A 112735-nucleotide genomic window follows, 5' to 3' on the forward strand; every position below is an offset into this window, starting at 1 on the left:
TGATGGGCGTCGACGCCACGACCATGGTCGTGGCCAGCGAGCGCGTGCTCGCGAGCCTGGTGGACTACTTCGACGTCGAGTTCGCCTATCTGCGCCACACCGTGCGTGAGCAGCGCCAGACCGTGCTGATCGCCGAGTGGCCGCGCCGGCCCTACGTGCCCGACCCCGACCCCTTACGCGTCATCGACTTCGCCGAGGCCGACTCGTTGTTCCTGGCCAGCGAGAACGCCGTCGAGCCGATCATCGTCAGCCGAGGCGACGAATACCCCGACTACCAGGAGATGATCAGGCAGACCACCGGCATGCCCTCAATGGTGACCGCCTGCGTTCCCCTGGTCTCGCGCGGGGTGTCCATCGGCGCGCTCGGTTTCGTCCGGCGCGGTGACCGGGCGTGGACCACCCGCGAGGTCAATGTACTCAAGGCGATCGCGGCCCTGTTCGCCCAGCTACAGGCCAGAGTGGAGGCCGAGGACCGGCTGCGCTACATCGCCTCGCACGACGATCTCACCGGCTTGGCCAACCGGCGCGCGCTGCTCGAGCACATGGAGGAACGGCTCGCGCCGGGGAACGAGGGTCCGGTCGCGACCTTCTTCCTCGACCTCGATCGGCTCAAAGCGCTCAACGACTTCCTCGGTCACAACGCGGGCGACAATTTCATCCGCACGCTCGCGGCCAGGTTGCGCAAGAACTTCGCCCCCGAGGACATGATCGCGCGCCTGGGCGGCGACGAGTTCGTCATCGTGCCCGCGAAGACGATGGACGCGGTGGCCGCCGAACTGGAGGCGAACCGGATCCAGGAGCTGGTCGGGCGCCGGGTCTCGGTCGGGCAGGAATCGGTGAGCCGCGGCGTCAGCGTCGGCGTGGCGCTCGGTGTGCCCGGCGAGACGACGGTGTCGGACGTGCTGCGCCGTGCCGACCACGCGTTGCTCTCGGCGAAATCCGGTGGTGGCAACGGGATCGCGGTGTTCACCGACGCCATGCGGGTCCAGTTCGAGTTACAGGACGACGTCGAGGTCAACCTGCGCAGCGCGGTGTCCGACGGGTCGATGGTGCTGCACTATCAGCCCGAGGTCGACCTGCGCACCGGACGCATCGTGGCGCTGGAAGCGCTGGTGCGCTGGCAGCACCCCACGCGCGGACTTCTGCCGCCCGGCGCGTTCGTCGCCGTCGCCGAGGCCACCAACCTGGCGGGCGAACTCGGCCGGTGGGTGATCCGGTCGGCTTGTTCGCAATTCGCCGACTGGCGCCGCCGCGGGCTGGCCGCCAATGTGGTGATCCGGATCAATGTGTCCCCGGTCCAGCTGGTGAGCGCCGATTTCGTCGAGCGCATCGAGGACATTCTCCGCCTGTACGGCATCGACGGCAGTTCCGTCTGCCTGGAGATCACCGAGCACGTCGTCGTGCAGGACCTCGTGCGAACCAGACTCACCCTGCGCGGCCTGAAACGGATGGGCGTGCAGATCGCCATCGACGATTTCGGTACCGGCTACAGCTCGCTCTCCCATCTCAAGGCGCTGCCCGTCGACGCCGTGAAGATCGACCGCGGTTTCGTGCAGCGGCTCGGCGACAGCGACGACGACCTGGCGATCGTGAAGTCGATCATCGGGCTGGCCGGGTCGTTCGGCCTCGGCGTGGTGGGCGAAGGAGTGGAGACGCCGATGGCGGCCAGGACGCTGGTCGGTCTCGGCTGCTACCGCGCGCAGGGGTTCCTCATCGCCAGGCCGATGCCGGGTGAGGAAGTCGAGGCGCACCTGCGCGAAGGACGTATCCCGCTCGACCTCGACCTGCCGCGCGCGGGTCGTGGCGTGGCGTCGAGCTGAATCGCGGCGATGCCGTCCGACGATTGGCTCCTGGTGGAGACCCTTCTCCCCGGTGGTGAGCCGACGGTGGTCGCCGCGGGCGCGCACCCGAGGCACTGGTCCGGGCTCGGCTCGCTGCGTCGGGTTCTCGGCCCGTCCCGCGCGCGGATCGCGGCAGAGGCGGTGCGGCGCTGCCACGCGGACGGGCACGCGCAGCGCCTGGTCGAGGCGGACACGCTGGTGGTGACCGAGCCGGTGCCGTGCGCTTACGGCGGCGTCCACGGGGTACGGCTGTGGGCCGGAGCCGTCGATACCCCGATCCCGCCACCGCGCCGAGTCGCCGCCTGGGACTGGGATGCCGACACCGAGCTCGCCCATCACGGACCCGGCCTGGAGGAACTCGTCTTCGCCAGGGACCCCGAACAGGTCCGGGTGATCCGCACGCCGCCCGAGGCATTCGGCCGGATGGCGCGCTTCGACGGGCGCATCGAGTACTTCGCGATGGTCGCGCGCATCGACGACGGTGGCCTGTGGCAGGGCGAGGTCGACATGGCGGGCGACGACGACGAGGTCCGCCACTTCCAGATGATCACCAGGGCGGTACCCGCGCAACGCCGGATCAGCGCGCTGATGCACGCCATCCCCGAGCTCGATTCCGCCCAGCCCGCGGCCGATCCCGATACGGCCATGTTGCGCGCCGTTTCGCAGAGCAGCGGTGTGGGTGTCGGCATCATCGAGCTGACCAGCGCCCTGATCTACGAATGGGCCGGACCACCGCTGCCCCCGCTGGATCGCTGGCTGGTGGAGCGACCCGTCATCGATCCTGATGATCTCGCCACGTTGCGGGGCGCCTGCCGCGACCTGGCCCGCACTCCGGGTACCGGCAGGCGACTGGCGCTGCGGGTGCGGTTCGCGGTCGGGGAGTGGATCACCGCGCAGGCCGAACTGGTGGCCATGGGTACGGGGCACGGGCTGCTGCGGGTGTGGTCGGCCGGTGACGGCTCGCTCGTCGCGCACTGAGCCGCATCTTTCGACGCTGTTCACCTCCCGTTCCTCGGGCAGGACCCGGAGGTAACCCGCGCGGCGCGACGATCGGCGTGTGCGCATCGTGCAGCTTGCCAATTTCTATGGCCCGCGATCGGGTGGGTTGCGCACTGCCCTGCACCACCTCGGTGAGGGCTATGTGGCGGCGGGGCACGAAGTGGTGCTGATCGTGCCGGGGTCGCGGCGTTCGGAAGAGGTTCTGCCCACCGGTGCGTTGCGAATTACTTTGCCCGCGTTGGGAATTCCGTGGACAGGTGGGTATCGCGCGGCGGATCCGCGGCGGGTGGCCGACGTGTTGTCCGGGTTGTCGCCGGACGTGCTCGAGGTGTCGGACCGGCTCACGCTGCGCGGTTTCGGCCGGTGGGCGGGGCGGCGCGGGGTGGCGAGCGTGATGATCTCGCACGAGCGCCTCGACCGGCTGCTCGGCCAGTTCCTGCCCGGACCCGCCGCGCGCCGCTGCGCCGACGTGGCCAACCGGCGCACGGCAGCCGACTACGACATGGTCGTGTGCACCACCGACTTCGCGCGGGAGGAATTCCTGCGGATCGGTGCGCCGAACGTGGAACTGGTCCCGCTCGGGGTCGACCTCGATCTGTTCAGTCCACGACGCCGTGACTCCGGCTTGCGCGCCGATCTCGGCGTCGCCGGGCATCCGATGCTGGTGCATTGCGGTCGGCTGTCGGTGGAGAAGCGTGTCGACCGCAGTATCGAGGCGGTCGGCGCCCTGCATCGCGCCGGCGTACCCGCCCGGCTGGTCGTCGCAGGCGACGGGCCGCGGCGCGAATCGCTCGAACGCCGCGCCCGCACCCTGCCCGCCCTGCCCGGTGGCGAGCCCGCGGTCCACTTCACCGGCTTCATCAACGAACGCGCGATGGTGGCGAAACTCCTGGCCACCGCGGATGTTTCACTGGCGCCGGGCCCGCACGAGACCTTCGGCCTCGCTGCTCTGGAGGCCTTGGCCGCGGGCACTCCGGTCGTGGCGAGCCGCTCGTCCGCCCTCGCCGATATCGTCACCGCCGAATGCGGGGCTATCGCCGCCGATCGGCCCCGTGCCTTCGCGCAGGCTGTCACCGATGTCTTGGCCATGCCCACCTCCGGCCGCCGTCGAGCTGCCCGCTCGCGCGCCGAGCAATTCGGCTGGCCCCGCGCGGTCGCGGGAATGCTCGCGGTGCTGGGTCGCTGATCGGGCAGGCTCGGCGTTCGGGCTCAGCTCTCCGAGCGGGCCGCCAGGACGGCGTCGTAGAGCTCGCGGCGGGAGGCGCCCCGGCCTGCGGAGACTTCGGCGCAGGCGTCCTTGAGCCGCATGCCGCCTGCCACCAGTGTCTCGACCTCGTCGACCAGTTCGGCGGGCTCGGCCGAAACCGGTTGGGAGCCTTCGAGAACCACGGTGATCTCGCCGCGGGCGCCATCGGCGGACCAGGCGGCCAGTTCGCCGAGCGTGCCGCGGACGACCTCCTCGTAGGTTTTGGTGAGTTCGCGGCAGATGGCGGCGCGACGATCGGGGCCGAGGACCGAGACCGCGTCGGCCATACAGTCGGCCAGGCGGTGGGGTGCTTCGAAGAAGACGATGGCACGCTGTTCGGAGGCCAAGGTACGCAACCACTCTCGGCGCTGGCCGCCCTTGCGCGGGGCGAAGCCGTCGAAACAGAAGCGTTCCACCGGGAGACCGGACAGGGCCAGCGCGGTGGTGACCGCCGAGGGGCCGGGCAGGCAGGTGACCGGGAGATCACGGTCGACGGCGGCGGCGACCAGGCGGTAGCCGGGGTCGCTCACCGACGGCATGCCGGCGTCGGTGACCAGCAGGACTGTCAGACCGCTCGCGATGTCGTCGAGCAAGGCGGGGATACGGGCGGCTTCCACATGGTCGTAGAAGCTGACGATGCGGCCGGTGATCTCGACGCCGAGTGCCTTCGCGAGCGATTTCGTGCGGCGGGTGTCCTCGGCCGCGACCACGTCGGCCGAACCGAGCGCGTCGCGCAGTCGCTGCGAGGCGTCGCCGATGTCGCCCATGGGGGTTGCCGCTAAGACCAACACAGTGTTGTCCGACCTCTCCGGTAAGTTCTCCCCGCAGGCGATCGAGTGCGGCGAGCAGTGCGGCCAGGCGGTATTCGGTCGCCCGGAAGCCGCGTGCGTAGATGGCGCGTGTTCATTCTGTCAGGCGGGGGAGCCGCGCCCGAGGGCGCGTAGGTGGGGAAACGAGGGGGCACAAGTGTCGGGTCGGACTTCGTGGGTGGCACCGCCTACGATCGGGGCGTGATCCCGGTGACCGATGAGCGCGCGATGCCTCCGTCGCGTCCCGTGTCGGCGTCGGTCAGTCCCGCGCCGCTGCGCCCGGCCCCCGATTTCGGTCCGCTCGACACCGCGCGCGGCTGGCTGGTCACCGCGGTGCTCACCGTCATCGCCGCGCTGACCAGGTTCATCAACCTGAACTATCCGACCGACGCGCGCACTCCCGTCTTCGACGAAAAGCATTACGCCCCACAGGCCTGGCAGATGGTCACCGGCGGCGGCGTGGAGGACAACCCCGCCTACGGCCTGGTCGTGCACCCACCCGTCGGCAAGCAGTTCATCGCCCTCAGTGAGGCGATCTTCGGCTACAACGCGTGGGGCTGGCGTGGCACGGCGGCGCTGGCGGGCACGATCCTGGTGCTGCTCGTGGTGCGGATCGTGCGCCGGATGGCCCGCTCGACGCTGATCGGCGCGTTCGCGGGTGTGCTGCTCATCGCCGAGAGCCTGACCTTCGTCTCCTCGCGCATCGGCATGCTCGACATCTTCATGTCGCTGCTGGTCACCGCGGCGTTCGGCTGTCTGATAGTCGACCGCGACGAAATGCGCGAGCGGATGGCTCGCGCGGATCTGGCCGGGCGGGTCGGCGTCTCGGACTGGGGTCCGCGGCTGGGCGTGCGCTGGTGGCGGTTCGGCGCGGGCGTGCTGCTCGGGCTCGCGTGCGGCACCAAGTGGTCGGGCATCTACTACATCATGTTCTTCGGCCTGCTCAGCGTGGCCTTCGACGTGAGCGCGCGCCGCGCGTACGGGGTGCGCAAACCGTGGCTGGGCGCGATGGTGCGCGACGTGGGGCCCGCGCTATACGCGCTGGTGGTGATTCCGCTGGTGGTGTACCTGTCCTCGTATTGGGCGTGGTTCGCCAGCGAGAACGGGGTGTTCCGGTACGCGGTGGGCAATCAGGTCGGCAGCGGTGGCGCGTTCGCGTTCCTGCCCGACGCGCTGCGCTCGCTCTGGTACTACCAGGGCGAGACCCTCGACTTCCATTCCAGTCTCACCAATTCGGCGGGCAACCACCATCCGTGGGAGTCCAAGCCGTGGACCTGGCCGATGGGCCTGCGCCCGATGCTCTACTACTACGCCGACGGCACCGTCACCGGTTGCGGCGAAGCGCAGTGCGTGAAGGCCGTGATGGCCGTCGGCACGCCCGCGCTGTGGTGGCTGGCGCTGCCGCTGATCGGCTGGATGGTGTGGCGTTCGGCGGTGCGCCGCGACTGGCGTTACGCGGCGGTGCTGGTGGGCTACGGCGCGGGGCTGCTGCCGTGGTTCCTGACGCTGGACCGCCAGATGTACTTCTTCTACGCGGTGGTGCTCGCGCCGTTCCTGGTGATGGGGATGGCGCTGGCACTCGGCGACATCCTCGGGTCGGCGAGACCCGCCGGGATACCGCGCAGTCCGACGGGTACCTATCTTCCCGCCCCGGTGAACGAGCGGTACGCGCTCGGCTTGCTGATCGTCAGCATCTATCTGGGCTTGGTGATCGCGAACTTCGTCTGGCTGTGGCCGATCCTCACGGGTCAGGCGATCACGCCGCAGAACTGGCAGGACCACCTCTGGCTGCCGAGCTGGCGGTAGCGCCGGGGGGAGTCAGTCCAGGGCGCGGTGGACGAAGGCGATCGCGTCGGCGTCGTCGAGTCCGAGCCGCCGGACCGTGGTCACGTAGTCGACGGCGGCCCGGCTGGCGATATCGCGGGTGGGGTCGCCGGAGGAGGCGATGAAAGAGCCTTGGCGGCCACGGGTTTCGAGCACGCCGTCGGACTCCAGTTCGCGGTAGGCGCGGGCGACGGTGTTGGGGGCGATGCCGAGATCGGCGGCCAGCGCGCGGACCGTGGGGATCTTGGTGCCCGCGGGGAGGGTGCCCGCGCGGACCTGCTCGATCACGGCCATGCGCAGCTGCTCGTAGGGCGGCTGCGAGGAATCGGTGGACAGCTCGACGTGGAACACGATGCTCACACCTCGTCTCGGGACAGCGGGCAGGACATACAGCGCGGACCGCCGCGGCCGGAGCCCAGCTCCGAACCGCTGATGGTGACCACCTCGATACCCGCCTCGGTCAGGCGCGAGTTGGTCATCTCGTTGCGTTCGTAGGCCACGACCACGCCGGGCGCGAGGGCGAGGGTGTTGTTGCCGTCGTCCCACTGTTCGCGTTCGGCGTCGGGCCCCTCGCGGCCGGTGTCGATCACGCGCAGCTTCGGAATGCCCATCGCCGCCGCGGCGGCGGGCAGGAACGGTTCGGGTCCGGTGATGCTGATGCGCTCGAGGTCACCGCGTCCGGAGAAGCCGTCCTCGCGGCGGATGGTGAACGCCTCCAACGATTTCCGCACGCCCGGATACATCACCACCGCGTCGGTGTCGACCATGGTGCAGACCGTGTCGAGGTGCATGGTGGCCCGGTTCTGCGCGATCGGCACCACCAGCACGGTGTGCGCGAGCTCGTCGTCGAACAGGCTGCGCGCCAGCGCTTCCGCGCCCGCGGGGGTCGTTCGCTCGCCGACACCCACGGCGACAACACCTTTGGCGAGCAGCAGCACATCGCCGCCTTCGATCGGCGCGGTGTGTGACTCGTAGGCCCGGCGCACGCCGAGGAAACGTGGATGGAACGCGTAGACGAGGTCGGTGATGGAGGTCTCGCGGCTGCGGGCGGGCAGGGCCAGCGAGGTGATCGCGACCTTCGGGCCGACCCAGAACGAGGAATCGCGGGTGAACAGCAGATTCGGGAGCGGATCGACGACGAAATCGCCGCCGTGGTGCATGCGCCGCACCAGCGAGGTGGCGTCGGGGCCGAACGGCAGCTCGTCGAAGGTCATTCCGGCCATCAGGATGTCGGCGAGCGCGGGGGCGTCGAATTTGCGCAGTTCGGCGGCGAGCTGGTCGGCCAGGCCGTGGCCGAGCCTGCGCGCGTCGACTGCCGCCGAGATGCCCTGGATCCTGGCTGCCCCACTGGCGCTGAGGGTTTCGGTCAGCAGGTCTGCCAGTAACAGCACCTCTACGCCGCGCTCGCGCAGTACGGTGGCGAAGGCGTCGTGTTCGGCTTGTGCGCGCTCGACCCAGGGGATGCCGTCGAACAGCAGCTGATCGTTGTTGCTCGGGGTGAGTCGGCGTAGTTCTGCGCCGGGGCGGTGCAGCAGCACCGTCCGTAGCTGGCCGACCTCGGAGGTGACGGTCAGGCGCGAGTCGGGGGCGGTTCCCATCTGCAAACCGTAATGCGAGGACCGCGTGTCTGCGAGCTGCAACGCGCTGGGTTCGGCCGCGGCTGCTCGTCGGTGACCGCCGCTCGGGCGCGTGTTCCGCCCATTTTTCGTACACGACACGAATACCTGAAGTATTGTTTAGGTGGTAGTGGGAGGAGCTATAGATGACGATGGCCGATTGGCAAACGAAGGAGCTGACCCCCGGGCAGCTATCCGATCGTAGTGGAGTTGCAGTGTCCGCGTTGCACTTCTACGAACGCGAAGGTCTCATATCGAGCCGTCGAACCAGTGGCAATCAACGTCGATATTCTCGCGAGACCTTGCGCCGGGTCGCCTTCATCCGTATCTCGCAGCGGGTCGGTATCCCACTCAGTGAGATTCGCTCGGCCTTGGACCGGCTCCCCGAGGGGCGCACCCCGACTCGTCGCGACTGGGAGAACCTGTCGACCACCTGGCGTGAGGATCTCGACGACCGCATCACCCAGCTCGTGCGCCTGCGCGACAATCTGACCGGCTGCATCGGCTGCGGCTGCCTGTCGCTCGGCTCGTGCAAACTCGTCAACGAGCACGACCGGCTCGGTGCGGAGGGTCCTGGTGCGCGCGTGCTCGATGTCCAGGTGAACTGCCCGCCGAAATCCGGCTGCGTATAGCTCTTGTCGGACGCCTCGGGCATCATCGCGGGTATGACTTCTCTGGATGCCAAGGCGAAGACTCTGCTCGAACTGCACCGTCCGGGAAATCCGGTGGTGCTGCCGACCGTCTGGGACGCATGGTCGGCGAATGTCGCTGTGGCGGCCGGTTTTTCGGGCCTGACCATGGGCAGCCACCCGGTCGCCGACTCGATCGGCCGCGCCGACGGTGAGGGGATGAGTTTCGACGAACTCCTGGCCCGCGTCACCCAGGTCACCGCCTCGGTCGAGGTCCCGGTCTCGGTCGACATCGAATCCGGCTACGGCCTCGAACCGCTGCAACTGATCGACGGCCTGCTCGCCGCGGGCGCCGTCGGCCTCAATATCGAGGACACGGTGCACAGCGAGGGCAAGCGTCTGCGTTCGCCCGCCGAACACGCCGACCTGGTCCGCGGCCTGCGCGAAGCCGCCGACGCGGCGGGCGTGCACGTTGTGGTCAACGCCCGCACCGACCTGTTCGTGCGCCAGGACGGCGACGAGGCCGACCGCCTCGACCGTGCCATCGCCCGCCTGACCCTGGCTGCCGAAGCGGGTGCCGACGTTCTCTACCCGGTGGGCAAGCACGCCGATGCCGACCTGCGCCGGCTCACCACCGAGCTGCCGCTGCCGGTCAACGCGATCGGCCAACCGGGTAGCCCGGCCAAGGACTACTTCGCCGGCCTCGGCGTCGCCCGCATCAGCTTCGGCCCGTTCCTTCAGGCCGCATTGGGCGCCGAGGCGACCAACCTGCTGGCTGCCTGGAAATAGCCGCTAGGCCTTACCTTCGACCTCCGCGGCGACGCCGTTGAGGATCAGTTCCAGGCCGAAGACGAAGTCGCCGTCCGCCGGATCGTCGGGCGGCGACTGGAACAGCGGTGAGGCGAACAGCGCGGCCGCCTGCGGGAGCGTGTGGGGATCGACCAGCCGGGCCAGCGCCGCGCCGTAGTGCTGGTTGACGTCGGCCTCGTCCAGGCCGGTGCCCTGCCTGGCGTCCGTCAATTGCTGGGTGAGCAGACTCGATTGCCGCACATGCATGTCCACCAGCATCACGATGCCCACTTTGGTCGCCCAATCGAGCTCGGTCGCGGCGAGGGCGCGCAGCGCGGCGTCCAGCCAACCGATCGCGTGGGGTCCACGCGGTGGTCCGCTGATCGGCAGTTGCGCGTGCCACGGGTGCGCGAGTAGGACCCCGCGAAGGGCGTGCGCCCATCGGCGCAGTCCGGCGCGCCACTGTCCGGGGTCGGAACTGATGTCCGGTGCGGGGCCGAGTGCGAGATCGGACATCAACTCGAACAGTTCGTTCTTCGAGCCGACGTGGCGATAGAGCGCCATCTTCGTGAAGCCGAGGGTCGAGGCGACTTCGGCCAGGGTCACCGCCCCGATGCCGCGCCGGTCGGCCAGCTCCACCGCGGCGCGCACGACGCGCTCGACGTCGAGCTCCGCCGGTCGGCCGAGCCGCGCTCGATCCGGTAGTCGCCAGAGTCTGCTCAGGTCGGCGGGCACCGGCTCGTCGGTCATCGCGGAGACTTCCTCCTGGGTTCGGGCAGCGTCGGTCGGCTGCGGGCACATACTATCCACGCGATTACTATCCTTGAGATAGTATCCCAGGGATAATTAGTGCTGCCGCTATCCGAGAGGTTGGCAACCCGCATGACCGATCAACTGGTCGCCCCCAGACCGCGAGTGCACGACGTCGACGCGCTGCGCGGCTTCGCGCTCTTCGGCATCTTCGTCGTCAACATCACCTTCATGGCCTCGGGATATCCCGGCAATCTGGTCATCGATCCCGCCTTCACCTCGCCCCTCGACGACGCTGTGCGCGGCCTGTCGTCGGTGTTCGTCGACATGAAGTTCTATGTGCTGTTCTCGTTCCTGTTCGGCTACAGCTTCACGTTGCAGATGGAATCGGCGGCCGCCGCCGCAGTGGCCTTCGAACCGCGCATGCTGCGCCGGATCGCGGGGCTGTTCGTGCTCGGCGTGCTGCACATCGTCTTCCTGTACGGCGGCGACGTGCTGACCACTTACGCGCTGGCCTGCCTGGTGCTGTTCTGGATGCGGCGATGCCGGGATCGGACGGCGCTGCGGGTGGCCGCCGCGTTGTACGGCGTCGTGCTGGCGAGCCTGCTGCTGAGCGGGCTTTTCCTCGACACCGCGAGCTTCTTGCCCGCGCCGGAGGTGGCGCACGCGAACGCCGAACAGGCCACCTCGGCGATGCTGGGCGGCTGGGGCGACATCATCGGCCAGCACCTCGACGGATTGGTGTTGCTGATCCTGCAGGCGGTCAGTCTGCAGGGCCCCACCGCGCTGGCGATGTTCCTGCTCGGCATGGTCGCGGGTCGCCGGCAACTGTTCGCGCGGGTCCGCGGCGACGAACCGATCCTGCGGCGAATCCAGTGGGTCGGCTTTCCGGTGGGATTGGCGGGCAGCACGGTGTACACGCTCGGCGGGGGTACCGGGCACACGCTCGCGGTCGCCGTCAGCGTCGCCACCGCACCGTTGCTCGCTGCCGCCTACGTCGCGACGTTGCTGCGCTTGATGCACAGTCCGCGTACCGCGTGGATCCGCTCAGCGCTCGCGCCGGCGGGACAGATCGCGTTGACCAACTACCTGGGGCAATCCGCGATCGGCCTGGTGATCTTCACCGGCGTGGGATTCGGTGCGGCCGGTAGCTTGTCGCCGTTGGCGACGATGGCGCTGGCGCTGCTCGTTTTCCTGGCGCAACTCTGGGTGAGCGCGCTGTGGTTGCGCCGGCATCGATACGGCCCCGCCGAATGGATCCTGCGATGGGTGACCATCGGTCGCAGACCGGCCTGGCGACCGCTGCCGACCGCGGTGGGCTGAGGTACCCGGCGATTCCGAACGGTGGCGCACCGCGAAAGGCCGTGCGCCACCGTTCGTTCGACTATTCCTTGGGCTCGACGTAGCGCGGGAAGACCGGCTCCGGCGCGGGCAGGTCGAGACCGGGAGCCAGGGGAGTGGCGATGTCGGCGAAGGTGCGGCCTTCCTGGGCGAGCAGGTCCAGGATCTTGGCCGCGGAGCCCGGCATCACCGGTTGGACCAGGATGGCGACGATGCGGACCACCTCGAGGGTGACGTAGAGGACCGTCGCCATGCGGGCCAGGTCTTCTGCGGTGCCCGACTTGCGCAGTGCCCAGGGGGCATTGGCGGAGAAGTAGCGATTGGTTTCGCCGAGGGTGAGCCAGATGGCTTCCAGGGCGAGGTGCATCTGCTGGACGTCGAACTCGGCGCGGCATTTGGCGAGCAGCCCGTTCGCGCGGTCGAGCAGCGCACGGTCTTCGTCGGTGAACTCGCCGGGCGTGGGGGACTTGGCGTCGCAGTTCTTGTTGACCATGGTCAGGCTGCGCTGGACCAGGTTGCCGAACTCGTTGGCCAGGTCGGCGTTGATGCGGCCCGCGATGGCGTCGTTGCTGTAGCTGCCGTCCTGGCCGTAGGAGATCTCGCGCAGCAGGAAGAACCGCACCTGGTCGAGGCCGTAGGTGGACACCAGCGAGAGCGGGTCGACGACATTGCCCGTCGACTTCGACATCTTCTCGCCCTTGTTGTACAAGAACCCGTGCACGAACACCCGGTCGGGGAGTGCGATCCCGGCCGACATCAGGAACGCGGGCCAGTACACCGTGTGGAACTTGGTGATGTCCTTGCCGATGATGTGCAGGTTGGCGGGCCAGAACTTCTCGAACGCGGCGGAGTCGGTGTTCGGAAAGCCCACGCCGGTCAAGTAATTCGTGAGCGCGTCGACCCACACGTACATCACGTGGTCGGGCGCGCCGGGGACCGGAACACCCCAGTCGAAGGTGGTGCGGGAGATCGACAGGTCCTTCAGCCCGGACTTGACGTAGCTGACGATCTCGTTGCGCCGCGTCGAGGGTGCGATGAACTCGGGCCGCTCCTCGTAGAGGGCGAGGAGCTTGTCCTGATACTCCGAGAGCTTGAAGAAGTAGTTCGACTCCTCGGACCAGGTGACCGGGGTCTTGGTCTCGGTGGACTCGCGGGTGCCGTCGGCGAGGAGGGTGGTCTCGTCCTCGTTGTAGAAGGCCTCGTCGCGCACCGAGTACCAACCCGAGTAGTTGTCGAGGTAGATGTCGCCATTGGCGAGCATCCGTTCCCAGATGGCGACGCTCGCGGCCATGTGGTCGTCATCGGTGGTGCGGATGAAGCGGTCGAACGAGATGTCGAGCGCCTTGTCCATCGCCTCGAAGACGTCGGAATTGCGGGCCGCGAGCTCCTGCACCGGGATGCCTTCGGTGGCGGCGGTCTGCTGCATCTTCTGACCGTGCTCGTCGGTGCCGGTCATGAAGAACACGTCGTAACCGTCGAGTCGCTTGAAGCGGGCGATCGCGTCGGTGGAGATGTACTCGTACGCGTGGCCCATATGCGGCACACCGTTGGGGTACGCGATGGCCGTCGTGACGTAGAAGGCGGGCGCCTCGGCGCCTTCGGCTGCACTCATGATGGGCACTACTCTAATCCGGGTGGCAAACACGAATCGTCCGGCTCCGCCTGTTCCGCCGCCGCTCGCGCCCCTGATCGACGCGCATACCCACCTCGATGCCTGTGGCGCAACCGATGCCGCGTCGACCTCGGCCATCGTCGACCGGGCCGCCTCGGCCGGTGTCGGGCACGTGGTGACCGTTGCCGACGATCTCGCCGCCGCGCAGTGGGCCGTGCGGGCCGCGAACTGGGATCCGCGGGTGTACGCCGCTGTCGCGTTGCATCCCACCCGGGCCAACGCCCTCGACGACACGGCGAAGACCGAGCTCGAGCACCTCGCCACCGACCCGCGCGTGGTCGCGGTCGGTGAGACCGGCCTCGACTACTACTGGCCGGGCAAGCTCGACGGCTGCGCCGACATCGAAACCCAGATCGAGGGTTTCCGCTGGCACATCGACCTGGCCAAACGCGTGCGCAAACCGCTGATGATCCACAACCGCGAAGCCGACCACGACCTGCTCACGGTGCTGCTCGACGAGGGTGCGCCGGACACGGTGATCTTCCACTGCTTCTCCTCGGACGCCACGATGGCCGAGGCGTGCGTGGCGGAGGGGTACGTGCTGAGCTTCTCGGGCACGGTGAGTTTCAAGAACGCACACGAATTGCGCGAGGCCGCCAAGCTGGTGCCCGACGACCAGATCCTGGTGGAAACCGATGCGCCGTATCTGACACCGCACCCGTATCGCGGTGCGCCGAACGAGTCGTACTGCCTGCCGTACACCGTCCGCGCGCTCGCCGAAGTGCGGGAACAGGACCCGCAGACGCTGGCCGAGATCACCACCGCCAACGCGCGCAGGCTGTATCGGATTCGGTAGTCCGTTTCGCCGGATCGACAGGGGGCTGGACATTAAACGTGAGTCGGCTCACATTCCTTCGCTGACATCGTTATCTACCAGCGCGGTCTATATCGAATTGTGATCTACGATCCCGCTGTTCGGGCGGCCTGGTGTTGTCTACCGCGCACCGCGTCGTTATCGTCCTGTAATCATGTCAGCTTTTGCGCGGATCAACTCGTCACGTTCACCGCTGCTGTTCGCAGCGGTGGCGGCCATGCTGCTGATTCTTCTCGTCGGCGCCTCGCTGGCCATCGTGAACCACAAGACGGTCGCGATCGTCATCGACGGCGAACGGACCGAGCTCTCGACGATGTCGCGCGACGTGCGCGCCATCCTGGCCGACGCGGGCTACGAGATCGCCGAACACGACGAGGTGATCCCCGCCGCGAGCGCCAAAGTCGGCGACGGCGCCACCATCACCTTCAACCGGGGCCGCGAGATCACCGTCACCGTCGACGGTGTCGAGCGCAAGGTGTGGACCACCGGCACCACCGCGGGCGACGCGCTGGCATCGATGCAGATCCCGTCCGACACCCACGTGTTGCCCTCGCGCACCGAGAAACTGCCCCTCGCGGGTGCGGCGCTGAGTGTGTATACCCCGCGCACCATCGCGCTGGTCGACGGTGGCGCAGCCCCGGTCGATGTGCGCCTCGCCGCCGCGACCATCGGTGAATTCCTCACGGCCGCGGGCGTTCCGTTGAAGGACGAGGACTTCACCGAGCCCGCCGCCACGACCCCCCTCGCCGAGGGCATGCAGGTCGTCGTCACCCGGCAGCGCACCGAACAGCGCACCGAGACCCTGCCGCTCGATCCCACCGAAACGGTGATCGAGGACGTGACCATGAACATGAGCCGCACCGTGGTGGAGAACCCGGGGATGCCCGGTCTGCACGAGGCGACGTTCGCGGTGAAGATGGTGAACGGCGTCGAAGCCTCACGCGTGCAGGTGCATTCGAATGTGATCACGCCCGCGCAGAACAAGACGATCCGCAAGGGCGCCAAGCCGGGGACCGAGGTTCCGCCGGTGCGTGACGGTGCGGTGTGGGATGCGCTGGCCAAGTGTGAGTCGACGGGGAACTGGGCGATCAACACCGGCAACGGGTACTACGGCGGTATCCAGTTCGATCAGAGCACCTGGGAACGCCAGGGTGGCTTGAAGTACGCACCGCGCGCCGACCTGGCCAGCCGCGAAGAGCAGATCGCGATCGCCGAGGTGACGCGGGCACGTCAGGGCTGGGGCGCCTGGCCCGCGTGCACCGGACGCCTGGGAATCAGCTGATTTCGCAAGAACAGTAGGTAACTCCCAGCCACCTCCACTCCGGCGTGGGGCCGAGAACTGGCACTCGGGCTCCGGGCGACACGCTGGACACGCGCAGAGGCGGAACAGCCCAGCCTGTTAGCGTGCTCTCGTTTCGCCGGGTCTGCTGTGCTCGTGCGGCGGAGTCGGGTCGGTGACGAGTCGACGGGTGGTTGTGATGCGTAGGGTTTCGGCCTGGAGGCGTTCGGTGGCCGCGGCGGTTCTGTCGGCGGGGGTCGGGGTGTGTGTGCCGCTGCCGGTGGCGCATGCGCAGGCTCCGGGGACTGTTATCGCGGTTGTTCCGCAGGGGGATGGATTCCACGGGATGTCGGGGGCTCAGGTCATCGACTACTGGACGCGCGGGGTGGGCGGTGTGTCGCAGCCCGCCAGCGGTGCGCTGTATTTGCCGAGTGGTGTTGCGCCTGCGGGTGGTTGGCCTGTTGTCACTTATGACCACGGGACTACCGGGCTCGGGGCGGGGTGTGGGGGACAGTCGGATCCGGCGGGGGCACCGTGGCCGGAATCGCAAGTGGGGCAGGATGTTTTCCTGCGGTATCTGGTGTCGAAAGGGTTCGCTGTCGTCGCGCCGGATTATCTGGGGCTCGGCAGGTTCGATACCGGTCCGCATCCGTATCTCGGCATCGACACCGAGGCCACTGCCACCATCGACATGCTCCGGGCCGCGCATTCTGTGCGCGATGATCTCTCGCCGGTGTGGGTGGCGACGGGGATGTCGCAGGGCGGGCAGGCCGCGCTCGGCACCGCGCACCGGCAGGCCAGTTACGCGCCGGAGCTGGACTTCCGCGGGACCATCGCGATCGACCCGGAATCGGACGTGGAGAAGGTGGCCACGCTGCTCGGGCCGGGCAATCCCGATCGCCTCAGCGGCGGGATTCTGGGGTTCTCGGCCAGCATCCTGGCCGGACTGCGCGCTGCGCGCCCGGACGCGCAGGTCGACAGCTATCTCAGCCCGCTCGGCCGCCAGGTCCTCGACGAGATCGGCGCCCTGTGCTCGGACGCCATCGACGACCGGGTCGCTGATCTGACGCTGGGCGCGATGCTCAGCCGCTCCCTCGGCGACGAGCCGCTGCGGTCGGTGATGGCCGACTACATGACCGTGCCGACCAGCGGTTACGACGCGCCGATCCTGCTGCTGGTCAACGCCACCGACCGCACGGTGCCCTCGCCACTGCACGCGGCACTGGCCGCCCAGTTCACCGCGGGCGGCGTGAACTACACACCGGTGGTCGGGACGGGCAGTCACTGCGAGCTGAATCCCGCGATGTGGTCCGCGATCGATGAGTTCCTCGCCCGGGTGCGCTGATCGCCTGCCGCTCTCCGGCACTGCCCATCGGTCTGCATGGATGCCGTTTGCTCCAGGGCCCGGCCCGCCCTGATCTGTACACTCGTCCAAGATCGTGATCGCCTGGTAGGGAGACTGAGTTGTGCTGAACAACCCGATTCGCGCGACCGTCGTCGCCACGCTGGTCGCGAGTGCGCTGACCGCGGCCGGATTCGCTCCGGCCGCCGCGGAGGCGCCCGGTTCGCTCATCTCGCTGCAGGCCGAACCCGCGGGCTGGCACGGGCTCGACCGTGGCTCGTCGGTCGAGTACTGGATGACCGACTCGGCCGGCGTCCAGCGCCCGGCCAGCGGCGCGATGTTCCTGCCCGAAGGTGACGCACCGGTCGGCGGCTGGCCGATCCTGGCATACGACCACGGCACCTCGGGCTCCGGCCCGGGTTGCGGTGGTCAGGCCGATCCGGAGACCGCGCCCTTCCAACAGCAGCGCGGGGGGGAGGACCGGCTGCTGAAGCGGTTCGTCGACCAGGGCTTCGCCGTCGTCGCGCCCGATTACCTCGGCCTCGGCCGATTCGACACCGGCCCGCACCCGTACCTCGAGGTGCGCAGCGAGGCAACTGCGACGATCGATCTGGTCCGTGCTGCCCGCGCCGCCAACCACGACCTCTCGCGCACCTGGAGCGTGCTCGGCGTTTCACAGGGTGGCCACGCGGCGCTGAGCGCGGCGCACGTGCAGGCTGAGTACGCCCCTGAGCTCGACTTCCGTGGTGTCGCCGCGATCGACCCAGCCTCGGACGTGGAGAAGATCCTGCCGTTCGTCAGCCCGACGACGCCGATGGTGCCGGGGCTTTCCAGCGCCACCACCTCCTTCATCGTCAGCATCCTGGCCGGTCTGCGCGCCACTGACCCCGCGCTCGACATCGACTCCTACCTGACTCCGCGCGGCAAGGAAATTGTCGACGCCGCGGGCAGCCAGTGCCTGGACGAGATCCTTGCGTCGACCAAGGGCGTCACCTCCGCCGACCTGCTGGCCCGCCCGCTCGCTCCGCTGCGCGATCCGCTCGCGGCCTACATGATGCTGCCGACCAGCGGTTACGATGCCCCGATCCTGTTGTCCATGAACGTCGCCGACATGGTCGTGCCGTCGCCGCTGCACGCGGCGCTGGTCGCCCAGTTCGCGGCCAACGGCGTCGACCAGCAGGTGGTCCTCGGCAACGGCCAGCACGGCTCGGTCTCGCCCGAGCAGCTCGCCGCCATCGACGGTTTCCTCGCGCGCGCCAACGCCGCCCCGACACAGCGCTGAGCTGCCCGATCAACGAGGTTGGTAGGTTCTAGCAGTGTCCGAACCAGAGAATTCCGCTCGAGGTAGCCGTGCCGCCTTGCTCGGTCCCGCCGAGGTGCGGACCCTGGCCGAGCGTTTCGGTGTCCGACCCACCAAGCAGCTCGGACAGAATTTCGTGCACGACGGCAATACCGTGCGGCGCATCGTATCCGCGGCGGGTGTCGGCGCGGGTGACACCGTGCTCGAGGTCGGCCCGGGTCTCGGCTCGCTGACCTTGGCGCTGCTCGACGTGGTCGACCAGGTGGTCGCCGTCGAAATCGACCCCGTGCTCGCGAACTATCTGCCCGAAACCGTCGCCGATCGCGCGCCGGGCCTGGTCGAGCGTCTGCGCGTGGTCGAGGCAGACGCGCTGCGGGTGCGTCCGGAGCAGTTGCCCGCCGTACCGACCGCGCTGGTGGCGAACCTGCCGTACAACGTGGCCGTGCCGGTGCTGTTGCACCTGCTCGCGACGTTGCCCAGCATCATGGTGTCGCTGGTGATGGTCCAGGCGGAAGTGGCCGACCGGCTTGCCGCCGAGCCGGGGAACCGGGTGTACGGGGTGCCGAGTGTCAAGGCGGGTTTCTTCGGAAAGGTCCGGCGGGCCGGTCACGTGGGGACGCAGGTCTTCTGGCCGGTGCCGCGCGTCGAATCGGGTCTGGTGCGGATCGACCGATACGCCGAAGCGCCGTGGCCGATGGACGACGCGCATCGCAGGCGGGTGTTCGAGGTGATCGACGCGGCGTTCGCGCAGCGGCGAAAGACGTTGCGGGCGGCGCTGTCCGGGTGGGCGGGCTCGCCTGCCGAGGCCGAGCGCCGACTCGTCGCCGCCGGGATCGATCCGACGGCACGGGGCGAGACCCTGGAGACGTCGGCGTTCGTCCGGTTGGCTGCGACGACCTGATCGGCGCGAGCGGTACGCCCGCGCGGCGAATCGTGGGCTCCCGCAGGAGAACCCGCAGTACACCGGCCGTTCACCGGCGCGGGTTGTGGTGCCCCTGTGAAAGCAATTGTGGACAACCGGTTTTCGCGGCACTCGGAGTTGATCATGATCGGCGGGTGGCGCTCCCGGTGGAACCCGGAAATTTGTGTCGCACCACGTCGGGGGAAAGATGTGGATGACGTTGTGGATGATTCGTGACGCGTCCTGACGTGGGTGAACCCACGGTGAACGGGGGCGTTGTCGCGAACCGGGTCGATGCTGGGCGAGCTGGACGCGCGCGGCGCCTGCTCGCCCAGCACAGGTGGAGTCAGGCGCTCAGCGCGTAGCCCGCTTCGTCGACCGCGGCGGCAACATCGGCGTCGGCCAGTTCGCCCGAGCTGTCGACGCGAACGAGGCCGCTGGCGAGGTCGACCTCCACGCCGGTGACGCCATCGATCTTGCCGATCTCCTGCTTGACCGAGCTCACGCAGTGTCCGCAGGTCATCCCCGTGACGGTGTAGGTGGTGGTGGCCATGGCCGGCTCCTTCGCTCTTCCAACATACGGTCCAGGGGTATGTCCCCGACACGAACGAACATACCCCCCAAGGGTACCTGGCGCAACCCCTCGGCCGAGTGCCGGGCATTCGGCGTGCGTACTAGTCGGTGGAACCTATTACGCTGGGGAATCGTGCTGTCAGTTGTGCCCAGCCCGGTCGTCGTGCGAGCTCCGTCGAAGGTGAACCTGCATCTCGGAGTCGCTGATCTGCGCCCGGACGGATACCACGACCTGACCACCGTGTTCCAAGCATTGTCCCTCGCCGACGACCTCCGTCTGGCCCCCTCTGCCTCGCTCTCCGTGCGGGTGAGCGGCGAAGGCGCCGCCGAGGTGCCCACCGATCGCACCAACCTGGTCTGGAAGGCCGCGGTCCGCCTGGCGCATCTGGCGGGCCGTGCCCCGCTGGTCGAGATCGCGATCACCAAAGGCATCCCGGTGGCCGGTGGTATGGCGGGCGGCAGCGCCGACGCGGCCGCGACCCTGGTCGGGCTGAACGAGCTGTGGGACCTCGGCCTGACCCGTGAGGAACTGTCCACGATCGCCGCGGAACTCGGCAGCGACGTCCCGTTCTCCCTGCACGGTGGCACCGCACTGGGCACCGGCCGCGGCGAACGCCTGCTTCCGGTGCTGTCGCGCAACACCTTTCACTGGGTCCTCGCGCTGGCCAAGGACGGTCTGTCCACCCCCTCGGTCTTTCGCGAACTCGACCGGCTACGCGCCGAAGGGGAGCCGCCGCGCCTGGGTGATCCCCAGCAACTCATGCAGGCACTGGCCGCCGGCGACCCGCACACCCTCGCGCCGCTACTCGGCAACGACCTCCAAGCCGCGGCACTCTCCCTGAAACCGGAACTGCGCCGCACGCTGCGCGCGGGCGTCGGCGCGGGCGCCCTGGCCGGGCTGGTCTCGGGGTCGGGGCCCACGTGCGCGTTCCTCTGCGAATCGGAGGAGGCCGCGATCGGTGTCGCCGCGGAGCTGGCAGGCGCGGGCGTGTGCCGCAGCGTGCGCACGGCCACCGGTCCTGTTCAGGGCGCCCGCGTGCTCGACATCGAGGCACACTCCAAACGCTGACGACCACCAGCTCAGTCCGGCCGCCGCGGTGCCGGTCAGAGCGACCGGCGGCGTCCACTATGATCGCAATCAACAGATCTCGCACGAACATGGGTAATTCACCGGGAACGGGCCAACTGGTCCAGCAATCCCCCCGTCGGACGCCGACGCACCGCAACCCCGCACCTATGTCTGGCCTGAAGTCGCGGAGAGGCGGCAATGCCCAACCTGATCAACCTGGAACAGGTCTCCAAGAGCTTCGGCGTCAAGCCGTTGCTGGATGACGTCTCCCTCGGAATTCACGCGGGGGAACGGATCGGGGTGGTGGGCCTCAACGGTGGCGGTAAGACCACGCTGCTCGAGGTCCTGACCGGACTGGAGCCGCCCGACAAGGGCCGGGTGAGCCGAGTGGGCGGGCTGCGGATGGCCGTGGTCACCCAGCGCGGCGTGCTGCCCGAGGGCGCCAGCATCGGTTCGATCGTGTTCGCCGGGCTGTCCGACGACCTGTCGACCGCCGACATCGCCGACCACCAGTGGGCCGCCGACTCGCGCGTGCGCTCGATCCTCGAAGGCATCGGCATCGCCGATCTGGGCCTGGACACCCTCGTCACGAACCTCTCCGGTGGCGAACGCCGCCGCGTCGCCCTGGCGGCGGCGCTGGTGCGCGACCTGGACCTGCTGGTCCTCGACGAGCCGACCAACCACCTCGACATCGAGGGTGTGCAGTGGCTGGCCGAACACCTGGTCGCCCGGCGCACCGCGCTCGTCGTCGTGACCCACGATCGCTGGTTCCTCGACACCGTCGCCAACCGCACCTGGGAGGTCGTCGGCGGCAAGGTGGAGACCTACGAGGGCGGCTACGGCGACTGGATCTTCGCCCGCGCCGAACGCGCACGTCAGGCCGACGCCTCGGAGTCGCGCAGACAGAACCTGGCCCGCAAGGAGCTGGCCTGGCTGCGGCGCGGCGCCAAGGCCCGCACCTCCAAGCCGCGCTATCGCGTCGAGGCCGCCGAGGCACTGATCGCCGATGTGCCCGCGCCGCGCGACTCGGTCTCGCTGGCCGCGTTCGCCCGCAAGCGCCTGGGCCGCGTGGTGATCGAACTCGAGGATGCCGCCCTCACCACCCCCGACGGCCGGGTGCTGGTCGACGACCTCACCTGGCGACTCGCGCCGGGCGAGCGGGTCGGCCTGGTCGGTGTGAACGGGTCGGGCAAGACCACGCTGCTGCGCGCGCTGGCCGGGGAGACCGAACCCGCCAAGGGCAAGCGGATCCAGGGCCAGACCGTGCAGATCGGCTGGCTGCGGCAGGAACTCGACGACCTGCCCACCGATATGCGAGTGCTGGAGGCCGTGCAGCAGGTCGCACAGCGAATCATGCTCGGCGACAAGGAGATCTCGGCCGGTCAGCTCGCCGAACGGCTCGGTTTCACCCCGGCCCGCCAGCGCACCCCGGTCGGTGACCTCTCCGGTGGTGAACGCCGTCGCCTGCAGCTCACCCGCATCCTGATGGCCGAACCGAACGTGCTGCTGCTCGACGAGCCGACCAACGACCTCGACATCGACACCCTGCAGCAGCTCGAGGATCTGCTCGACAACTGGGCGGGCACGCTGGTGGTCATCAGTCACGACCGCTACCTGGTTGAGCGCATCTGTGACTCCACCTGGGCCCTGTTCGGCGACGGCAAACTCACCAACCTGCCCGGCGGCATCGATTCCTACCTCGCCAAGCGCGCCACCATGGCAGGCAACGCCAAGCCGCTCACCGCGAAGACCGGTGGCACCTCGACGGATTCGTCCGACCGCCGCGCCGCCCGCAAGGAACTGTCGAAGGTCGAACGCAGCATCGCCAAACTCGACGAGCGCGAACAGAAACTCCATGCCGCCCTCGCCGACGCCGCGACAGACCCGGACAAGCTGGTCAAGCTGGGAGCCGAGCTGAAGGAAGTTGTCGCCGAAAAAGAAGCGGCGGAAGAGCGCTGGATGGAATTGGCAGAAGCCGCCGACCAGTGATCTCGCACGCACATGGGTAGCTCCCGGGGTACGGGCTGACTCGGCGGGAGTCCTGCTGTCAGCCGCCGACGCTCCGTGACCGCGCACTCGAGTCCGGCCCGAAGTCGCGGGGAGGCGGACCAGTGGTTTCGCGGCCGTCGTTGATGACGACCGGTAAACACGTCTGGACGAAGTCGGCGCCGAATTCGGTGAGCAGGATGCTGCGGTAGCTCACCTTCGTACCGAAACCAGGGCGCTTCAACGCCTCCCGCACCTGCTCCTGGGCCTCGATGACCTGGTAGCGGTGCGGGTTGCCGACGGGTTCGCGGGTGGACTCGATGAGCCCGAGCCTGCGCAGGTTGGGCAGGTACTGCGGCACCCGGTTCGGAAACCGCAGGCCGGCGTGGTCGCCCAGCATCGTCAGTCCACTGATCAACCGCTCGCCACCGAACGCCCGCTGCCGCCCGGTGCGCACATCGATGGCGGGCTGCGGCCCGTCGACGTGCAGGAAGCGCAGGATCCGTGCCTCGTCCGGCGTGATCTCGGCGAGAATCCCGGGATAGGCCGGATGGGTGTCGGGCTGTGCGGCGGTGGTGCTGGCGGACAGCCGCAGTAGTTCGGCGCCCTGCTCACGCAGAGTCGGCGTGCCGTCCTCGTGGTGGTGTTCGGCGCCCGTCGGCAGGCCGAGGGCGTGCCGGAGCCGGTCGCGCACTTCGGTTTCCGCTTCGGCGAGCACCTCGTTGGGCGGGTTGCCCGCCATGCTGCCGCGCAACACCGTGACGGTCACCCCGAGCGCGGTGTCCAGGGTCCACAGCGTCATTCCCGAGGCGGCGGTCAGCGCGACGCGCGCCACCCCGGTCGCAGCCCGAACCGTGCGCACCGGTGAGACGGGCAGCAGGCCACGCCTGTCGGGGGATACCTCGAGCGGCGGTACCGATCGTCGCACCATGTCGGTGGACGGGGTCCCGTCGTCTACATCCATGTCGTCGCTACTCCTGTTCCGAAGACCAGGATGTGAGCGTATCCGGCGAGCAGTCCCAGCGCGCCGCCATGGACAAAAAGCAACCATTCGTCCTGTTTGATCGCCGAGCGCAGCATGTCCACGAAGTCATGGGGAGAAAGTGCGGACATTTGCCGGGCGATGTAATCGTTGACCTGCCTGCTCTGCTGAGCATTGAACGCGGGGTCGGCGAACGCCATGGGCGCGATCGTCATGGCTTGCGTGGTGAGAGTTGTTTGCAGCGAGTCGTATTCGCGGCTGCCGAGCATGAATTTCACCGCGGGCCGCGCGGGCCCGAGCGCACGGTCGGCGGCCGGGCGCAGGGTGTCCTCGAGCATCTGCAGGGTCCGGTCCGAGCGCGGTCCGTTGAGCAGTTCGTCGCCGATGTTGGCCACCGTGACGACCTCGGTGGACACCAATGCCGCGTAACCCGCGGTGATTTCGGGCTGGCGCTTGATCAGCAAACCCTGCCGCCACGGGCACCACCACTTCGGTGTGGCGGGCGCGAAGATCATGTTGATCCCGATCCAGTTCACCACCCAGCCGATGATGATCCCGCCGACCGGCAGCACGACCAGCGCCGAGAGCCCGGTGGTGTGCAGTGCCAGCACCAGCAGCAGGCCGCAGGGTGCGCCGAAGTAGAAGCCGAAGTTCTGCATGAACCGAAGCTCTTTGGCGCCGAGTACCTGGAACAGCTGGTTGAGCAATTGGGGTCGGGCCTGGAAGTAGCGGATCACCATCTGCTTCACATCTAGCAGTTGATCGATATTGGCGCCGAGTTCCATGGTGAGGTCGCGCAGGATCTCCGGCAGTTGCGAACGCACCCGCTGATGGATCATCTCCCTGACTTGAACAGGCAGGTTGTACCAGAGCTGGGGATGCTCGCGGCGCAAGATCACCTCGACGATGTCGCGGATCTGCGCGTCGGCCACCTCGGCCAGATGTTCGGCCAGCTTCTCCGGGTCGAGCTCGCGATAGAAGTCGGCGACGCTGCCCAGCTTGGACAGGCCCTTGTCGACCGCGATGCTGGCCATCTTGTCGGCACGCGAGGGCACGATGCCCTGCCAGCCGATCCGGCCGTCATAGCTGAGCAGCGGCAATACCTGGATCCGCTTGGGCAGATAAGGGAAGACCGCGCGCAGACCGGGCAGTCGGAATCCGTGGAATTTGATCGGCTGGAACAGCATGAGAATGCCGGACCAGTTGGTTATGTAACCGATAATTCCTGTGAAAAGAGGAATGGTCAGAATTTCTAGCAGGAGTGTCGGGTGTAACCCGAACACACTCTCCAACACGACACGCCCTCCTGCCGATACCCGGTGACCACCGCCTCACCGAGAACCAAAAATTTATCACCCCCGCGGCGAGGTGACCCTACTGTGAGATGAGGAACTGGGTCCATTCGTCGTGTGTCAGGCCACAGGGTAGTGTCTGAGACATCAGTCACAGAACCTGTCCCGAATGACGTACTCGTCTTGGCGAGTCGGACACAATGACCACCACTACCTTTCGTGACAGGCCACAAATACCGTGCAGAGGGGACGCGCGGTAGGTGGTGGCACTGTTCACATGGCGAGACTTCGGAGTAGGACGTGACAGACGACAGGACCGGACAGGACCTGGCCCGTGCCGGTACCCGCGCCGTCGAGCGCAGCTCGGACGTCGAGCAGCGACAGATCAGTAATGAAGCACGGCTGATCCGTGGCGTCTTCCGCGCCGCCGGATTGGCCGCCGGTACCGCGGTGCGCGGCAGCCAATGGGCTGTCGGCACCACCTACGAGGTCACCAAGGAGCTGGCGCAGGCGGCGCTGGACGGCGAATCCTCCGCCGATATCGCCGAGCGCACCGGCAATGCCCTGCGCTCCATCGCGCGCAGCGCACTCGGCGTCACCGAGGGGTCGGTGCGCGAGATCGTCAGCTATGTGCCGACGCCGAACGGCTCGTCGCAGCAGGCCATCACCGTCGGCCCGTACCTGCGCTCGGCCACTACCGATGACCTGCGGCGACGCGGCGACGCGCTGTTGGCCCGCTCGGCCGACGTGTACTTCACCGAGGACGTGCACCCGGCCTACGACCGCATCCTCGACGAGGTCGCTCCCGACGAGGCCCGCATCCTGCGATTCATGGCCCTCAACGGTCCGCAACCCTCGGTCGACGTGCGCACCAACCGCCCGCTCGGCATCGGCTCGGAGCTGGTGCAGGGCGACCTCACCTCGGTCCCCGAACAGGCGGGCGTGCGCTACCCGGACCGCGCTCGGTCCTACCTGATCAATCTCAACCGCCTCGGCCTCACGCTCACCTCCGACGATCCGGTGGTGCTGAGCCGGTACATGGTGCTGGAAGTACAGCCCGTCGTGGAACACGCGCTCAAGAAGGCGGGCCGCGCGCCCAAGATCGTGCGCAAGAGCCTGCGTCTGTCGGAATTCGGCGAGGATTTCTGCCGCACCTGCTTCACCATCGGGTAGCTCAGACAGCCGGGCAGGCCGGCGCCGGAGGTCACACTCCGGTTTCGGCAGTGATAGCGATCTGATACAGAACGGGCGGCGAGCCGTTTCTGGTGGGATCGTGGAGAAATGGAGCAGGGCCCGGAATCACCGAACGTGCACGTCGACGAACCTGTCGCGGCCGCGTGGGCAGGGCCTGCGCCGGTGCTGCCCGGCGAGGACGAGCCGTTGGTCGCCGGGTCGGACTCGGGGGAGGCATGGATGGTGACAGCGCCGTCGGACGACGACGAACAGCCCGCATCCATCGAGCGCCCGCCGGACGACCCCGACGATCGCATCGCGATCAGCAGGCTGAAATACCGCTATCTGCGCAGCCTGGACACCAAATCGTGGGACGAGTTCGCCGACACCCTGGTTCCCGAGGCGACCGCCACCTATAGCGAGTATCTGCAGTTCGAGTCGCGCGAGGCCTTCCTGGCCTTCCTGCGCAACACCCTCGGACCGCACGTGATCACCGAGCATCGCTGCGACCACCCCGAGATCGATGTCGACGGCGACACCGCCTCCGGCACCTGGTACCTGGCCGACACGGTGATCATTCCCGAACACAACATGTGTCTGCGCGGCGCAGCCTTCTATACCGACAGCTATGTGCGCTGCGAGGACGGGCACTGGCGCATCTCGCACACCGGGTACGAGCGCACCTACGAAGTAGTGCTCTCGCTCAGCGATCTGCCCAGCCTGCGGCTCACCGCGAGCCGCTGGGGAATGATCGCCCAGGAGAACCACATCTCCTCGGTGGAACGCAATCCCGGGCCTGCCGCCTGAACCTCCGGCCCAGACAGCGTCAGTCCGCGGTCGCGACCAGCGGTTCCAGCGTGAGTTTCGGGTGTTCCTTCTCGATGTACTGCAGCCGCCACTTGTCGCTGAACAGCGCCAGGATCACGCCGTCGGTGCGGGTGAACACCTCGACCCCGCGCTGGCGATCCAGCTCGGGCGCCGACTCCGCGTCGGTGCGCCGTGCCAGCGTGAAGGGCAGGAAATCCAGCTGGGTCTCGACGTTGAACTCGCCCTGCATCCGTGCGGTGACCACCTCGAACTGCATCGGACCGACCGCGGCCAGCACCGGGGTGGCGTCACCGCGCGCGTCGTTGCGCAGCACCTGCACCACGCCCTCGGAATCGAGCTGGTCGATGGCCTTGCGGAACTGCTTGTACTTGCCCGCGCTCTGCGCGCGCAGCGTCGCGAAATGCTCGGGGGCGAAGCTCGGGATCGGTGGGTACTCCACCTTCTTCTCGACGAACAACGTGTGACCCGGCGCGAGCGCGGTGGCGTTGACCAGGCCGACCACATCGCCGGGGTAGGCCGTGTCGACCGTGGTGCGCTCGCGGCCGAAGACCGTCAGCGCGTATTTGGTGGCGAACGGGCGACCGGTCTGCGCGTGGGTCACCACCATGCCGCGCTCGAATTCGCCGGAGACGATCCGCATGAACGCCAACCGGTCGCGGTGGGCGGTGTCCATGCCCGCTTGCACCTTGAACACCACCGCGCTGAACGGGTCACCGGTCGTGCGTTCCTTGCCCGTCACGTCCTCGCGTGAGCCGGGCGCGGGCGCGAGCTGCACCAGCGTCTCGAGCAGTTGGCGCACACCGAAGTTCAGCATGGCCGAGGCGTAGATCACCGGCGAGGTCTGGCCCGCCAGGAACATCTCCTGATCGTGGTCCTGCCCGGTCGCCGAGAGCAGTTCGCTCTCCTCGGCCGCGGTCGTCCACGCCTCACCTTCGCGGGCTTCGGCTTCGTCGGCGGTCAGGTACTCCTCGGGTGCGATGGTCGCGCCACCGGCGGTGCGGGTGAAGTGGATGTACTCGGCGGCCTCGCCTTCCGGTCCGCGACGCAGCAGGCCGCGGAAATCGCCCGCGATGCCGACCGGCAGGAACAGCGGTGTGGGGGTGAGGCCGATCCGCTCGCTGATCTCGTCGAGCAGTTCGAGCGGGGCCTGACCCGGCCGGTCCCACTTGTTGATCACGGTGATCACCGGGATGCCGCGGTGGCGACACACCTGGAACAGCTTGAGCGTCTGTGGCTCGAGGCCCTTGGCCGCGTCGATCAGCATCACCGCCGCGTCGACGGCGGTGAGCACCCGGTAGGTGTCCTCGGAGAAATCGGAGTGGCCGGGGGTGTCGACGAGGTTGATCACATTGTCGATATCGGACCCGGCGGCGCGGTAGTTGAACTGCAGCGCGGTCGAACTGACCGAGATACCGCGCGCCTTCTCCATTTCCATCCAGTCCGACACCGTCGACTTGCGACCGGCCTTACCGTGGATGGCGCCCGCCTCGGAGATCATCCTGGCGTGCAGGGCCAGCGCTTCGGTGAGCGTCGATTTACCCGCGTCGGGGTGCGAGATCACGGCGAACGTGCGCCGACGGGCCACCTCGGCGGGTAACCCGCGGGGGGTGGGGGCGACGTTCTCTCCGGACTCGGACAAAGGGGAGCCTTTCGGTGGGGGCAGCCTTTCCAGGGTACGAGGGGCTGAAGGGGTGGTCACAGGGGGGATCAATTGTTCGGTAGTCCCAGGAGGTTTGACGCTGTGTTTTTTGGAGCGCTGGCGCGCTCGAGTCGCGGCCCCTGGGGGCCGCCGGTTAGCCACCGGGGCTTGCTCCTTCGTCGCGTACGCCCCGGCGGCTGACCGGCGACCCGGCCGCGACCGGCCACTTTGTGGCCGCTGCTCCCTATGGGTCGCAGGTGGGGGTTCGGAGTGCGGTCATGGCGGTTTCAGATCGCGGATTGCTATGCGGTATGGTTGGCGGGTTGTCTCGGCGAGGGTGAGTGCCCGTTTGGTGCGCACACCGTGATCGACGCGGCTCGGCTGAGTTTGTTTGGGCCGTCCTCGTTCGTTCTTTCGTCCGACGAGTAGACCTTGACCCCGGAGTTGGGTCACCCATGACCAGCCGTAGGAGCGCATTCAGTATGTCCGACGCCAATCTGATCGAAGCTGCCGTCCGCACCGAATTCGGTAAGGGTGCCGCCCGCCGCACCCGTCGCGACGGCAACGTGCCCGCCGTGCTGTACGGCCACCACGCCGAGCCGCAGCACCTGTCGCTGAACGCCAAGGCGTTCGCCGCGATCCTGCGCCTGCACGGCACCAACGCCATCCTGAACCTGCAGATCGACGGCCAGCCGCAGCTGGCGATGACCAAGTCGGTCGTCGTGCACCCGATCCGTCGCTACATCGAGCACGCCGACCTGCTGATCGTCAAGCGTGGCGAGCGCGTCACCACCGACGTCAACGTCGTCGTCACCGGCGAGGCCGCTTCCGGCACCCTGATCACCCAGGAAGCCAACACCCTGTCGATCGAGGCCGACGCGATGAAGCTCCCCGAGACCATCGAGGTTTCGGTCGAGGGCATCGAGGCGGGCACCCAGATCCTGGCCGGCTCCATCGCGCTGCCCGCCGGTGTCACCCTGGCCGGCGACCCGGAGTCGCTGATCGTCAACGTGATCGAAGCGCCGTCGGCCGCCAAGCTGGACGAAGAGGGCGAAGGCGCCGAGGCCGAGACCGCGGAGACCGCTCCCGAGTCCGAGTAAGACTGCGCTACGGTTCGGCCTGTGACCGAATCTTCCGGGCCCGCGCTCGTAGTCGGACTGGGTAACCCAGGCCCCGAGTACGAGCGCACCCGCCACAATGTGGGCTTCCTGGTCGCCGATGTGCTCGCCGAGCGCGTCGGCGGCCGTTTTGCCGTGCACAAGAAGTCCGGTGCCGATCTGCTCCAGGCGCGATTGGACGGGCGTCAGATCCTCATCGCGAAGCCGCGCACCTATATGAATCTGTCCGGGCGGCCGGTAGCCGCGCTGGCGAAGTTCTTCTCGGTGCCGGTGGACCAGGTGATCGTGATCCACGACGAGCTGGATCTGCCGTTCGGGACGCTCAAGCTCAAGCAGGGCGGCGGCGAGGGTGGTCACAACGGGCTGCGGTCTATCTCGCAGGCGTTGACCACCAAGGAATATCTACGGACCAGGATCGGGATCGGGCGCCCGCCCGGTCGACAGGATCCGGCCGACTACGTCCTCAAGCCCTTCGCCGCGCCGGAGCGCAAAGAGGTTCCGGTGATCGTGGAGCAGGCCGCCGACGCGGTGGAGCTGCTGCTGAAGGTCGGGCTGGAAGCAGCCCAGAACAACCTGCATTGAGACACTCGGCGCGCCAAGGCACTTGGCGCGCCGAGTTCGTTCTCAGCGCAGGTGCACCGCGGTGGCCGAGCGGCGGAGTTTGCCCGAGGAGGTCTTCGGGAGAGCTCCGGGGCCGAGCACGGCCACGGTGCGCGGGCGCGAGCCCACTTCGGCGAAGACCTCGTGGACGATCTCGCGCTCGATGCGCTTCACCTCGTCGGCCTCCTGGTAGTCGTTGGATTCGACCACCACCGCGAAGCTTTCGCGTTTCTCCCCCGCGTCGAGGCGCACCGCGACCGCGTTGCCGGGGCGCACGCCCGGTACGCGCAGTGCGGCTCGTTCGATGTCGGTGGGATAGATGTTGCGCCCGCCCATGATGATGACGTCCTTCATGCGCCCACACACCACCATCAGGCCGTCTTCGGTGAAGTAGCCGATATCGCCGGTGTCGAGCCAGCCGTCGGCGTCCTTGGCGGGGCGGAAGCCGTCGACGGTGACATAGCCCGAAGTGACAGCGGGGCCGCGCAATTCGATGACGCCGACCGAGCGGACCGGCAGCGGCTGACGTTCGGCGTCGACGACGCGCCCCTCCAGATCGTCGACCAGGTGCCCCAGCGTGGGCAGCCTGCGCGGGGTGCCGTGGTGGCCGTCCTCGGCGATCGGTACCGCCTTGCCGACGACCTCGAGCAGGTCGGCATCGATCACGTCGAGCACCTGCCCGTTGCCGGGGTCGGGAATCGAGACGGCCAGGGTGGTCTCGGCCATGCCGTACACCGGCGTGAGTGCCATCGGGCTGAGCCCGAACTGGTCGCCCGCCGCCGCGAGGGCGATCATGGTGTCGGGATCGACCGGTTCGGCGCCGTTCCACATGTAACGCACGCTGGACAGATCCAGGGAGCCCGGTTCGGCCTGACGCAGGCGCCGGGCCAGCAGGGAGTACGCGAAATTCGGCGCGGCGGTGACAGTTCCGCGATACTTGTCGATCAGCTCGGCCCACAGCAGTGGCCTGGCAAGGAAGTCCAGTGGCGTCACGCACACCACCTCTGCGCCGAATTGCATAGGTACGCTAAGGAATCCGACCATTCCCATGTCGTGGAACAGCGGCAGCCAGCTGATCATCACGTCGTCGTCGAGCTGGAATTTGACCCGGTTGAACATCGCGTACGCGTTGGTGTTGAAGTTGCCGTGGGTGATCCGGACGGCCTTGGGGGATCCGGTCGAACCGGACGTCAACTGCTGCAACGCGATATCGCCCTCGGTGGTCGGCACCGGATCGGTATCGGCACCTCGGTGCAGGTCCTCGACCGGCACCACGATGATTCCGCGTTCCCGCAGCACCGGCTCGGCCGCCGCGAACGGCGCGCCGAGTACGACAGCCTTCGCGTCGATCATGTGCAGCACCGTTTCGGTGTCACGCACCCAGACCGCGAGGTCGGTGCGTGGCGTCGGTTGATGCAGCATGGTGATGGAAGCGCCACGCATCCAGATGGCCTGGCAGGCAGGCGCGATGTCGACCGGCAGGCCGGCCAGCACGCCGACGGCGTCGCCGTGCCCGATCCCGGCGTCCGCGAGACCACCCGCCATCCGCCGCGCCTGCCTATGAATGTCCCCCCAGGTCTGCCGCAGTGGTGCCTCCGGCTCTCCGGTGACCAGCCCCTTGGAGCTGGTCAACGCTGTGCCAAACATTTCGTCGGTGAACCTGCTCAACGTCGGTCTCCCTTTACGCCAACGATCGGTTACGGCCGTGCTCTGCACTCCCAACAAGAAATCCCGCCCCGCCCCACGCGTGTTAACCCGGGCTGACGCCCCAGCACCCCTGCTGTTGCGCCCTAGCCAGCGAAGGTGGCTGCGTAGCGGTCTACGTATGGTCTACCCGATAGCGTGGCAATTTCCCGCATCAGCAGGTCGGTTGCCGCTCTGACCTGGGCGTGATGAACAGCTGTGGGATAGTGCCGCGCGGGGTGGACGGTGATGCGTACCTTGGTGAAACGCAACAGTTTCCGACCGCGAGGATTCATGCGATCGGTACCGTCCAGGACCACGGGCACCACCGGTGCCCCGGTGGCCATGGCAACGCGCAGCGCCCCGGTGCGACCACGATAGACCCTGCCATCCCGTGACCGTGTGCCCTCCGGGTGAATTGCCCAGGCGCCGCCGCCGTCGAGGATCGCGGTGGCCGCCGCGAGCGCGTCGGCGGCCGCGTCGCCGCCGGTGCGGTCCACCGGTACCTGGCCCGCGGCGGTGAAGAACCAGCGTTTGCATCGCCCACGCAACCCCGTGCCGGCGAAGTACTCCTGCTTCGCCAGGAACGTGAGCGGCCGCGGGATCACCAGGGCCAGGTAGAGCGAGTCGATGAAGGCCAGGTGATTGGCCGCGATGATCACCGGGCCGGTGCGTGGAATGTGCTCCAGCCCTTCGACGTGCGGGCGGCCGAGCAGGCGCAGTGCCGGGCCGATGAGGACGTATTTGCACAGCAGGTACCACATGGGCAGACCCTTCGTAGACAGTGTCTACGCAGACTAGTAGACACTGTCTACGCAGGCGACCGCGAAGGTCTGTGAACGGGTGTGCAGAATTGCCGGTATGCCTGAATCGTTGCGCGAGCGCCTGGTCGACGTCGGTGTCGATCTGCTCGAAACCGACGGCTTCGGCGCACTCGGGCTGCGTGCGATCGCGCGGGCCGCCGGCGTCTCCCACGGCGCGCCGCGGCGGTGGTTTCCCACGCACGCGGCGCTGCTCGCGGCGATCGCGGCGCGCGGATTCGGGGAGCTGATCGAGCGGTTCTCGATGCTCGCCACGATCGACGACCCGCGTGAACGGTTACGTCGAATGGCCGTTGACTACGTGGATTTCGCGGTGTCGCGGCCCGAGATGTTCACGCTGATGTTCCGCCACGATCTGCTGGCGGGCTCCGGCGAGAATCTGCGGGCGACGACGCGGCCGCTGTACGGGCAGGTGGTGGAGTTGGTCGCGGCGGTGGCGCCGGAGTCGGCGCCGCAGCGCGCGCTGGCCCTGTGGACCAATGTGCACGGTTTGGCGACGATCGCCGTCAACCGGACGCTGGAGATCGTTGCCCCCGACCAGGACCCGCGGGTGCTCGTGGACCGGATCGTCCGCGAGCACCTCGCGGGACTCAGCGGGTGAGGTCGGCCAGCGTCGCGACGAAGCGGTCCAGGTCGGCCGGGCTGACGAAATAGTGCGGGGAGGCCCGCAGCACGGCGGGCAGGGTGCGCTCGGACATGTCGAGCAGGGTGGAGCCCGCGTGACTGACGGTGACGGTGATCGCGTGCTCGGCGAGCCGATCGCGCAGCTGTTCGGGATCGTGGCCGTCGGCGGTGAACGAGACGATGCCGCTGTGCTCGGTGCCCAGATCGCGCACGGTCACGCCGGGCAGTTCCGGCAGGGTCTTGCGCAGGAACTCGGCGCGGGTGGCCACGGCCGCGTAGACCTCGTCGGGTCCCTGCTCGAGCAGGTAGTCGACGGCGGCGCCGAGACCGAGGCGGGCGGCGACACCGCACTCCCAGAATTCGAACCGGGCCGCGTCGTCGGCCAGACGATATTCGCCGGGACTTACCCACGCGGCACTGTGCAGGTCGAGGCGGGCCGGTTCCATGGTCTGCGCCAATTCGGAACGGACATACAGGAAGCCGGTGCCCCGGGGGCCGCGCAACCACTTTCGACCGGTCGTCGACATGGCGTCGACCCCGAGTTCGATGACGTCGATGGGCAGCTGGCCGGTCGACTGGCAGGCGTCGAGCAGTACCAGCGCACCGGCTTCGTGGGCGATTCGGGTGGCTTCGGCGACCGGGTTCACGAGGCCGCCGTTGGTCGGGGCGTGTTGCAGCGAAACCAGCCGCACGCGTTCGTCGAGCATGTCGGCGAGCGCGTCGGTGTCGAGGCGGCCGGTGTCGTCGCTGGGAATGCGCTCGACCACCGCACCGGTGTGCTTCGCGCGCTGGAGTGCGGCGATCGCGTTGCTGGCGTAGTCGGCGCCGGAGATCAGGATCCGGTCGCCGGGGCGCAGTGGTACCGAATAGGCGAAATCGGCCCATGACCGGGACGCACTGTCGCTGAGGGCGATGGTTCCGGGCGTGGCGCCGATGAGCGTGGCGATCGAGGTCTTCACCGCGGCGAGATCGCCCAGACGCTCATTTGCCGCCCGATAGCCACCGATCTCCGCTTCGCGGTGTAAATGGGTGATCATCGTGTCGAGGACGATCTTCGGCGGCAGCGACGATCCGGCGCTGTCGAGGAAGACCTGACCGTTGGCAAGTCCTGCGGTGTCGGCTCTGATCGCGGCGAGGTCAAGCATGGTGACGACGATAGCGCCCCGAGTCGTTCCCCTTTTGGTCACTTTTTCTGTCGGTGGACCTCGCTACTCTGGAATGAGCGAAACGCAGGTTCCCCGGCAGCACGCAGCACGTGGAGGTTGGTATGGCGGTCACCCTGGAACGTTCGTCGTGGCCCGATTATGCCCCCGACCAGGGCGAAATGTCGTCGAGGGCGGCGGCGGAGGCCTATGTCGGCGGCGTCTGTTTCAAGCTCGGTCCACCTGCGCTGATCGGCGCCGAACTGGAGTGGCTCACCGCTGGTCCCACCGGTTCGCGGCCCTCGCTCGACCAGCTGGCAGCGGCCCTCGGGCCGCATGCACCGACCTCCCTCGCCCCCGCTTCCGCCGCGGTTCCCCTGCCCGGCGGGAGCCTGGTCACCGTCGAACCCGGTGGTCAGATAGAACTTTCCAGCGCACCGTTCGCTGATCCGGCCGCGCTGACGCAGCATCTACGCGCTGATGCGGCCCGTTTGCGGGACCTGCTCGCCGCCCAGGAGATCAGTATCTTCGCCGCCGCCGCCGACGCGGGCCGTCCCGCCGAGCGCCTGCTCCGCTTGCCCCGCTACGCGGCGATGGAACGTCATTTCGACGGCGTCGGCCCCTTCGGCACCCTCATGATGTGCAACACCGCCGCCACGCAGGTCAGCGTGGACGCCGGCGCCGATCCCGCCGAGGTGCGGGCGCGCTGGACCGCCCTCTACGTCCTCGGCCCCACCCTCATCGCCGCCTTCGCCTGCTCACCGCGCCTGCACGGCGTACCGCGCGGCGACTGGGCGTCTCAGCGAATGCGCACCTGGTTGCGCCTCGACCCTGCCCGTTCCAGACCCCCGGTGGCCGACTGGGCGGACCCGATCACCTCGTATGCCCACTGGGCTCTCGACGTGCCGCTGCTGTGTGTGCGCTGCACCGATGTCGATGCCGACTGGTCCCCGCCTCCCGGCGCCACCTTCGCCGATTGGCTGTCGGGCGCCCTCGACGACGAAGTGGGCCGCCGCCCGACCCGCGCCGATCTGGACTACCACCTGACCACCCTCTTTCCCCCGGTCCGAGCGTCCGGTCACCTCGAGGTCCGCTACCTCGACACCCAGCCCGGTGAAGCGTGGACCACCCCGATCCACCTGTTCGACGCGCTGCTGTCGACCCCCGCTGTCGTCGCCGAGGCGACAGCCCTCGCCGCGCCCACCGCGGGGGAGTGGTTGACGTCGGCGCGTTGCGGCCTGCTCGACCCACACTTGCGCCGCGCTGCGGTAGACGTGCTCGACCTGGCCGCCGCGCATGCGCGAACACCCTCCGCTGCCGCGGAATTGGCCGCCGCGGCCCGCCGATGTAGTGCGGGCCGCAGTCCACTCGCCGAGGTCGACTCGGCACGCAACGGCGCGGGCGGGTCGTGATGATCTCGCCGGCCGCGCGTGGTCGGCATGCCGCTGTCCTTCTGTCCGAAGTCGTTGTCGACCTGCCTGTTTCGGAGCTCTCGTGACTCTTTCCGCCCCCGCCGACCACAGTGACCGCGACCGGACGCGTGCCCGCATCGCCGAGGTCCTGTCGCGTGCTCGCCGCCGCACCGCCCTGCTCACCGAGAGCGTGGACGAAGCCGATCTCGTCGCGCAGCATTCGCCGCTGATGTCGCCGCTGGTCTGGGACCTGGCGCATATCGGGAACCAGGAAGAGCTGTGGCTGGTGCGCGATGTCGGAGGCCGCGACGCGGTGCGGGCCGATATCGACGAGCTCTACGACGCGTTCAAGCACGCCAGGTCGAACCGGCCCGCGTTGCCGCTGCTCAACCCCGAGCAGGCGCGCGGCTACGTCGGCTCGGTGCGCGAAAAGGTCCTCGACGTCCTCGATTCCAGTGATCTGGCCGGTAATCCGCTGGTGGACAACGGTTTCGCGTTCGGCATGATCGCTCAGCACGAACAGCAGCACGACGAGACCATGCTCGCCACCCATCAATTGCGAATCGGCGCGCCGGTCCTGTCAGCGCCGCCCGCTCCGGTCGCCCAGGCGTCCGCAGGTGGCGAAATCATCCTTCCCGCAGGTGAATTCCTGATGGGGACCTCGGCCGATCCCTGGGCGCTGGACAACGAACGCCCCGCCCATCCGGTGCACGTCGACGGCTTCGCGATCGATGTCGCGCCGGTGACCAACGGGCAGTTTCTCGCCTTCCTCGACGACGGGGGCTACGACCGGTCCGAGCTGTGGTCGGAGCGCGGCTGGGCGCACCGCGGGGAGGCAGGCCTGGTCGCTCCGCAGTTCTGGGAGCGCGACGGTGACGGGTGGACGCGCACGGCATTCGGCGTCCGCACCCCGCTGCGGCTCGATCAGCCGGTGGTGCATGTGTGCTGGTTCGAGGCCGAGGCCTTCGCGCGATGGGCGGGCAAGCGCTTGCCGACCGAGGCCGAATGGGAGAAGGCGGCCCGCTTCGACCCGGAAACCGGTGCGTCGCGGCGCTATCCGTGGGGCGAGGACCAACCGGACGCGCACCTGGCCAATCTCGGCCAGCGACATTTGGAACCAGCCGAGATCGGCGCCTATCCGGCCGGTGCGTCGGCCACCGGCGTGCACCAGCTCATCGGCGATGTCTGGGAATGGTGCTCCTCGGGTTTCGAGGCCTACCCCGGGTTCCGCGCGTTCCCCTACCGCGAATACTCGGAGGTCTTCTTCGGCGGTGACTACCGCATCCTGCGCGGCGGATCCTTCGGCACCGACGAGGTCGCCTGCCGTGCCACCTTCCGCAACTGGGATCACCCGATCCGGCGGCAGATCTTCGCCGGGTTCCGGCTCGCCCGAGATCTGCGCGAGGACGAACTCTGATGTGTAGGCACCTCGGTTACGTCGGCCCGCCGGTGGGGATCGGCGAGCTGATTCTGCGCGGCCCCCACTCGCTCTACAGCCAGTCCTGGGCGCCGGTCGACATGCGCGCGGGCGGCACCATCAACGCCGACGGCTTCGGCGTGGCCTGGTGGCGCCGCGCCGATGTGGGAACGGAGGGTGCCCGCGACGCGGTGACCCGCTACCGCAACCACGCCCCGATCTGGACCGACCCCGCCGTCGCCGAAGTGCTCGGGCAGCTCGAATCCCGGTCGGTCGTCGCCGCCGTCCGCTCGGCCACCGTCGGCATGCCGGTGGAGCGTTGCGCCTGCGCGCCCTTCACCGACGAACACTGGGCCTTCAGCCACAACGGCGTCGTGCCGGACTGGCGAACCACGCTCGTCGCCGTCGTCGCCGATCTGCGCGAAGTCTGCACCACCGCAACGCTGTTCGATTCACCCGCGGTGCTGCTGCAGGCGGAGGCGCTCACCGATTCCGCCGCACTGTGGGTGCTGCTGCGCGGCCTGCTCGGGGAGATCGACCCCGCCGGTCCCGTCACTTCCCCGGCCGACGCCCTACAGCTGCTGGTCGCGACCGTTCTCCGGTATCAGCCGAGCGCTCGCCTGAACCTGTTGCTCGGCAACGGAATCCAGCTGTGGGGCACCACCTGCTGGCATGCGCTGTCGGTGCTCGTCACCGACGACTACGCCGTGCTCTCGTCCGAACCCTACGACGCGGACCCACGCTGGCAATCCGTCGTCGACCACCAACTGGTCACCGCCACACCCGGCCACTGCACCATCACCGCACTCGAACTCCCCGCTACCGAAAGGGTCCGTTCATGACCGCGCCGCTGCTGGACATCCACCTCACCGACGACGATCTCACCGCGGCCTTGCGCACCGACGCCCGCACCGGTCTCACCGCCGACCCGAAGTCGCTGCCGCCCAAGTGGTTCTACGACGCACGCGGGAGCGAGCTCTTCGAGCGGATCACCGAACTGCCCGAGTACTACCCGACCCGCACCGAGCGAGCCCTGCTCGAGCGGGTCGTCGGCGAGATCGCCGCGGCCGCTCGCGCCGAGGTGCTGGTGGAGCTCGGCTCGGGCTCGGCCGCCAAGACCCGTCTGCTGCTGGATGCGCTCACCGCCGAAGGTTCGCTGAAAACCTATGTTCCGCAGGATGTCTCGGCCTCGGCACTACGCGGCGCGGCCGACGAGATCGCAGCCGAGTACCCGAACCTGTCCGTGCACGGCGTGGTCAGCGACTTCACCGACACCCTGCACAACCTGCCCCGCGGTGGCCGCCGCATGATCGCCTTCCTCGGCGGCACCATCGGCAACCTGGTCCCCGCCGAGCGCGCCGAATTCCTGGCGGGCATCAACGAGGTCCTCGAACCCGGCGAGCTGCTGCTGCTCGGCGCGGGCCTGGTCATCGACCCGGCGATCCTGGTCCCCGCCTACGACGACGCCGCGGGCGTCACCGCCGAATTCAACCGCAATGTCCTGCACGTCCTCAACCACCGTCTCGACGCCGATTTCGTCCCCGAGAAATTCGACCACGTCGCCCTCTGGGACGCCGAGAACGAGTGGATCGAAATGCGCCTGCGCGCCACCGAGGCGATGACGGCCACCGTCGCCGGTCTGAACCTCACCGTCGACTTCGCCGCGGGCGAAGAGATGCGCACCGAGATCTCCGCCAAGTTCCGCCCCGATTCCCTCGCCGCCGAACTGCACCGAGCCGGCTTCACCCCCACCCACACCTGGACCGACCCCGACAACCGCTTCATCTTGTCTCTGTCCGAACGCCGCTGAGTCCTGGCTTCGGGGCGGGCCGAGCGCGCCGGCGGTCAGGTCAGGAGGGCGGCAACCGAGCCGTCACGCAGCGGGGTGTGTCGGCGGTGATGTCATGGAGCGGGACGGGTGGTCAGAGGTCGAGTTCGTCGGCGAGGTATTCGCCGCTGGTGAGGTTCTCGTCGCCCTCCAGGTCCTTTTCGACGCCTTCCTCGCCGTTGACGGCGTCGTCGTCGAAGAGGGCGCCGTCGACATCGTCGTCGCCGACTACGCGCATCGCGCTTTCCTCGGCGGGGCGTTCGTCCTCTTCCATCGCCTCCCGGCGGGACCCGCGCTCGGTGTACTCCTCGGAGATTTCCTCGTTGATGCCGAGGAAGCCGTCGGCGTCGGCTTCGTGATTGCGGATCACATAGTCGGCGGGCGGGTCTTCCACATAGCGTTCGTATTCGACGATGTCGTCGGCTTGATCGTCGTCGCCCATGTCCATGTCCAACGGTTCACGGCTCATGGTCTCCAGTATCGGCCTCCGACGGCCGTCCGTCACGAACCACGCCCGGGCCGGGCGGTCGTCGGCTACGGGCGTCTGGCGCTGGTGTCCTCCGGGACGCCGTGGAGGACGGCGGCGAACCATTCGACGAGCGGCCGCAGGTCGTTCCAGGCGCGGCGGATCTCGGTGGCCGCGGCCGGGGTGGTGAGCCACTCCGGTGCGCCGAACTCGCGGTGCACGGTCAGGGACTTGTGGCGCAGCAGGTCGATGCGTGGATGGTCGATGGCGTAGCCCTTCGGCTTGGTTTTGAGCTTGTCGCCGCCGAGAGTGAAACCGGCTGCCGTCGTCGCGGCCAGGATCTTCTCCAGTTCCGCGCCGCGCACCTCGTCGTCGATCGTGGCCCGCAGGACAGCCAAGGCGGTGGGCGAGGGCCGGAAGCAGCCGCCCGCGACGAACAATCCCGCCGCCCCGATCTGCACGTACCAGCCGACGCCGGGCGACACACCCGCCACCGCGCCCTGGTGGGTTTTGTAGGGCAGTTTGTCGGCCGAGAATCGGACGTCACGGTAGGGCCGAAAGATCTTGGCCTGTCCGAATTCCGCCGCCAGTTCGGCGGCGAGCGCGACCATCGGTGCGCGCACGGCCTCGTCGTAGAGGTGTTTGTGCGCGTTCCAGAAGGCCTTCGAGTTGTCGGCCTCCAGGTCTTCGTAGAAGTCGAGTCCGGCGAGCGGGAATCCGGTGAAAGCGTCCATCGGTGCGGCGTTTCTCAGTTCTGTTCGGGGACGGGGGCGGCGTGGCGATCGAGCCGGCTACCCCTACCAGTATCGCCCGCCGAGGCTCACAGACCGCCGATCAGTGCCACGAACACGAGCACCAGAACCGCGGCCAACGCCGCGATGGCCCCGTTGGCGATCGCCGCCCACTTGCCCATCGGCTCACCCTTGGCATGTCCGACCAGCCCGAGCACGACTCCCGTCGGCGCGGTGACGAGCACCGGCAGCCCGCACAGCATCACCCCGCCGAGCACCGACGCCGCGACACAACAGAAGCTGATGATCGACCACACCGGCGTGCTGTCGCGGTAGCCGTACCCCGGCGGAGGCGGCGACGGGAACTGCCCCGGGTATTGCGGCGCTCCGTAAGGAGCCCGACCAGGCGGCGGATAGCCCGAAGCGGGATATATCGGCGCGGCATTGCCGACAGCGGGATACCCGGGCGCGGGAAACATCGGCCCCGGCGGTGGCGGCGGATACGGCGGCAACTCGACAGCCGGATTCGCGACCCCAGCCCAGGGCTGAGCGGCGGGCGGTGGGGGATACGACGTCGCGTCGTCAGGGGTTACCGGATCGGCGATCCCACCCCATGGTTCCCCGCCCACCGGATCAGCCACCTCCGGCGCGTCCTGCACCCGCGGCACACCCTGATCCTTACCGAGTTCGACCCGCCGCTCCGGCTCAGTCCCCATGCCGCCCCCTGTCACGTCCCGAATTACAGGACCACCATGCACCAAAGACCAGCCGGTGCGCCATTGTCCGAGGACAAACGCACCGACTGGTCTCGAGAGAACATGGGTAACTCACCGGGCACGAGCTAACCCTCAACCTCTGAAGGCTTGCCGCGTCCCCACCCCACCCCGCGCCTCAGTCTGGCCAAAAGTCGCGGGGAGGCGGTTAGGCGTTGCCGTTGAACAGGCCCGTGACCGAGCCGTTCTCGAAGACCTCGCGGATGGTGCGGGCCAGCAGCGGCGCGATCGACAGCACGGTCAGCGTCGGGAACTTCTTGTCCTCGCTGATCGGCAGCGTGTTGGTGATGACGACTTCCCTGGCGCCACAGTTGGCGAGGCGCTCGGCGGCCGGATCGCTGAGCACACCGTGGGTGGCCGCGATGATGACGTCGCCCGCGCCGGCTTCCTTGAGGACCTTCACCGCACCGGCGATGGTGCCACCGGTGTCGATCATGTCGTCGATCAGCACACAGGTGCGGCCTTCGACGTCACCGACGACGCGGTTGGACTTCACCTGGTTGGGCACCAGCGGGTCGCGGGTCTTGTGGATGAACGCCAGCGGCGTGCCACCGAGCGCGTCGGCCCACTTCTCGGCGACCTTCACGCGGCCCGCGTCGGGGGAGACCACCGCGAGGTTGTCCGACGGGTAGTTGGTGCGGATGTAGTCCGACAGCTGCACCAGCGCGTGCATGTGATCGACGGGGCCGTCGAAGAAGCCCTGGATCTGGTCGGTGTGTAGGTCGACGCTGATGATGCGATCGGCGCCCGCGGTCTTGAGCAGGTCGGCGACCAGGCGGGCCGAGATCGGCTCGCGGCCGCGGTGCTTCTTGTCCTGGCGCGCGTACGGGTAGAACGGCAGCACCGCGGTGATCCGCTTGGCCGAACCGCGCTTGAGCGCGTCGATCATGATGAGCTGTTCCATCAGCCACTGGTTGAGCGGCGCGGGGAAGCTCTGCAGCACGAAGGCATCGGAACCGCGGACCGACTCCTCGAACCGGACGAAGATCTCACCGTTGGCGAAGTCACGCGCGGTCTGCGGGGTGATGTCGACGTCGAGTTCCTTGGCGACCTGCTCGGCCAGCTCAGGATGTGACCGGCCGGCGAAGAGCATCAAGTTCTTCTGGTTGTCGATCGAGAACGCGGTCACTGCTGGTTGCCATCCTTTTGCTCGATTGTCTTCGAAGACGTCTCGTCTGCCGCGATGGCTTCCGCCGCCGCGCGCGCCGCAGCGGTTCCTGGACGGTAGCGCTGCACCCAGTTTTCAAAAGTGCGCTGTGGCCCACCCGACACAGCAAGTGCACCCGGTGGAACGCTTCTGCGCAGTACAGTACCCGCACCCGTATAGGCGCCGTCACCCACGGTGACCGGCGCGATGAACATGGTGTCGCTACCTGTTCGCACGTGGGAACCAACCACGGTGTGGTGCTTGTTCACTCCGTCATAGTTCACAAAAACGCTGGAAGCGCCGATGTTGCTGTGCTCGCCGATCGTCGCGTCGCCGACGTAGGTGAGGTGGGGCACCTTCGAGTGCGCGCCGATCGAGGCGTTCTTGGTCTCGACGAACGCGCCGAGTTTGCCTTCCTCGCCCACGACGGTGCCGGGGCGGAGGTAGCTGAACGGGCCGATGGACGCGCCGTCGCCGATCTGAGCGTGCGTTCCGTGCGTTCGGATCACACTCGCGCCGACTCCGACGAGCACGTCGGTGAGCGTGGTGTCGGGCCCGATCTCGGCGTCCTCGCCGATCTCGGTGCTGCCGAAGAGCTGGGTACCGGGCCGCAGCACGGCGTCGCGCCCGATCCGCACACTCGCGTCGATCCAGGTGGTCGCCGGGTCGATGATGGTGACGCCCGCGCGCATGTGGCGTTCGAGAATGTAGCGATTGAGGGTGGCGCCCGCCTGGGACAGCTGCACCCGGTCGTTCACGCCGGTGACCTTGTTCGAGTCGACCAGTCGCGCGCCGTGCACGGGGCGACCGGCCTCGCGGGCCAGTCGAAGCACGTCGGTGAGGTAGAGCTCGTGCTGGGCGTTGGCGGTGGACAGCCGCCCGATCATGGTGCGCAGTACCGACGCGTCGAACGCGTAGACGCCGGAGTTGACCTCTTTGATCTTGGCCTGTTCGGGGGTGGCGTCGGCGTGCTCGACGATCTCGGCGAGCTGGCCGTCGTCGTCGCGCACGATCCGGCCGTAACCGTTGGCGTCGTCGGGCACGAAGGTCAGCACCGTCACGGCGGGCCGTTCGGCGTAGCTGCGGTGCTCGTCGAGCAGCGCGGACAGCGTGTGCCCGTCGAGCAGCGGCACATCGGCCGAGGTGACGAGAAGGTCGCCGTCGAAGTCCGCGGGGATCGAACCCAGTGCGCACTGCACCGCGTGTCCGGTTCCGAGCTGCTGCTCCTGCACCGCGCACACGATCTCGCGGCCGAGTTCCTTACCCACGTCCGCGACGGCGGCTCCGACCTTGTCCCGGTCGTGCCCGACAACGGTGATCAGGTGGGTCGGATCGATCTCGACGGCGGCGTGCAGCGCGTGCGAGAGCATCGACCGTCCTGCTAACGGGTGCAGCACTTTCGGAGTCTTCGACCGCATTCGCGTTCCAGCACCTGCTGCGAGAACGACGACGGCGGTCTGCGGTGGCATGGATCTCCCTCGGCTGCCTGTCAGCGAGTGCTGTGGCGGGTTCGGTCGGTAGATGGTGCGGGCCGACGATACGTCACTGTGTGTCCGTGTGCTCCGCCGCCAGGACTCGAACCTGAACTATCTGAACCAAAATCAGAGGTGCTGCCATTACACTACGGCGGATCGCCACACCAGTGGGCTCTCGGAGCCCACCACTGTGCTACGGCACGCCAGTGATCCTCGCACACGATCCCGCCCTCGGGCGAATCTTGTGTACGCCTGTCGCGTCCGTGCTCGGATGCCGTTGTTAGCCTTCTGGAACGCACGTACTGATTTCTCGTGAGTCGAAACGCGGAGAGGCGGGGGCACGCATGTCGTCCAGTGAGCCGGGGCGGGCCACCAGGCCCAGGATGACGGGTACGCAGCGCAGGCAGCAGCTGATCGAGATCGGTCGCGCCTTGTTCGCGGAGCGGGGGTACGACGCGACATCGATCGAGGAGATCGCGCAGCGAGCGCAGGTGTCGAAGCCGGTGGTCTACGAGCATTTCGGTGGCAAGGAGGGCCTCTACGCGGTGGTCGTCGATCGCGAGATGTCGATGTTGCTGGAAATGGTCACCTCCTCGCTCACCCGCAATCGATCGCGGGTGCGATTAGAGCAGGTGGCGCTGGCCTTGCTCACCTACATCGAGGAGCGGACCGACGGTTTTCGGATCCTGGTCCGCGACCAGCCCGCCGCCAACTCCGACGGGCGCTACTCGAGCCTGCTCAACGAGGCCGTGAATCAGGTGGCCCATCTGCTCGCCGGTGATTTCGGCCGTCGCGATCTCGATACCAGCCTCGCCCCGCTCTATGCCCAGGCTCTGGTCGGCATGGTCTCGACCACCGCCACGTGGTGGCTCGACGAGCGCACCCCGCCCAAAGAGGTGGTCGCGGCGCACCTGGTCAACCTGTGTTGGAACGGTTTGAGTCATTTGGAAGCCGAACCGGGGCTCAGCTCCGAATGGAATACGGGGACTACGCCGACCAGCGGTGGGGTAACCGGACGTTAGCGCAAGCAACGTGGACCGAATCCATGATTCGGCTGCCACTTTGCCGCCTGGTGGTACGGTTCACCCATCCTTTTGGGTGCTGCCGGGCGGTATGTCGAGCAAATTTCGGGATGTCGGTCTACTTCAGGATGGCTGGATTATTGGATGACAGGCGGATCTGATGGCTAGGCAAGCACGCGCGGAGATCACCCGCGACTCCGTCCTTGCTGGCGCTGCCGATGTCTTTCTCCGTTTGGGCTACGCCAACGCGAGCCTCAGCGAAATCATCGCGCAGTCCAATGTGACCAAGGGCGCCTTGTACTTTCACTTCGGCTCCAAGGAGGAGCTGGCCAGGGCGGTGGTCGATCAGGGCAACGAGCGCCTGACCGGATCCTGTCAGGGTTTCTTCGATTCCCGGGTGCCCGCGCTGGAGGCGGCCGTCGGGATCACCTATGTGGTGGCCGATCTGTCGATGAACGATCCGATGGTGGGCGCGATGCTCAAGCTCACCCACCAGATCGGTGACTATCGCGGCGCGCAGGGCGACAACATCGCCAAGACCTGGGGCGAGACCTACCGGTTGCTGTCGGAGCGGGCCATCGCCCAGGGCGACCTGATCGCCGACCTCGATCCCGAGGTGGTCGGTGTGCTGCTCCAGGAACTGACCGCGGGCGTGCACATCGTCGCGGTCGGCACCGAGTCGATGGAGCAGATGGCGGCGCGGATGGAACGGGCCTGGTACTTCCTGCTGCCCTCGCTGGTGCCGCCGGAGAAGCTGTCGTACTTCCGGGAGTTCGCGGCGCGCAGGCTGCGCCGCTACGTCGTCTAGTAGTTCACACGCTGCGGTCGGTGGCGAGCACCGTCCGCACGTCGGCCTCGGGTCCGGTCGGGGTGATCCGGACTTCGTCGCGGCCGAAGGCGTGCAGGAGCAGCTCCGACGGCGTGCCGGTGAGCACCACTTCGGCGCCGTCGCCACGGTGCGCCGTGATCCGGGCTCCCTGCGGCGTCGCGAGGACAACCGGAACCGGCGACTTGCGGTAGGCCGCGCGTGCGACGGTGCGCAGTGCGGTCCACAGTCGGTCCTCGTCGCGCGCCGCCAATTGCCTTGGCTCCCAGCCCGGTTCGGACCTGCGCACGTCTTCGTGGTGGACGAACATCTCGCTGAGATTGGCCACCGCGTCGACCGGGCGCAACGGCGACCACCACGGCGGGCCGGTGCGGACGAGCTCGAGCAGTTCGGCGAACGGCCGCTGCGCGATCTGGGCCTGCTTGGCCTCCAGGTAGCCGGCCATCGGCCGGAAGACGATGCCCACCGACGCGTCGGGCCTGCGTTCGCGGACCACCAGGTGGGCCGCGAGGTCGTGCACCGTCCAGGTGCCGCACAGGGTCGGCGCGGCAGGGCCGGCCTCGGTCATCGTTTCCACGAGGGCGTGGCGTTCACGTCGAGCCAGACTCACGCCTCGACCCTACGCGTATCGCGACATCCAGGGCGCCGAGCCTGTCGACAAGCAGCCGCCTCCCGAGCGATCCCGGGCCTGTAGCGCGTCAGCCGCCGTTCATCCACCGTCGCTTGAGGTTCCAATGGTTGGCCCACCACGCCTGTTCCGCCGCGGGGTCAGAGCCTGCCGCCGGGGGTGGTGATTCTCCCGGGAACAGCCCTTGCGGACCTGGGGCGCCGACCTTTGCCGGGGTCGCAGCGGCACTCGGTGCGGCCGCTTCCGGTGTGTCCGCCGGTTCGGGGGAGTCTGTGGGACCGGCTTCGGGTGCCGGAACCCAGGTGGGCGGTTCTGGATCACGAGGCCCGGCGGTGGTGGGGGCCGTAGCAGCTGACGGCGGCGCTGGAGCGGGAGCCTGCGGTGAGCGGTTCGGCGCCGCTGCCGGAGCAGGTGTCACAGGTTGGGTTCGATCTTGCGGCGAGGCCGGAAGCGAGGCATCAGGGATTGTCTCGACAGTGGCAGGCGCTGACGGCGACGGTGGAGCGAGGCTGGTCGTGCCAGGGGAACCCGCGTTCATGGCAGGCGAGTTCTCCTCCAGTGCCTGCGACGCGGCGAATCCGGCGACGCCGAGAAAGGCCGCGAGGGCCGCCGCGGTCAGCAGTAGCCGCCGGTGGCGGCGAGGCGCCTGCGGTGGTTCGGCGAGTTGCTTGCGCACCTGGCCGGCGGCGATCAGCGCGGCTGCGCGCGCCGTCGCCTGCGCGAAGTCCGGGACGAGGACCACGCGCGCGGTGAGTTCGTAGCGCAGGGCGCCCGCGATCTCGGGATCAGCGGCCGACGAACCACAGAGGGCCACCGCGTCGGGGTGCGCCGGGATCGACGCCAGCACCGACCGCACGCGACCGATCGTCTCGGTCATCGCGTCGGTATCGAACGATTCCGCGAGACCGTCGGCCGAGGCGCCCTCGGCAATACCGGTGGTCCAGGCGTCCGAGGCCAGGATCTGCCGACGATCCGGTCCGACCACGACGGCGGTCGCGGCGTGATCGGCGAGGTCTAGCAGCACCACGGTCCCGAACTCATCGAGTTCCGGCATGTCACCGACCAGCGCGAACAGTGCCGATCGGGTCGAAACCAGCGATGATGTGTGCCACGGGCCGGCCGCGAGCTCCGAGACGATCTGTTGCCGGTCCTGCGCAGTGTGATACGCCACGGCGACATCCGCGATCACCGGGGCTGCCTCGGCGAGGGCGTCGAGTGCGTGGACGATCGAGCCCCCGTCTTCGACACGCTGCTCGACCGACTGAAGGACCTCGGATTTCTTCCCCGGTGCGTTGGACAGGAGCACCCCCCTGACGACAGTGCGTTCCGCTGATATTCCGACTGTGGTCGTCATAGATCACCCACTCGATAGACGTATAGCTTTCGGAGATTCGTGGTGGGCGCGCTCGGTGATTGGTCGATGTTCCGACTGTGATGTCTCTCACGGGGCATCCGTCGCTCCTGAGTCGGCTCACACCCGGGGTCAGCCGCGGGCCGACCCCCGGGAATCACTCATCTAGACTTCGAGACGGGCTGCCTCGCCTATCCCGTCTGCGTATTCAGGAGCGAACAATGTCCTCCCTTCGTCCTCCGCTCGCCGGTCTGGCCGAAGTGGTCGCGGGTGACGCCGCGCTGCGGACGGTCACCGATCTGGTCGGCAAATCCGGGGTGGAATTGGTCGCGCCGTCGGCCGTGCGGCCGTTCGTCGCCGCGACGATCGCCGATCAGCGTCCCCTGGTGGTGGTGACCGCCACCGGTCGTGAGGCCGACGATCTGACCGTGGAACTCACCGAGATGCTCGGCCCGTCGGTCGCCATGTTCCCGTCCTGGGAGACCCTGCCGCACGAACGCCTCTCGCCCGGCCCCGACACGGTCGGGCGCAGGCTCGAGGTACTACGCAGGCTGGCCCATCCCGAAGACCCCGTCTACCCCGAACCGCTGCGGGTGGTGGTCACCACGGTGCGTTCGCTGATGCAGCCGATGACGGCCGGGCTCGGCGATATCGAGCCGGTGGTGCTGCGGGTCGGCGGCGAACACGATTTCGACGAATTGCTCACTCGCCTGGTGGAATTCGCGTACACCCGCGTCGACATGGTCGGCAAGCGCGGCGAGTTCGCGGTGCGTGGCGGCATCCTCGATCTGTTCGCGCCGACGGCGGATCATCCGGTGCGCGTGGAGTTCTGGGGCGACGAGGTGACCGAGATCCGCCCGTTCTCGGTCGCCGATCAGCGATCGCTCACCGAGAGCACCGTCGAGATGGTGGTCGCGCCGCCGTGTCGCGAGTTGCTGCTCACCACGCCGGTGCGCGAGCGCGCCACCGCGGTCGCCGCCGACAACGAGGCCGACGCCTCCCTGGTCGAGATGCTGAACAAGATCGCCGAGGGCATCCCCGTCGACGGCATGGAGGCCCTGCTGCCGGTCCTCGCGCCGGGCAAGCTCAGCCTGCTCACCGAGGCGCTGCCCGGGGGCACCCAGTTGCTGCTGTGCGACCCGGAGAAGATCCGTACCCGCGCAGCCGATCTCGTGCGCACCGGCGAGGAGTTCCTCGAAGCCTCGTGGACCGCCGCCTCGTTCGGTAGCGACGCGCCGCTGGGCGCCAACGGCCTCGACCTGGCTGCCTCCGGCTACCGCAGCCTGCCCGAATTGCACACCAGCGCGGACGAACTCGGCCTGCCGTGGTGGACGCTGAGCCCGCTCAGCTCCGGCGACCCGATCGAGGTGAACCTGCCGGTGGCCGCCGGGCCCACCGCCCGCGGGTCCGACGAACTGGTCGCCACCATCTTCGCGTCGCTGCGCGCGCATGTCGCCACCGGCGGTCGCGCGGTCGTCGTGGTCACCGGTCACGGTACGGCGCAGCGTGTACTGGAACGGCTCGGCGAGGCCGAAGTGCCCGCCGCGCTGCTGCCCGCCGGTGGGGTGCCGGAGCCGGGAGTGGTGGGCGTGCTGTGTGGTTCGCTGCACGACGGGCTGATCTTCGACGATGCCGGACTGGTGGTCGTCGCCGAGTCCGATCTCACCGGCAACCGGGTCACCGCGCCCACCGAGGGCAAGCGGCTGCCCGCCAAGCGCCGCAACCAGGTCGACCCGCTCGCCCTCACCTCGGGCGACATGGTGGTGCACGACCAGCACGGCATCGGCCGGTTCGTCGAGATGATCGAGCGCACCATCGGCGGCGCGCGCCGCGAGTACCTGGTGATCGAATACGCGCCGAGCAAGCGCGGCCAGCCCGGCGACCGCCTGTTCGTGCCGATGGAATCGCTGGACCAGCTCTCCCGCTACGTCGGCGGCGAACTGCCGAGCCTGTCCAAGCTCGGCGGCTCCGACTGGGCGAACACGAAACGCAAGGCGCGCAAGGCCGTTCGCGAGATCGCGGGTGAGCTCGTGCAGCTCTACGCCGCGCGCCAGGCCGCGCCGGGTCACGCCTTCGCCCCGGACACCCCGTGGCAGCAGGAGATGGAGGACGCGTTCGCGTTCACCGAGACCGTCGACCAGATGACCGCCATCACCGACGTGAAGTCGGACATGGAGAAGGCGGTGCCGATGGACCGCGTGGTCTGCGGCGACGTGGGCTACGGCAAGACCGAGATCGCCGTGCGGGCCGCGTTCAAGGCGGTGCAGGACGGCAAGCAGGTCGCCGTGCTGGTGCCCACCACGCTGCTCGCCCAGCAGCACCTACAGACCTTCACCGAACGCGTCGCCGGCTTCCCGGTGACGGTGAAGGGGCTGTCCCGGTTCACCGATGCCTCCGACTCCAAGGAGATCCTGGCCGGGCTGGCCGACGGCTCGGTCGACATCGTGGTCGGCACCCACCGGCTGCTGCAGACCGGTGTGCGCTGGAAGGACCTCGGCCTGGTGGTGGTCGACGAGGAACAGCGCTTCGGTGTGGAGCACAAGGAACACATCAAGGCGCTGCGCACCCACGTCGACGTGCTCACCATGTCGGCCACTCCGATCCCGCGCACCCTGGAGATGAGCCTGGCAGGCATCCGCGAGATGTCGACCATCCTCACCCCGCCCGAGGAGCGTCATCCGGTGCTCACCTATGTGGGCGCCTACAACGACAAGCAGGTCACCGCCGCCATCCGCCGCGAGCTGATGCGCGACGGTCAGGTGTTCTACGTGCACAACCGGGTGTCCTCGATCGACAAGGCCGCCAAGAAGATTCGCGATCTGGTGCCCGAGGCGCGCGTCGTCGTCGCGCACGGTCAGATGAACGAGGACCAGCTCGAGAAGACCGTGCAGGGATTCTGGGAGCGCGAATACGACGTGCTCGTGTGCACCACGATCATCGAGACCGGCCTCGACATCTCCAACGCGAACACGCTGATCGTGGAACGTGCCGATTCCCTCGGCCTTTCGCAGCTGCACCAGTTGCGTGGTCGTGTCGGTCGTTCCCGTGAGCGCGGCTACGCGTACTTCCTGTATCCGCCGGAGAAGCCGCTCACCGAGACCGCCTACGACCGCCTGGCCACCATCGCGCAGAACTCCGATCTGGGTGCGGGTATGGCCGTGGCGATGAAGGACCTCGAGATCCGCGGCGCGGGCAATGTGCTCGGCGCCGAACAGTCCGGTCATGTCGCCGGTGTCGGCTTCGACCTGTACGTGCGACTGGTCGGCGAGGCCGTGGAGGCCTACCGCGCGGCCGCCGACGGCAAGCCGATCGTTACCGAGGAGAACAAGGAGGTGCGCATCGATCTGCCCGTCGACGCGCACATCCCGCCCGACTACATCGCCAGCGACCGGCTGCGGCTCGAGGGCTATCGCAAACTCGCCTCCGCCCAGGACGATTCGGCCCTGGCCGCGGTCGTCGAGGAGCTCGTCGACCGCTACGGCCCGCTGCCGGTGGAGGTCGGGCGACTGGTGGCGGTGGCCAAGCTGCGCCTGCTGGCGCGCGAGTACGACGTGTCCGAGATCGTGGTCACCGGCTCGTCGCTGAAGATCGCGCCGCTGAATCTTCCTGATTCCAAACAGCTTCGGCTCAAGCGGATCTACCCCGCGGCCAACTATCGCCCGGCGAGCGGGCTGATCACCTTGCCGCTGCCGCGGATCACCGACAGCGTCGGCGCCGACCGGGTGCGCGACGTGGCAGTGCTGCAATTCGTCGCCGATCTGCTGCTGGTGCTGGACGGTAAACCCCAGGGGATGGTGGATCTTTCGGTGCCGACAGAAGCCGCGGCGGCGCGATGAGCCAGGAGACGTCCCAGGAACAGGCCGACACCGCGGTCGTCGCCGCGGGACTGTCCGACGCCGTCGAGGTGATGGATCGCCTCTGGCATTTCGGCGGCTGGGAGCGCACCCAAACCCACGATTCGCTGCGCCCCTATCTCCTCGAGGAGACCTACGAACTCCTCGACGCCATCCAGGCCGGCGACGCCGAAACCATCAAGGAAGAACTCGGCGACCTGCTGTTGCAGGTGCTGTTCCACTCCCGAATCGCCGAACACGCGGGCGAGTTCACCGTCGACGACGTGGCGGCGACCCTGGTCGGCAAACTCGTCCATCGCAGTCCCTACCTCACCGATGCCGATTTCTCCTCGGGTACCTCGGTGGCCGCCAAGATCGCGGCGCAGGAAAAGGCGTGGGAGGAGCGCAAATCCGCGGAGAAATCCCGGCGCTCCTGCCTCGACGGCATCGCCATGGCCCAGCCCGCTCTCGCTCTCGCCGAGAAGATCCGCACCCGCAGCGCCAACGCGGGCCTGCCCGCCGACCTCGTCCCGGACACCCTGCGCGTGGTGGAACTGGGCGGCCCGGATTCGGCCGAGGAACGGCTCCGCACAGCGGCCGTCGACTTCGCGACCGCCATCCGCGCCGCCGAAGACGCCGCCGAAGCCGAACGAGGCGCTCGGTCCCCGCTCGGCGCGGATGACTGGCATACCTTCTGGCCGCGCTGAGCATCACGCGCAGACGGCCTCGGCTACCGCTGAGCTAACGATGCTCCGTGGGTGGGTGGACGGCGTCGGCGGCTGAGACGTTGCTGAGATCTTGTGGACAATCGTGCGCGCGCCAGCGGGCAAGGGCCACACAGCTTTAGACTCGAAGCAGCTCGCCGTCCGCGGCGGGGCAGGGGTCCGGCGATCGTCGAGGTGAGGTTGATGGGTACAGAGGTAGATCCGGCAGGACAGGATGTGATGGCCGACCATCCTGAGCTGGACGTGTTGCCGGTATGGCCGCAGGAAACCATCGCGGTGCTGGTGACCACCGACGCGGGGCCGCACGCGATCCCGGTGTCGTGGCCGGTGCGCGCGGACGACCGGCGGATTCTCCTCAGTTTGAAGTCCGATCGTGGCTCGCTGGCACGGTTGCGGGCGCAGCCGGAGGTGGCGTTGCTGATTCTGGGCGGCGGCAATGTGGCGCTGTGTGCGCGCGGCCGGGCGACGGTCATCGCCGAACAGATGCCGTCGGCGCCGGATTACACCGCGGTGCAGCTGGACGTCGACGTGATCGACGACCACCGGCAGTCCGCGTTCGCCGTCGACCGTGGCATCCAGCGCACCGTCCTCGACGACACCGAATTGCGGGCGCTGGAGGGTCGGGTCGAGACCCTGCGATCCTGGGCCGACAACGGGCCCGCAGCGTAAGTTCCTCTACGGCACACCATCTGGACAGAAGGGTTTTCATGAGCGTCACACTCGCCAAGGGCGGCAATGTCTCGCTGTCGAAGCAGACCGACAACCTCACCAAGGTGGCGGTCGGTCTCGGCTGGGACGTGCGTACCACCACCGGTGCCGACCACGACCTGGACGCCAGCGCGTTGGCGACCGGCACTAACCTGAAAGTGCTCTCGGACCAGCACTTCGTCTTCTACAACAACCTGCGCTCGCCGGAAGGCACCATCGAGCACACCGGTGACAACCTGACCGGTGAGGGCGACGGGGACGACGAGATCATCAACGTCGATCTGGCCGCCACCCCGCCGACGATCACCAACATCTTCTTCCCGGTGTCGATCCACGACGCCCAGGCCCGTGGCCAGTCGTTCGGCCAGATCCGCAACGCCTACATCCGCGTCACCGACGCGAACACCGGCGTGGAACTGGCGCGCTACGACCTGTCCGAGGACGCGTCCACGGAGACCGCGATGGTGTTCGGCGAGCTCTACCGCCACAACAGCGAATGGAAGTTCCGCGCGGTCGGCCAGGGTTACGCCTCGGGCCTGGCGGGCATCGCCCGCGACTACGGCGTGAATCTCTGACCAACCACGACAGGAAGGCGGGCGACCGAGTGTCGCCCGCCTTCGTCGTGCTCGCTGTCATCGCGATTGCGTGACCGGCACCCGTCGTGGCGGGACCACGCCCGCCTGATCGAGCAGCGCGAAGTACTTGCGCAGCATCAGTACGGCGGTGGTGGCCAGGCCGGCCGTCAAGCCCCACCAGACCCCGGCCGCGCCCAGATGCAGCGGAAAGGCGAGCAGCAGCGCTGCGGGCAGGCCCACGCCCCAGTAACCGACCAGTGACAGCCGGAAGCCCGCGGAGGTCTCCTTCAGACCACGCAGGAGCCCGGTGCCGATGTTCTGGGCGGCGTCGAAGAATTGCAGCACGATGCCGATGAGCAACAGGGTGTGCGCGATGGCGACGGTGCCGGTGTCGGTGGTATCGAGGAACGGTGCGAGCACGATGTCCGGGGCGAGCACGTAGACAGCGCCGGTGACGATCGCGATCACCGCGGCCATCCGCAGCGCCAGCCAGGCCAGCGCGCGCGCGTGCCCGAACTCATCGCGCGCGACCGCATCGCTCACCAGGATCGACGCCCCGTGGGACAGCCCGATCGCCATCTGGAACACGATGTAGATGATCTGGTAGACCACATTGTGCGCGGCCAGCGCGGCCGGCCCGAAACTGCCCATCACCAGCGCGAGCACCGAGAACATGCCCGCTTCCGAACCGTAGGTGAGCGCGATCGGCGTGCCGAGGCGCAGTTCTTCGCGCACGGTCGCCCAGCGCACCGGCCACGGCGTCGAGGGCAGGGTGCGGCCGAGTTGCTCGTCGCGGCGCACCATCGCCCAGAACACCCCGAAGGTGATCAGGAAGACCAGCGAGGTCGCGATGCCGACACCGGTCAGGCCCATCGCCGGAATGCCGGCCCAGCCGTGGATGAAGGCCAGTGCCAGCACCAGATTCAAGGCCACCGAACCGAGCGTGACCAGCAGCAACGCCTGGGGCCGCTGCATGCCGACGGTGTACTGGCGCAGCACCTGGAACCACAGACACGGCAGTAACCCTGGCGCGAGGGCGATCATCATCGGCCGCGCCGCGTCGAGCACACCGGCATCCTGGCCGAGCCACGGCAGTACCCACCCGAGCCCGATCAGCAGCGCGCCGCCGAGCAGTCCGGCGATCGTCGCGATGACGAATGCCGCCCGGACCACCGCGCGCACTTCGTCGTCGGCCGAACCGCCGCGCTTCCCGGCCGCGCCGAGCGCGCCCGCGATCTGATTCCCGGTGCCGGTGATCAGCCCGACGCACATCGTGCGGATCTGGTTGAACAGCACCAGCGCCAGCCCGCCCGCGGCGACCTCGCGCACACCGAGGGTGCCCATCAGCGCGAGATTGGTCGTCGAGACCGCGATCTGCGCCAGTTGGGTGAGCGCGATCGGCGTCGCCAGCCTGGCCAGCGCGCTGCTATCGGTCGCCCTGCCGTTCACCCACCCGCTCCGTGGTTCGTCTCGCGCGCGATCGCGCTCACCTGACCTCCATCAATTCGTCCTGGCGCCGCAGCGGTGAATAGCGGCGCAGCAGGGTGGTCACTTCCGCTTCGGCGGCGGGATCGAGCAGGTCGCGGGCGCTCATCCAGTCGTCGTCGAACACGGTGTCGAGATACTTCTCGCCACCATCACACACGATGGTCACCACGGTGGACCCGGCCGGGAACTCCTCGAGCCGCGCCAAGGCATTGTGCACCGAACCGCCCGCCGAACCACCGATCAACAGACCGTGTGTCCTGGCGACGGCGCGGGTGGTGGCGAAGGCATCGACGTCGCTCACCTTCACACCCTCGTCGAGCAGGGCGTAGTCGACGGCGGTGCCGATGGTCGCGCCAGGTGGGGTGCCGGTGCCCGACTGCCAGTACGGTCCGCCCTCGCCGCCGAAGGCGATGGATCCGACCGGCTCGATCCCGATCACCCGGGCGGGCAGGCCGAGGTCGCGCAGCCGGGTGGCGGTGCCGAACAGGGAGCCGCCGGTGCCGACCGCGGAGAGCAGGATGTCGACCCGTTCGACCTCGGCCAGCAATTCCTCCGCTACGGCGTAGTAGCCGACGGCGTTGGCGTCGTTGTTGTGCTGTTCGGTGAAGTACGCGTCGTCGCGGGCAGCCGCCATGGCCTCGGCGAGGTCTTCCCGGGCCGAGGTGGCCAGCTCGTCGTCACCGTCGTCGGCGACGAACACCAGGTCGGTGCCCATGGCTCGCATCGCGCGCAACTTGTCCTTACAGGCGTGGTTGTCGACCACGGCGGTGAATCGATAGCCACGTTCGGCCGCGACCACCGCCAAGCCGAGTCCGGTGTTGCCGGACGTCGACTCGATGATATGCCCGCCATCGCGCAGCAAACCTCGCCGCTCCGCGTCGAGCACCATCGAACGGGCCATTCTGATCTTGGCGGCACCGGTCGGATTGAACTGCTCGAGCTTGAGCAGCAGCCGCGTGCCGGTGTCGGTGACGGCGAGTTCGAACAGGGGCGTGCGGCCGATCAGGTCCGTCACGCGCGTGACGAGAGCCATGGGTTGTTCCTCCATCGGATCGAGAGCTCGGGTGGATCAGCGGGCAGTGCTGTCCAGGCTCCAGCGCAGTCGGTCCGCGCCTGGGCGCAACACCACCTTCGGCGGGAGCGGGAGTTCGTGGAACGGGGACTCGTTGGAGTCCATCTGATACCCGGCGGTGTTCGGGTAGACGAGCAGGTCGCCGGTTCGTGCGCGGCGGGGCAGCGGGATGCGCCGTCTGCTGAGCAGGTCGGACTCCAGACAGGTGGTGGCGCCGACGCAGGTGGGGGTGAGGTGGCCGGCGCTTTCGGGCCACAGCACGGGATCGGGCAGGTATTCACTGTCGAACCACTGTTCGGACAGGCTGAGACTGGTGCCGTCGACGGTGAGGATGTCGTACGGGCTTCCCTGTGCGGTCCGGGTTTTCACGCCCTGGACCCGGAAGACGGAACTTCCCGCCTGGTCGAGCAGGGCCCGGCCGGGCTCGACCGCGAGCCGTATTCCGTTGTCGCGCAACAGTCCGGCGAGGTCGTTGTGGGAGAGAACGGCGTCGAGCATGACCGCGCCGGGAGCCGGGAAGTGATAGGGGTAGTAGTCGCCGGGCGGATTCGTGTGGAACCACTTGTCGCTGAGGGTGTTCTGGAACTCGGTCCACGCCGAGGCATCGAGATAGTCGACGCCGAACCCGCCACCGATCGAGATCGTGTCCGCCCGATGGCCGTTGGCTCGTGCGCGCCTGCAGTGCCCGACCAGCGCGGCCGCCTGTTCGGAGCGGGCGACAGCGTCATAGCCGGACAGGTGGAAACTGAAGCCCGACAGCGTGATCGGTGCACCGATGGCCTGGATCGCTTGTTCGAGCTCCATCGGGTCGAGCCCGAAGCGGCTGGTCGAGCCCTCCGGCAGTACCCGGAGCAGCACTCGCACCGGCAGTTCGAGCGCGGCGAGCCGGTCGAGTTCGTCGAGCGCGTCGATCGCGATCAACGACCCGTGCCGAGCCGCCAGCCACAGCAGCTCGTCGGACTTCGCGGGCCCGGTGACCATCAGGTCCTCGCCGCGCACCCCCTGCCCCAGCGCCGCGACGAGTTCGCCGGTGCTGGCGACATCGATCCCCGCCCCGCTCTCCGCGCACGCCCGAGCCACGCACGCCGCCTTGTTCGCCTTCTTCCCGAAGTAGACGAACCCGTCGACGTCTGCCTCGGTGAAGACCGACTGAAACGCCCGGATATTCACCGCGACGCGCTCGGGGAACAGCACATGAAACGGTCCACCGACCGCGTCGGCGATCTCGCGGAGCAGGCGGGGATCGGCGAGCAGCCGCTGTTGCGCCACGTCGGTGTGAGCGGGCATCGGCGGTGCGCAGTGCGTCGGCCGGTCGGTGGTCGCCGTCGGCGCCCGGTCGACGACGCGGTCCTCGATGTGCGGCGGGCTCGGCGGAACCCGCGCGTCGGATCGCGGCGCGGCCCGCGGGGCGCTGTCCCCGGTGACCCCGGGCTGCGCACCCGTCAGTCCCACAGCGGCACCTCCGTGCCACGTCCTTCGGCGATCGCCCTGGCAGCCAGTGCGTGCGCGACCGCGATATCGGTGAGCACCAGTCCGCTGTTGTAGACGAAGATCTTCTCGTCCTCGGTCCGGCGGGCCACGGCGCTGCGGGTGAGCACTTGCGGCAGTTCGGCATCCACCGAACGCAGCGTTCCGTCGGGTCCGGCCATGTCGGTGCCCGTCAGTGCCATCTGCGCCGCGCTGGTGGCGACGACCCGATCGGCCTCGACCAGCGTCGACGGCGCCAGACCGTAGCCCACCAGCACCGCCACCGAACCCGGTGCCAGATGCGAGGATTCCAGGGCTACCTCGGTGCCGGGTCCGGCCGTGGCCAGCACCACATCGGCGGAGGCCGCCGCCGCGTACGGGTCGTCGACCACGTCGAGCAGCGCGTGGGGCGCCGCGTCGGCCAGGTGCGAGTGCACGGCGGCCAGTCCCTCGGGATGAGTGCCGTACACCATCAGCTTGCGCAACTGCGGGTTCGCGGCGAGCAAGTGCGGCAGCGCATTACGTCCCTGGGTCCCGGTGCCGATGAGCAGCACGCTCTCCGCCCCGCGCCGCACCGTCTCGCGCACCAGCAGTGCCGACACGGCGGGCGTACGCAACGCGCCGACCCGCGCGCAGTCCATCATCGCGATGGGGGCGCCGGTGGTGTCGTCGTAGAGCGTGATGGTCGTGTAGTACCGCTTGGTGCTGCGGTCGTGACCGGGGTCGAATTTGTAGGAGGTCTTCATGGCCACCACGCGCCGGCGCCCGTCGCGGCCCAGCATGGCGTAGGACACCGACGAGCCGCCGGGGTCCGCGACGCTCAGCTTGCGTGGATTGTCGGATTCGCCCGCCGCGAAGGCGAGATAGGCCTCCTCGACGGCGCGCACCACTTCGGCGGGGCTGATCGGTACGTCGGCCAGGTCGCTGCGGGAGAGGACGCGCAGCCCGATCCCACGGTCACGGTTGTTCAACGGATCCTCGTTCATCTGCCATGCCCCGCTCTGCTGTCCGATCAGCGGTCGCCCGGAACGGCGCGACCACACGTTGGCCATACCCATTCTCGGACGACTCCTGCGCGCGCCGACGGCGTTCGGGCAGTCGGACGTTGATGCGTTTGAGCCAGCGGTCGGTGCCGTCGTAGCGCGCGCGGAACGGAACGCGCCCGTGCACGGCCACGTCGTTGTCCACCAGCAAGAGCTCGCCGGGGGCCAGCGCGGGGGCGTGGCTGACCCTGGCGAGTTCGGCGGTGAGCCTGGCGTAGGCGGCGCGGAAGACTTCGTCCGCATCGTCGATCGGGGTGTAGGCGGGATCGTAACGTGCTGTGACAGCGTTGTTTTCGTCGAGCCACAGCGTCGGCAACGGTGCGAGCTGATCGAAACCGGTGCCGTAGGAGACATCGGGCAGGATCGGCAGCGTGGGGGTGGTGAGGGTGCGCAGGTCCTCGCCGGACAGGCGCACTTCGCGCACCGAGGAGACCGTGGTGGCGACCCGGTCGGGGTTGCGCAGGCAGGCCAGCATGAGCAGGTTCGCGCGCTGAGCGTGGAAGGCATCCTCGGTGTGCGGGCTGAGCAGGGTGGAACTGCTCGCGCCCGACTGCTCGTCCTCGTGGCCCGCGGCAGGCACGATGTTGTTGACCAGCCTGCCGTTCTGCTGGCCCTGCCAGCCGAACGGCTCACCGGCACAACGCCCGAGCAGCAACATCACGATGTCGAGTTCGAGCGATCCGGGATGCGCGTGCTCGGCCGCGGCCTGCCAGTGCTGCGGGGTGGGACCGAAATCGGCGTCGTCGACCGGTAACCCGCGCACCACGGTCGCGCCCGCGGCGGTGGCGGGCGGTCGAACGGCGTGGCGCAGGCTGTCGGGCAGGTCGCCGACGCGCTCGGTGATCCGGGCGATCAACGCGGGATCGTGCAGGGTCGTGGTGTGTGGTGCGTCACCTAATCGGTGGCGAATATCTGTCGCGAGCGATCGGAGCGCCGTCGCGGCGTCGGGATCGAGCTCGCGGTATTCGATGTCGTGCTGGTGAATCGTCATACGTTCGGAGAGAACGCTTTTCACCGGTTTCCCTTCTTCGCATCGGTCGAAAGCGGGTGAACTTCAGGCTCGATGTGCGAAGGTAGTGCCTGTCGTGTGATTAGGCAAGACTTACCTAATGCGTCGGCGAGGGAAATAGCCGATCCATATAACGTAGCTTCCTACCCGAGTTGGCGAAGTGAGCGCTGACCGGGGTGTCGCGGGTCGCTGCGGTTCGGTGACGGTCGAAGTGAAGCTCACCACTCGGAACCTCTTTTAGGCTAGCCTCGCCTAGTTTGCGGCGTCGGGAAAGGGGTTTCGGCGCACGCGGTTCGAGGAGGCAACACGATGGGTTTCACTCGCAGGCAGCTCTTCCAATCCGGCGTCGGCGTCACCGCACTACTACTCGCGGCGGCATGCGGCACCGATGATCGGTCCGCCACCGCGCAGCGCGGTGGCACGCTGCGAGTCGGCGCGCTCGGCACGGCCGCTCGCAGCGAACGCGACCCGCACGCCAACCTCAGCAACGACAGCGACTTCCTCATCGCCTCGCTCGTCTACGACGCGCTCACTGTTCCCGGCGCGGATCCGACCGTCGCCCCGCGCCTCGCCTCGCGCTGGGAGCCCAGCGCGGACAACCGCAGCTGGACCTTCACCATCGCCGACGGCGCGACCTTCCACAACGGTGCGCCGGTGACCGCCGGCGACGTGGTGTGGTCGATGCGACGCCTGCGCTCGGTCGGTGGCGCGTCGAAGATGCCGGTGGCCGAGAACGACATCGTCGCCGACGGTCCGAACCGCGTCGTGTTCACCATGCCCGCACCCAATACCCAACTGCCGCTGCTGCTTCGGCTGATGACCTTCACTGTGCCGAAGGACACCACCGACTTCACCGCCGCGATCGGCACCGGCCCGTTCCGGCTCGAGTCCTACCAGGGCGGCAACGCCCGGCTGGTGCGCAACGAGCGCTGGCACGGCACCCCGCCACTGCTCGACGCCATCGAGGTGACGATGTTCGACAGCGTCACCGCTCTGGGCAACGCGGCGCTGGGCGGGCAGATCGACCTCGCTTCCAATGTGGGCGCGATCGCAGGCCGCACCGCCGCGGGACGCGGCGACCTGCAGGTGATCCGGCGCGCCGACGACACCATGCTCGGCGTGGCGATGCGTGCCGCCGACGGCCCGTTCGCCGATGCCAGGGTGCGCACGGCGTTGCGTCTCGGTGTCGACCGGACCGCGCTGGTCAACCAGGTGCACTCCGGCTACGGCACCGTCGCCGCCGACGTTCTCGGCACCGCCGACCCGCTCTACGACACCACGCTGCGCCGCGACCGCGACGTCGAACGCGCGAAAACCCTGCTGCGCGAAGCCGGGTTCGACACCGGCCGCAGCTACCCGTTCGTGACGAAGGCCGAAGTTCCGGGCGAGGTCGAATCGGCGAAGGTGATCGCCACCCAGCTCGCCGAGATCGGCGTCCGGCTCGACGTGCAGGTGGTCGAATCGGCCGCGTTCTACGACCAGACCTGGCTCAACGCACCGCTGTACACGGTGTCGTGGGGGACCAACGACTCGGTGCTGTTCCTGGCCGACAAGCTGATGACCTCGGGCACCAACCGCAACGAAACCGCCTTCCGTGACCCGGAATTCGATACCGCCGACGCCAAAGCCCTTGCCGCGTCCGGCGAGGACTACACGCGTGCGGTGCGCGAATTGCAGCGCATCGAGTTCGAGCGTGGCGGCTATCTGGTGTGGGGCATGGCCGACGGTGTCGACATCGCCGCGTCGACGGTGCGTGATCTGCCGACGCTCGGCGGTTTCGCGCGCGTCCAGCTGGAACGTGCCTGGCTGGCGTGAATGTCATGAAAACCTTTGCCCTGCCGATGGTGCGGCGGATCGTGCTCCTGGTGACCCTGCTGGCCATCGTGTACGTCGCGGTGGATCTGCTGCCGGGCAACGCGGCGCGGGCGGCGCTCGGCAGGGACGCGGATCCGGCCGCGCTGGCGGCGAAGGAGCACGAGCTCGGCCTGGATCGCGCGCTGCCGGTGCAGTTCCTGGACTGGATCTGCGGGGTACTCACCGGAGACTTCGGGCAGACCGCCCGCGGGAATTCGATCGGTGCGCTGCTGGCCGACAAGTTCCCGCAGACTCTGCTGCTCGGGGGGATCGCGTTGCTGCTGACCATCGCGGTGTCGCTGGGGCTCGGCTGCTGGTGGGCGATGCGTCCGACCGCGCTCGGGGCGCGAATTCTGCAGCCCGTCAGCACGGTTGCCGTGGCGGTACCGGAGTTCGTCGGTGGCACGATGCTGATCCTGGTGTTCTCCCTGGCCACCGGATGGCTTCCGGCCGTGACCATTACCGGCCGATCCGGCTTTCCCGTCGGCCCCGAGATGCTGGTGCTTCCGGTGCTGGCGCTGGCGATTCCGCAGATCGGCTGGAACGCCCGAGTCGTGCGCTCGGCGCTGCTCGATGTCGCCGCGGCCGCGCATGTGGAAAGTGCTGTGCTGGAAGGGCTGCCGACACGCACGATTCTCTTCCGGCACATGCTGCCGTTCGCGGCGCCGACCATCGTCGCCGGATACGCCACCTCTGTCGGGATGCTGTTCGGCGGTGCGCTGGTGGTCGAGACGCTCTTCAACTATCCCGGTGTCGGCGCCGTTCTCGCCGGGTCCGTCGCCGACCGTGACTCCACCATGGTCGCCGCGGTGGTCGCCCTGACGGCGATCGTCATCATGGCGTTGCTCGCGATCGCCGACATCGTCCGGGCGTGGGCGTCGAGGAGTGCGCGATGAGCAAGCCCAACGCGGAAGGCCGAGCGGTGGTGTCCAAGTGGGGCGCCTACTCGGTGGCGGCCGGTGTGGGACTGGTTGTGCTGCTCGCGGCGGCCGGGCCGCTCTTCGCGCCCTACCCGGGGGACACAGCCGTCGGGATGCCGTTCGCGCAGCCGGGTGGGGGAGCGTTGCTCGGGACGGATCGGCTCGGCCGGGATGTGTTCAGCCATCTGCTCACCGGCGGCACGCAGCTGCTGGCCGTCGCCGCGGTGATCGCGGTGGCGGTGACCGTGCTGTCGGCCGTCCTCGGCGCGATCGCCGCCGTGCGCCCGCGTGCGGGCAAGATCATCGAACTCTGCGGCGATCTGGTGATCCTGCTGCCCGCGGTCCTGGGCATCCTGCTGGTGCTCACCGCATGGCCCCAGGGTGGTGTCACCGCGCTGATCGCGGTGTCGCTGCTCTTCGGAGTTCCCTACTGCGCCAGGATCTTCGCGGCGTCCGCCTCGACCATCGCGGCCTCCGGCTACGTCGAAGCCGCCGTTGCCAGCGGAGAATCCCTGTCCCACCTGGTCTTCCGCGAAATCCTGCCCAACCTGCGCGCCGTCTTCACCACCCAGCTCGGCCTGCGCTTCGTCGTCGCCGTGTATCTCGTCAGCACCATCGCCTTCCTCGGCGTCTCCGCGCTCGATCCCGACAACTGGGCGATCATGGTCCGAGACAATGCCTCCGGGCTGCTCCTGAATCCCTGGGCGGTGCTGGCACCGAGCGCTGCCATCGCCATCGTGGCGGTCGGTGTGAATCTGGTGGTGACCAGTGGGCCCAGGACCCGCCAGACCTCGAAAACCGCATCGGATGCGGTCGCCGCGGCCGGGGTTGCGCCGGCTGGCGCTGGATGCGGGATCTCGGTGGTGGATTCGGGGGATGCGGTGGCGGTGGACGCGTTCAGCGTTGTCGCTGACAGCGGGGCGGTATTGCTGGCGCCGTTGTCGTTTCGGCTGAAGTCGGGGACGGTCACCGCGCTCACCGGTGCATCGGGTGCGGGGAAGTCGACGGCGATGCGTGCGCTGCTCGGACATCTACCCGCCGGCGCTCGCGGGCAGGGCGCCGTGCTTGTCGCGGGACAGGATGTGTTCGCGCTCGACGCGGGCGCGCTGCGCGCATTCCGTCGTGAACAGATCGCCTACGTCGGCCAGGATCCCGGCTCCGAGCTCAACCCGCTGCTTCGCGTCCGGGCAGTCCTGGCCGAGGCGGCGCCCGGCACCTCCGACGCCGACCGCCTCGCCGTCCTCGCGCAAGTGGGTCTCGATCCCACCCATCTCCGCCGTCGCTGCGCCCGCCTCTCGGGCGGGCAGCAACGCCGTGTCGCCCTGGCCCGAGCCATTCTCCGCCGCCCCCGGATCCTCGTCCTCGACGAACCACTCGCAGGTCTCCACAGCACTCTCCGCACCGAAATAGCCCAGCTGATCGCGACTCTCGCCACCGAGAACCGCACGGCCGTCCTGCTCTCCGGCCACGACACCGACGCGATCAACGTCATCGCCGACTCCGTGATCGAGCTCGATCCACCCGGTGATCGGCCGGTGAATGTCGCTGCCGTGGTGACTGATCCGGTGCGCGCCGAACACCTGGCCGACGAGCGCTCGGGGGCGACCGGCCGTCGACCCGTCGATCCGGCGGCCGAGGGCGCGGGGAGCGAGACAGCATCTCGAACGAACGGCTCGGCGGGCGCCGACGAGGTGATCGCCTTGCAGGCCACATCGATCAACGCCGACGCGGGCGGCCACAGGGTGCTCGAGAACGTCGGTTTCAGCCTGTCCCCGGGCGCGGCCCTTGCTGTCGTAGGGCCGTCCGGGGCGGGTAAGACCACGCTCGCGCGGGTGATCGCGGGTTTGCACCCCGACGCCGGCGGATCGCTGGATGTGGGTGGTGTGCGCGTTCCGGTGGGAAGCGGGCGCCGGATCAGGGTCGGCGCCAACGGGATCCAACTCGTCACCCAGAACCCGCGCGCGGCGCTGAACCCGCGCCGCACCGTCGAGCAGACCCTGGCACGCCCGTTGCGCCGCATCGCGCGAGTCACCGGACCCGAAATCCGCACCCGCGTCAGCGCTCTGCTCGCCGCGGTCGACCTCCCCGCCGACCTCGCCGGCCGCCGGCCCCATCAACTCTCCGGTGGTCAACGTCAACGAGTGGCTCTGGCCCGCGCCCTCGCCGCCGACCCGGCCGTCCTGATCTGCGACGAGATCACCACCGCCCTCGACACCGAAACCGCCACGGCCATCATGTCCCTGCTCGACCGTCTCCGCGCCGACCGTGCCACCGCGATCATTCTGATCAGCCACGACATGACCCTGGTCCGCGGCCACTGCACCGATCTCCTCGTTCTCGATCAGGGCCGAGTAGTCGAAACAGGCACCCCGGAAACAGTTCTCACCACCCCGACCCACCGGGCCACCGCGGCGCTTCTCGGCTGATACCGCCCTCGTCGAACCAGCCAGCCGTGACCTGTAACTCGTCCGTAGCCGGCCAACCGCCGGATTCACGGGGAGCTGAGAAGTGGCTGTGAGATGTGCGCAAAGCGCGCTGGATCTGGATGATTGAACAGATGTCAGTGCAGAAGGTCGGCGTGGCCGCCGCAGTCGCGATCAGCGCCCTGTTAGCGGGGTGCAGTTCGCTCGCGTCGATCCCCGATGACATGCCGCCGGGGCCGGGGGTCGCGCTGCCGCTGATCGATGTCGACGCACCCGGCCGCGCGGCCGAACAGCTACGCGGCTGGGCCGACGAGCAGTCCGACGCGATCGGCATCCAACCGGTCGCGCTCGAGGCCTACGGCTACGCCGCCGCCGTGCTGGCGAAGTCGAAGCCCGAATGCGGAATCGCCTGGACCACCATCGCCGGCATCGCCAGCGTGGAGAGTGGACACGGCACCCATCGCGGTGCCGGCGTCGACGCCGACGGGACCGTGCGCCCGGCGATCATCGGCGTCGCCCTCGACGGCACCCGAGGCAACGCCGACATCCGCGACACCGACGGCGGCAGCCTCGACGGCGACACCACCTACGACCGCGCCGTCGGCCCGCTGCAGTTCATTCCCGAAACCTGGAAGCGCTGGGGTGTCGACGCCAACGGCGACGGCGTGGCCGATCCGCAGAACATCGATGACGCCGCCCTCACCGCCGCCCGCTACCTCTGCACCCGCGGCGGCGATCTGACCTCGGCCGACGGCTGGCAGCGCGCCCTGTTCGCCTACAACCAGTCGAACAAGTACATGCACGTGGTGCGCGATCGCGCCGCCATATACAGCATCGGCCGCCGCGTGTAGTTGCCCATGGCCCGGAGTGCCGGTTACTCCACACTCCGCCGAGACGATAGGCTCGGCACCGCACGGCCCTTCCCGTGATACCTACCGTGCCTTCCGTCGTAAGGAGCAGTTTTCGTGGCCATTATCGAACAGGTCGGAGCTCGCGAGATTCTGGATTCGCGCGGCAATCCCACCGTCGAGGTCGAGATCGCCCTCGACGACGGCACCCTGACCAGGGCAGACGTACCTTCCGGTGCGTCCACCGGCGAGCACGAGGCCGTCGAGCTGCGTGACGGCGGCGACCGCTACGGCGGCAAGGGTGTGACCAAGGCCGTCGAGGGTGTTCTCGACGAGATCGCGCCCGCCATCATCGGCCTCGACGCCGTGGAGCAGCGCACCGTCGACCAGGTCCTGCTGGACCTGGACGGCACCCCCGACAAGTCCCGCCTCGGCGCGAACGCCCTGCTGGGTGTGTCGCTGGCCGTGGCCCGCGGTGCCGCCGAGTCCTCGGGTCTCGAGCTGTTTCGCTACCTGGGCGGCCCGAACGCCCACGTGCTGCCGGTCCCGATGATGAACATCCTCAACGGTGGCGCGCACGCCGACACCGGCGTGGACGTGCAGGAATTCATGGTCGCCCCGATCGGCGCGCCCACCTTCCGCGAGGCACTGCGCTGGGGCACCGAGGTGTACCACTCGCTCAAGGCCGTGCTGAAGGAGAAGGGCCTGTCCACCGGCCTCGGTGACGAGGGCGGCTTCGCCCCCGACGTCGCGGGCACCGTGGAGGCGCTCGACCTGATCAGCGTCGCCATCGAGCGCGCGGGCTACAAGCTCGGCACCGATGTGGCGCTGGCGCTCGACGTGGCCGCCACCGAGTTCCACACCGAGGGCGAGGGCTACAAGTTCGAGGGCAAGATCCGCACGGCCGCCGAGATGGGCGAGTTCTACGCGGACCTGCTCACCCGGTACCCGCTGGTCTCCATCGAGGACCCGCTGTCGGAAGACGACTGGGACGGCTGGGTCGCACTGACCGACGCCATCGGCGACAAGGTGCAGCTGGTCGGCGACGACCTGTTCGTCACCAACCCCGAGCGCCTCGAAGAGGGCATCGCCAAGGGCGCGGCCAACGCGCTGCTGGTGAAGGTCAACCAGATCGGCACGCTGACCGAGACCCTCGACGCTGTCGAGCTGGCGCACCGCAACGGTTACAAGACCATGATGTCGCACCGTTCGGGCGAGACCGAGGACACCACCATCGCCGATCTCGCGGTCGCCGTCGGTTCGGGCCAGATCAAGACCGGTGCTCCCGCGCGTTCCGAGCGGGTCGCCAAGTACAACCAGCTGCTGCGCATCGAGGACGCCCTCGGTGATTCGGCACGCTACGCGGGTGACGTGGCGTTCCCGCGTTTCACCGGCGAATTCTGAAAGCAGTACAGGGGCGGTAGCGAATGACCGAGCGACGTGCGCGTGGAACCAGTCCTGGTGGACGAGGCGACAGGCGCACGTCGCGGGCCGCGCGCTCGCGCCCCCGTCTGGACACGCCGAGCCGCCCCGCCGCGGCCAAACGTCCCACCCGCCGCCGCCCGGATTCGGCCACCTCGCGCAAGCCCAGCGGCAAGCTCGAGCGCAGCGAACACACCATTCTCGGTCTCTCGACCGGTAAAGCGGTGATCCTGGCGGCGGTGCTGTGCGGCCTCGCGCTGACCTTGGCCGTGCCCACGCGCACCTATTTCAGCCAGCGCGCCGAGGCCGTGGCACTGGCCAAACAGCGGACCGAGCTCGAAGCCGACCTGGCGGGCTTGCGCGATCGTCGTGCGCAACAACAGGATCCGGCCTACATCCGTTCCGAGGCGCGTGATCGTCTGCGCTTGGTGATGCCCGGCGAAACCCCCTACATCGTGCAGATTCCCGGCATCGAAGCACCAGCGCCGCCGCCGATGAGCACCCGCACCGCGGCGCCCGACCCCTGGTACACCGACCTGTGGCGCAGCATCTCCGAACCAGCCCCGGAAGGACCACGGTGACGACACCGAACGCCGACGACCTCGAGATCATCGCGAAGCAGTTGGGCCGCGAGCCTCGCGGAGTGCTCGAAGTCGCCTACCGCACCCCCGACGGCCTGCCCGCCGTGGTGAAGACCGCGCCCCGCCTGCCCGATGGCACCCCGTTCCCCACGCTCTACTACCTGACCGATCCCCGGCTCACCGCCGAGGCGAGCAGGCAGGAGTCGGCCGGTGTGATGCGCGAGATGACCGAACGCCTCGCCACCGACCCCGAACTGGCCGCCGCCTACCGTCGCGCGCACGAGAGCTACCTGGCCGAACGCAACGAGATCGAGTCCCTCGGCACCGATTTCACCGGTGGCGGCATGCCCGACCGGGTGAAGTGCCTGCACGTGCTGATCGCGCACTCCCTCGCCAAGGGGCCCGGTCTGAACCCCTTCGGTGACGAGGCCGTCGCGCTGGCCGCCGCCGCGGGCTTCCGCGGGACCGCGATCCCCGCCGACTGGCCCGCCGCACCTGACGAACAGGCATAATCGCGGGCAGTGCCCGAACGTGGGTCGAGACCTCTGGAGGACACCATGAGTGAGCGCATCGCCGCAGTCGACTGCGGCACCAACTCGATCCGCCTGCTGATCGCCGAGGTCGGGGCCGACGGCGGCCTCACCGACGTGCACCGGGAGATGCGCATCGTGCGGCTCGGTCAGGGTGTGGACGCCACCGGACGCCTCGCGCCCGAAGCCATCGAACGCACCCGCCTCGCCCTGGCCGATTACGTGGATGTGATGGTGGCGCAGGGTGTCTCACGCGTCCGCATGGTCGCCACCTCCGCCACCCGCGATGCCGCCAATCGCGACGATTTCTTCTCGATGACCCGCACCGAACTCGGCCGCGTCGTGCCCGACGCGGTCGCCGAGGTGATCACCGGCGACGAGGAAGCGCGACTGTCCTTCGCCGGTGCCGTCGGTGAATTGTCCGCTGATGCGGGACCTTTCGTCGTGGTCGACCTCGGCGGCGGCTCGACCGAACTGGTCGTCGGCGACGAGAACGGTGTCCAGGCAGCCTATTCCGCGGATATCGGCTGTGTCCGCATCACCGAACGCTGCCTGGCGGGCAACCCGCCGACCGCCGACCAGGTCTCTGCCGCAAGAGAATTCGCCCAGCAGAAGCTCGATGAGGCCTTCGCGAAGGTCCCCGTCGACAAGGTGCACACCTGGGTCGGGGTGGCGGGCACGATGACCACGATCACCGCCGTCGCCCTCGACCTGCCCGAATACGACTCCGCGCGGGTGCATCTCACCCGACTGAGCCTCGCCGAGGTGCACCAGGTGTGCGACCGCCTGATCGGCATGAACCACGACGAACGCGCCGCCCTCGGCCCGATGCATCCCGGCCGGGTCGATGTGATCGGCGGCGGCGCGGTGATCACCGAAGTGCTGGCCGACGAATTGGCAGGCCGCGCGGGAGTTTCCGAACTCGTCGTCAGCGAGCACGACATCCTCGACGGTATCGCCATGTCGATCCTCGACGCGCCCGCCTGACTTCCGGCTCCCCGACGAGCGCAATCGCACCGGGTTCGGGTCCGCGGGTGTACGCGACCCGGGTCAGGTGTCCGAGGCTGCGAGCGTCTCGGCTTCGGCCCGGAGTTCGGCCGCCTCGGCGGTCCGCTCCAATGCCGTCAATCCGGCGGTCTGGGTGGTCAGCGCGGTAACGAGCGACGCCTTCAATCCCTGCCCGAGCAACTGAACCGCGACCGCCTGCTGCTTCGTCGCGGTTTTCGCCCTCGGCCGGGTGGCTTTCGCGACCAGCGCCGGAAACCGCTTGTCGAAGCGGCGGACGAGTTGACGACGCAGGTCGATCTCTTCGGCCCGTAGCTCGACGGCTTCGCGCTTACGGCGGAGTTCGTCGAGGTAGAACGCCTCCTCGTAGAGCGACTGCGCCAAGTCGAGCATCTTCGCGTGTCGCAGCGGCCCGCTGACCAGCCCGCGGCGTGCCGCCGACGATTCCGCCGCGTGCAGCAGGGCCAAGTCGCTGTGGGCGCTGATCCAATAGCGGCGCGCCATCCTGGCGTGGTATGCACCGAGCTTGTCGTTGATCCCGTGCGCCCCGATCACGAACGGCGGCGGCCGGAGCCCGAGCGTGGGCCCCGAGGCATGCATCGACGACCGATCGATACGCGGCGTCTGCTCCGGATGCGCCGACGCGAGCTCCTGTTCGACGTGCCGCAGCGCGGTCCCGTGGGCGAGCAGCCAGCCGTCGGCCACCTCGGAGGCGACCGCCAGATAGGTCACCGCGCCGAGGAACAGCGCCCCGGCTGCGGCGACCGGCCAGGTCCACCCCGAGGGCGACAGCTTCCACACCGATATCGCCACCGCGTCCGCAACAGCGACCGATACGAAGAACCATCCGGCGAAGCGGGTTCCGCGAGCGGACAGGGTGGCCAGTGCCATCCACACGATGCCCCGGCCGACACCCGTGAACCCGATGCCGGGTATCACCAGGACTATCAGCCAGGCTTCCTCGCCGGTCCACAACCACAGCGGCCCCGCGATCGACCAGGCGAGTAGTGCCCAGATGAACGCGGCTCCCCAGCTACCGAAATCCTCCCCATCCATGCCGCGATGTTCGCAGGTGCCGCCGACAGAAAGCTTGCCGGATTCTTGGAATCCGCCGGTTCAGCTGCCGGTGCGCTCGCGATGCCGGCACCCGGGCCAGCAGCACGGCCGCCGCTGACCTTCCTCCAGTTCCTCCTGGGTGCGCCGAATCCGCCGTGCGCGGGTCGCGTCCTGCTTGGCGTCCTCGACCCAGCAGATGAACTCGTTGCGGGCCAGCGGCGTGATGTCCTGCCAGGCGCCCAGCGCTACCGAGTTGGCGAGCAGCGCAGCACGCAGATCAGCCGGCAACTCGTGCACAACGCCCCCGGGTACCTGTCGACTGCTCATCGGTCCACGGTAGCGCGCGAGCGTTCGACCTGCGGGTATCCCGAGCTTCATCAGCGGTGCTAGACAAAACAGAGCATATGTCTCATGATGAAGTCATGAGTACAACGATGTCTCATTCGGTGCGGTTCGAACTTCGCTCCGGAGACACTTGGCGCGATCCCTGGTCCATGTATTCCGCACTGCGTGATCACGACCCTGTTCACCGAGTGATCCCCGTGGGGCAGGAGGACAACGACTTCTACGTGCTGTCCCGGCATGCCGACGTGTGGATGGCGGCGCGCGACCCCGCGACCTTCTCCTCCGCGTCGGGGCTGACCGTCGACTACGTCGACCTGGTCGCCGCCGGGTTCGGCGCCGTCAAGCCGTTCGTCTTCATGGACCCGCCGGAGCACACCGATTTCCGGCGTCGGGTGTCGCCGGGATTCACTCCGCGCCAAGTGAATTCGGTCGAGCCCGCAGTGCGCAGATTCATCGTCGAACGCATCGAGAGACTGCGCGCGGCGGGCGAGGGCGACATCGTCAAGGACCTGTTCAAGCCGCTGCCCACCATGGTCGTCGCCCATTATCTCGGTGTGCCGGAACAGGATCACGAGAAATTCGACGCGTGGACCGAGAATATCGTCGGCGGCGCGGTCGCGGGGGCCGGGCTTGCCGCGGGCGACCAGAACGCCTTCACCGCGGTGGGCGAAATGGTCGGCTATTTCGGTGAATTGATCGCCCGCCGCCGCGTCGAACCGGGCGACGACACCATCTCGCACCTGCTGGCCTCCGGTCTCGGCGCCGACGGCGACAACGAGGGCCTGGTCGCGATCCTCGGCTTCGCGTTCACGATGATCACCGGCGGCAACGACACCACCACCGGCAATCTCGGCGGTGCGGTCCAGCTGCTCACCGCCGCCCCCGACCAGCGACAGCTGCTCATCGACGATCCCTCGCTCATCCCGGACTCCATCGAGGAGTTCCTGCGGATGACCTCACCGGTGCAGGGCCTGGCACGCACCACCACCCGCGATGTCGAACTGCACGACACCATCATCCCGGAGGGCCGCCGCGTGCTGCTCCTCTACGGTTCGGGCAACCGCGACGAACGCGAATTCGGGCCCACCGCAGGCGAACTCGATATCCGCCGCGACCCCAAGCGCATCCTCAGCTTCAGTCACGGCCACCACCACTGCCTCGGCGCGGCGGCCGCCCGTATGCAGGCGCGCGTCGCGCTCGAGGAACTGCTCACCCGCTGCCCCGGCTTCACCGTCGACCTCGACGCGGTGCAGTGGTCGCAGGGCAACTACGTGCGCTGGCCGGTCTCGGTGCCGTTCCGCGCGCAGGGCCCGGCATGAGCGGTCGGCGCCCGGAGGCGGTAGCCCGCGTAACCACGCAGGGCGCCCGAGCATGCCGCGGGGAAACAGCATGAGCGGTGACTGGCTGGGCGCCGATCGGGCGGACCTGGCCGCCGAGCGCATCATCGACGCGGCCGCCGAACTGTTCGCCGAACACGGGGTGGCCGCGGTCGGCATGGCCGAAATCGCCAAGGCCGCCGGGTGCTCGCGCGCCACGCTGTATCGCTACTTCGACAACCGGCACGCGGTGCGTCTGGCATTCGTGCACCGCGAGACCCGCCGCATCGTCGCCCAGCTCGACGAGCGGTTCCGCGACATCGCCGACCCGGGCGAACGCATCATCGCCGCGATGCTCGGCGCGGTCGAAGAAGTCCGCGCCAACCCGCTGCTCATCGCGTGGTTCCGGCCCGCCGACTCCGGCACGGCGGGCCGCATCAGCCAGGACTCCGACGTCATCGAATCGCTGGCCGCCACCATCTTCGCCCCCACGGACCTGACCGACCCGGAACGGAGCCGCCTGGCCCGCTGGCTCACCCGCATCATTGTCTCGCTGCTGTCGGCTCCCGGCCGCGATGCCGCCGACGAACGCGCCATGCTCGAAGAATTCGTCGCCCCGGTCATCAGCCGTACGTTCGTCGCACCGAATTAGAACGTGTTCTATATTCGAGGGAAAGTTCCGGCGATCCCTCGGGAGTCCAGATATGTACCAGTGGTCAGACGAAGACCTGATGTTCCGCGACGCTGTGCGCGGCTTCATCGCCAAGGAGGTCACCCCGCACGTCGACCAGCTGGAGAGCGGTGCGCTGCCGCCGTTCGACATCATCCGCAAGCTGTACGCCACCTTCGGGCTCGACGAGATGGCGCGCGACGGCCTCGAGAAGGCGCTCGCCCGCGAAGAGGCGGGTACCACCGGCTCGGGTAAGCCGGGCGGCGGTTTCAGCGGCGCGGGCAGCATGGGTGTGGTCCTCAACAGTGAGCTCGCCGGCGTGAGCCTGGGTCTGGTGGCCTCCATGGGCGTGAGCCTCGGTCTCGCCGTGGGCACCATCCGCAGCCGCGGCACCCTCGCGCAGAAGAAGCGCTGGCTGCCCGAACTGGTCACCATGGCGAAGGTCGGCGCCTGGGCCATCACCGAACCCGATTCGGGCTCGGACGCGTTCGGCGGCATGAAGTCCTACGTCCGCCGCGACGGCGAGGACTACATCCTCAACGGCCGCAAGACGTTCATCACCAACGGTCCCCACGCCGATGTCACCATCGTCTACGCCAAGCTCGACGAAGAGGACGGCACCGACCGCCGCGACCGCAAGGTGCTGACGTTCGTGCTGGACAAGGGCATGCCCGGTTTCGTGCAGAGTCCCGCGTTCAAGAAGATGGGCATGAACTCCTCGCCCACGGGCGAGCTGTTCTTCGAGAACGTCCGCATCACCCCGGACCGGTTGCTCGGCGAAACCGAGAACCCGGCCAAGGGCGACGGAAAAGACAGCGCCAAGGAATCTTTCGCGGCCGAACGCATCGGCATCGCCTCCCTCGCACTGGGCATCATCAACGAATGTCACCGCCTGTGTGTGGATTACGCCAAGTCCCGCACGTTGTGGGGCAAGGAGATCGCGCAGTTCCAGCTCATCCAGCTGAAGCTCGCCGAGATGGAGATCGCGCGAATCAATGTGCAGAACATGGTGTTCAACGCCATCGAGCGCACCGCCGCGGGTGACAAGGTGACCCTCGCCGAGGCCTCGGCGATGAAGCTCTACTCCTCCCGCGCCGCCACCGAGGTCGCGATGGAGGCCGTGCAGCTGTTCGGCGGCAACGGGTACATGGCCGAGTACAAGGTCGAACAGCTGGCCCGTGACGCCAAGTCGCTGATGATCTACGCGGGCAGCAACGAAATCCAGGTCACCCACATCGCCAAGGGCCTGATCGCCGGGTAGTACGCGGCGGCCCGCGTTCGCGGCACGCTCCGGCTTCGGAGCGTGCCGTCCGTTTCGCGGCGGGCTGTCCTGCAGTGGGGCCTATTTTCGGCTATTCGCGCAGGTAGTCCGCTCGTATACTGATGAAGGTGCAAACCCACCGGAATGCTCTCGCCGGCGCCGTGGTGGTCGCCGCCGCGGTCGTCACCCTGGCGCCGTCGTCTTCGGCCACCCCGTCCTCCGGCGTGACCGTCGAACCGCTGGTCCAGGTCGATGTCAGCGCGTTCAGCCCCTTCGCCTCGTTGCCGAGCACGTTCACCTTCCGGCGGATCACCATCGCCCCCGGGGGCACGCTCGGGTGGCATTACCACGACGGCACTGTTCTCGCCGTGATCACCGCGGGCCAGGTGACCCGATACGAGGCGGATTGCGTACCGACGACGTACTCCGCCGGCGAGGGCCTGTCCGAGACCGTCGGCCCGGACCACGTCCATGTGGGCCGCAACCTCGGCGACCGGCCCGCCGAGCTGTACGTCGCCTATCTCAACCGCGCGAACGAACCGCTCTTCGTGGACGCCCCTGCCCCGGACTGCCCGTAGCCGCTACTCGGGGCTCAGGTGGTCAGGCACGCTCCGGCGCCGCCCGCGGCGAACGTCTCGGTGCCGCAATAGGCGGTTTCCGGGTAGTACGGGCCCATCGTGGCGGCCGGGTCGGCGCCGGAGTCCTGGGACGCCTGGATCGAATTCGGATAGAACGCCGGGCTCGGGGTCATGTTCCGCAGGAACAGGACCTTGTCCACGTCGGTGCTGCCCCAGGGAATCACCGTCACGCTCGGGTCGAGGTTCGCGGGCACGTCCGCGGGTGCGGCGACCACATAGGTGTAGTAGCCGGACGCGTCGATCGCGGTCTGGAAGTCGGCCGCGCAGGCGACAACGGGGTAGGGCGAGCGCAGGTCGTTCTGGCACATCGACCAATACCGCACCTGCTGGTTCGGATCGGTAGGCGATTGTCCCGCACGGGTATTCGGGAATATCGGGGCCTTACCGCGCACCACCAGCAGGCGTCCCGGCTGATAGCTGATCCGCGTTCCGATGTACTTGTTGTCGCCGTTCGGGAAGAGCCCGGAGGTGCTCGCCGGGTTCCCGAACGTCGCCTCCGGTGTGTTGCCGGGGAACGCGCCCGAGGCGGCCTGGGCGATCGCGCGATCGAAGGCGGCCTTGGCGGCGTCAGCGACCGGGCCGGTGTAGGTGGCCGGGTCGAAGGGCTGCGCGCACGGCTGGGCCGGAGCGTCGGAGCCCGCGATCGAGAGCTTCACATCGGGCAGCGCGACGCCGCCGCTGAGCGAAGCCGGATCGGTCGGAACATAGACACGGACGATGACGAAGCCGATCGGTGTGCTCTGCCCACTCGCGACAGCCTGGATCTCGTTGCGGCTGTGATCGGCCGGCCCGTTGACCAACGTGGCATGCCAGCGCTGCTGCGCGGCGGGCAGCGACGCGGCGGCGGCATCGACGAACGGGTTGGCGCTGCCCGGGTCGGCGACGATCTGGTCGTCGCGCAAGGTGTCCACGGTGTCGAGGTCGGTCCCATAGGTGTTCAACGAGAAATACCGGGCGGCCGGATAGGTACCGGACAACTCGATCGAGTCACCCGGTCCCAGCGCGTAGGGCATCAGCCAATACGTCGAATTCGCATCGGGGAACGCCATATTCAGCACGGTGCTGTTGGACATGAACCGCCACGCGCACAGCGGCGAGTCCGGCGGGTCCGCGGAGGCGGGCGCGGCGAACCCCACCGCGGCCAGCACCGTTGCCACCACACAACCGACGCGAACGATCAAAGCCCCAACCGAATGCATGACGATCCCCTCGCTGCGCTCGAACTGGCGAACTGTCGAAGAATCCCGCGCGTCCACGTCACCGTGGTCGGCTCGCGATCACCGTAGTGCACTGCATGGCAGTGAACGCCCACGGGCTACTCGTATCCCCAACTCGCGTCCTACCCAGGCGCGGCCGTCGGCGTCTGGTATTCGCCGTTTACGGGGCCTGCCGTGGTTCCGGCATCGCGCACGCCAGCCCGTCGGCCATCCCAGTCGGCTGCACACCGAGACCTTGGTTGAGCCGAGCCCGCTGGTTCTCCCATGCGATGCTCGCCGCCAACTCGGCCAGCTGTGCCTTCGACAGATGGGTGAGCAGAGTTTCGCGCAATTCCTCGATATCGACCGCCGGTGTCACCGTCATCGCCTCCGCGAACGCGATCACCAGCTTCTCCAGCTCGGTGTAGGCATCACTGGTCCGATACCGAGGCAGATCGACGAGCTGCTGCTCGGTCAGCCCCGACGTATGCGCCAGGGCGGACCCGATATCGAGACAGAACTGACAGGCCACCAGCCCCGCCGTCTTGAGCTCGGCCAACTCCTTGAGCCGAGGATCGAGCTTGTTGCTGAACAACAACGCCGTCTCATAGGTCAGCGTCGCCGCCGCGATCTGCGGCCGCCGCCCGAGCCACCCCACCAGATCCCCCCGATGACGCCGAGCCTGCCCCAGCACCTTGACGTATCCCCGAACCCGCGTGACCACCCGCATCGATAACACCCCTTCGTGCCGACGATTTCCCTGCAAATGAACCTACGCCGGGACCCCACCGAACCCCAGGGTGATCCTCCTCGCTTCCAGGCGGGGGAGAGGGGCGAAACGCCCACCGAAAGACGCCGCGACCCAGCGCCATGGGTCATGCTGAGTGCCCCCACAGGGACTCGAACCCTGACTGTGCGGTGTTGGGTTCGGGATTTTTCGGTGTTAACGGCCGATCCCGGTAAGTCACGGCAAGCGATTTACCTGCGTCCATGTGAAATTGCTACGCACGTTCGGTCATGTTCGGTCATGGACGATCACCGCGAATTCTTGGTGCAAATTTGGGATGGGTCAAATCCGTTGCCGCAATCGGGGTCTGGTATCGGTCGTGAAGGCACCCCGTACATCCGCGTGGATGGGTGTCAACACCGGTGCCGTCGCCGATTGGGTCACTGTCGTAGGCCCGTGCCTCGTCTGGATCTGCCAACATGTGCAACGAGAAAACGCTTAGGCGTAGTTGATGACTACTCAATCTGAACTCGTTCGCGAACCGATGAGTGGGGGTCAGGGGTTCGAGTCCCCTTAGCTCCACAGAAATAGCAGGTTAGGCCCGGTCTGAGACCGGGCCTAACCTGTTATTGTGTCTAGCCCCCCGTTTACCCCCCGTTTGGCCTTAGATGCTGTTTGCCGGTGCTGTTTACGCGGGCGGAGTTGTCTCCTATATCCACCGCGATTGGGCTGTCACGTTCGGTAGCAAAGTGCTTTGACCAACCGCCATGGAAGCCGGGCGGTTGCGATGGAACAGTCGATGAGCGGTGCTCGTGCTTTGTCGGCTGTCGAGCAGCCATGACAGAAGTCGGGGAAGCGCTCAAACGGGTTCGTATCCAAGCTGTTCGGCACATGGCGGAGTGTGAGCGGAACGAGCTGATCATGCAGGAAGACGGCGCAGGCCCACTGCCAGCTGGGCGCATTGTGAGCTGAGAGATGCTCGATCGAGCAGTTGGGATCCGCGCCGCACCGAAGGGGGATGCGGGCTTGGTACCGACTGGGTATCGGCCTTTCGAGCTCCGGGCGGTACCGGCCCGTTGGGTGCTTGCAGGCCACTATGGTGGCGGATGTGGTGGCTACCGATGCAAGTTTGATGGAACGGCCCGCATTGGCAGCGTTCAGCGAAGCTCTTCCAGAGGCCGCTGAGAGTGCGTGGTTTGCGCCGGTGGACATAGGGGCTGTGCTAGAAGTGCCGTCTCAGCGGCCAGTTTGCACGCCTCAGTTCGAGGCGCGTGCGGAAGCGGCGCTCAGCTCCACGTTGAGGGAGGTGGCTGCGCGTCTTCCGGGAGCTCACCGCGGCGTGGTTGCGATCGGTGAGTACCGGGGTCCCTGGGGCGTGCCTGACTTGGTCGCGTTTACCCCCGCGCGGATTGGTCAGCGGCTGAGCTGCGGCGTTCCTCCGCTTTTGTCGCAACATGACTGCCGCCTCGTGGCAGCGGCCGGGCGGTGGATGGAACCGGCCACGTTGGCGGCGGTTGCAGGGGTGTCGTCCAGTGTTGCTGATCGCTATATGCGTCGATTGGTTGGGATCGGGGCGCTCGAGGTGCGGCGCGGTCGTCTGAAGCGCCATCGGGGGATGGTTACCCTGGGTCGGCACTGGGCGATCGAGGCCAAGGTCGATGACTGGCGAGCAGGGCTGGCTCAAGCGCACCGCTATCGTTTGTGGGCAGACGGAGCGGTTCTCGTGCTAGGGCGGGCCAGGGTGCCTGTGGAAGTGATCGCGGAACAAGCGCGGCACTATCGAGTCGGTTTGGTCGTCGAGGGTGCCTGGGTGACGCGCCCGATCTTGGTACCGCCTGATAATGCCACCCGGTTGCACGCATCCGAGCACATCCTGGCGGCTCTGGTGGGTGAAATGCGGCCTTCTCGCCCATGAGTGATTAGCGCTCGGCTCGAACGTACGCATCGAATCCGCTACGCAATCCATCCAGCCAGGCGGCCTGCTCCTTGCGTCCAATTTCCTGTGCTCCCAGGGCGACTGTGTGCTCCCAGGCCAAGGCTGCGCCGTCGAACATTCGTTGCACAGTAGCGACGCGGTCGGTGTGCTGTTTGGAATCGAGCACGGTGCGCATTTGCTCCTGGAGAAAGCGTAGGTGCTGAACGCGGTGCCCTCGCATGTCACTGGGTATGGGTGCGCCCCATCGCATCGCTTCGCTGAAGGTCGGCGCGAGATCCTGGAGTGCGCGTGCGGCGGTTACCGTGCATCGCGCGAGCAGCCCGGGGTGCGGGCTGTAGTTGATGTTCCGCCCGCCGCCTTCGGTGTCCCTGAACGATTCTGGGCTGCAGGTTCGTTGGCCTTGGTCCCAGCCGGTGCCGACAGTGTCTGCGCCAGCAACTGTCGAGACGATCCCTAGGTGGTCTGTGTATGCCGCGATCACTCGACTGCGAATTGTGAGTGAGTGAATCGTGCGGAGCCAGCCAGCGATGGCAGCGGTGTCGGTCAGGTCGGTTGGATAGCCAGTGCGATCGCGGACAGGCACGATGTAGAGGGCAGGCGCGCGCAGGCGCGCGATACGCCCGATGTACGTATCGAGGGCCGGACCGGCACGCCAGAAGCTGTTCGTGCCGGAGATTGTGAGAATGCTGGTCGGTTGTTGCCGCTTACTCTCTGCGGCAAGCTCTCTCGCCAGCTCCGCTGCTGAGCTGGTCGGGGTGTCGACGCAGACAGTCGGTGCCAGGTAGGGCACGCCCAGTCCTGCCTGTATCGCAAACACTGCGCGTACGTGATCGGCAATTGCTCCGGCATCGTCCAGGTTGCCACGCTCGTAGTGTGGCCAGAGCGGCCACTGGCCATAGAAGTCCCAGTGGTCTGTGCCGGGCAGGGTTGCGGCCCAGGTAGCCGAGTCGAAGAGGATCTCTGGATCATTGCTGAACAATGAAGCGGCATCGCGCAACTGGGTGACGACAGCATTGGCTGACGGATGGTAGGGGACGGTGGTCGGAGGCGTCGTGAACGGGCTGAGGATCGCCCCGTCGGCGACGCCCTCAGTCAGTGCTTCCTTCAGCCAGCTGAGATGAGCCCCCCGTCGGCCGTCATGGAGGAGGACCGTCACGACGGCGCACCTACTCCGAGTTCTTCGAGCAGTTCGGCAGCATCGATGTATCTCCGGGCTGGTTGGCGGTCCAGGCAGCGATCGATCACCCCGGCGAAGACGTCATCGAGATCAGGGCGAAGGCTCTTGACCGGTGCGGGTTGCTGTTCTCGAAGGCGTCGGAAGTAGTCCTCCTCATTCCCTTTGGGATCCACTGGAAGCTGGCCGGTGAGGACGAAGTAACCCAGGATGCCAACCCCGTAGATATCCGAATATGGTTCCGGGGTCCCGCCGGTCACCTGCTCGGGACTGCGGAAGCCTGGGGTGCCTGGCTGGTAGAGGCCGGTAAGCGACAACTCGGCGAGATGTCGAGCAAGCCCTGGGTCAAGCAGAGTCCATGTTCCGTCTTCGCGTCGGCGCACGTTGCCGGGGCTAAGGTCGCGATGAACGACCTCGTTCTCGTGTAGATGATTCAGCGCCTGCCCAAGGCCGACGACAAGGTCGAGAGCCTCGTCCTGCGTCCAGTTTCCGATTGGAAGCTCGCGGAGATCGTGGCCATCGAGAAGCTCCTCCAGCCAGCCGACGGCGGTTGGTTGTTCCGGATCGCCAACTGTCACCAGCCCGCTGCGCAGCGCGACAATTCGACGCCCTGCGGTAGCGGATACTTTGCCGAGGACGCCTACCTCGCGCTTTGCTCGTTCGAGCACGAGCGCTTGATGGGGCGGTAGGACTTCGACGGCCTTCACCACGACGTCCTCGGTGCCGCGGCGGGCGACAAATACTCGCTTCTGCCCACCATCTCGTAGCGGACGCAGGTCCGTAGCCCCCAGCGCTGCGGCCACATCTTCGTAAAACGCGCTCAACCCCAAACCCTCCCGTATGCCTGGTAATCACCAGCCATACAGGTATACGCCACTCGGTGACTGATTTCGAGCACAATTATCCATCAAAATCTCAAGTTGCTCGTTGGTCGCGCGCCCAGAACCCCTGCTTCTCAGGCTCGGTGAAGGGACAGTCGACCAAGATCTGTTCTGGCCGCCGCGGCGAGGCCGCTCGGAATGAGTCCGGCCGGCGAGCTCACAGGCTCTCACGCCGGGTCGGCTACTAGCAGTGAGCGGTCTTACCTGGCCAGTCCTAGCCGATGCGACACCCGGCTGTCAGATGGCCGTCAAGGGTGGGCCGCGCGGCTGAGTGATCGTCGTCCTGGCGATGTCCATAGCCACCGGGCCTAACCATCGCGGTGACCGGTGTTGCGGGCCACCGCCCTTAAGTACCACCTCCACGCGCGCGGCCGCGTACCCGGTCTTCAGGTGGCCGAGGTGTTGCGCCAGTTCATTTCTACCAATTGCCCGGGGGTGGGGGGCGGCGGCTTGCTAAAGAAAAGATTGGCCTCGAACTGTGATTCGAGTGAACGCTCGTCGAGCGCGTACTCGAAGATCCCTCTGGCGACCAGATCCCGCTGGTCTGATATCCAGCGATCCAGTTGGGAGAATTGGGTCAGTGATATCCGGTAATTCCCATCTTCTTCGGGGACCAAGATTTTCTGGGTTGATTCCCTGTAGTTGATGGGATTGGGCTGCTCACCGGAGTCGACCTGGCGTGGCTCGATGATGAGCGACAATCGAGCTTGTCGCGCAGGTAGCGGGCCAAAGTTGCGTATTTGCAAACGCAGCCCTGGATTTCCGTCATGATCTCGAACAAACTCGAACGCGAAAAGGCCAACCCAGGGGCGCATACGATCGCGAATCTCGGCCTGGAGCACGCGGCCTTGCCGTCGCGTCTCTCTGAATGAGATCCACGCGACCGTGATCGCGGCTATTGCGAAGGTCGCTGCTCCGGCCGTGGCGACCGCCTCGACGGTGGCGGGGTTATTGCCCCAGCTATCCATTTGGTCCCCCTTGGAGCCTGATCGGTTCGACAACCACTGTAGCGATATGCCAAGGCGTGAGGGTAAAGTGGCTGCTCGCGCCGCGCACGGTCATCGTTAGAGCGGACGTTCTGAGCCGGGCGACTCGCCTTGGGCCCCTTAAAGACACGGTTCGTGACGGGCGGAGCGGGACGCTCAGCGCGATGGAACATGACGCTCGGCTGGGCCCAATCAAGATCACGTCGCAGGTTCGCGCCCTCGGCAGGACACGCAAACATGGGCAACCGGAAAACGCCTGGTCATCGCGGATTCCTATCCGATCTGACGATGCCGGTCCGCCGGTACGGACTGGTTCCTGGTCCCATCTGGGATGTGCCCACGGCGGGGCACATCCAAAGATGGGAACGTGGCTGACGGGGCCTATCGAGTGGGCGGCTGATGATCGAAGCCGCGTACCCGCCATAAGCAGCTGAGGTGGCATCGATGAGTCGTTCGTCGGGCCCGTCGAGGAATCGGTGCCATCCACTTCCTCGGGCCGCAGGGCGAGAGTGTCCTTGTCGAGCACGACTGGAGCCACCAGCTCAGCCAGCAGCCATGTGGCGGCGGTCTTCCCGCGCGGGGACACCGCACACGACGGTCATCCGATCAGCGGGGATCGATGAGGGAGTCCAGTAGTACGCCCATGAGCCCGGCCTCTTGTCCTTGGCTGCTCATCATGTCGCGTGCGGTTTGCTCGACGATGCCACCGTCGAGCAGTTGCTCGACGGCTTGGGCTATCTGAATACCGCCGTAGTGGTGGCGCTGTATCAGGCGCAGGAAGAGCACATTCGTGTCCTGGCCGCGGGCGGCGGCGAGGGCGTCGAGTTCCTGTTGTGTCGCCATGCCGGGCATCGGGGTGTCGTGCGAGGTGATGTCGGCGACGGGTGCGCTGTGCCGGTGGGTTCCGGGGCGATGCATCCAGGACATCGGTGTCGGGTTGACGGCGGGTTGACCTGCCAGCCTCAGCCAGCCCGTCAGCTGGCCGATCTCGCCGCGCTGCACCGTGTCGATGCGGCGGGCGAGTGCCGTGACCGCGGGTGCGACGCCGGGGTCGAGGCGCGAGATCATGACCAGGGCCTGACTGTGATGACCGAGCATGTCCTGGGCGAACCCGACCTCGATGGGGGTGAGTACGGGTTCGGCGGGGGTGTGGTCGTCGACGAGCAGCGGCCCGCGCCGCCGCACCGATGACGAGTAGCAGGACAGCCACGCCAGCAAGTCCGGTCGCGGTCACCCAGCCTCGGAGGCTCATGAGCCGATGGTTGTCTGCTGGTCGGCGGGTGGGGTATAGACCGTGGGGTCGAGTGCCAGCGTGGAGTAGGTGTTGTCGTTGCACCTGACCCACAGCTGGGTTCCCTGCCAGTGCGGCGGGGATGTGCGCCAGTCGCTGGACATGTCACCGAAGACCAGCTGGCCGGAGCGCGAGCTCAGTGCCTGTCCTGGGTCGAACACGCCGCTGGTGATTGCCTGCATCAGCGCGTTCGCGCCGAGGATGGGCGCGCCGATGACCGACATCGTCTTGTGTGCGGAGTTGACGATCTGGTCGGCGTCGTTCTTGTGTGCGGGCGGGTTGTAGTAGCCGATCTCTGTGACCTGGAATGGATCCCTGACATCGAAGACCCGGATACCGGAGCCGAACCACGCGCAGGCCAGGGCTGTCGGATTCGCGGGGCGATCGGCGGTGCAGTAGTGGGGGTCATAGGAGAAGATGGACCCGCCTATGCTCGAGGCCAGTGCGGTGTCGAGGTTCTCGGGGAGATTGATCTCGAGTTTGATCGAGTCGGCCACTCGCGGGCGAGTCTCGTCGGAGATATCGATGAGTTTGACTCCGCTGCTGCCCGCTTCGTCGGGGGCGAACAGATACGGTGTGCCGCTGTAGGTCACCGGGATGGCGTGCCGGGTGGCCCAGCCGTCGGTCCAGGTGGTCTCCGGCAGAACCGGGACCACCGGGTCGGGATCACGACGCTGCACCGCGGAGATGTCCATGATGGTGACTCCGCCCATGTTGTTGGTGAGGTAGAGGCGGTTGCCGTCGGGACTGAATCCCATGCCGTGCATGGAGGGGCCGGGCAGGCCCTGCCAGATGACTCGCGGCTGGGCGGGATCATGCAGATCGATGGCACCATAAAGCCCGCGCCGAAGGCAAAGCCTTCATCTACGACGGCACCGTCTACGCCGTGACGACCGAACCAGCACGGTGCGCCGAAGCCGCGATCTTCCAACTCCGCCGATTTGACAGCCAACTGCGGCGTATGAAAGCTTCGACTTGTGACCCGCTCGATCCCGAAATTCGGGGCCGAGACACAGCGCTGACTTATACTTCAGCCAAGATCGAATCTATGATCGAGGAAATGGCACTCCTTCACAAGCTAGGGTTCTCCACAACCTCGCCACAATTGGTCGAATTGCTCGGCGAACCGTGCTGACACCCGTGACAGGGGATAGCGCTCAATATCCATATCGCTATGCAGTCACGATGCGGTGAAGTCGGTCAGCTACTGACACCATAATTAACCAAGAAACGGTCGGCTTCTTCGTAAAGTTGGGTATCAGTGTCGCTCCGGCTCATCTTTGCGAGCCGGAGCGACATCGTTTCATGCAGTCCCGTGTTCGTCGCGGTAGGCAGCACCACTGTCAACGCACGTGCCGGCGCCTGCTGGGGATACTTTCGACCGCGCCTTCCTTGTGCCACCGGTGCACGGTCCGGGAGCTGGCCGTCAGGTGCGACCTCGATGGCGTGCCGCCCCGGGCATCGTCGACCGAACAGTATCTATTGTGTGTCGCTGAGCCCGTGTCGGCCTCAGCTGGTTGAGATGTGCTGAGGCTGGCTTGGTTTGGGCTATCGGGGCCAATAGGTGCAGTATTTCAATGCGGCAGAACAACATCGATCCATCGCCCGGCAGGGCGAGGTAGCCTGCCGACGATCGCGAGAGACGTTCGTTCTGGAGCTGCAGAATAATCGGGACAGTCCTCGGCGGCCTCGCCTCCTCCGACATACAGTGAAATTGTTGCGCGTATGTTGTTGTGCCTCGACGAGATCGGTGACGACGGCATTGCCAGGAGGAAGTAGGGTCAGTCGACGAGCGAGGGAGGTGTCATGTCTGACCGATCAGGGATCGAGTGGACCGAGGCAACGTGGAACCCGGTGACGGGATGCGATCGCGTGTCGGCGGGATGCGACAACTGCTATGCCCTCGCATTGGCGAAGCGTCTGAAGTCGATGGGAGCAGAGAAGTACCAGAACGATGGTGATCCTCGAACCTCAGGTCCGGGGTTCGGCGTCACAATCCATCCGCAAGCTCTCGACATACCGCGGCGATGGCGTTCGCCCCGAACGGTGTTCGTCAACTCGATGTCGGACCTGTTCCACGCCAGAGTGCCGATCGGATTCGTTCGTGATGTCTTCGACGTGATGCGAGATACGCCGCAACATACCTATCAGATCCTGACTAAAAGGTCTGTCCGCCTTCGCAAAGTCGCTGACCGCATCGATTGGCCAGCCAACGTATGGATGGGTGTGTCTGTAGAGGATTCGGCCTCGCTGAGTCGGGTCAACGACCTGCGCGAGGTACCGGCTTCAGTACGTTTCATATCGTGTGAGCCGCTTCTTGGACCGCTAGCAGGTCTCGACCTCGATCAGATCAGCTGGGTCATCGTCGGAGGCGAGTCTGGAACCGGTCATCGCCAGATTGATCCTGACTGGGTTCGTGAGATCCGAGATATCTGTCTCGATGTGCGCGTCCCCTTCTTCTTCAAGCAATGGGGTGGACGCACTCCGAAGACGCACGGCCGGGAACTCGATGGAATCATTTGGGGGCAGATGCCACAGCTTCACGTTCAACGCGTTGGTTGAAGCCGTGCAGAGACCGGGCGGATGCGCGTTCCGCGGTCGGTGTCGAATCACTGCTCGCGCCGTGGTGCCGACCGCGAGGTGGTTCGGGTCTTAATACCCCGAACGAGCCGGCTGCCTGATGGGTATGCTCGGTCTGGGTAGGTATTGGATCAAGTCGACTACTTGCGCCCGCGGAGGCTGATGGGGCGGTGATTGGACTAGGGGAGGATCATGCCAGTCAACGGGCCGGTGCCATGGGAGCGTGTCGAGCACACCGCTGCGAAGCATGACATCTATCGACGGTATCTTGAGCGTTGGTTCCCGATAATTCTCAGCGAAAAAGGGTGGGACCGTGCGACCTACGCTGAGGGCTTTTCGGGGCCTGGCGTCTACGATAAAGGTGAGGACGGATCGCCGATCATAGCGATACGTGCATTCGCCGACAAGGTTTCTAAACCCTCGAAGAGTGCCTCGTTTTTGTTCGTTGACGACGACACGCGTTGTGTCGAAATGCTGCGAGACCGGCTCAAGCAAGCTTTTCCTCAGCGCCCAAGGCCGGAGGATGAGATGCCGGTTAAGGTCACCCACGGAAAATGCGAAGAGGTGTTGGAGCGGCAGCTTGACGATCTCGGGGCATGGGGTGATCCGATACTGGCAGTGCTCGATTCCTGGGGAAACGCGCCTGTCCCGTATCGGTTTCTCGAGCGCCTAGCGGAAAACAAGGGGTCGGAGGTGATTGTCACGTTCAAGCCACACTACTTCGTCAGATTCGTCGACGGCCTCGGGGAAGATGCTGGCGATGTCTTCGGTGGCGACGAGACCTGGAGGCAAGCGAGCACAGTCGACAGCAGCAAGAAGCGTCAGTTCATTCTGAACTGCTACAGATCTGCCCTGAAAAATGCGGGCTTCAAATACCTGCTCGACTTCGAACTGATCGATAGTCGCGGTGACGTCCTATACCTGGTATTCGGTACCAATCACGGGCTCGGGGTGTCCAAAATGAAGGATAGTCTGTGGGAAGTCGACAAGGCGTTCGGAGTGGGATTTCGCGACCCGCGCGACGAACAACTGGAAACATTGTTCGACTTCGACGATCCGCAACTCGCCCCGCTGTCAAGGCTCCTCAATTCCCGGCTGGACCAGGTCCGGCGAGCGCGCGTCGAAGACCTCCGGCAGTACACGCTGTTCAACACCGTCTTCAGGCCTGAACACGTCATCCGCGCATTGAAACCACTGATCAACTCGGGCTCCGTTCAGCTGGAGGGTAGTGGCCGCCAAGTTCGTCGAGCATCATTCGTTCGCGTACCGTAACGAGGCGCGTGGCCACGGATACATCAGATGCACACGTTGCCGTGCTGCGGCGGAGCGGACCCACTGGGCTGAGGTCTGGTGCGAACCGTGATCTCAGTCAAGAGAGATGCTGGTTGAGTCTTCCGCCCGGACCCACCACTCCGGACCACGTCGGAGAAGTTCGGCACGCGCGCGTACCATCGAAATTTGCTCCCCCCCCCCCCCTCGAAGATTGACGTTTGTCTGGATCGCTGCAGGCGATGACGTCGGTAGCGCAGTGTAGGGATCCCGACCGCGACTCCGTCGGCGACTGCCGAGCTTGCCATCAGCAGGGCCGTGTCCTCCATGTTGCGGAGAGCGGCCCACCCGCCGACCGCCAACAGTACCTCGCGACGCCACATCGCCCCCGCGGGATGGACGGGGACGTGGTATTGGGTGTCGTTGGTAATCCACTCGTCGACGAGTGCGCCTCGTGGCAGCACTCCGGGGCAGAATCCGATCGGAACCTCGACGGTGGCGCCCGAGTCGTGGACATCGCTGGCAATCCCGACCGCGAACCCGGCACGAGGATGATGTGTGAGGGCATCGGACAATGCCGCAAGTGCGTCCGGCTCGAGTGCGTCGTCGGCATCGAGGTTCTGAACCAGTGGTTCTTCGATGCGGCCGAGTGCAATGTTGCGAGTAGTCGCCGGGCCTTCACGAGTGCCGTTGAACGCCAGACGTACTCGAACGTCGCCGAGCGCGTCACAGGTGCTGAGCGCGGCGAGCACGTCCGGGCTGCGGGGGCCGTCGACTTGCAGGGTCCAGACCCAATCGGTCCGGGTCTGGGCATGCAGGGAATTCCACGCTGTGCCGAGGTAGCGGGCATATCCGGCGTGAACGGCCGTCAGCACCGCTATCGTCATGCAGGGCAGTGTGCCATCTCGACGTCGGAGCGAGAACTGTGGTAGTCAGTGACCTTGATCATTCGGATGTGATGAAGGACAGGGGATCTCATGGATCACACAGTGCTCGAGGCGGCCTTGGCCGGGCTGGCAGCCACCGATTCCCGTGAGCTGGACCGCGACTGCGACCGGATCGCGCAGCAGTACCTTGCCCAGGGCGTCGAGCCTCAGTTCGATCTGGGGTCCGCGGACTTCGCTTCCGACCCTCGCCTGATCTGCGCCGACCGGTACTGGTTTCACCGCTTCCACGCCGAACCCACGCTACGCACCGCGGTCGACTGCGCAGGATGGCTCGGCGAACACGCCACGGTCGTCGTGGCGGACAGGGTGCGCGAGAAGTGGGCGATGGGTTACGCGTTCGTCACCCGGAGTTCGGTTGAGACGGCCTTCGAGATCGCTGATGCGACAGGTGACATCGTCGCCTCCGACGACAGCAGTTGCCGCCGCGCCTACTTCGCCACCCTGTATCACGCCGGGAAGCTGCGGGCTAACTTCCACTTCGACGAACTGGCGGCCTTTCTGGAATCCTCGCCGCTGGCCTTGGCGATCGGGAACCATCGGCGATCACCGCTGTTTCGCGCGCTGCAGGCGTTCGCTGCTTTCGGCAGTCGTAGGATTACGCACGAGCATGCGTGTCGGCTGTTCGACGAAGTGTGGCGCGATCCCGGGCGGACCTACGCTGCCATCGATGTCGCGCTCAACGGATTGGCGATCAGTGTCGATTTCGACGGGCACGGTGTGATGCTGCGCGATCATGCCAACGAAGTCGTTGCCGACTATCCCGATGACCACTTGTTCCGTTTCCGGCTCGCGACCGGACAATGGCTCACCGGCGAGCTCGATGCGGCCATGAGCAGTATCGATACGGCGCTGGCCCTTCTTCCGGCCACGGGCATGCGGGTCAGCCACAAGCTGTTCCAGAATCAGTACACGACGCGCAAGGAAGCGATCCGGGTGGCTCAGGTCGCTGCCCGCCGCGCCGACGCCGAACTCGATCGTGCCCAACGCATCGAGGCTGACATCACCTCGCTGGCAGAAACGGTGCGTGGCTCGGTTATCCGGGCGGTCGAGCTGGTGTCGGTGTTCGCCGCCGTGATCGCCTTCGCAGTAGGGTCGCTCAACGTCTCCCTCAACGGCAACCTCGGACTCGCCGGCCGCTTGTGGATCATCGCGGGCTTGGGCGGCGGTCTGGCGATCTTCGCGCTGCTTGTGGTCGGCGGAACATGGTTGATCGCCGGACGGCTGTCCGCGCGTGCCGACCGCGCTCACCGGTAGCTTGCGCAATCGGGCCGCGTAGCTCCCAGCCGTGTGGGGTGACGCCGCGCGGTATCGGTGGTGCGACGAATGCTGGGCGAGCAACCATCAGCCCGGGAGCCCGGTTCGTCGTGGACCGTTCGTGCTAGCGTCAACCTGTTCACAGCGAGCACCTTCAGGGGAGGGGCGATCGAGTGCAGGGCGGGGCCTGATGGACATGGTTCTGATCTTGGTGGTCGTCGAGTGATCTCGGTCAGCGGGCTACCGCTCACAGTGGGGGGTGTGACCGCTGGGACCGTGTTCGGGACCCGGGGGCCTGGTGCTCCTGATCCGGCACGTGCGTATGACGCGGTACTTCGCCAGCGACGCCTTTCTCGCTCACAGGTCCGCGATCGCCGCGTTCGTCATAGACCACAACGAGCTCGCCCGCTACATCGCTGAGATACGTCGTCGGGGCACGTTCGCGCTCGGGGGGGGGTCTACCAGCGGCAGGCACGCGCACCTGGCGGCTCTCCAGAACACCAGCCGACACAAGTACCGCCGCGACCGAAACATCGCCACCTATCAGACGCCGTACGTGCACAACTGCTCATTGAGGTCGCCCGCAACGCGAGCGCCGACCCGATCAAATACGTGATGAAGTACTTCAACATCAAGGCCGCCGAGACCGACTTGGCCGATGTCGAGAACCTGGGCGATGGGATCACTCGCTTCGAAGATGCCGTCACCAACCTCAGGTGGCGCGAGGCCGGTATCACTCAGTCGGTCAATCCACCCACGTTCATCACGAAGCACTACGCGGGCGAGTTCATGGCCCAGGTCGGGGTCGAACTGTCGCCGATCACCGTGCCATGTCCGGTGTATGTGTTCGAGTACGTCAGTGCTGGTGGGAACAGCTCACAGCGCGCGATCGTGATGCTCGATCGGGAGTCGATCGACGCGATGATCGAAACGATGTCGCAGAGGATCAAGTTTCGTAAGAGCGTGGCCGGCCAGCGGATGCTGATGACTTCGAAACTGCGGTCGATGATCAAGGCGCGTGATAACTACACCTGTTGGTACTGCTCGGTTTCGCTCGTTGACGAGCCGCACTTGTTGCACGAGGTAGACCACATCGTTCCGGTGTCCAAGGGCGGGCTGACAGCGCCGGAGAACCTGCAGACCTTGTGCTGGCGGTGCAACCGCGCCAAGTCGAACAAGCTGATGCCCAGCTGATCTTCAGCCCGGAGATAGGTGTGCTGGCCCTGGTTCGGCGCCCTCGTTCCTGGGGCCCGCGCTACTGGTGGTCGTGGTCTTTCCGGCGGACCGTGAGGGCCTGGCGGATCAGTTCGCGCGCACTGTCTCCAGCCTCGGCTGTTTCGCTGAGGAGCCGAAACCCCTTCTCGTAGCGTGAGGTATCGCCGGGGTCGGTGATCGAAGAGACTTCGGTCAGTAGTTCAACACCGACATGGATGGTGTCACTGCCGCCGTAGATCGCGAAGCTGGTGGTCAGCACGCGTGGGTAGGCGGTTCGGGGGACGATTCCGAGTTCCAGCCACGGCTGTTGCGTGTCGTCGAGGAGTTGCTCGAGTTGCTCGATCATGACCTCGTCGTCACCGAAGCTGGAATACAGGGCCTGTTCACCGAGGATGAAATGGCAGCGGGGCGCGTTGTTGTCGAGCACGGCGGTGCGGCGCTTCACCCGTTCATCGACTGCAGCGTCGACCTCTTCTTCGCCGGCTTCGAAGGCGATCACCGTCTGCAGGATGGCGGTGGCATAGGCTCTGGTTTGCAACAAGCCGGGGATCACATCGGATTCGTAGCCGCGGATCTGTTCAACGGATGCTTCCATCCGGCCGACGTCCTGCTGCAGGCGCCGAGCGGTGACCCGCCGCAGTTCGAGGTAGTCGGCATCGATATTGCGCACCGTCGCCAACAGGTCGGGTATCTGGCGGGCCGAATCGGTGATGGTGCACCAGGTGTGGATGTCGGCAGAGGTCGGTACTTGCTTGCCGTGTTCGAAGCGGCTGACTTTCGAGTTGTTCCAGCCCGCTTGCTGTGCGAGGTCGCGGCCGGTGAGCTTCGCGGCGAGGCGAAGCCCACGCAGCCGCAATCCCAGTGCCTGACGTGCTTCCTGAACAGTGCCCACGCCTGCCGACGATAGTCTGTCGATACCGAAATGACCGGCAGCGGTTACACCTGAACAGGTTGTGGGGCCAGCGGTTGTTCGTCCGGGCGGATGACCAGCGTTCGCGGGACCTCGATGCATTGCTCGTGGTCGGGAACGGCGAGGCCTGCCAGCAGGTGCGGATCGGTGACCGGTGTGCCCCAGACTCGGAAGGTTCCTTTGCCGGTGTCTTCGAGGCGAACGCCGAGGCAGGTGCCGACTTCGAGGTAGGTCAGTAGCTCGTGCGGGATCTCGATGACTCCTGCCCCTGCGTCGGCGATCTTCCAGCCTTGAACCAGGTAGGTGTCGTGGTCGGTGGCGTACAGCGTCGGTGATTGCCCCTGCCGTGAGCTGGTGCCGAGGTATCGGTGCCTCATGGCGACTCCCCCTGTGATCTGAAGTTGAATGTTGGCGTCGATATTGGATCATGAGCGCATCTCAGGTCAAGCAAAGATTTCCATGACTGTGCAAATAGTTGCAAATTGTGGTGTGCTGTAGATGAGTCGCTCAGTCTCGCACGAGGATCCGGCCTGCCGGGGCGCCTCTTGTGCCTGATGTGGGCGATCGGCATCGCGGAACCGGCACAGTCTCGGGACCGGGGGAGAGGTAGGGATGTACGCGTTCGTTAGTCTGCGGCGGGTCTGGTGCGCCGGAGCCTGGACGGTGATAGCCACGGCCGTTCTGCTCGTGGGATCGCTCGCGTTTCTGTGGGACCCGACGGCAAACGGGGAGGCCGGTGACCGTGCCTCGTCGGACGATCTGACACCGCTCGCCGCGCAGGAGTTCTCCGTCGAAGCCGAATGCTGGTGGGCGCTACGGCGAGCCGGGCACCAACTCGGTGTGACCGCAGCGTGCACGTTCGTCGATGGCCGAGGCTGGGTGGTCGAGATCTGGTGACGCCGCTGGTTACACACTCACCTGAATCCCGCGCTCGTTCTTGGCGGTCGAGCACGAACGCGCATACCTGCGCCTTCGGCCACGCCGAGTGCCGGTCCATTGGCGGACGACTCGATCACACCCGGTGTCTCAGGGACTCAAGGCCCAGCGACAAGGACCTGTAGAAAGTTGGGGAGCTACCTTGGTTTTCAAGGCTGAATTCGCACGAATCCGTCAACTCGCCGAATCCGTCGACGACCTCGCAACCCACATCGAGGCGCTCGAAATCGACTCGCCGAGCGCTATGCTCACCGAGGCGCTACGCGGATCCGCATTGCCCGCTGTGTGCGGCGACCTACGTGACCACGTCGAGAGTGTTCGACATCGAGCTGCGCGACACGCTCGGTATGTCTCGGCCAAGATCGCAGCCCACGCAGATGAACTCGAGGCGATTCACGAAGGATTCGTGCTGTCTCGCGAAGCGCTGCTGAGCCATGGGCACGAGGTGAGGTGATGCCGATGATGCTCCCGCAGGTGCGGCAGTGGCAGCTCGACCGGCTCCACGAATGGGCATCAGAACTGGAGAACGTGGTTCACAGCCACGCCGGACTGATCAACCGCACCGCGGGCGCCTTTGCAGACCTCGACCAGTTCTGGGTCAGCAGGAGCGCGGACGCGGTCGTGGACTGGATGAGAGCCGAGAAAGGCTCGGGTGCTCGCCTCGCGTCCAAGGTCGGTGCCTTCGCCGCAACACTTCGTACCGGGGCCGTTCGGGTGGCCCGAGCACGCGGACGCCTACTAGGCGTCGTCGCCGAGACCGAGGCTGAGGGATGCTTCGGTATCGGCGACGAGGCGGTCAGGTATTCCGTTGATCCAGACTGGCGCGTTCGCACCCATCACACCGAAGTGCACTCCGTGCCCGCGCATGTACTCGAGCGAATCGAGCTCGACGTCCATTGTCGGCAGGTCCGGGTCAATGATGCGTACACCGCCTTCGCCAAGGAACTCGACGCACTGACTCAAGTGCTCACCGTCCTCGCAACCGCGATCACCCCACCGCCGCAAACACCCTCCCATCCGGTCACCGGAGCGCCGGATTCGTAGGGGGCCGGCGTGGGGGCATCGCAAGATCGCGGCACTGATGCGCGCTGACGGCCACGAGGTCTCCACCTCGACTGTGCAGCGGGCACTGCGGCGGCGTGGACTGTTGCTGCCGCAAGGGTATCGAGCGGACCGCAATTCGTGGGCGATGTTGCGGCGCAAGGTGTTCCATGATCCACCGACCCAGCGCAATCGAGTGTGGCAAACCGATTTCAGCGAATTCGAAACCACCGGTGGCGGTATCTGCGCGGTGATCGACTACGCGACGAAATACTGCCTGGCCATTACCGTGACCCCGACGGCCCGCGGTGCAGACGCGCTGGCCTGTCTGCGACTCGCGGTCGCGGAGGCCGAACAGATGCTCGAGCTGGACGACCTGCATGCCGATCGTGGGCTGTCCGAGGTTATCGGGCCGGGCGGGGAGGTGCTCGGTATGGCGCCCGCGCCGATCGCGGTGGTGTCGGACAACGGCCCGTGCTTTCGCGGGGAGGTGTTCAAGTCCGCGTTCGCCGGGCCGGATCCGCTGCTACGCCACGTCCGCACCCGCGTGCGGTCGCCCCAGACGAACGGTGTGATCGAACGGTTCTTCGGCACCTTGAAATACGAGCATCTGTTCCGTGGTGTGATCGCCGACGGCGATGCCCTCGACATGGAGGTTCACCGTTTCCGGATCATCTACAACACGATCAGGCCGCACCAGGCGATCGACGACCGAACACCTAGTTCCGCCCTCATCGGCTGCGAGCAGCGAAAAATGGAGCGATAAGCGGCATCACAGTGCATCGGGCTGTGGAAATCGTGTGCGGAGCTGGGGCCGTTACGTCCCGAGTGGGGTGCTGCGACTCGCTCGGCAACCACTTCGGGGGGCGATCCTGTTACCTTTTGCGGACCGCACTCGTCATAGAAGCGACGACCGATTACGGACGGTCTCACATCTACGACCGAAGTGGAGCAGCCGATGCTGACCAACATCATGTACGTGACGATCTACGTCACCGATCAAGACCGCGCGCTGGAGTTCTACACCGAAGGCCTTGGCTTGGACAAGCGGATCGACTTCCCTGGGCCCGATGGGCGTTTCCTCACCGTAGGAATCGCCGATAGCCCGGTGCAGATCATTCTGTGGCCACAATCGGCGGACGGGCCGGTGGTTGGGACCCGAAACGGTGCGCCGGGCCCGCTGATTCTCGAGTCCGATTATCTGCGAAAGGATTTCGAAGTGTTCCGCGGTCGTGGAGTGACCTTCGTGGAATCCGAGCCCGAGGAATATCCGTTCGGGATTCGGGTCGAGGCCACAGACCCAGACGGCAATCGGATCTCGCTGCGGGAGCAGCGTAAGCCGTGACCGACCACCCATTCGGCCTGGTGGCCGAGACGTTCGAGGCCCAGCGCGATCGGCTGCGCACCGTCGCCTATCGCGTGCTGGGCTCGCACGCCGATGCCGAGGACGTGGTCCAGGAAGCGTGGCTGCGCTTGATCCGTCAAGACACAGCCGCGATTGACAACCTGGCGGGCTGGCTGACCACCGTGGTCGGCCGAGTCAGCCTGGATCTGCTGCGCTCTCGCCAAGCCCGCCCCGAAACCGGATATGGGCAGGAGTTTCCGGGGTTCGTGGTAACGCCCAACGACGGCCCCACACCGGATGACCAAGTCGCGCTAGCAGATTCGGTTGGGCTCGCCCTGCTTGTCGTGCTCGATACGCTTACCCCGAGCGAGCGCCTGGCGTTCGTCCTCCACGATATGTTCGCGGTCTCGTTCGCCGAAATCGGGCAGATCCTGGGCAAATCCGCCGACGCCAGCAAAATGATCGCCAGTCGCGCCCGCCGCAAGGTTCAAGCCACGGAACGTCGAGCGGGGCCCGGGCGTGAGCACCACGAGGTCGTCCAAGCCTTCCGCGCCGCAGCCCTAGTCGGTGACTTCGAAGCGCTCCTGCGCGTCCTCGACCCGCAAGTGAAGTTGACTGTCGACACTGCCGACGGTGTGGTCGTCGCCCTGGGCGCGACCGCGGTTGCCTCTGGCGCTCGCATGTTCTCCGGCGAGGTTGCTCGACAACGACCAGTGCTGGTCAACGGTATCCCTGGCCACATGTCGTGGCGTGCTGACGGAACCCCGCTCTCGGTCATCGCCTTCACCGTCACCGATGACCGGATCGCCGCGCTTCACATCGTGATCGACCCGGCCAAACTTGCCTCGATCCGGTTGCCCGAGCCGACCTGAACCGGTGCCGTCAGCGTTGACACGGCCCGCGCATGCGAGTGCCCCCTGTGCGGGCCGGTAGAGCAGCACTGTCTTCGGCATGAGGGTGCGTTCGGTCAGGCGTCAGATGCTCACCGCAAGTTGACCTTCCGGCGCCCCGCACTGCGGGGCGAGGTGCCCGAGGCGGGCGACCGGTGGCGGCGCGGCCCGGCGACCACCAGGACCATCAGCGGCATGTATTCCCCGCAGCGCGATACCGACGAGCACATCGCTGTCGAGTCGCTGTTCGGTGCATTCCAAGTTCTCGTGCACGTCCGGGAGACATCGCCGGTGCGATGGCTGTACCTCGATCACTGAGCCTGAACACGCGATATCGGCTCCCCGCCATCGCGGCTTCGACGCCGGTCAGCCCGGATCCACCGCGAACTCCGGGCCCGCGCCTAGCGCCATACCGCCTGCTCGGCGCCGACAAGCTAATACTCCTCGACATCGACTCCCTGCAGCGCCGCTCATCGGCATTACCGAGTGTGCTCAGGCGATCTCACCAACCGTGGCGTTAATCATCTGACCAGCCAACTCCTGCCAAGATCTTGACTCAAGACAGCGGGGCACAACGAAGACGGGAACACTTTTTGGGGACTAGGTAGTGGACATCCGTCGTACTACGCGCACAGGCGGTGTCAGAAGGTGTTCCCAAACTGGCGGGCCGAACTCAGGCGGAAACCGTGACCGGTCGTCGTCGTTGATTTGCTCCCAGTAGAGGCGGGCCAGTTCGAGAGTGTTCCTGGTTTGTGGCTCGCCTTTCAGGAGCGACATGTCAGCACGGAATCCGGGCTGCTCTACGTCGATCTCCCAGATCGTTCCCATCTGCTCAGACTCCGCAAACCGTCTTGCCTCATCGAGTCGCTCGAAGGCGAACACGGATCGAAGGTGGGAAGGAGCTTGAGGGTATCCATGGAAACGAACGAACTCCCAGAGCAGCTCGAGACCTGTGTCCTGATTGATTGCACCGAGCTGCTGTCCCTGCGAATCCTCAAACTTGAACTGAAACTGGCCGTTGAGGTACGACTGGCCATGTCCGGACAACCCACCGGCGAACCACGTCGGCGACGAATGGGTGGAGAGCTCGAAAATGCCCTCTTCGCGAAGCCTGTTCGCTCGGTCGACATGGAAGTAGGTCGGCACATGCGCAGGCTACGCCGCGACACCGACAGGAATAGTGACTGCGCCCCGGCCCGAAGGAAAAGGGCCTGGGCGCTTTTCGTACCGCACCGTCGAGGTTAGTTCCGGTAGAACCTCCAAGGCGTAGACATCACTGCGGCCCACATTGAGATGGCCAGCTCGATGTCGGCGGTGGTCACACCAACGAAGGTTGCGACGCTCGGTGTTTCGGACAGCTCTGAGTCCAGGTTCGTGTCGGGCGGTCGTGCTACCGTCAGGCTGCTCACCGCGAGCACCTTCAGGGGAGGGGTGATCGAGTGCGATCTGTCGCGGGCCTGGTCGAAAATCTGCTGACCCGGTTGGTTGTCAAGTGATAGCGGCGAACTGGCAACTACTGTTGTGTGCAGCGATCGGCGTTGCTGTGGTGTTCGGGCCGTGGGGTCTGGTGCTACTGATCCGGCGCATGCGGATGACGCGGTACTTTGCCAGCGAGGAGTTTCTGGCCCACAAGGCCGCGGTCGCCTCGTTCGTCGCTGATCACAACGAGCTTGCACACTACGTCGCTGAAATTCGCAGCCGTGGCACGTTCGGGCTCGGTGGGTCCTTCAGTGGAGCACAAGCACACCTGGCGGCTTTCCAGAACACCAGCCGATACAAATACCGCCGCGACCGCAACATCGCCACGTATCAGACGCCGTTCGTGCACAACTGTTCATTGCAGGTCGCTCGTAACGCGAGCGCCGACCCGGTCAAGTACGTCATGAAGTACTTCAACATCAAGGCAACCGAGACCGACCTGGCCGATGTAGAGAACCTAGGCGATGGCATCACTCGCCTCGAAGATGCCGTAACCAACCTCGGGCAGCGCGAGGCCAGCATCACCCGGTCGGTCAATCCGCCCAAGTTCATCATGAAGCACTACGTGGGCGAGTTCATGAAGCAGGTCGGGGTCGAGTTGTCGCCGATCATCGTGCCTTATCCGGTGTACGTGTTCGAGTACGTCAGCGCTGGCGGGAATAGCTCGCAGCGTACGGTCGTCATCCTCAATCGGGAGACGATCGACGCGATGATCGAGACGATGTCGCAGAGGATCAGGTTCCGTAAGAGCGTGGCTGGTCAGCGGGCGCTGATGACCTCGAGACTGCGGTGGATGATCAAGGCGCGTGACAACCATACTTGCAGGTATTGCTCTGTTTCGGTCGCAGCTGAGCCTCACCTACTGCTTGAAGTGGACCACATTATTCCCCTGTCCAAGGGCGGGCTGACAGTGCCTGAGAACCTTCAGGCATTGTGCTGGCGGTGCAACCGTGCCAAGTCCAACAAGGTCATTTCCGACTGATCAATGACCGATGCGACGTCGTCCTAACACGAGTGTGACCTGATGAGCACATCGAAGGTAGGTGCACCATCCCAGGTTGGCGTGAGAGTGCCGACCCTGCTCCATCCCCACTTTCGGTAAGCGCTGTATGCGCGTGGGTTTTCGGGGTCAACGAGCAGTGTCGCTCGCTCTTCGGGACGTTGACTGAGGATTTCGTCGTGAAGGGCGTGGGCGATTCCGCGCCCGGTGTGGGTCTGGTCGACCATGATCTCGCTCAACGCGAAGGTGCGCTTGCCGGTCTCGTGAGTGAATTCGTCGTGGTCGAGCACGGCATCGTCGAGTTCGAGCCCGGTCCACCACGCGGTTCCCGATGGTAGGGGCCAGCCCCAGGTTTGGCCGATCGCGAGGTCGCTGAGTGTGACGATGACGAGGTCGAATCCGCTGGCACGGTCGGGGTCGGTGTAGGCGTCGAAACGATGCATGAACGACTCTGGCGACTCGAACAGGTCACCAGAGTCGATCGCCGTTGTGTAGGAGCGGCGGTAGATGCCTTCGACGGTTTCGCGTTGCTCGCGGGCGGATGCAGCGCCGTGGTGGTGAAAGTGCAAGTCGGTCACGGGGTGAGAGCTTTCTGGGCGATCTTGTCGTAGCGGTGTGCAAACTCCTCGGCCATTCTGCCGTGACTGCGGAGTGGAGCGAGCACACGCAGAGTCCGGGTCGATCCGACTTCTTCCAGCGTGGCGAGTACTGGCTCTGCTTCGGCAAGCGCGCCGCGCAGGTCGCCGACAGCCACGCGGGTCGCTGCGTACCACGCGCGGGTGTTGGCCTCGTTGCGCACGCCTTGGCCTTCCAGCGCACGCTCGTAGAGATCCAACGCCGCGCGATGGTCGCCGAGATCACCGTAGGCCCTTGCTTCGTGCCCGGCGAGTTCGATCGGATCGACGAATCGCAGCCAGCGGGGGCAGTGAGTGAGGAGTTCGGAATTCAACGCGGTGTCCATAGCCGCGTGAGCGTGATTCATCGCGGTACGGAAGTCGGCATGGCTTCCGATGCGCGCCCAGGCTTGTGCCTGCCGTACCGCGATAAGTGCGTGGATGCGGCCGGGCTTCCACGGCTGTGCGATCTGTGCGGCCCGGTTGACGTTCTGCAGCGCCAGATACGGATTGCCTGCCCCTTGCCGTGACAGCGAGATCTCCAGGGTGGCAGCGTTGAGGAGCGAGTGCACTGCCAGATCATCGTCGCCCGACCGTGCCGACAACTCCAACGCCTCCCGGTAACAGGCGCGAGCGAGGTCGTGATGTTCGGAGTCATAGGCCACCCAGCCCGCGATGACTGCCACATTACCAACCGCACTGGCAGCTGCCGTAGCGGTCGCGGGATCGCACTGCGCGGAGTCGAGTTGGCCGCGGGCCTGCAACAAGGTGGTGTGAGCTTCTCGGACGAGCCCGGCACCACCTTCTCGCTGATCGCGCTGATCGATCTCCTCCGCGAAAGTCAGCCAGCCACGAACCTCGGCGAGACCGAGCCGTTTCCCCGACGCGAGAGGTTGTTGGCGTAGCCGTTTGGCCGATGCGAGAGGTTGTTGAGGTAGCCCAGCCATCGTTCCCGTCAGAGCGATGGCACTCAACGCACCGACCCCGAATTGTCTGCGGTTCACCTCATCCTCTCCTTCGGCCTCGGCTCGGCACTCGCTCATCTCCTGGGGTCGTGTGGTGAGGTCAGGGACACCGCTAACCGGTCGGCTTGGGCTGTCGGCATGGTCGGTGGACCTGGCCAGTGCGGGCAAGTGGGTCTGACGGGATGTTGCCGAGTGGCGACTGCGCCAAACAGATTCGCCTTCGGCCACGATCTGTTCGAACCTCGTTCGGTCTTCCGCGGTCGCGTGTTGCCGGTAGGCGGTATCCAGGATCTCTTGCGTCAGAGGTCGGGGTTTGACCGTGCTCAGACCTGATCGCCAATTGTTGACCGTGGTCGTCTCGACACCCAGCAGCGCGGCAAACTCTCGGGTCGACTTACGCATCGCCTCTTGCAGCGCAGCCGCGTCGAAACCGGTCCAACCCCGCCCTCGTATCATCGCCATTTCCTATAGTCAGCATCTGGCCTGGGAACGCAAACGATACGCCAAACAGTACCCACCGACGGGCGATCGCTGGATGGTTGTGGCAGGTGAAGATGGCTCGAAACCCGCTATCCGGCAACAGAGTTTCTCTCGACCGGGAGGGCCCGTCACCGTTTCCGGCAACTGCCGGGCGGCAGAATCGAGTGCCCAACCGGTCGAGTACGGCCGCCAACCCCGGCCGTCAGTGACGAGCCTACGACTCGGCTATCAGTGCCCCGGATCTCGTCATGGCGACGAGTAATCAGTCGAACATGGTTGGCAGATCTGGTTTGTTCCAGTGTTCGTGGAGAAGTCGGATTTGGGTGTCGAGTACACGGGTGGTCGACAGCTCGGGCAGGTTGTCGATGTCGAACCAGCCGATTTCCATTGTCTCGACGGGGCTGGGTTGCCCGTGGGAGATGGTCTCGCACAAGAAGAACAGCTTGTACACGTGATAAGGGAAGGCGGGCTGGTGACCTTGCACGTCCCGGTCGTGCAGGGCCACGAGCTTGCTGGCGCGCACCGTGATTCCGGATTCTTCCTCGACTTCGCGTTCGACTGCGAGCGAGGGAGGTTCGAGTACATCGCACCAGCCGCCGGGCAAAGTCCACCTCTCGTCGCTGCGGTCGCGGATGAGCAGGATGCGGCCCTGGTCATCGAAGACGCCGCCTCGGACGTCGACTTTGGGTGTCATGTATCCCTTTTCGAGGAACACGTTCTTCTGCAGGTCCTCGACGGTGCTGTTGCTGATAAGGGCGAGCAGGTCTGCGGCGATCTGTTCGGCCTGTTCGTAGCGTTGCCGGTCGAAGACGTCGGTGGCGAAGACGAGGCCGTTGTGTGCGAGGGCGGCCAGGGCGATGGCGTGGTGCCGGATCTGGGCCTCAGTGGTGGGTTGAGCGTTGTCCATTCGGGTCCTTCGGTCTGGGCGGCGTTGTCGCGGTGGCAGTTCGACCTTGGTCAGGGGTTCATGCGGTAGGTCGTGGACTGGCGTGGGGCGAATCCGAGCCGCTGGTAGAGCTGGTTGGCTGCGGTTTTCGTCGGAGTCGACGTGAGGTCGACTGTGCGCGCTCCGTGGTCCTTCGCGATGGCGAGCGCAGCGGTGGTCAGGGCTCGTCCGGCACCGAGGCCCCGCGCGACTCGGTCGACGACGACATCTTCAATACGTGCTCGCAGCCCGGTGGGGATCGTGTACATGACCAGTGTCAGCGCGCCGACGATCGTTCCGTCGACCCGTGCGGTGAGCAGCCGCGTCGACGGGGAATCGATGACCGCCTCCAAGCGCTCACGGGTCAAAAGTGCTGCGGTGGTGGATAGTTGAGGTAGGAGAGCTGTCAGCGAGGCCAAGGTCTCGTCGTCTACCTCGGTAACGATGTCGATCACAACCGCCTCGTGTGTCTGCGACACGTTGGGTTCCTCCTGTGTTGCGTCACGGACTCGACGTTTCGAGCAGCCGAAAAATATAGGGCTGGAACAGTTTTCGATCTAACCACCGGGATCTGCCACACGTGGCGACGGTGGCGGCGGCACCAGCGTATCCCGTGGGTTGTCCGGTGGACCTGTAGCGGACACGAGCTCCCTTCGCGCGGCTTGTCAGCACACTGTCTCCTGATTCGGTCAGTGCTCCCGCGCGGCGGCGGTCTGGGCCGGTTGGGCGAGTCGGTGTACCGCTGTGCGCAGGTCGGTGTCGGCGGCGTTGAAGATCGCGCTGCCCGCGACGAGTGTGTCGGCTCCGGCGGCGATTATCTGGGGTGCGGTGATGGTGGTAATGCCACCGTCGGCGACGAGTTCGACGGTATCGAGGTGTTGGTTGTGCAAGGCGGTGCGCAGGGTGCGGATCTTGTTCGGGACGGTGGGATCGAAGGTGCTGGTGCCGGGGCGGCTGGTCATGAGGACGACGAAGTCCAGGCGTGCGAGGTAGGGGTCGAGGAGTTCGAGGCCGAGGTCGGGGTTGAGGACCAGCCCTTTGCGAATGCCAGCCTCGTGGAGTGTGTCGAGGGCGGTGCCGATGTCGGTGGCGGCGTCGATGTGGAAGCTGATCCGGTCGGCTCCGATGGTGATGAGGTCGTCGATGTAGCGCTCGGGTTGCAGGGTCTGTACGTGGACATCGAGGGACAGGGTTGTGTGCTGGCGGATGGCGGCGACGGTGCGCTGGCCGAAGCTGATCGCGGGGGTGTAGTGACCGTCCATGATGTCGAGGTGCAGGTATTTGGCGGTGCTGGCCGCGACACCGTCGATGGCCTCGCGCAGCGCGAGGGGGTCGGCGCCGATCAGCGCCGGGGCGATGGACACGTTCATGCGAGGGCCTCCTGGGAGTCGGTGATTGCGGTGGTCAGGCGGTCACAGACGAAGTCGACCTCTGCTGGTGACAAGTCCGGTCGGATCGGCAAGCACAACGTGCTGGTTGCCTGGTTCTCGGCGTGTGGGTACTTCCCGTCGAACCCATAGCGGGCGAAGGCGGGTTGGTGGTGGATGGGGACGGGGTAGCGGACGACGGCGTCGATGCCGTCCGAGCGCAGCTGTGCGAGAACGGCATCGCGATGAGGCACCGCGACCTGATACAGGTGGTAAACGTGGTCGCCGGGCTCTTCCGATGGCGGTGGCGTTGTGATGGCGGGATGTGTGAGGGCGTGGCGGTAGCGGGCCGCGATGGCACGGCGTTCGGCGTTCCAGGTGTCGAGATGATCGAGTTTGGCGTCGAGGACGATGGCCTGGATGGCGTCGAGTTTGGAGTTCGCCCCGAGCGCGACGTGGTTGTCCTGCCCGTCCTGTCCGAGGCCGCGCAACGTCCTGACTGTGTGCGCGATTACGGGGCTGTTGGTCACGAGGGCTCCGGCGTCACCAGCCGCGGCGAGGTTCTTGCTCGGGTGGAAGCTGAAGGCGGCGGCAGCACCGAAGGTGCCGACCCGCTGGTGGTTCCAGGTGGCTCCGACTGCTTGGGCGCAGTCCTCGACAAGGGGGATCTGGTGGCGGGCGGCGATGGCGGTGACTCGGTTCATGTCCAGGCTGCGGCCGAACAGGTGGACTACGAGGATGGCCTTGGTGCGCGGCCCGCACGCTGCGTCGAGCGCGTCGAGATCCATCAGATAGGTATCGGGTTCGCAGTCGACGAGCACCACCCTCGCCCCGACAGTGGTGATTGCCAGGGCTGTGGCGTGGAAGGTGTTGGCGACGGTGACGACCTCGTCGCCCGGTCCGATGCCGAGCGCGGTCAAGGCGAAAGTCAGTGCGTCGGTGCCGCTGTTGACTCCGATCGCGTGGGTAGCGCCGAGGTAATCGGCGAATCGGTGCTCGAAGTGGGCGACGGTATCGCCGAGGATGTAGTCGCCGGTGGCCAGCGTGTGCCTGATTTTCTCGGTGGTGGCGGTCAGGTCTGTGAACTGGGAGAGGTGGTTGTAGCGGGGGACCTTCATCGCGACTCCGACAGGTGGAAGGGGCGGATCTGCACGATTGTTTTGCCGAGGTCGCTGCGGGCCGCGGTGGCGGTGAGGTGGTCGGCAGCGGCGTCGAGTTTGAGGAGTTGAGTGGTGAGTCGCTTGACGCACAACGATGGTGACCACCCGTTATCGGCGCTGCGCCGCAACAGGTTCAGGGCGGTCTGGAAGTCGGCGGCGGTGGCCCCGTGGGTGCCCGCGAGGTAGCGCCGCCCGCTCGACCACGCGAATTCGCCGACATCTTCGGTGCGGCGCAGTCGGTCGACGTCGATGCCGGCGAGTTGGTCACCGGGTTGTGTGCCTGCGAAGACGAGCAGCAGTCCGTCGTCGGCGAGCATGTCCGAGCATGTCTCCAGCACGTGCGGTGTGGCGGCGGCGGTGGCCACGACGATTCGCTGAAACGGTGGACGGTGCCGGTTGGAGTCGAAGACCCGCGAGGGCAGAGCGCGGCGGCGGCGCAGGAACCCGATACGCGGTTTGCTGGGGTTGAGCAGGACACTCTGGTAGCCGGTGGCGGTGAGGACGGCACTGATCAGGGCCCCGGCCATCCCCGCACCGAACACCGCGATCACCGTCTCCGGCGCCAGGCCGAGGTCGGCGGTGACGGCGTGCAGCCGGGTGACGCAGTGCACCGCGCACGCCAGCGGTTCAGTGAACACGGCCACCCGGTCGGTGATCCCTTCCGGGACCGGGACCAGCGCGGCACGCAACTGGTGGGGGTCACCGCTGAGTTCGACCAGTTCGCCGAATCCTGATGTCCGGTGAGCCAGCGTGGGGTGCGGATCGAACACCACTGTGCGCCCTCGCAGGTCGGCCAGGGCCGGGGTGGTGTCGAGGACGCTGCCGACGATCTCGTGGCCGAAGTCGCAGCGCCCGAACCGGACACCGCTGATCTCGCGCAGGTCCGAGCGGCAGACGCCGACCGCTCGGGGGGCTAGCACCACACGGTCGGTGGCAAGCCCGTAGGGCTGCCCGGCCACCGTTGCGGTGGTGAGGAAGGCGGCGTGGTCGCGGTGCTCGATACGCCGATAGGTTGTTGCGACGGGAGCGGTCATCGGATCACCTCCAGGTGTTCGGCCACGGTGGTCGTCAGGTCGGCCTCGCGCGCGGGCCCGGACATGGTCAGGTCGACGACGACCTTGACGTGTTCGCCGAAAGGTCGTTCGCCTCGGGCCATCGACGGGATCCGCAGGGCGGCTTCTTCGAGCGAGATCACGTGGCTGATGAGCTTGCCGAATCGGTGGGGAGCTGCGAGCAGATGTTGTTGGGCTCGGTCGAGGTGGGCGCGTGATGTTCCCCGATGCCCGGTCACCCGTATTCGCTTGCCAGGCTTGGTGAACACTTGGGCGTAGTCGGTATTCGGGGTTTGCCCGCAGACGTTGGAGCGGCGTACCGCTGACAAGTCGATGCCGGGCAGCGCGGGGTGCTGGAGTCCGGTGGGGATGCCACCGAACAGGTCGAGCACGCCTTTGTCGCGGAGGTTGACAGTGGCCGCGCCGATGGCGGTGACGGTGGCCCCGCGGGGCAGGCACACGAGGGCACCGTCGACGCTGGCTGGTGGTATCCGGTCGGTGAGGGTGCTCGCGGTCAGCACGCCGAGTTGGTCGATGTAGCGCAGTCGCCCTCGCCGCGGGTGAACGATCTGCATCCGGTACCCGAGATCCTCGCCCAGCATTGCCGCCAGCAGGGCTGCTGAACCGCTGCCGAAGACCGCGACTTTCGCGGCCGGGCGCAGCAGCGGGCTCATCAGCTCCCAGGCGTAGAGGGCGGTGGCGGTGGGTTCGACCAGCGCACCGAGGTCGACCGGGAGTCCCTCGTGCGCGGGCACAACCCGGCACGGGAGTGTGGTGGGCACGTAGTCGCGCAGGATGCCGTCGTAGCTGTGCCCCAGGATCACGTCTTGGTTGGTCGGGTCGACGGGATTGAAGATCTCGCAGGTTCGTTCGTCCGGAGACAGGGCCAGACCTTCGTGCCCGAGGATCGTGGCGCGGTCGGACCGCGCGCCGCGTTGCATCTGCAGGTCAGTGCCGCAGATGCCTACCCGAAGAACACGGCGGATCGTGGCTTGTTCGGGGATACCGGGTAGAGGCGTGCGCCGCAGGTGCAGGTCATCGCCGCTGCGCACCAGGGCTCGGTTGACGGCGGTGGTGTCGGCGGTGGTCATGCGGTGCACAGTTCGGTGTGGAACGGGCGCACCGTTTCGGCGGCGGTGGACAGCTCGGTCGCAGTGATGTCCTGGGCGAAGATCGCGGTGCCGATCTTGGTGAGCAGCGGAAGGTTCTGGTTGCCGTCGCGGTGGCGGATCGAGTCCGACAGCCCCGCGCGCAGCATCTCGTCGGTGATGCAGGTGTGGCTCAGCGGAAGTCCGACGCGGGCCATCAGTGTCAGGATTCGGCTCAGGCATTCGTCGTCGATGAGTTGGCGCTGGTGGGCGAGCACGCACGACAGCGCGATGTCGATGGCGACGGCTTCCCCGTGATACAGCTTCGGTTTCGCCGCCAGCTCGAACGAGGGACTGAAGGTGTGGCCGAAGTCGGGCAGTCGGGCGAGGTTGTCCTCCCACAGGTTCGGTTCCAGCTCCTCGACGATCGCGGTGATCGCGGCGTCGATGATGGGGCCGCTGACTGTCGTGTTGGCTGCGAAACCGGGAGCGGTGGTCCATTCCCGCTCGATGCGGTCGAACAGCCCGCTGTCTTTGACCAGTGCGATCTTGAGGATCTCGGCCATCCCGTTGGATATCTGACGGTCGGGCAACGTCGACAGGAAGCTCGGGTCGACGAGGGTCTCGCTCGAGGCGTAGTAGGTGCCGAGCCGGTTCTTGCGGCCGTTGAAGTTGATCCCGGTCTTGACGCCCACGGCAGCGTCGACCATCCCTAACAAGGTGGTCGGTACTCGGACATAAGGCACGCCTCGGCGGTAGATGCTCGCGGCGAAGCCGACCACGTCGGTCAGGACTCCACCGCCGACTGCGACGACGGCATCGCGGCGCCGGCTGAGTCCGAACTTGTCGTACTCGCGGACGATCCGGCTCACTGTCTCGGAGTTCTTGGTGCGCTCGGTCGTTTCGATCGGCACGACGGTGCACAGTGAGCTGTAGGTGTCGAAGTAGGCGAGGATCTTGTCGCCGAAAAAGCTCATGACCGTCGAGTCGACGAAGACCAGCGTGCGGCGATTGCCGATGCCCACGGCGTCGGCCAGGTCGTTGTTGTCGGGGTCGAGGCAGTCTCGTGTTCGTCGGATTCGGTAGCACATCGTTTGTGTCGCAGCGATGCCCCAGATGCGGTCCATGTCAGTAGTTCCTTCCCCCGGGCCGGGCGGTTGCTGGTAGCGATTGCGCGCGAGCGAAAAGCCCTGCTCCGCGCAGTGGATCGAGCCCATCGGATTCCAGCCGCGAAATGCGGTCGCGAAAGACGGTGGGCTGGTGAGTGGAGACGAGGTACAGGCCGTCAGCTTCCAGGCAGCGGTACATGCTGTTCATGTAGTGATCGGCGAGCGTGTCGACCACCCCGCCGGACAAGAACACGTGCTCGATGCGGGCATCGATGGTCAGCAGGTACAGCAGTGCTCGCGCCAGCGGGGCGGTCACCGAGTCGAGAAACGTTGTGGCGTAAGAATTGCTGTTCTCCAGCGCAGAGCACAGGCGAGCCAGTGGTGATGGTTCGGTGGTCGCGTCCGCGCCCAGGATGCTCGCCAGCTGCGCGAGCTGCCGGTCGATCGCCTTGCCCGCCGAGATGGCCGAGACGTGTCCGACAGCGCCGCAATCGCACACCGGCGGATCGGTCGACAGCGTTGCGGTGACCGCTGCTGGCAGATGACCGATTTCGCCCTGAATCCCGTGCACCGGGTCCAAGACCACCTCGCCGGATTCCACGTCGATGGTGCGCGCGGCGATACCGCTGCTGACTGTCACCGCCGCAACAGTTTTCACGCCCATCGCACGGACCTCGGGCCTGTTTGCGATGGCCATCGCGAGACTTGTCACGTCGTTGACCACCCACCACCGGGCTCGTGATTCGTTCTCCCGCAGCATGACTTGCAGATCGAAGGGGTCTGCGCTGTCACCCCACAGCGGTGCACTGGCCAGGATCTGTCCGGTGTGACCGTTGGTGGCGGCACCGATCGAGATCCCCACATCCGCGACGCGGGGATGGATTTCGAGAAGTCGACGGGTTTGGGCGAGAAGAAATTGCACCATCAGCTCGCGCAGTGTGGCGGTATTGCTCCCGGTACCGGCCTTGGTCACTGCCGGGTGCCGGTCGTGATCGGTGAGCACACCGGATGGGGACACGACCGCGCACCGCCACCACGTCCCGCCGAGATCGAACACGATCACCGGGCGGCCATCGCCAGCTACGTTCCTCATTCTCACGCCTGGCCTGGGTGGGCGGCGGCGTCGGCCAGGACATAACCGTCCTCACCGAGCACGACAGCGGCTGGCACCGGAGCAGCGCCGATGGCGGGTGTGAGGACTTTCGCCAGTGCCGCACTCTTACCGGATCCGGTGGCCAGCAGGATTCGAGTCGGCACGGCCCGCAGATAGTTCAGCCCGAGGCTGACTCGCGGCTCGCCTTGGTAGGTCGTGGCAACCACCCGCTGAAGAGGGGCTTCGTAGAGAGTGTGGTCGAAGATCGAGGCGGTATGGCCGTCGGTTCCCAAACCGAGCACCGCGATGTCGGGTACGCCCTCGGCGCGCAGTCGCGAAAGTTGATCGTCATACCCCGCAGCGGTCTCCTGGCTGTCCCCACCCACCCGAACCGGGCACCAGATAGCGCGATGACCCGGCCCGCTCAGACCCAGAGCCGTCTCTATCGACCCAGCGGATCGATCGGTTGGCTGCGGTGTCATCCGCTCGTCTGTCTGAACGAAAACGACTTTGGCCCAATCGATATTGAGCCTGCTCAGCTCGCGATAGGTCGAGACCGGTGTCGTTCCACCGGCCACCGCGATGAGGCATTCGCCCGATGCGTCGATTGCCGAATAAATATGTGTGGCAATCAGATCGGCTGCTGCCGAGGCCAGATCAGCGGGTGTTTCGTGGACCGTGCATGTCAGCGGCATGGGTACCTCCTGGGTGTCGAGACGTAGCGGTGACGAAGATCGAAATCGACTGCGTTATCCGGTTGGACGGTCGTCGGCGGTGCGGGTGGCTATCAGTTCCCGCAAGGTCGCGATGCTGGTCGCGTCGTGGGGAGCCAGGGTGTGGGTGCTGAGCTGGGTGGCGGTAATCAACTCCGCACCGAGCAGCTGGTCCACGAGCTGGGCGAGTTCTTCAGATGTGGGCAGGTGGTGCTCATGCCAAACCAGCCACCCCATCGGGCCGTCGGCGCTCCTGGGTGGGGGTGGCCCACCAGCGACAAGCTTGTCGACAAGTGCGGTCATTCCCGCGCGGCGCGCGAAACCCAGCTGCCCGTAGTACCACTGCTGCTCGGTGCCTTCGCTGTCGTCGCTGTCGTCGCGATCCCATGCCATCGGTTCGGGTCCTGTTCTCTACTACTGTCGTTGGCCGATTGCGGTGTAAGCGGCCAGGTCCCAAGCGACGGGGTGTAGAGGCCGCAGGGTGTCGTGGTCGGTATCGGTAGGCCGCCACCGGTGCGGTGCGATCAATCCGGGATCGGTGAGCCGGTAGGGGGCCAGCATCGTGGTGATCGTGTCGCGGTCGCGCGGGTGAAAGGTGATGCCCGCGTTGCCCAGAGCTGCGACGGCGCTGCTGATGTCGTCTTCGGCGATGTCGGCGGTGATGTGGCTGAACACGATCCAGGTTCCGGGCCGGAGCTGGCGAGTCAGGGCGTCGAGGACGGCGGGGGCGTCGGCGAGGAGTTCAGCGGTCCCGGACAGGCAGACCACCATCGGTGCGGTGGAGTCCATGACCGCGGTGATCTCAGCGAGGACAGCGGCGGTGTCGGTGAGGTCGATCTTGGCGACGGCGTTGTTCGGTTCGGTCAGCAGGGCACGGGAGTGGTTGGTAGCGAGGAGGTCGTTGTCGATGTAGAGGACGCGGGTGGTGTCACTTGCGTGGTTGGCGATCTCACCGAGGTCGGGGTGCAGCGGGAGTCCGCATCCAAGTTCGACCACCTGGGTCACCTGATGCGTGTGGGTGAGGTATTCGACCGCGCGCCGGGCGAAGCGACGCGCTTCGGCCATGGCGGTCGCGAGCTGGCTGTCCATAAGGGGCTTGGCGATCACATGATCGAGCTCGTAGTGGTCTTTGCCGCCCAGCAACGCATTGCACACACGGGCGGTGTTGGGTCGGCTGGTGTCCAGCACTGTCTCGTTGGGGGTTGTCATGTCCTGTCCTCGCCGGAGGGTGCCGCGAAGCACCGAACAGACTTCCCGGCCACCGTGACAAGGAATTGCGGCGTCGGGGTGTTGCTGGGGCTCGCGGGCGGTCGGATGGTTCAGATGCCGGACTCGGTGTGGCCGGCCAGCGCGCGGGCCAGGATGGCGTGTGCTTCCTCGCCGTAGACGGCCGTGGTGGCGAGCAGGTCGAAGGTTCGTTCGACCAGCTCGACGGTGTCGGTGTCCTCGAACGGATCGGTGATTGGCTGGTTGTCGGAGTCGGTGGCGGTGCTGAAGTCGAAACTGTCTGCTGGGGCGAGGAATTCGGCATTGAGCGCGATGATGCCGATGCGGACATGTGCGCGAGCGGTCACGATGTTCATCAGGTGGCGGATCTGGGTAGTCATCACCTCGCAGCTGCCGACGGTGACTCGCAGCGCGGCCTCGTCGATGAGCATGTGGAACTCGTACCCGGGCAGGTCGAGAACGGTCTGGCGTTGCAGACGCGCGAGCGCAAGCTCCTCGCTGTCGTCGGCCATGCCCATCACGGCCGAGCATCTGTCGAAGAACGCACGGGCGTAGTCGTGGGTCTGCAACAGCCCCGGGAGGAGTTTGGTGCTGTAGGAGCGCTGATGGATGGTGTCGGACTCGCTGGCGATCAGGAAGCGCTGCAACGTTTCCGGCCTGCCATCAGTGGTGTCGTACCGGCTCGTGTTGACCATGGTTCTAACCTCTCCAAGTAGTTTCGTTGGTTGAGATTCGGTGGAGGGTTCCACCGGGTGTGGTTCGTGTGGGTCGGGTAGGCGTCCCCGGAGGCCGGGAGGTTCGGCGGCCTCCGGGAACGTTCCCCACCCTCGGAGGCCGACCGGCTCGGGGGGTCGCCGGATTCCGTCCGAGGTATTCAGGTGGTCTGTGTGCCCGGCCCCGAGTCAGGCCAGGGTGATCTCGCTGATCAGAGTCGCCCCGTCGACGGTGCGGGTGGTCACGGTCTGCCGGGCGACCCAAGGCCCGGTGCCGGGCCGGAACTCGGCCACGGTCACCGCCCACCGCACCGACTCACCGCTGGTGTTCAACGGCGAGATACTCACGCAGTGGCGAGTGTCGGCGGGCACGGCATCGATGCCCGTCTGCAACCGGTCGCCAGTGGTGATCGATGAGTCCGAAGTCAGGAACCGGCGCGCGTGCTCGACGGATCGGTCCACGTAGTAGGCGTGATTGAACCCCAGGATCGCGGTCGGGCCGCTGGTGGTGTCTCCCGGACCGGAACCGGTGACGACGTCGAGTTCGGCGGTTTCCGCGCAAGCGAAACCGGTCGGCTGCGCGCCCCCGTCCGGGGCCGTCACTACCGCGACCACTGCCAGTGCTGCGAGCCCGGCCAGCACCCCAGTCGCTATCCATCGGTGGCGGTGTGAGCGCGCGGTGGAGGAGACGTTTGTCGTGTCGAACTGTGCGTACATGGCGTTCTCGGTTCCCTTCGGTGGATCTCGGAGGTCGGGTGGCCCCGGTAGTCGCCGGGAATCGACTCCGGGGCCGCCTCGGCGCGGGGCAAAACCTGGGTGAGCTGCGTCCGGTCTCACCAGGCCGTCGCGCCAAGGTCATTCGGGTGGTCGGAAGGTGCGCTGTGCGGGGGTCAGGGCTGGAGGAAAAGGCGCTCGTTAGGCAGGCGGGGCAATCCGGCACAGTGGCCGGGATAGACGGCGACAGTGCCGGGGCGGCGGGCGGCCACATCACAGACGAACACCAACGCGGCCGTCAGGCACGCGGCGAAATACACGCGCACACCGGACAATTCGACCGAAAGGCGAATATCTGGTTCGTCAGGACGAGGTGACCGGCCGCCGTTGTTCATCGGGGGGTCTGCCTCAAGATCGATAACGCGCACCCGATCACCACCGCCCCCGAGGGGCGAAAAGCGCTGGTGGCCGGAGACACCCACGTGCGAACAATCAGCGGGTCCGCCACCGGGGACGGCAACGCGATGTCGCCGTCGCGGATTACCACCACTCGCGCCTTCCACAAGCGAGCGACCTCGGCGGGGTCACCGATCGGCCGAATATCGGACCGGACGAGGAATGTCCACATTTCCGCGCGCGGGTGGCCGACGATCGACAACGGCGCGATACCGCGAAGGTCGAGACTGGTCTTGACCCGCTGGGCGAGTTCGGTCGGCATCATCACCGCCCCGACAAACCCGGCCCGCATCGTGATCCGCCCTGTTGCCGGATCGACCACGGTGGGCAGCGAGCACATGCTCCGGTAGAACTGGCAGCGTGAGTGGGGGGATTCGGTCCATGCCCTGGGTGTGCTGGTCTGGGTCATCGCAACTGTCCAGTCGGCGCGGTCACGGCCGTTGTGTCGGCGGCTTCGGTTCTGGTTACAGCGGGCGCAGTCGTGAGAAACCCGGCTTGCGTCATCGCCTCGAGCGCTCTGACAAGCTCGGCGCGCGATTGGTTGTGGGTGGCCTCGGCCGCAACGACAGTGTCGGCGGAAGCGATCGGGCTGGCGCCCAAGGACTGGTCACGCCTCACCGCGGGCTGGGTGTTCAGCTCGTCCGAATGTGTCATGCGCGGGCCTTCCTGGTGACGCGTCCAAAGCAACGAGGTGCACCCGTTCGGCAGTTTTGCCATGGATTTTCCGAAGCGGGTTCTGGTGTCAATCGTTGCCCGTCAACAGCATTGGCAGGAACCGCACAGTGGTGGCGTAGCGTGGGCGTACCGTAGGCATTTCCCAGTTCAGGAGCTGGAAGTAGGGGGCCGCATGATACGAGGGCGGGAATGGACCGGCTTCGAAGCTGCCGCGCTGCAAGAGGCGATGAGACAGCCGATCCGCCAGTTCGCCGCGATGCTCGGCGTCGAGACCACCACGATCAACAACTGGCGGTCGGGACTGAGCGCGGTCAAACCCCGCTCCGAAAAGCAGGAGATCCTCGACACCACCTACGCGAAACGCACGACGCCAGAAGACCGCGAACGATTCGACCAGATCGTCGCCGAAGGCGAAACCGCCTGGAGAGAGCGACACTCGAAACAGGCGCGACGACATGGTGCCGCCTCGACCACGGTTGGACCGATCACCAGCGAACCGAGCGTCGAACGAACCGAGGCGGTGTTCGCGGGCGCATCTGATCGAGGATCGACCGCAGCGGAGCCACCGCAGGCCGAGGCCGACGACTTCTCGGCACTGGTGAGCGACATCGAGACCGCCTTCTGGGCCGCAGGCAACGTCACCGACACCGGACCGTTGCGCCCGATCTCCGCGCTCCTTGCCGCCACACGGTCGGTTACGCGACTCAACATGGCCGGCGAGTACACCACTTTCGCGCTGCTGGTCGGGCCGTTGATCACCGACCTCTACCGGCACGCACA

Annotated in this window: 108 protein-coding genes and 1 tRNA gene (1 of these 109 cut by a window edge); 54 read left to right on the top strand and 55 right to left on the bottom strand. The window is 66.9% G+C overall.

Going from position 1 to position 112735, the window contains the following annotated elements:
- Positions 1–2 precede the first annotated feature (2 nt).
- From ACWDXS_RS28840 to ACWDXS_RS28850, 3 genes are all read left to right on the top strand, one after another.
- Positions 3–1820: a putative bifunctional diguanylate cyclase/phosphodiesterase gene (locus ACWDXS_RS28840; protein WP_449970380.1), complete on the top strand. Its 1818-nt coding sequence runs from the start codon at positions 3–5 to the stop codon at positions 1818–1820.
- 9 nt (positions 1821–1829) lie between these two features.
- Positions 1830–2819, top strand: coding sequence for a GAF domain-containing protein (locus ACWDXS_RS28845; RefSeq protein ID WP_449970383.1), 990 nt, complete (start codon positions 1830–1832; stop codon positions 2817–2819).
- Between the two features lie 79 nt (positions 2820–2898).
- Positions 2899–4026, top strand: coding sequence for a glycosyltransferase (locus ACWDXS_RS28850; protein WP_378993229.1), 1128 nt, complete (start codon positions 2899–2901; stop codon positions 4024–4026).
- 23 nt (positions 4027–4049) lie between these two features.
- On the opposite strand, the gene rsmI is transcribed toward ACWDXS_RS28850, so the two are convergent.
- Complete coding sequence (gene rsmI / locus ACWDXS_RS28855; RefSeq protein WP_387445894.1) at positions 4050–4919, bottom strand: 16S rRNA (cytidine(1402)-2'-O)-methyltransferase; 870 nt, start codon at positions 4917–4919, stop codon at positions 4050–4052.
- 177 nt (positions 4920–5096) lie between these two features.
- On the opposite strand from rsmI, the gene ACWDXS_RS28860 reads away from it, so the two are divergent.
- Complete coding sequence (locus ACWDXS_RS28860) at positions 5097–6701, top strand: dolichyl-phosphate-mannose--protein mannosyltransferase (RefSeq protein WP_449970387.1); 1605 nt, start codon at positions 5097–5099, stop codon at positions 6699–6701.
- A gap of 12 nt (positions 6702–6713) precedes the next feature.
- Here the strand turns inward: ACWDXS_RS28860 and ACWDXS_RS28865 are convergent, their stop codons facing one another.
- Both ACWDXS_RS28865 and arcA read right to left on the bottom strand, forming a co-directional pair.
- Positions 6714–7079, bottom strand: coding sequence for a GntR family transcriptional regulator (locus tag ACWDXS_RS28865; RefSeq protein WP_378993225.1), 366 nt, complete (start codon positions 7077–7079; stop codon positions 6714–6716).
- A complete protein-coding gene (arcA, locus tag ACWDXS_RS28870) occupies positions 7076–8317 on the bottom strand; it encodes an arginine deiminase (protein ID WP_378663679.1) in 1242 nt (413 codons plus the stop codon). Before arcA ends, ACWDXS_RS28865 begins: the two co-directional genes overlap by 4 nt.
- Before the next feature lie 164 nt (positions 8318–8481).
- Between arcA and soxR the strand changes: the two genes are divergently transcribed.
- Together soxR and ACWDXS_RS28880 are read left to right on the top strand one after the other, a co-directional pair.
- Positions 8482–8967, top strand: coding sequence for a redox-sensitive transcriptional activator SoxR (gene soxR, locus ACWDXS_RS28875; RefSeq protein WP_101465780.1), 486 nt, complete (start codon positions 8482–8484; stop codon positions 8965–8967).
- Between the two features lie 33 nt (positions 8968–9000).
- Positions 9001–9753, top strand: a complete 753-nt coding sequence (locus tag ACWDXS_RS28880) for an isocitrate lyase/PEP mutase family protein (RefSeq protein WP_379312055.1) — start codon at positions 9001–9003, stop codon at positions 9751–9753.
- Between the two features lie 3 nt (positions 9754–9756).
- Here ACWDXS_RS28880 and ACWDXS_RS28885 read toward each other — a convergent pair whose 3' ends face one another.
- Positions 9757–10554, bottom strand: a complete 798-nt coding sequence (locus tag ACWDXS_RS28885; RefSeq protein WP_449970603.1) for a TetR/AcrR family transcriptional regulator — start codon at positions 10552–10554, stop codon at positions 9757–9759.
- 81 nt (positions 10555–10635) lie between these two features.
- Between ACWDXS_RS28885 and ACWDXS_RS28890 the strand changes: the two genes are divergently transcribed.
- Positions 10636–11826: a DUF418 domain-containing protein gene (locus tag ACWDXS_RS28890; RefSeq protein WP_449970393.1), complete on the top strand. Its 1191-nt coding sequence runs from the start codon at positions 10636–10638 to the stop codon at positions 11824–11826.
- Positions 11827–11887: 61 nt separating this feature from the next.
- On the opposite strand, the gene metG is transcribed toward ACWDXS_RS28890, so the two are convergent.
- Complete coding sequence (gene metG, locus ACWDXS_RS28895; protein WP_387445826.1) at positions 11888–13456, bottom strand: methionine--tRNA ligase; 1569 nt, start codon at positions 13454–13456, stop codon at positions 11888–11890.
- Between the two features lies 1 nt (position 13457).
- On the opposite strand from metG, the gene ACWDXS_RS28900 reads away from it, so the two are divergent.
- The 5 genes from ACWDXS_RS28900 to rsmA all read left to right on the top strand — a co-directional run bounded on the left by ACWDXS_RS28900 (position 13458) and on the right by rsmA (position 19152).
- A complete protein-coding gene (locus ACWDXS_RS28900; protein WP_449970606.1) occupies positions 13458–14312 on the top strand; it encodes a TatD family hydrolase in 855 nt (284 codons plus the stop codon).
- 172 nt (positions 14313–14484) lie between these two features.
- Positions 14485–15612, top strand: a complete 1128-nt coding sequence (locus ACWDXS_RS28905; RefSeq protein ID WP_378993213.1) for a transglycosylase family protein — start codon at positions 14485–14487, stop codon at positions 15610–15612.
- A 196-nt stretch (positions 15613–15808) separates the two neighbouring features.
- Positions 15809–16954, top strand: coding sequence for an alpha/beta fold hydrolase (locus tag ACWDXS_RS28910; RefSeq protein ID WP_378993211.1), 1146 nt, complete (start codon positions 15809–15811; stop codon positions 16952–16954).
- A gap of 124 nt (positions 16955–17078) precedes the next feature.
- Positions 17079–18233: an alpha/beta fold hydrolase gene (locus tag ACWDXS_RS28915; RefSeq protein ID WP_449970609.1), complete on the top strand. Its 1155-nt coding sequence runs from the start codon at positions 17079–17081 to the stop codon at positions 18231–18233.
- A 34-nt stretch (positions 18234–18267) separates the two neighbouring features.
- Entirely contained in the window at positions 18268–19152 is an 885-nt protein-coding gene (gene rsmA / locus ACWDXS_RS28920) for a 16S rRNA (adenine(1518)-N(6)/adenine(1519)-N(6))-dimethyltransferase RsmA (RefSeq protein ID WP_378993208.1), read from the top strand.
- 346 nt (positions 19153–19498) lie between these two features.
- Here the strand turns inward: rsmA and ACWDXS_RS28925 are convergent, their stop codons facing one another.
- On the bottom strand, positions 19499–19705 hold the full coding sequence (locus ACWDXS_RS28925) for a heavy-metal-associated domain-containing protein (protein ID WP_378993206.1): 207 nt from the start codon (positions 19703–19705) through the stop codon (positions 19499–19501).
- Between the two features lie 153 nt (positions 19706–19858).
- Here ACWDXS_RS28925 and ACWDXS_RS28930 point away from each other — a divergent pair, with 153 nt between their 5' ends.
- Positions 19859–20794, top strand: a complete 936-nt coding sequence (locus ACWDXS_RS28930; protein ID WP_449970398.1) for a 4-(cytidine 5'-diphospho)-2-C-methyl-D-erythritol kinase — start codon at positions 19859–19861, stop codon at positions 20792–20794.
- A 198-nt stretch (positions 20795–20992) separates the two neighbouring features.
- Complete coding sequence (locus tag ACWDXS_RS28935) at positions 20993–22783, top strand: ABC-F family ATP-binding cassette domain-containing protein (protein ID WP_378993202.1); 1791 nt, start codon at positions 20993–20995, stop codon at positions 22781–22783.
- Positions 22784–22841: 58 nt separating this feature from the next.
- Here ACWDXS_RS28935 and ACWDXS_RS28940 read toward each other — a convergent pair whose 3' ends face one another.
- Together ACWDXS_RS28940 and ACWDXS_RS28945 are read right to left on the bottom strand one after the other, a co-directional pair.
- On the bottom strand, positions 22842–23744 hold the full coding sequence (locus ACWDXS_RS28940; protein WP_449970401.1) for an Abi-alpha family protein: 903 nt from the start codon (positions 23742–23744) through the stop codon (positions 22842–22844).
- On the bottom strand, positions 23735–24949 hold the full coding sequence (locus tag ACWDXS_RS28945; RefSeq protein ID WP_378636028.1) for a hypothetical protein: 1215 nt from the start codon (positions 24947–24949) through the stop codon (positions 23735–23737). Before ACWDXS_RS28945 ends, ACWDXS_RS28940 begins: the two co-directional genes overlap by 10 nt.
- A 405-nt stretch (positions 24950–25354) precedes the next feature.
- Here ACWDXS_RS28945 and ACWDXS_RS28950 point away from each other — a divergent pair, with 405 nt between their 5' ends.
- Positions 25355–26227 carry an Abi-alpha family protein gene (locus ACWDXS_RS28950; protein WP_378993200.1) on the top strand — a complete coding sequence of 291 codons (873 nt, stop codon included), beginning with the start codon at positions 25355–25357 and terminating at the stop codon, positions 26225–26227.
- 240 nt (positions 26228–26467) lie between these two features.
- Positions 26468–27034 (top strand): nuclear transport factor 2 family protein, encoded by a 567-nt coding sequence (locus ACWDXS_RS28955; protein WP_449970612.1) that lies wholly within the window; start codon positions 26468–26470, stop codon positions 27032–27034.
- Positions 27035–27053: 19 nt separating this feature from the next.
- Here the strand turns inward: ACWDXS_RS28955 and ACWDXS_RS28960 are convergent, their stop codons facing one another.
- Complete coding sequence (locus ACWDXS_RS28960; protein WP_378636033.1) at positions 27054–28694, bottom strand: peptide chain release factor 3; 1641 nt, start codon at positions 28692–28694, stop codon at positions 27054–27056.
- A gap of 482 nt (positions 28695–29176) precedes the next feature.
- On the opposite strand from ACWDXS_RS28960, the gene ACWDXS_RS28965 reads away from it, so the two are divergent.
- The gene (locus ACWDXS_RS28965; protein WP_378993198.1) at positions 29177–29794 is read left to right on the top strand and encodes a 50S ribosomal protein L25/general stress protein Ctc; all 618 of its coding nucleotides are present in this window, start codon (positions 29177–29179) and stop codon (positions 29792–29794) included.
- A gap of 21 nt (positions 29795–29815) precedes the next feature.
- Entirely contained in the window at positions 29816–30394 is a 579-nt protein-coding gene (pth, locus tag ACWDXS_RS28970; protein WP_379318384.1) for an aminoacyl-tRNA hydrolase, read from the top strand.
- Positions 30395–30436: 42 nt separating this feature from the next.
- On the opposite strand, the gene ACWDXS_RS28975 is transcribed toward pth, so the two are convergent.
- The gene (locus ACWDXS_RS28975; protein ID WP_378993194.1) at positions 30437–32080 is read right to left on the bottom strand and encodes a fatty acyl-AMP ligase; all 1644 of its coding nucleotides are present in this window, start codon (positions 32078–32080) and stop codon (positions 30437–30439) included.
- A gap of 122 nt (positions 32081–32202) precedes the next feature.
- Positions 32203–32859: a lysophospholipid acyltransferase family protein gene (locus ACWDXS_RS28980; protein ID WP_378993191.1), complete on the bottom strand. Its 657-nt coding sequence runs from the start codon at positions 32857–32859 to the stop codon at positions 32203–32205.
- Positions 32860–32956: 97 nt separating this feature from the next.
- Between ACWDXS_RS28980 and ACWDXS_RS28985 the strand changes: the two genes are divergently transcribed.
- Entirely contained in the window at positions 32957–33517 is a 561-nt protein-coding gene (locus ACWDXS_RS28985; protein ID WP_387445831.1) for a TetR/AcrR family transcriptional regulator, read from the top strand.
- Here ACWDXS_RS28985 and ACWDXS_RS28990 read toward each other — a convergent pair.
- Positions 33507–34685 carry an aminotransferase class V-fold PLP-dependent enzyme gene (locus tag ACWDXS_RS28990; RefSeq protein WP_449970406.1) on the bottom strand — a complete coding sequence of 393 codons (1179 nt, stop codon included), beginning with the start codon at positions 34683–34685 and terminating at the stop codon, positions 33507–33509. The two genes, ACWDXS_RS28985 and ACWDXS_RS28990, sit on opposite strands and share 11 nt — an antisense overlap.
- A gap of 122 nt (positions 34686–34807) precedes the next feature.
- Between ACWDXS_RS28990 and egtA the strand changes: the two genes are divergently transcribed.
- The 4 genes from egtA to egtD all read left to right on the top strand — a co-directional run bounded on the left by egtA (position 34808) and on the right by egtD (position 39321).
- On the top strand, positions 34808–36094 hold the full coding sequence (gene egtA / locus ACWDXS_RS28995; RefSeq protein WP_378993187.1) for an ergothioneine biosynthesis glutamate--cysteine ligase EgtA: 1287 nt from the start codon (positions 34808–34810) through the stop codon (positions 36092–36094).
- An 82-nt stretch (positions 36095–36176) separates the two neighbouring features.
- Positions 36177–37511 (top strand): ergothioneine biosynthesis protein EgtB, encoded by a 1335-nt coding sequence (gene egtB / locus ACWDXS_RS29000; protein WP_449970410.1) that lies wholly within the window; start codon positions 36177–36179, stop codon positions 37509–37511.
- On the top strand, positions 37511–38353 hold the full coding sequence (egtC, locus tag ACWDXS_RS29005; RefSeq protein ID WP_449970413.1) for an ergothioneine biosynthesis protein EgtC: 843 nt from the start codon (positions 37511–37513) through the stop codon (positions 38351–38353). Before egtB ends, egtC begins: the two co-directional genes overlap by 1 nt.
- Positions 38350–39321, top strand: coding sequence for an L-histidine N(alpha)-methyltransferase (egtD, locus tag ACWDXS_RS29010; protein WP_378993180.1), 972 nt, complete (start codon positions 38350–38352; stop codon positions 39319–39321). Before egtC ends, egtD begins: the two co-directional genes overlap by 4 nt.
- A 112-nt stretch (positions 39322–39433) precedes the next feature.
- Here the strand turns inward: egtD and ACWDXS_RS29015 are convergent, their stop codons facing one another.
- The 6 genes from ACWDXS_RS29015 to ACWDXS_RS29040 form a co-directional block, all read right to left on the bottom strand.
- The gene (locus ACWDXS_RS29015; RefSeq protein ID WP_387445836.1) at positions 39434–39808 is read right to left on the bottom strand and encodes a hypothetical protein; all 375 of its coding nucleotides are present in this window, start codon (positions 39806–39808) and stop codon (positions 39434–39436) included.
- A 65-nt stretch (positions 39809–39873) separates the two neighbouring features.
- The gene (locus tag ACWDXS_RS29020; protein ID WP_449970417.1) at positions 39874–40539 is read right to left on the bottom strand and encodes a DUF2461 domain-containing protein; all 666 of its coding nucleotides are present in this window, start codon (positions 40537–40539) and stop codon (positions 39874–39876) included.
- Positions 40540–40625: 86 nt separating this feature from the next.
- Positions 40626–41252, bottom strand: coding sequence for a hypothetical protein (locus tag ACWDXS_RS29025; protein WP_387445837.1), 627 nt, complete (start codon positions 41250–41252; stop codon positions 40626–40628).
- 205 nt (positions 41253–41457) lie between these two features.
- Entirely contained in the window at positions 41458–42438 is a 981-nt protein-coding gene (locus ACWDXS_RS29030; RefSeq protein ID WP_056813833.1) for a ribose-phosphate diphosphokinase, read from the bottom strand.
- Entirely contained in the window at positions 42435–43925 is a 1491-nt protein-coding gene (gene glmU, locus ACWDXS_RS29035; protein WP_378993172.1) for a bifunctional UDP-N-acetylglucosamine diphosphorylase/glucosamine-1-phosphate N-acetyltransferase GlmU, read from the bottom strand. Before glmU ends, ACWDXS_RS29030 begins: the two co-directional genes overlap by 4 nt.
- A gap of 91 nt (positions 43926–44016) precedes the next feature.
- Positions 44017–44087: transfer RNA gene (locus ACWDXS_RS29040), tRNA-Gln, on the bottom strand.
- A gap of 188 nt (positions 44088–44275) precedes the next feature.
- On the opposite strand from ACWDXS_RS29040, the gene ACWDXS_RS29045 reads away from it, so the two are divergent.
- Together ACWDXS_RS29045 and ACWDXS_RS29050 are read left to right on the top strand one after the other, a co-directional pair.
- Positions 44276–44953, top strand: a complete 678-nt coding sequence (locus tag ACWDXS_RS29045; RefSeq protein ID WP_378993171.1) for a TetR/AcrR family transcriptional regulator — start codon at positions 44276–44278, stop codon at positions 44951–44953.
- 160 nt (positions 44954–45113) lie between these two features.
- Positions 45114–45761, top strand: coding sequence for a TetR/AcrR family transcriptional regulator (locus ACWDXS_RS29050; protein ID WP_358071707.1), 648 nt, complete (start codon positions 45114–45116; stop codon positions 45759–45761).
- A gap of 4 nt (positions 45762–45765) precedes the next feature.
- Here ACWDXS_RS29050 and ACWDXS_RS29055 read toward each other — a convergent pair whose 3' ends face one another.
- Entirely contained in the window at positions 45766–46389 is a 624-nt protein-coding gene (locus ACWDXS_RS29055) for a TIGR03085 family metal-binding protein (protein WP_378993169.1), read from the bottom strand.
- Positions 46390–46477: 88 nt separating this feature from the next.
- Entirely contained in the window at positions 46478–47761 is a 1284-nt protein-coding gene (locus ACWDXS_RS29060) for a hypothetical protein (protein WP_449970424.1), read from the bottom strand.
- Between the two features lie 218 nt (positions 47762–47979).
- Here ACWDXS_RS29060 and mfd point away from each other — a divergent pair, with 218 nt between their 5' ends.
- From mfd to ACWDXS_RS29080, 4 genes are all read left to right on the top strand, one after another.
- Positions 47980–51594, top strand: coding sequence for a transcription-repair coupling factor (gene mfd / locus ACWDXS_RS29065; RefSeq protein WP_449970427.1), 3615 nt, complete (start codon positions 47980–47982; stop codon positions 51592–51594).
- The gene (locus ACWDXS_RS29070; RefSeq protein WP_449970430.1) at positions 51591–52298 is read left to right on the top strand and encodes a MazG family protein; all 708 of its coding nucleotides are present in this window, start codon (positions 51591–51593) and stop codon (positions 52296–52298) included. Before mfd ends, ACWDXS_RS29070 begins: the two co-directional genes overlap by 4 nt.
- 201 nt (positions 52299–52499) lie before the next feature.
- Positions 52500–52985, top strand: a complete 486-nt coding sequence (locus tag ACWDXS_RS29075; protein WP_378993162.1) for a hypothetical protein — start codon at positions 52500–52502, stop codon at positions 52983–52985.
- Between the two features lie 38 nt (positions 52986–53023).
- On the top strand, positions 53024–53599 hold the full coding sequence (locus ACWDXS_RS29080; protein WP_378993159.1) for a TerD family protein: 576 nt from the start codon (positions 53024–53026) through the stop codon (positions 53597–53599).
- Between the two features lie 57 nt (positions 53600–53656).
- On the opposite strand, the gene ACWDXS_RS29085 is transcribed toward ACWDXS_RS29080, so the two are convergent.
- From ACWDXS_RS29085 to ACWDXS_RS29105, 5 genes are read right to left on the bottom strand one after another with little or no spacing between them, the layout of a single operon-like run.
- On the bottom strand, positions 53657–55048 hold the full coding sequence (locus tag ACWDXS_RS29085; protein ID WP_449970433.1) for an MATE family efflux transporter: 1392 nt from the start codon (positions 55046–55048) through the stop codon (positions 53657–53659).
- 37 nt (positions 55049–55085) lie between these two features.
- A complete protein-coding gene (locus ACWDXS_RS29090; protein ID WP_378636088.1) occupies positions 55086–56120 on the bottom strand; it encodes a PLP-dependent cysteine synthase family protein in 1035 nt (344 codons plus the stop codon).
- 36 nt (positions 56121–56156) lie between these two features.
- Positions 56157–57611, bottom strand: a complete 1455-nt coding sequence (locus ACWDXS_RS29095) for a Y4yA family PLP-dependent enzyme (RefSeq protein ID WP_449970437.1) — start codon at positions 57609–57611, stop codon at positions 56157–56159.
- Complete coding sequence (locus ACWDXS_RS29100; protein WP_378636093.1) at positions 57602–58612, bottom strand: ornithine cyclodeaminase family protein; 1011 nt, start codon at positions 58610–58612, stop codon at positions 57602–57604. Before ACWDXS_RS29100 ends, ACWDXS_RS29095 begins: the two co-directional genes overlap by 10 nt.
- The gene (locus ACWDXS_RS29105) at positions 58584–59660 is read right to left on the bottom strand and encodes a TauD/TfdA family dioxygenase (protein WP_449970441.1); all 1077 of its coding nucleotides are present in this window, start codon (positions 59658–59660) and stop codon (positions 58584–58586) included. The genes ACWDXS_RS29100 and ACWDXS_RS29105 overlap by 29 nt, the downstream gene beginning before the upstream one ends.
- A 327-nt stretch (positions 59661–59987) precedes the next feature.
- On the opposite strand from ACWDXS_RS29105, the gene ACWDXS_RS29110 reads away from it, so the two are divergent.
- From ACWDXS_RS29110 to ACWDXS_RS29145, 8 genes are all read left to right on the top strand, one after another.
- Positions 59988–61493 carry an ABC transporter substrate-binding protein gene (locus ACWDXS_RS29110; RefSeq protein WP_449970444.1) on the top strand — a complete coding sequence of 502 codons (1506 nt, stop codon included), beginning with the start codon at positions 59988–59990 and terminating at the stop codon, positions 61491–61493.
- 5 nt (positions 61494–61498) lie between these two features.
- Positions 61499–62428, top strand: a complete 930-nt coding sequence (locus ACWDXS_RS29115; protein WP_449970447.1) for an ABC transporter permease — start codon at positions 61499–61501, stop codon at positions 62426–62428.
- Positions 62425–64878, top strand: coding sequence for an ABC transporter ATP-binding protein/permease (locus ACWDXS_RS29120; protein WP_449970450.1), 2454 nt, complete (start codon positions 62425–62427; stop codon positions 64876–64878). Before ACWDXS_RS29115 ends, ACWDXS_RS29120 begins: the two co-directional genes overlap by 4 nt.
- Positions 64879–65009: 131 nt before the next feature.
- Entirely contained in the window at positions 65010–65726 is a 717-nt protein-coding gene (locus ACWDXS_RS29125) for a lytic transglycosylase domain-containing protein (protein WP_378993148.1), read from the top strand.
- A 114-nt stretch (positions 65727–65840) separates the two neighbouring features.
- Positions 65841–67127 carry a phosphopyruvate hydratase gene (gene eno / locus ACWDXS_RS29130; RefSeq protein ID WP_378993146.1) on the top strand — a complete coding sequence of 429 codons (1287 nt, stop codon included), beginning with the start codon at positions 65841–65843 and terminating at the stop codon, positions 67125–67127.
- A 23-nt stretch (positions 67128–67150) separates the two neighbouring features.
- Positions 67151–67726 carry an FtsB family cell division protein gene (locus ACWDXS_RS29135; RefSeq protein ID WP_449970454.1) on the top strand — a complete coding sequence of 192 codons (576 nt, stop codon included), beginning with the start codon at positions 67151–67153 and terminating at the stop codon, positions 67724–67726.
- Complete coding sequence (locus ACWDXS_RS29140) at positions 67723–68238, top strand: DUF501 domain-containing protein (RefSeq protein ID WP_378636110.1); 516 nt, start codon at positions 67723–67725, stop codon at positions 68236–68238. The genes ACWDXS_RS29135 and ACWDXS_RS29140 overlap by 4 nt, the downstream gene beginning before the upstream one ends.
- A 45-nt stretch (positions 68239–68283) precedes the next feature.
- Positions 68284–69243 (top strand): Ppx/GppA phosphatase family protein, encoded by a 960-nt coding sequence (locus ACWDXS_RS29145; protein WP_449970457.1) that lies wholly within the window; start codon positions 68284–68286, stop codon positions 69241–69243.
- Positions 69244–69306: 63 nt separating this feature from the next.
- Here ACWDXS_RS29145 and ACWDXS_RS29150 read toward each other — a convergent pair whose 3' ends face one another.
- Together ACWDXS_RS29150 and ACWDXS_RS29155 are read right to left on the bottom strand one after the other, a co-directional pair.
- On the bottom strand, positions 69307–70317 hold the full coding sequence (locus ACWDXS_RS29150) for a hypothetical protein (protein ID WP_449970460.1): 1011 nt from the start codon (positions 70315–70317) through the stop codon (positions 69307–69309).
- Between the two features lie 60 nt (positions 70318–70377).
- Positions 70378–70644, bottom strand: coding sequence for a YdeI/OmpD-associated family protein (locus tag ACWDXS_RS29155; RefSeq protein ID WP_449970463.1), 267 nt, complete (start codon positions 70642–70644; stop codon positions 70378–70380).
- 95 nt (positions 70645–70739) lie between these two features.
- Between ACWDXS_RS29155 and ACWDXS_RS29160 the strand changes: the two genes are divergently transcribed.
- The 4 genes from ACWDXS_RS29160 to ACWDXS_RS29175 all read left to right on the top strand — a co-directional run bounded on the left by ACWDXS_RS29160 (position 70740) and on the right by ACWDXS_RS29175 (position 74487).
- Positions 70740–71981 (top strand): cytochrome P450, encoded by a 1242-nt coding sequence (locus tag ACWDXS_RS29160; protein WP_449970466.1) that lies wholly within the window; start codon positions 70740–70742, stop codon positions 71979–71981.
- 70 nt (positions 71982–72051) lie between these two features.
- On the top strand, positions 72052–72630 hold the full coding sequence (locus ACWDXS_RS29165) for a TetR/AcrR family transcriptional regulator (protein ID WP_387445846.1): 579 nt from the start codon (positions 72052–72054) through the stop codon (positions 72628–72630).
- A 52-nt stretch (positions 72631–72682) separates the two neighbouring features.
- Positions 72683–73909 carry an acyl-CoA dehydrogenase family protein gene (locus ACWDXS_RS29170; protein WP_449970470.1) on the top strand — a complete coding sequence of 409 codons (1227 nt, stop codon included), beginning with the start codon at positions 72683–72685 and terminating at the stop codon, positions 73907–73909.
- Between the two features lie 128 nt (positions 73910–74037).
- On the top strand, positions 74038–74487 hold the full coding sequence (locus ACWDXS_RS29175) for a cupin domain-containing protein (RefSeq protein ID WP_449970473.1): 450 nt from the start codon (positions 74038–74040) through the stop codon (positions 74485–74487).
- Between the two features lie 14 nt (positions 74488–74501).
- On the opposite strand, the gene ACWDXS_RS29180 is transcribed toward ACWDXS_RS29175, so the two are convergent.
- From ACWDXS_RS29180 to ACWDXS_RS29210, 7 genes are all read right to left on the bottom strand, one after another.
- Entirely contained in the window at positions 74502–75746 is a 1245-nt protein-coding gene (locus ACWDXS_RS29180) for a hypothetical protein (RefSeq protein WP_449970475.1), read from the bottom strand.
- Between the two features lie 178 nt (positions 75747–75924).
- Entirely contained in the window at positions 75925–76473 is a 549-nt protein-coding gene (locus ACWDXS_RS29185; RefSeq protein WP_449970478.1) for a carboxymuconolactone decarboxylase family protein, read from the bottom strand.
- Between the two features lie 1916 nt (positions 76474–78389).
- A complete protein-coding gene (locus ACWDXS_RS29190) occupies positions 78390–79562 on the bottom strand; it encodes a hypothetical protein (RefSeq protein ID WP_449970481.1) in 1173 nt (390 codons plus the stop codon).
- Positions 79559–80404 (bottom strand): serine/threonine-protein kinase, encoded by an 846-nt coding sequence (locus tag ACWDXS_RS29195; protein WP_449970484.1) that lies wholly within the window; start codon positions 80402–80404, stop codon positions 79559–79561. The genes ACWDXS_RS29190 and ACWDXS_RS29195 overlap by 4 nt, the downstream gene beginning before the upstream one ends.
- Before the next feature lie 443 nt (positions 80405–80847).
- Positions 80848–81429, bottom strand: coding sequence for a hypothetical protein (locus ACWDXS_RS29200; RefSeq protein ID WP_449970487.1), 582 nt, complete (start codon positions 81427–81429; stop codon positions 80848–80850).
- 624 nt (positions 81430–82053) lie between these two features.
- A complete protein-coding gene (locus tag ACWDXS_RS29205; protein WP_449970490.1) occupies positions 82054–82632 on the bottom strand; it encodes a DUF305 domain-containing protein in 579 nt (192 codons plus the stop codon).
- 63 nt (positions 82633–82695) lie between these two features.
- On the bottom strand, positions 82696–83496 hold the full coding sequence (locus ACWDXS_RS29210; protein WP_449970492.1) for a hypothetical protein: 801 nt from the start codon (positions 83494–83496) through the stop codon (positions 82696–82698).
- Positions 83497–84544: 1048 nt separating this feature from the next.
- Between ACWDXS_RS29210 and ACWDXS_RS29215 the strand changes: the two genes are divergently transcribed.
- Both ACWDXS_RS29215 and ACWDXS_RS29220 read left to right on the top strand, forming a co-directional pair.
- The gene (locus ACWDXS_RS29215) at positions 84545–85300 is read left to right on the top strand and encodes a DUF5131 family protein (RefSeq protein ID WP_449970495.1); all 756 of its coding nucleotides are present in this window, start codon (positions 84545–84547) and stop codon (positions 85298–85300) included.
- A 210-nt stretch (positions 85301–85510) separates the two neighbouring features.
- Complete coding sequence (locus tag ACWDXS_RS29220; RefSeq protein ID WP_449970498.1) at positions 85511–86590, top strand: three-Cys-motif partner protein TcmP; 1080 nt, start codon at positions 85511–85513, stop codon at positions 86588–86590.
- A 23-nt stretch (positions 86591–86613) separates the two neighbouring features.
- On the opposite strand, the gene ACWDXS_RS29225 is transcribed toward ACWDXS_RS29220, so the two are convergent.
- Positions 86614–87474, bottom strand: a complete 861-nt coding sequence (locus tag ACWDXS_RS29225; RefSeq protein WP_449970501.1) for a glycosyltransferase family A protein — start codon at positions 87472–87474, stop codon at positions 86614–86616.
- A gap of 102 nt (positions 87475–87576) precedes the next feature.
- Here ACWDXS_RS29225 and ACWDXS_RS29230 point away from each other — a divergent pair, with 102 nt between their 5' ends.
- Both ACWDXS_RS29230 and ACWDXS_RS29235 read left to right on the top strand, forming a co-directional pair.
- On the top strand, positions 87577–88788 hold the full coding sequence (locus ACWDXS_RS29230) for a hypothetical protein (protein WP_449970504.1): 1212 nt from the start codon (positions 87577–87579) through the stop codon (positions 88786–88788).
- 615 nt (positions 88789–89403) lie between these two features.
- The gene (locus ACWDXS_RS29235) at positions 89404–89982 is read left to right on the top strand and encodes an HNH endonuclease (protein WP_449970507.1); all 579 of its coding nucleotides are present in this window, start codon (positions 89404–89406) and stop codon (positions 89980–89982) included.
- 61 nt (positions 89983–90043) lie between these two features.
- On the opposite strand, the gene ACWDXS_RS29240 is transcribed toward ACWDXS_RS29235, so the two are convergent.
- A complete protein-coding gene (locus ACWDXS_RS29240) occupies positions 90044–90895 on the bottom strand; it encodes a DUF5753 domain-containing protein (protein ID WP_449970510.1) in 852 nt (283 codons plus the stop codon).
- Positions 90896–90939: 44 nt separating this feature from the next.
- Positions 90940–91290, bottom strand: coding sequence for a hypothetical protein (locus ACWDXS_RS29245; RefSeq protein ID WP_449970512.1), 351 nt, complete (start codon positions 91288–91290; stop codon positions 90940–90942).
- A gap of 235 nt (positions 91291–91525) precedes the next feature.
- Between ACWDXS_RS29245 and ACWDXS_RS29250 the strand changes: the two genes are divergently transcribed.
- From ACWDXS_RS29250 to ACWDXS_RS29275, 6 genes are all read left to right on the top strand, one after another.
- Complete coding sequence (locus tag ACWDXS_RS29250; protein WP_449970515.1) at positions 91526–91810, top strand: hypothetical protein; 285 nt, start codon at positions 91526–91528, stop codon at positions 91808–91810.
- 498 nt (positions 91811–92308) lie between these two features.
- A complete protein-coding gene (locus ACWDXS_RS29255) occupies positions 92309–92893 on the top strand; it encodes a hypothetical protein (protein WP_449970517.1) in 585 nt (194 codons plus the stop codon).
- 37 nt (positions 92894–92930) lie between these two features.
- A complete protein-coding gene (locus tag ACWDXS_RS29260; RefSeq protein ID WP_449970520.1) occupies positions 92931–93656 on the top strand; it encodes a transposase in 726 nt (241 codons plus the stop codon).
- A 192-nt stretch (positions 93657–93848) separates the two neighbouring features.
- A complete protein-coding gene (locus ACWDXS_RS29265) occupies positions 93849–94235 on the top strand; it encodes a VOC family protein (protein WP_449970523.1) in 387 nt (128 codons plus the stop codon).
- Positions 94236–94255: 20 nt separating this feature from the next.
- Entirely contained in the window at positions 94256–95107 is an 852-nt protein-coding gene (locus ACWDXS_RS29270) for a sigma-70 family RNA polymerase sigma factor (protein ID WP_449970526.1), read from the top strand.
- Positions 95108–95227: 120 nt separating this feature from the next.
- Entirely contained in the window at positions 95228–95443 is a 216-nt protein-coding gene (locus tag ACWDXS_RS29275) for a hypothetical protein (protein WP_449970529.1), read from the top strand.
- Between the two features lie 282 nt (positions 95444–95725).
- Here ACWDXS_RS29275 and ACWDXS_RS29280 read toward each other — a convergent pair whose 3' ends face one another.
- Positions 95726–96271 (bottom strand): hypothetical protein, encoded by a 546-nt coding sequence (locus ACWDXS_RS29280; RefSeq protein WP_449970532.1) that lies wholly within the window; start codon positions 96269–96271, stop codon positions 95726–95728.
- A 397-nt stretch (positions 96272–96668) separates the two neighbouring features.
- Between ACWDXS_RS29280 and ACWDXS_RS29285 the strand changes: the two genes are divergently transcribed.
- Positions 96669–97586, top strand: coding sequence for an HNH endonuclease (locus tag ACWDXS_RS29285; RefSeq protein WP_449970615.1), 918 nt, complete (start codon positions 96669–96671; stop codon positions 97584–97586).
- Positions 97587–97609: 23 nt separating this feature from the next.
- Here the strand turns inward: ACWDXS_RS29285 and ACWDXS_RS29290 are convergent, their stop codons facing one another.
- Positions 97610–98182: a GNAT family N-acetyltransferase gene (locus tag ACWDXS_RS29290; RefSeq protein WP_449970535.1), complete on the bottom strand. Its 573-nt coding sequence runs from the start codon at positions 98180–98182 to the stop codon at positions 97610–97612.
- Positions 98179–98904: a hypothetical protein gene (locus tag ACWDXS_RS29295; RefSeq protein ID WP_449970538.1), complete on the bottom strand. Its 726-nt coding sequence runs from the start codon at positions 98902–98904 to the stop codon at positions 98179–98181. The genes ACWDXS_RS29290 and ACWDXS_RS29295 overlap by 4 nt, the downstream gene beginning before the upstream one ends.
- Positions 98905–98964: 60 nt before the next feature.
- On the opposite strand from ACWDXS_RS29295, the gene ACWDXS_RS29300 reads away from it, so the two are divergent.
- Positions 98965–99123: a hypothetical protein gene (locus ACWDXS_RS29300; RefSeq protein WP_449970541.1), complete on the top strand. Its 159-nt coding sequence runs from the start codon at positions 98965–98967 to the stop codon at positions 99121–99123.
- Positions 99124–99925: 802 nt separating this feature from the next.
- Here the strand turns inward: ACWDXS_RS29300 and ACWDXS_RS29305 are convergent.
- The 15 genes from ACWDXS_RS29305 to ACWDXS_RS29375 form a co-directional block, all read right to left on the bottom strand.
- On the bottom strand, positions 99926–100570 hold the full coding sequence (locus ACWDXS_RS29305; RefSeq protein ID WP_449970544.1) for an NUDIX hydrolase N-terminal domain-containing protein: 645 nt from the start codon (positions 100568–100570) through the stop codon (positions 99926–99928).
- Between the two features lie 50 nt (positions 100571–100620).
- Entirely contained in the window at positions 100621–101067 is a 447-nt protein-coding gene (locus ACWDXS_RS29310) for a GNAT family N-acetyltransferase (RefSeq protein ID WP_449970547.1), read from the bottom strand.
- Positions 101068–101277: 210 nt separating this feature from the next.
- Complete coding sequence (locus ACWDXS_RS29315) at positions 101278–101958, bottom strand: ribulose-phosphate 3-epimerase (RefSeq protein ID WP_449970550.1); 681 nt, start codon at positions 101956–101958, stop codon at positions 101278–101280.
- Positions 101955–103073 (bottom strand): DegT/DnrJ/EryC1/StrS family aminotransferase, encoded by a 1119-nt coding sequence (locus tag ACWDXS_RS29320; RefSeq protein WP_449970553.1) that lies wholly within the window; start codon positions 103071–103073, stop codon positions 101955–101957. Before ACWDXS_RS29320 ends, ACWDXS_RS29315 begins: the two co-directional genes overlap by 4 nt.
- Positions 103070–104149, bottom strand: coding sequence for a hypothetical protein (locus ACWDXS_RS29325; protein ID WP_449970556.1), 1080 nt, complete (start codon positions 104147–104149; stop codon positions 103070–103072). Before ACWDXS_RS29325 ends, ACWDXS_RS29320 begins: the two co-directional genes overlap by 4 nt.
- Positions 104146–105258 carry a hypothetical protein gene (locus ACWDXS_RS29330; RefSeq protein ID WP_449970559.1) on the bottom strand — a complete coding sequence of 371 codons (1113 nt, stop codon included), beginning with the start codon at positions 105256–105258 and terminating at the stop codon, positions 104146–104148. Before ACWDXS_RS29330 ends, ACWDXS_RS29325 begins: the two co-directional genes overlap by 4 nt.
- The gene (locus ACWDXS_RS29335) at positions 105255–106382 is read right to left on the bottom strand and encodes a sedoheptulose 7-phosphate cyclase (RefSeq protein ID WP_449970562.1); all 1128 of its coding nucleotides are present in this window, start codon (positions 106380–106382) and stop codon (positions 105255–105257) included. The genes ACWDXS_RS29330 and ACWDXS_RS29335 overlap by 4 nt, the downstream gene beginning before the upstream one ends.
- Position 106383: 1 nt before the next feature.
- Positions 106384–107457: an ROK family protein gene (locus ACWDXS_RS29340; RefSeq protein WP_449970565.1), complete on the bottom strand. Its 1074-nt coding sequence runs from the start codon at positions 107455–107457 to the stop codon at positions 106384–106386.
- A 2-nt stretch (positions 107458–107459) separates the two neighbouring features.
- A complete protein-coding gene (locus ACWDXS_RS29345; protein ID WP_449970568.1) occupies positions 107460–108152 on the bottom strand; it encodes a 6-phosphogluconolactonase in 693 nt (230 codons plus the stop codon).
- A gap of 54 nt (positions 108153–108206) precedes the next feature.
- Positions 108207–108563, bottom strand: coding sequence for a hypothetical protein (locus ACWDXS_RS29350; RefSeq protein WP_449970571.1), 357 nt, complete (start codon positions 108561–108563; stop codon positions 108207–108209).
- A gap of 21 nt (positions 108564–108584) precedes the next feature.
- A complete protein-coding gene (locus ACWDXS_RS29355) occupies positions 108585–109379 on the bottom strand; it encodes an SAM-dependent methyltransferase (RefSeq protein WP_449970573.1) in 795 nt (264 codons plus the stop codon).
- Between the two features lie 110 nt (positions 109380–109489).
- Positions 109490–110092: a Scr1 family TA system antitoxin-like transcriptional regulator gene (locus ACWDXS_RS29360; RefSeq protein WP_449970576.1), complete on the bottom strand. Its 603-nt coding sequence runs from the start codon at positions 110090–110092 to the stop codon at positions 109490–109492.
- 207 nt (positions 110093–110299) lie between these two features.
- Positions 110300–110752 carry a hypothetical protein gene (locus ACWDXS_RS29365; RefSeq protein WP_449970579.1) on the bottom strand — a complete coding sequence of 151 codons (453 nt, stop codon included), beginning with the start codon at positions 110750–110752 and terminating at the stop codon, positions 110300–110302.
- A gap of 248 nt (positions 110753–111000) precedes the next feature.
- Positions 111001–111219 (bottom strand): hypothetical protein, encoded by a 219-nt coding sequence (locus ACWDXS_RS29370; protein WP_449970582.1) that lies wholly within the window; start codon positions 111217–111219, stop codon positions 111001–111003.
- Positions 111216–111689 carry a DNA-directed RNA polymerase subunit beta gene (locus tag ACWDXS_RS29375; RefSeq protein WP_449970585.1) on the bottom strand — a complete coding sequence of 158 codons (474 nt, stop codon included), beginning with the start codon at positions 111687–111689 and terminating at the stop codon, positions 111216–111218. The genes ACWDXS_RS29370 and ACWDXS_RS29375 overlap by 4 nt, the downstream gene beginning before the upstream one ends.
- A 306-nt stretch (positions 111690–111995) precedes the next feature.
- Between ACWDXS_RS29375 and ACWDXS_RS29380 the strand changes: the two genes are divergently transcribed.
- Positions 111996–112735: the start of a hypothetical protein gene (locus ACWDXS_RS29380; protein WP_449970588.1), read on the top strand. The gene runs 787 nt beyond the window's last position; 740 of the gene's 1527 nt are visible here — the first part of the coding sequence; the start codon lies at positions 111996–111998; its stop codon lies beyond the right edge, outside the window.

Source organism: Nocardia sp. NPDC003183, from assembly GCF_053590715.1.

What these genes read in the sequence shown, in the direction of transcription:
- ACWDXS_RS28840 (WP_449970380.1), top strand. Translation starts at nt 3, where the DNA reads ATGGGCGTCGACGCCACGACCATGGTCGTGGCCAGCGAGCGCGTGCTC.
- ACWDXS_RS28845 (WP_449970383.1), top strand. Translation starts at nt 1,830, where the DNA reads ATGCCGTCCGACGATTGGCTCCTGGTGGAGACCCTTCTCCCCGGTGGT.
- arcA (WP_378663679.1), bottom strand. Translation starts at nt 8,317, where the DNA reads ATGGGAACCGCCCCCGACTCGCGCCTGACCGTCACCTCCGAGGTCGGC.
- soxR (WP_101465780.1), top strand. Translation starts at nt 8,482, where the DNA reads ATGACGATGGCCGATTGGCAAACGAAGGAGCTGACCCCCGGGCAGCTA.
- ACWDXS_RS28880 (WP_379312055.1), top strand. Translation starts at nt 9,001, where the DNA reads ATGACTTCTCTGGATGCCAAGGCGAAGACTCTGCTCGAACTGCACCGT.
- ACWDXS_RS28885 (WP_449970603.1), bottom strand. Translation starts at nt 10,554, where the DNA reads ATGTGCCCGCAGCCGACCGACGCTGCCCGAACCCAGGAGGAAGTCTCC.
- ACWDXS_RS28890 (WP_449970393.1), top strand. Translation starts at nt 10,636, where the DNA reads ATGACCGATCAACTGGTCGCCCCCAGACCGCGAGTGCACGACGTCGAC.
- metG (WP_387445826.1), bottom strand. Translation starts at nt 13,456, where the DNA reads ATGAGTGCAGCCGAAGGCGCCGAGGCGCCCGCCTTCTACGTCACGACG.
- ACWDXS_RS28900 (WP_449970606.1), top strand. Translation starts at nt 13,458, where the DNA reads ATGGGCACTACTCTAATCCGGGTGGCAAACACGAATCGTCCGGCTCCG.
- ACWDXS_RS28905 (WP_378993213.1), top strand. Translation starts at nt 14,485, where the DNA reads ATGTCAGCTTTTGCGCGGATCAACTCGTCACGTTCACCGCTGCTGTTC.
- ACWDXS_RS28910 (WP_378993211.1), top strand. Translation starts at nt 15,809, where the DNA reads ATGCGTAGGGTTTCGGCCTGGAGGCGTTCGGTGGCCGCGGCGGTTCTG.
- ACWDXS_RS28925 (WP_378993206.1), bottom strand. Translation starts at nt 19,705, where the DNA reads ATGGCCACCACCACCTACACCGTCACGGGGATGACCTGCGGACACTGC.
- ACWDXS_RS28935 (WP_378993202.1), top strand. Translation starts at nt 20,993, where the DNA reads ATGCCCAACCTGATCAACCTGGAACAGGTCTCCAAGAGCTTCGGCGTC.
- ACWDXS_RS28940 (WP_449970401.1), bottom strand. Translation starts at nt 23,744, where the DNA reads ATGGATGTAGACGACGGGACCCCGTCCACCGACATGGTGCGACGATCG.
- ACWDXS_RS28945 (WP_378636028.1), bottom strand. Translation starts at nt 24,949, where the DNA reads ATGCTGTTCCAGCCGATCAAATTCCACGGATTCCGACTGCCCGGTCTG.
- ACWDXS_RS28955 (WP_449970612.1), top strand. Translation starts at nt 26,468, where the DNA reads ATGGTGACAGCGCCGTCGGACGACGACGAACAGCCCGCATCCATCGAG.
- ACWDXS_RS28965 (WP_378993198.1), top strand. Translation starts at nt 29,177, where the DNA reads ATGTCCGACGCCAATCTGATCGAAGCTGCCGTCCGCACCGAATTCGGT.
- ACWDXS_RS28980 (WP_378993191.1), bottom strand. Translation starts at nt 32,859, where the DNA reads ATGTGGTACCTGCTGTGCAAATACGTCCTCATCGGCCCGGCACTGCGC.
- ACWDXS_RS28985 (WP_387445831.1), top strand. Translation starts at nt 32,957, where the DNA reads ATGCCTGAATCGTTGCGCGAGCGCCTGGTCGACGTCGGTGTCGATCTG.
- ACWDXS_RS28990 (WP_449970406.1), bottom strand. Translation starts at nt 34,685, where the DNA reads ATGCTTGACCTCGCCGCGATCAGAGCCGACACCGCAGGACTTGCCAAC.
- egtA (WP_378993187.1), top strand. Translation starts at nt 34,808, where the DNA reads ATGGCGGTCACCCTGGAACGTTCGTCGTGGCCCGATTATGCCCCCGAC.
- egtC (WP_449970413.1), top strand. Translation starts at nt 37,511, where the DNA reads ATGTGTAGGCACCTCGGTTACGTCGGCCCGCCGGTGGGGATCGGCGAG.
- egtD (WP_378993180.1), top strand. Translation starts at nt 38,350, where the DNA reads ATGACCGCGCCGCTGCTGGACATCCACCTCACCGACGACGATCTCACC.
- ACWDXS_RS29015 (WP_387445836.1), bottom strand. Translation starts at nt 39,808, where the DNA reads ATGAGCCGTGAACCGTTGGACATGGACATGGGCGACGACGATCAAGCC.
- ACWDXS_RS29020 (WP_449970417.1), bottom strand. Translation starts at nt 40,539, where the DNA reads ATGGACGCTTTCACCGGATTCCCGCTCGCCGGACTCGACTTCTACGAA.
- ACWDXS_RS29025 (WP_387445837.1), bottom strand. Translation starts at nt 41,252, where the DNA reads ATGGGGACTGAGCCGGAGCGGCGGGTCGAACTCGGTAAGGATCAGGGT.
- glmU (WP_378993172.1), bottom strand. Translation starts at nt 43,925, where the DNA reads ATGCCACCGCAGACCGCCGTCGTCGTTCTCGCAGCAGGTGCTGGAACG.
- ACWDXS_RS29045 (WP_378993171.1), top strand. Translation starts at nt 44,276, where the DNA reads ATGTCGTCCAGTGAGCCGGGGCGGGCCACCAGGCCCAGGATGACGGGT.
- ACWDXS_RS29050 (WP_358071707.1), top strand. Translation starts at nt 45,114, where the DNA reads ATGGCTAGGCAAGCACGCGCGGAGATCACCCGCGACTCCGTCCTTGCT.
- ACWDXS_RS29060 (WP_449970424.1), bottom strand. Translation starts at nt 47,761, where the DNA reads ATGACGACCACAGTCGGAATATCAGCGGAACGCACTGTCGTCAGGGGG.
- mfd (WP_449970427.1), top strand. Translation starts at nt 47,980, where the DNA reads ATGTCCTCCCTTCGTCCTCCGCTCGCCGGTCTGGCCGAAGTGGTCGCG.
- ACWDXS_RS29070 (WP_449970430.1), top strand. Translation starts at nt 51,591, where the DNA reads ATGAGCCAGGAGACGTCCCAGGAACAGGCCGACACCGCGGTCGTCGCC.
- ACWDXS_RS29075 (WP_378993162.1), top strand. Translation starts at nt 52,500, where the DNA reads ATGGGTACAGAGGTAGATCCGGCAGGACAGGATGTGATGGCCGACCAT.
- ACWDXS_RS29080 (WP_378993159.1), top strand. Translation starts at nt 53,024, where the DNA reads ATGAGCGTCACACTCGCCAAGGGCGGCAATGTCTCGCTGTCGAAGCAG.
- ACWDXS_RS29090 (WP_378636088.1), bottom strand. Translation starts at nt 56,120, where the DNA reads ATGGCTCTCGTCACGCGCGTGACGGACCTGATCGGCCGCACGCCCCTG.
- ACWDXS_RS29100 (WP_378636093.1), bottom strand. Translation starts at nt 58,612, where the DNA reads ATGAACGAGGATCCGTTGAACAACCGTGACCGTGGGATCGGGCTGCGC.
- ACWDXS_RS29105 (WP_449970441.1), bottom strand. Translation starts at nt 59,660, where the DNA reads ATGACGATTCACCAGCACGACATCGAATACCGCGAGCTCGATCCCGAC.
- ACWDXS_RS29110 (WP_449970444.1), top strand. Translation starts at nt 59,988, where the DNA reads ATGGGTTTCACTCGCAGGCAGCTCTTCCAATCCGGCGTCGGCGTCACC.
- ACWDXS_RS29115 (WP_449970447.1), top strand. Translation starts at nt 61,499, where the DNA reads ATGAAAACCTTTGCCCTGCCGATGGTGCGGCGGATCGTGCTCCTGGTG.
- ACWDXS_RS29120 (WP_449970450.1), top strand. Translation starts at nt 62,425, where the DNA reads ATGAGCAAGCCCAACGCGGAAGGCCGAGCGGTGGTGTCCAAGTGGGGC.
- ACWDXS_RS29125 (WP_378993148.1), top strand. Translation starts at nt 65,010, where the DNA reads ATGTCAGTGCAGAAGGTCGGCGTGGCCGCCGCAGTCGCGATCAGCGCC.
- ACWDXS_RS29135 (WP_449970454.1), top strand. Translation starts at nt 67,151, where the DNA reads ATGACCGAGCGACGTGCGCGTGGAACCAGTCCTGGTGGACGAGGCGAC.
- ACWDXS_RS29145 (WP_449970457.1), top strand. Translation starts at nt 68,284, where the DNA reads ATGAGTGAGCGCATCGCCGCAGTCGACTGCGGCACCAACTCGATCCGC.
- ACWDXS_RS29150 (WP_449970460.1), bottom strand. Translation starts at nt 70,317, where the DNA reads ATGGATGGGGAGGATTTCGGTAGCTGGGGAGCCGCGTTCATCTGGGCA.
- ACWDXS_RS29155 (WP_449970463.1), bottom strand. Translation starts at nt 70,644, where the DNA reads ATGAGCAGTCGACAGGTACCCGGGGGCGTTGTGCACGAGTTGCCGGCT.
- ACWDXS_RS29160 (WP_449970466.1), top strand. Translation starts at nt 70,740, where the DNA reads ATGAGTACAACGATGTCTCATTCGGTGCGGTTCGAACTTCGCTCCGGA.
- ACWDXS_RS29165 (WP_387445846.1), top strand. Translation starts at nt 72,052, where the DNA reads ATGAGCGGTGACTGGCTGGGCGCCGATCGGGCGGACCTGGCCGCCGAG.
- ACWDXS_RS29170 (WP_449970470.1), top strand. Translation starts at nt 72,683, where the DNA reads ATGTACCAGTGGTCAGACGAAGACCTGATGTTCCGCGACGCTGTGCGC.
- ACWDXS_RS29180 (WP_449970475.1), bottom strand. Translation starts at nt 75,746, where the DNA reads ATGCATTCGGTTGGGGCTTTGATCGTTCGCGTCGGTTGTGTGGTGGCA.
- ACWDXS_RS29185 (WP_449970478.1), bottom strand. Translation starts at nt 76,473, where the DNA reads ATGCGGGTGGTCACGCGGGTTCGGGGATACGTCAAGGTGCTGGGGCAG.
- ACWDXS_RS29200 (WP_449970487.1), bottom strand. Translation starts at nt 81,429, where the DNA reads ATGGATAGCTGGGGCAATAACCCCGCCACCGTCGAGGCGGTCGCCACG.
- ACWDXS_RS29210 (WP_449970492.1), bottom strand. Translation starts at nt 83,496, where the DNA reads ATGGGATTCAGTCCCGACGGCAACCGCCTCTACCTCACCAACAACATG.
- ACWDXS_RS29215 (WP_449970495.1), top strand. Translation starts at nt 84,545, where the DNA reads ATGTCTGACCGATCAGGGATCGAGTGGACCGAGGCAACGTGGAACCCG.
- ACWDXS_RS29220 (WP_449970498.1), top strand. Translation starts at nt 85,511, where the DNA reads ATGCCAGTCAACGGGCCGGTGCCATGGGAGCGTGTCGAGCACACCGCT.
- ACWDXS_RS29225 (WP_449970501.1), bottom strand. Translation starts at nt 87,474, where the DNA reads ATGACGATAGCGGTGCTGACGGCCGTTCACGCCGGATATGCCCGCTAC.
- ACWDXS_RS29235 (WP_449970507.1), top strand. Translation starts at nt 89,404, where the DNA reads ATGAAGTACTTCAACATCAAGGCCGCCGAGACCGACTTGGCCGATGTC.
- ACWDXS_RS29245 (WP_449970512.1), bottom strand. Translation starts at nt 91,290, where the DNA reads ATGAGGCACCGATACCTCGGCACCAGCTCACGGCAGGGGCAATCACCG.
- ACWDXS_RS29250 (WP_449970515.1), top strand. Translation starts at nt 91,526, where the DNA reads ATGTACGCGTTCGTTAGTCTGCGGCGGGTCTGGTGCGCCGGAGCCTGG.
- ACWDXS_RS29255 (WP_449970517.1), top strand. Translation starts at nt 92,309, where the DNA reads ATGATGCTCCCGCAGGTGCGGCAGTGGCAGCTCGACCGGCTCCACGAA.
- ACWDXS_RS29260 (WP_449970520.1), top strand. Translation starts at nt 92,931, where the DNA reads ATGCGCGCTGACGGCCACGAGGTCTCCACCTCGACTGTGCAGCGGGCA.
- ACWDXS_RS29265 (WP_449970523.1), top strand. Translation starts at nt 93,849, where the DNA reads ATGCTGACCAACATCATGTACGTGACGATCTACGTCACCGATCAAGAC.
- ACWDXS_RS29305 (WP_449970544.1), bottom strand. Translation starts at nt 100,570, where the DNA reads ATGGACAACGCTCAACCCACCACTGAGGCCCAGATCCGGCACCACGCC.
- ACWDXS_RS29315 (WP_449970550.1), bottom strand. Translation starts at nt 101,958, where the DNA reads ATGAACGTGTCCATCGCCCCGGCGCTGATCGGCGCCGACCCCCTCGCG.
- ACWDXS_RS29320 (WP_449970553.1), bottom strand. Translation starts at nt 103,073, where the DNA reads ATGAAGGTCCCCCGCTACAACCACCTCTCCCAGTTCACAGACCTGACC.
- ACWDXS_RS29325 (WP_449970556.1), bottom strand. Translation starts at nt 104,149, where the DNA reads ATGACCGCTCCCGTCGCAACAACCTATCGGCGTATCGAGCACCGCGAC.
- ACWDXS_RS29330 (WP_449970559.1), bottom strand. Translation starts at nt 105,258, where the DNA reads ATGACCACCGCCGACACCACCGCCGTCAACCGAGCCCTGGTGCGCAGC.
- ACWDXS_RS29335 (WP_449970562.1), bottom strand. Translation starts at nt 106,382, where the DNA reads ATGGACCGCATCTGGGGCATCGCTGCGACACAAACGATGTGCTACCGA.
- ACWDXS_RS29340 (WP_449970565.1), bottom strand. Translation starts at nt 107,457, where the DNA reads ATGAGGAACGTAGCTGGCGATGGCCGCCCGGTGATCGTGTTCGATCTC.
- ACWDXS_RS29345 (WP_449970568.1), bottom strand. Translation starts at nt 108,152, where the DNA reads ATGCCGCTGACATGCACGGTCCACGAAACACCCGCTGATCTGGCCTCG.
- ACWDXS_RS29350 (WP_449970571.1), bottom strand. Translation starts at nt 108,563, where the DNA reads ATGGCATGGGATCGCGACGACAGCGACGACAGCGAAGGCACCGAGCAG.
- ACWDXS_RS29355 (WP_449970573.1), bottom strand. Translation starts at nt 109,379, where the DNA reads ATGACAACCCCCAACGAGACAGTGCTGGACACCAGCCGACCCAACACC.
- ACWDXS_RS29360 (WP_449970576.1), bottom strand. Translation starts at nt 110,092, where the DNA reads ATGGTCAACACGAGCCGGTACGACACCACTGATGGCAGGCCGGAAACG.
- ACWDXS_RS29370 (WP_449970582.1), bottom strand. Translation starts at nt 111,219, where the DNA reads ATGAACAACGGCGGCCGGTCACCTCGTCCTGACGAACCAGATATTCGC.
- ACWDXS_RS29375 (WP_449970585.1), bottom strand. Translation starts at nt 111,689, where the DNA reads ATGACCCAGACCAGCACACCCAGGGCATGGACCGAATCCCCCCACTCA.